Source organism: Rufibacter ruber (assembly GCF_014138425.1).
Lineage (GTDB): Bacteria > Bacteroidota > Bacteroidia > Cytophagales > Hymenobacteraceae > Nibribacter > Nibribacter ruber_C.
Window position 1 is genome coordinate 57,672 of the sequence record NZ_JACJIQ010000014.1, and the last position, 108,357, is coordinate 166,028.

Consider the following 108,357-nt stretch of genomic DNA (forward strand, 5'->3'; position numbering starts at 1 on the left):
TAGCCCGTATGCCCACCTTTTTCTTTCTGATGTTCAGGTTGGAGTTGAGGTTGTTGGTGCGGTTGCCCAAGGTGCCGGTGACAGAACCCGTCATGCCTTCTACTGAACTTTTCTTGGTGATGATGTTGACCACCCCGGCCGTGCCCTCTGCGTCATATTTGGCAGAAGGGCTGGAGATCACCTCTACTGATTTGATCATGTCGGCCGGAATCTGCGCCAGCGCCTCTGCCAGGTTGTCACCCAGCATGGAAGAAGGTTTGCCATTGATCAGGATCTTGATTTTGGGGCTGCCGCGCATCTCCACGTTGCCGTCTATGTCTACGGCAAGGGAGGGGACTTTCTTCAGCACATCGGCGGCGGTGCCGCCAATGTTGGTGATGTCATTCTCTGCGTTGTAGACCAACCCGTCATCTGTTTCCTGGATCAGGTCTTTCTCAGCGGTCACCACCACTTCCTCCAGGGCTTTGCTGTCGGTTTCCAGTAAGATGCTGCCAACGTTCTGGCTGGAGGCCCCGGCAGAGACGGTGATGGGGTGCAGCCTGGTTTTATAGCCTACAAACGAGACGGCCAGCACATAGTCTCCCGGGGCCACTCTGGGCATAGTGAACGCGCCTTTGTCATCACAGGTGGCCCCGTTGAGCGGTTTGCCGGCTTTGTCTTGCAGGGCTACGGTGGCAAAGTCAACCGGCTTCCGGGTCACCGCATCTGCCACCGTTCCGGTTAAAGTCACCCCTCCTGTTTGCCTGCTTTCTACCAGGGCAGCAGAACTGGCGCTAGCTGTTGCCGGGAGCAGCAGAACCAGAAAGAAGAGGGCCAGACAAGCCAGGTGCTGGAGGGGAATGCGCATCATGCTAAGAAATATACAAAGCCAGGTAGATCAATAACAGGTAAGGGGAGCCAAGCCGGGGCAGGTTTTAGTTGCACTCAGCTTGCCTGGGCTCTTAGACAAAGTAGAGAGTAATTGGTTTAATCCCAGACACTTCTTTTAAGTATATTTTTGAAGAAGCGTCTGGGATACTCTGGTGCGTGGCACCTGCCCGCCTGCTTTGTCAGCAGCAAGACCGGTTATGGGTAGAGGGCCTTTGGCCGAAGGCACCCCAACCTTTGACCGGCTCCTGAGTCTTTTTCAGGCAACACAGGCTGGAGTAAAGCAAAGGGTGCCTGTTCAGGAGAAGCTAGAAAGAAAGCATTTCTACTTTGCCATCCATGGTGGCGGCAATCAGTTTTTTCTTGGGCCGGGCATTCACCGTGTTTACCATGGAGTTGTCAATCTTGTGCGCCCAGTTAACCTGTTTGGTCTGTGGGTTGATGCTGTAGACCACCCCGCTCTTGGTTCCAAAGAAAACAGCCCCGTCTTTCTCAATCAGCATAGACGGCACGTGCTCATAGCCAAACCCGGCGTTCATTCTCCAGGCAAGTTTAGGGGCGGTTTTGCCGGTTTCAAAGGCCACCACCTCGTCTTGCATGGTTTTGCCATAGACCAGTTTCTTGTCTGCAGAGAGGCCCAGGGACTCCCGTACGGTGGCTTCTTTGCTGCGCCACAGGGCCTGGCCGGTGTTGCTGTCCAGGGCGGTGATGAACCGGTCTGGGGCAACAAGGTACACCACCCCGTCATGCGCCACCGGAATGGCCATGGCTGGGGAAAACATGCGGTTAGGGGAGCCGTTGTTCCACTTCCAGGCAAGGGAGCCGTCTTTCTGGTTCAGGGCGTAGAGGTGCCGGTCCCAGGCGCCAAAGATAATTTTTCCCTCATACAGCAGCGGGGTGCTGACCACGGCGCCTTCCAGGCCGGAGAAGGCCCAGAGCTGTTTGCCGGTTGCAGCCTCCAGGGCTCTGAACTTGCCGTCACTGGCCCCAATGTACACCACGTCTTTCTCAACCAGCGGCGAGCCCAGCACTGAGGCCTCGGTTTTGGTTTTCCAGGCTAGTTTCCCGGTCCTGGCTTCTAAGGCATAGATGTGCCCGTCACCGGAGCCGAAGATGACCAGCTTTTTATAAGCCGCGGGCGAGGAGAAAATTCCGCCACCGGTCTGGTACGTCCATTTTAGTTTTCCGTCTTTCTCTGAGAGCGCCTCTACTTTGCCCACGCTGTTGCCAAAGATGACCAGGCCGTTGGTAGACAAGGGCGTAGAAATCACGTTGGCGTCTGAGTGGTAGCTCCACACCTTCTTTACCGCCGGGTACGTGGTGTTGACGGCATACGAGGGGCGTTCAAACGGTTTGGTGGTGTCATAGGAGCGGGTGCCCAGGGCAATGCGGCGCCATACGGGTTTGGTGCCCACCCCCGGGGTGCGCTCAGAAAACAGTGCCGAGTCTTGCCGCACCTCTACCAGGTTGTACCCGCCCACAGGGTCTTTGGCCCGCAGGTTGGAGCGGCCAATAGTGCCGGGAATGCCTTCGGCGTCAAAGGGCTGGTTTACATGGTAGTGGCCGCAGAGCGTAAACTGGGTGTTCTGCTTCTTAAGGCGGTCTGTGGCTTCATACCAGTTGTCCAGCCCTTTGTCAAGCGGGTAATGGTTGATGAAGATGATGGGCTGGGTTTTCGGCGTAGCCGCCAGCACGCTGTCCAGCCACACGGTGGCATCACGCGGGATATGGCCGTCTGACATGCGCACATACGGCCCGGAGGCGCAGGCAATGAGCTTGTAGCCGTTGTGCTCAAAGGCAAACTTGTCATACCCAAACTCCCGTATGAAACTCACGCCCCCAGACTCTGACCAGCCGGTGTCATGGTTGCCGGGAATGATGTAATAGGGTTTGTTCAGCTGACTAATAATGCTTTTGGCCAGTTTGAGTTCTTTGTCTGTGCCCATCTCCGTGATGTCACCGGTGAGCAGTACAAAGTCTACGTCAGGCATCTGGTTGATATCAGCCACGGTGCGCTGCAGGTCTTCTTCGGCGCCGCCGCTGGGCGAACCAATATGGGTGTCAGTGACAAAGGCGAATTTGAATTTCTGTGCAAAACTGCTGCTGTGTTGGAGGCACAAGGCCAGGAGCACCATTTTAAATACGTGTTTCATAAACAGGGGAGAAATCTTTGGCGGGTTAAGTATAGAGGTTTTGGTTTTGGGGAGCAAGCCAGACGGGTCATGTTCTTAAATAATATTAAAAATATAAAGCCTGTTCCATTGGTTTCTGTTTTCGGGCTGTTTTTCAGAAAACAGGCCAAAAACAGAAACCGGCGGCGGCACACGAGAAGTATATTCCAGAAAGGGGGGCGGCGCAGGTACGGCTTCAGGGAATTTTTCTATTTTTAGGAACACAAACGAAACATATTCTGTGAAACAGTATTTGATAACCGGGTTAGACTATACCCATGAAGGGGCGTTAGACCACCGTATGGCCGTAAGGCCCGCGCATTTTGAAATGGCTAAAAAGCTGAAGGCCAGCGGCAACTTCCTGCTTGGGGGCGCCATTCTGAACGATAAGGAGCAGATGATTGGCTCTACCCTGGTGTTGCAGTTTGAGCAGGAAGAGGAGCTGCAGAAGTGGATGGACGAGGAGCCCTACATTCAGCAGAAAGTCTGGGAGAAGGTAGAGGTGAAGCCGTTCAAAGTGGCCCAGGTGTAAAGAAACTGGTCAGCGCTGCTGTCCCCCGCCCTTCTATGAAACATTTCTTATTATGCATGGGTGTCACGCTCTGCGTAACGGTTAGTGCCCTGGCCCAGCCGCCCACCGCCCCCAGACGCAATGTGCGGTTGAAACCCATTGGCAAAGACAGTGTGAATTTTGCCTATGACCAGGACTATTACCTGATTGAAGACAGTTGCGCCCAAATCATACGGCAGGCACATTATAACTTTAAGCAGCGCAAGTTCTTTGGGAAGTTCAGAGACGTGAGCGCCCAGGAGAGGGAGCTGGTGCTGGCAGAAGGAACCTTCACCCCAGAAGGCCTCAAGACGGGGCCCTTCCTGTACCGCAACCTCAACGGAAGCCTCAGGGCCAAAGGTGATTTCCAGGAAGACAGGTTCACCGGCCGCTGGGAGCTCTATGATGACAACGGCAAGCCGCAGCTTGTTTTTGAGGCCTTACCAGCCGGAGTCAAGATTCTGGAGGCCTGGGATGCAGAAGGCAAGCATACCGTGCAGAATGGGGCGGGCACCTACTCAGAGTCTAACGGCGCCATCAAATGGACAGGCAAGCTGCTGAACGGCACTCCTGAAGGCTACTGGAAAGGCAGCCGCCAGAATGACCGCTCAGATGCCATCCTGATCAGCGAAACCTTTAAAAAAGGGGCCTTTGTGAAGGGGAGCGGGCCCACCGGAGACTACAAAGACGCCTCCCGCCTTAAACTGGTGGGCGAAAACCTCTTTCCGTTCCTGAACGCCGAAAAGGTGCGCCTGTCCAGGGTGCCCTGCAACGGTACCGCCAGAAAAAGATACCAGAGTGCCCAGTACAAGTACGGGAACGCTTCCTTCTCTGAGGAGATCAAAAACAACGTGCGGGCGTTTCTGTCAACCGTAGACCTGAAAATCTACGAAAACGAGCTGGAGCTGGAAGGTGAGGTGAATGAAAACGGCCGGGTGGTCAGGCTCCGGAGCAACAACGCCTTTGACATGAAGATTGTCTCTGGCCTGAGCAAGGCGCTGGAGAGGCTGCCGTCTTTAGAGCCCCCACTGGCCGACGGGAAACCCGTGACCCAGAAGATTGTCTTCCATTTCACGTTCAGCCAGGGCGGGTACCGGTTCACCTACCGTTTCCTGCCCATGGCCCCGTCTAACTAGGTTTTGCGGTTGCCCTGCGTCTGTTTTGGGCCTGTTTTCCAGAAAACAGGCCCAAAACAGACGCTTTTATTCTTTAGGATGAACGTCGCCAAACTCATTGATGGCCACCGGGGCGCCCTCTGGGCTGATGAACTGCACCTGTTGCCTTGGGTAAACGGCTTTGATCACGCCCACGTACTCTGGTTTGTTAAGCTCCTGCACTATCCTGAAGGTGAGCTCACTCTTCCATTTCCTGCGTTCGCGGGCCCCCACCAGATAGCGCACGGTAATGTTGGTCCAGGAGTCTTCCAAGGAAACAAACACCTGGGGCTTGTCAGCAACGGGGTCTGCCAGTTCAGCGCGTTGGAGCAGCTTGGCGTATTGGCGGGCGGGCTCCATCATGAGGTTGCCCAACAGGTCCAGGGCCACCCGTTCTATCACCGCCATGGCCACGTCTAGTTTTGACTCATTGGCCACGGCTACGGCCAGTTCATCCCACACGTAGGGGAAATCACCGGTGAGGTTGATGACCGTGCCGGTGAGAATCTCATTGTTGGGGAACGTGACCATTCGGCCGGTAGGCTGCTCAGCCTGCACAATGCCGGGCTGGTAGGGTGCACCAATTTCCCAGACAGTGGTGGTGAGAAAGTCAATGCGGTACACATCGCCAAAAACTTCGCCTACCCGTATGCGGTCGCCCACGCGGTAATAGCCTTGAAAGGAGTTGAGCAACCAGCCCGTAAAACTTTCAATGGGGGTTTGCAGAGACCAGGACAAGGCCAGGCCCACCAGCCCCAGGGACCCCACCAGCGCCCTGATGTCACCGGCCACCACGCTTACGGCCAACCCAATGGCAAACAGCCAGATGGAGAGGGAAACTAGCGTGAGCACGCCCCCTGAGCTGTGCCAGTGGCCAATGGCCTTTTTCAGAAGTTGCTTTAACAGCCTGGAGAGCAGCCAGGCCAGCACCAGCGCCCCAAGTGCAATGAGGACCCTGGGAAGGTTGTAGTAGAAGCCGTTCCAGATTTTCTGCAGGGCGCCTATGGCTTCACCGGCGGCGGCCTTGCTGGAGACGCTCAGGGAGCCGTTTGCCAGGGAGTCCTGCGCCTGTTCCAGAGAGTCTGGCAGGAGAAGAGAGTCTGTAGGAGACAACCCGGAGGAGTCAGCGGCCCCCGATAGCGTGTCAACTTCCTGCAGCCCCAGACCCGCTTCACTGGGGGCCACCACCATGAGGAAGAAGCCCGTGATGGCCACCGCCAGAATAGAGGCCTGCCTGAAGTTTTTAAGTCGGTTTTCGGCCCCTTTTACGGCAGATCCCTTCCGCTTGACCAGGCGTTTTCTTTGCTGGCGGGCCGCCAGGCTTCGTCTGGAGGGGGTGGTGCGGCCTCTGGGGGCAGATGGGGTGGGGGAGTTGGTTTTCCTGTATCTACTGGTACTGATTTTCCGCATAAAGCTTCTTTAGGTGTGCCCCTGCTGTTGCAGCTGCAAAGGGAGTCCTTTTTTATACGGGAAAACAAAACTTAGGCTAAGAACACCCCATGGCGGGCCGTGCCAGACCAAGATATCTGGGCAGCTACTGGTGGAATGGTCTGGTAAAGGTATTTTTCTGTTTTAGGGCTGTTTTTTGAAAAACAGCCCTAAAACAGAAAAGCCAGGGCAAAGGGGCGGGCAACGCCACCTGCCAAATTTATCTGCCCAGGAACTGGTTCAAGAGCAGATAGACCAGGAACAGCGCCGCCAGCAGGATGTGGGGAAGGTAAGTGATGCTGCCTTGCCGCTGCAGACGCAGGGCGGCCTGTTCTTCATCCTTTTCTTTCTGCAGCATCTTGGTCACCCGGGCCTTTGCCTGCCGCAGGTACAGCCAGTTCCCCAGAAAGCCAATGGCCAGGCTCCAGAAAAGCGCAATGAAATTATTAATCAGCTGCAGGGTCTGCGCAGCAATCTGCTGAGTGAGCGCCAGGTAGTTCAACAGAAAAGACACCCCGGTCACCACCGCCACCACCGCCAGCGCCTGCACATACAGCTTGCGGTACAACATCCAGAACAGCCCAAAGAAGAAGGCCCCCAAGTTAAAGGTGAATCTGGTGCCGGCTTGCTGCTGGGCCAGTTTATAAAGATAGTAGTCAGCGTCTACGCCAAAATAGGCGCGGTAAAAATCTTGCAGGTCGTCATTGTCTGGGGCTGGTGAGTCAGCTTGCATGGCTGTAAATGAGGTTAGGAAGTACTATACGGTAAAGGTACAAGATTAGCGGAGTTTCTGCTGCAGGGACTTCTGCTGGGACCTGGAGCTGAGGCTGCTTCCAGAGGCCTCTCACCCCTGGCACAAGGCGCGCTTCTTGGCCCTTAGATCGGCTGCCGCTGCAGAAAGACCGGCTTTTCCTGTTTTTGGTCTGTTTTACAAAAAAACAGGTCAGAAACAGCGGCAAATGATAAGACCTGTGCGCCAGCGGCAAGCGACAGCCACAGAGGCGCCACATCCTTAATTTATTTAAAAACCTGCAAAATTTTTGTTTTCTTGCCGCCGCTTGCCCCACCCCTCAGGGGCTGTGTTTACTTTTTAGCTTCTTCCGCGAATGCGGGTAGTCACCGTTGCCGCTGAGGAGGCATTTAATCAGTAGCCCAAGGCTTTTACGGCGGCAATGCGGTATGTAAAAAGATGGAGTACAGCTTTTAACCCAATACTTAAGGAATAACCCCCTATCCCTCAAACCTTAACACACCAAACATGATTAAAAAGTTATTGGCGGTTTCTGGCCTCTGCCTCACTGTTCTCTTAAATTCCTGCACTACCTCAAAGCCGGTGGCGAAAGAGGAGCCGGTGCGGCAGCCTGGCCCCGCGGTGGTGGGGCCAAAGGCAGACAATGAGTTCAGGGCGGCCTGGGTAGCCACCGTGGCCAACATCAACTGGCCCAGTAAACCAGGTCTAACCACTGAGGAGCAGCAAAAGGAAGCCATTGCCCTGCTTGATTTCCTGAAGAACCATCACTACAATGCCGTGGTGTTCCAGGTTCGGCCGCAGGCCGATGCCCTGTATAAGAGTGATCTGGAACCGTGGTCTTACTACCTCACCGGGGTGCAGGGTAAAGCCCCGGAGCCGTATTATGACCCGCTGGAATTCTGGACCGAGGCCGCCCATGACCGTGGTTTGGAGCTGCATGTCTGGCTTAACCCGTACCGGGCGCACCACACCGCCGGCGGCCCGGTGAGTGAGCAGTCAATAGTGAAGAAGCGCCCGGAGCTGGTGGTAAAACTGAAGGAAGGCTACCACTGGATGGACCCGGCCCACCAGGGCACCCAAGACCATTCTTACGCCGTGGTCATGGACCTGGTGAAACGCTATGACATTGACGGCGTGCATTTTGATGACTATTTCTACCCGTACCCGTCTTACAACGGCGACCAGGATTTTCCTGATGAAGTCACCTGGGCGGCTTACCAGAAGTCGGGCGGAACGCTCTCCCGGGGAGACTGGCGGCGGCAGGCGGTGAACCAGTTCATTGAGCGGCTCTACCGGGGGATCAAAGCAGAGAAGCCGTATGTGAAGTTCGGGCTGAGCCCGTTTGGGATCTGGCGGCCCGGCTACCCCGCCTCTGTGCAAGGGTTTGACCAGTATGAGCAACTGTACGCAGACGCCAAGCTGTGGCTCAACAAAGGCTGGGTAGATTATTTCACCCCGCAGCTGTATTGGAAAATTAACCAGATCAACCAAAGCTACCCGGTGCTGCTGGGGTGGTGGGAGCAGGAGAACACCATGCGCCGCCACCTGTGGCCGGGCATAAGCGTGGGCAATGACAGCAGTGAGGTCAACGTGCGCGAAATTCTGAGCCAGATCATGATTTCCAGGGGCATGCTGCCTAACAGCAAAGGCGTGGTACACTGGAGCATTTCGCAGGTGACTAAGAATCCGCCCATGGCGAAGGCCCTTCTGAACGGCCCTTACAGAAATGACGCGCTGGTGCCGGCCAGCCCCTGGTTAGACAACAAGGCCCCCGAGGCCCCGGCGGTAAGCACTGAACTGGAAGGTGACTCTGTGCGCGTGGTCTGGATCCCGAAGAACGAAAAAGACGCTTTCAGATCTGTGGTCTACTACCAGTACGGCAACAACTGGAGCTACAAAATCCTGAACCGCCATGACCGCTCTTTCACGTTGAAAAAGACGGTGGCCGCCAACCCCGCTACCCTCCTGCCGCTCAACAAGGTAGCAGTGGCCACCGTGGACCGGGTGGGGAACGAAGGCGCACGCAAAGAGATAGAAGTGCCCAAAGAAGGTTTGTAAACTGCCCTGATTTACCAGCAAGGCCTGACGTATTTTTAGAATACGTCAGGCCTTGCTGTTTCAGAAGCTGGGCCGGCGGTTGTGTCTAACGCAGGGCAGGTTCTGTTTTTGGGCTGTTTTTCAGAAATCAGCCCAAAAACAGAACCTGTTTTTCCTGATCATGCAAGCTTCTCTTGTTGAGTCAGGGGTTTCAGGAAACGGGTTGTAACTGCAGCTCCTCAGCATGCGGCTGAAGCGTTTGAATGATGAATTCAATGTGTTCGGGCAGGTCAATGCCCAGGAGCTCGGCCCCTAGCCTCACTTCAGAGCGGTCAACTGAGGCGGCAAAACTGGCTTGTTTCAGCTTCTTCAGGACAGACTTTGCCTCCAGGCCTTGCAGCCGCTGCGGCCTTACCTGGGCACAGGCTACTACAAACCCCGTGATTTCATCACAGCCCAGAAGAGCTTTGTCTAGCAGCGTGTCATGGGAAACACCCCAGTGACTGTAATGGGCAGCGATGGCGTGCGCCATGGCGTCTTCGCCGCACTCCTGCAAAATGCCCACCACTACCTGCGGGTGGCGGTCTGGGAATGCTTCATAGTCGGCGTCATGCAGGAGGCCGGTGTTGCCCCAGAGTTCCTGGTCCTGGGCTAGCTTTTGGGCATACCCGCGCATGACCAGTTCAACTGTGCGGGCATGGCGGAGCAGGCTTTCGCCTTTGGTGTACTGGTGCAGTATCTGGACGGCTTCTTCTCTGGTCATGGCTATGGCAGGTTTAAGGCAGAAAGATAATTTCTGCTTTGGCAGAATGCAAAGGAGAGAAACCGCCCCTTCTGTTTTGGGCCTGTTTTCTGAAAAACAGGCCCAAAACAGAAGGGGCGGTGAAATGCCTGCTTTAAGTATTGGCCTTTTGTTTCATAAGCCAAAATACCAAGTTTGAGGTTCTGCCTGGGCGGTTTTGGAGCCCTAGAGGGCAGTTGCGAAGAAGATAAAAATTCTTGCCAAGGCCAATGCTGTGTGCAGCCCCAAAGGTTCAATTAATAATGTGCCCTACAGAGCGTTGAATTTGAACGCTGCCAACAGATTTATTTTGCAGGGGAATGCCTTCGGCGGTGCCGTCTTAGTGGTGGTGATGGTGGTGGTGATCATCTTCTGGGTTGTGTCTCAGGTTCTGGATGGTGCCAAACAGAAACAGGGTGCCCCAGCAGAGGTAGAGGTAATGAAAGGATTCTACCTCTTTGCCCCAGAGATGCAGAAAGAGCTGCGCCAAAGCAGACATGATTACGCCGGTGAGGGCAATGAACTGGAACGAGTTCATCTCTTTGGGGTTGAAAATTTTAGACCATTCCATAAGGTGCCAAATTAAACTGTCTGCCTCACAGCAAACGTGCTACATCTTTTGGTATACGTTGAAAGGGAAGCCAGGGGCAAAGGTTTCAACCAGGGGGTGGTGGGGCGCCAATACCAATTCAACTGCTAAGGTAGCTGTTTCTGTGAAACCTAAGGCGGCAGCCGGAGATTACCCGGAAGAATTATTGCCTGAGGTAAAGCATAAAAGGGTAGGGTTTTGTTCAGCCTGGAGACTCAAATCAACACCAGGTCAAGCGCTTGACTACTTGTGCCCGCCATTTTGTGATTGACTCCCTTTGCTGCCTGCCTGCGGCCATTCCCAGGTTCACGCGGTCTAACGGAAATCAGGTGTAGGCAGTAACCCTGGCGCGAGACTGACATCGCTTAACGTAAGATGCGGCGAGTCGCCAGATTAGCGGGGCCGTTAGGTTGACCCCCAACCGTACCTTAGAAGGGGTAGGCGTAACCTCTGCTACCACCTGTAGAACCAAAAAAACGAAGCCCCGTGGCCGGCAGTAAACCAGGCGCGGGGCAAAAGCTGTTTTGGGGCTGTTTTTGAGAAAACAGCCCCAAAACGCAAAGAAAACGCGGTCAGTTCAACCTGCCCATGGCAGACGCTAACGCCTGGCTGGGGCGGGTGAACTCTACGCGGTTCTCCCGGAAACGCTTGTACTGGATGTACTGCTGTGCGTTGAGCAGGCTGAACATGCGCTGGTTGTAGTGCTGCTCCACCTCGTCTACCCTGAGCTCCAGGTCCCGGGGGCGCAACTGGTGAGCCTGGGTAGACAGCGCCATCAATTTGGAGAGGCGTTCACGGTTGTATTTTTTTACCTGAATAAGGGTGCCCTCGGGTAAGTTCAAGGCAGCTCCCATCTCCTGGGTAAGCCGGTCTGCCATACGCTCTGAGGGAGTGGCTTTCTGCGCAAAGCCGGTAGAGCACCAAAGGGAGAAAAAAAGAAAGAAAGCGATGAAAGTAGATTTGCCCATGTTCTTCAAAGAAATAATCATCTGCACGTTTGAACAGTGTTTTCACCCATTTGAGAGTGGTCACAGCGGCATGTACGGCAAGGAAAGGGTTGGTGTTTTGGCTATTACACAAAATGGGAAAGAGAAAAACAGCCGTCCGGAGCAAGGGCCTGGGCGGCATTGCTCAGAAACTACTGAGAACAGCAAAGCCCAGTTCTCTGAGAGCTGGGCTTTGCTGTGGAAATATTTCTGGTTAACGTTATTTCTTGGGAGCGGCAGATGCTGACTGTACCAGGGAAAGGAAGTTGGCTTCTGGCTTGGTTTTGAACTCTGCGTAGGCGGTCACCTGGCGGGAATTCAACATTTTGAAAAGCTTCTCTTCAAAATCATCTTCAATTTCACGTAACCGCACCTCGCGCATCTCAGCATCATCTGAGTACATCTTTTCCGCCTCGGCGGCTTTCACCAGGCGCTCTGAGTTCAGGTTCTTTAATTTGATGTATTCGTTCTCGTTCAGTGACATAGACTCCACCATCAGGCGGGTAATATCACTGGAGGCTTTCTCTAGCGCTGGGTTAGAAGGGGTGTTTTGCGCAACGGCGCTTACAACCAGGGCAAACAGGAAATACAAAGTGAGAGTAAAGTTTTTCATAGTGGTAATGGTAGGGGTTGAACAATTTGGATGCTGTGTTTTTAATGTGAAAGTGTATTGGTCTTGGTAATGTTAAATTTTCTGATATGTGTGTTTTTACGGAGGTTGCTATTGGGTGTTTTGAATAAAGGCGCTAAATAGCCTATTGTGAGAAAGTTATAATCAACTTGTTTTTAAAGTGCAATTTTAGCATGTGAAAGAGTGTTGGAATTATGTAATATTTATGATGTTGAATGTTTAGTTTTATGTATAAAGGAATAGAAATAAAAAAGGCTGCCCAGGGGGCAGCCTCACAGGCAGGCAGAGCCTGCTTGAAATGAGTCTTTCAGGCTGTAAGGGGGGGCAGAACCCTGCCTTCGTATTTTGTTGCCTTTATGGCGTTGCTGAGAAGATTAAAAACCGCAATGGAAGAACCTCTCGCGGCCCCTAGCCGCTTGCAAGGCCAAAAGCTAAACCTGCTGTTGAATTGAATGTGCCTTAACTGACTATGCGGTGGAAGAGCCGTTCTGTCTCTGAGGGCAGGTCTTCAACATTCATGACCATGAACCCGTCCAGGCTGTTAGAGAAGGCGGGGTCAATGTTAAACCCTATGATTCTGGCGTTCTGGAGTAAGTACCGCTTCAGTAAGACTGGCAGCCCCTGCCGCCTGGGCTCTATCTCTTTGATCAGGTTGTCCAGATCAGAAAGGCCAGACAGGCGCTGCTGCAGAACCTGCTGGTGGGTGGCCTGTTTAACATTGGCTCTGAACGCCTTTCTGGGTTTCACATACTTGGCCAGCTCAGGGTCATAAAAGTGGTTTTTGATAAACTGCACCATGAGTGACTGCGAGAGCTGGCTAAAGCAGCTGCTGATACTCACCGGCCCAATCAAGTACTTGTAGTTGGGCTTCTCCTTTAAAAACAGGCTCAACCCTTTCCAGAGCAGGAGCAGCGGAAGGGCTTTGCGCTGGTATTCAGGCCTGATAAAGGACCTGCCCAGCTCCAGCGAATGCTTGAGCAACGGGACCAGCTCCTTTTTGATTTTGAAGAGGGAGTTCAGGTAAAAACCGCTTTTGCCGTGCCGCTTCCAGATTTCCTTTCCTTTGCCTACGCGGTAGGCACCCACCAGCTGGCGGGCGTGGCGGTCATACACAAACAGATGGTGGTAGTGGTGGTCATACTGGTCCAGGTCTATGGCTAGCCGGGTGCCTTCACCCACCTGCCGGAAGGTGATTTCCCGCAACCTGCCAATTTCCCGCAGGGTGTGGGGGATCTGCCCGGCTCTTGCCAGGTAGACATCAAAGTGCAGGTGCGAATATAGCTTTTTGGACGGAGGCAGGTTGGCCAGCTCCTCCTCCAGCAGCGCAGGGGCCGTCTCCGGGACAACGGGTGCCGCCTTGGTGCCTTTTTGCGCCAGGGTTTGCGACGGCAGGGAAAGGGCGTAGGTTTTCGCCCTGATGAAAGAGAGAAGCTCTGTTTTCTGGTATTGTTGCCAGTCACCTGCGGGTATAGGTTTCCCAATGCGCACCTGTACCTGGTGCCCTTGCTTGTTCAGTAACTCGGCTGGCAGCCGGGCGGTCTGTAACAGCGGGTGTACCATGCCCATGAGCAGAAAGGTGAGGCTGTTGTGGCCGCTAAAATGAACCGGCAGCACAGGTACGTCTGCTTTCCTGATCAGTTTTGCAACAGACGCCTGCCACGGCTTGTCTACCACCTGCTGGGTGCTCATCTGCCAGTTTGAAACTTCGCCCGCCGGAAAGACCCCCAGTGGGTGGCCCTCCTGGAGGTGAAGCAGTGCCTGCCGCATGCCGGAGATGTTTTTCCGGGCTTTGCCGTCAAAGGGATTGACCGGCAGAATCAGGGAAGAAAGGTTGGGGATGGAGGCGAGCACCTCGTTAGCCAAAACTTTGGTGTCTTCTCTTCTCTGGGAAAGCAGCTCTAGCAGCAAGAGGCCGTCCAGGGCCCCGTACGGGTGGTTGGCTACGGCAATGAATCCGCCGGTGGCGGGAATATTCCTGAGTTCCTCTGCCTCAAAGGTGTAGGTGATAGACAGCTGCTGCAGCAGGTTGCTGATAAACTCATTGCCCTCCAGGGTGGCGTTGCGGGAGTACAGTTGATTGATCTGGGTCAGTTTGAGAAGGCGCATCAACAGGCGGCCCCACTTGTGCTGCTGCAGCTGCTGTAACGGCTGAAGGGGGAGGAAGGCGGGTTGAGATAAGCTTTGCATGGTGCGGCTCCTGGTTTGCTGCAGTTGACGTATGGTTTCTCCAATGCAAAACTACATGTGCCAGATTACCTTACCGTTAATTCAACTTTATCAGTTTATCAACTCTTTACGCCTTGTGGTCACGGGTGTTAAGGGTTGCCGTGGAAGGTGGAATGGCTGGCAGAGGAGTGTAGTTTTCTGTTTTTGGCCTGTTTTCCTGAAAACAAGCCAAAACAGCAGGGGGTGCCAGCCCTGCCTCACCAGCAGTTGCGTGCGACAAGCAGGCGGGGAATAGGGGATGGCTGTTTTCTCTAAGAATTAGCGCTAGGCGTTAGGGGGAAAAGCAAACTCCTGTTTTCGGCCTCTTTTTAGAAAAGTAGGCCGAAAACAGGAGTTTGCATCTGAAAAGGTGAGGAAACTACCAGAGCCACTGCGGGCAAAGCAGGCGGCCTTTGTTCTGGAGTTTGAGACCTATGATCAACTCGTGGCTGCCGGCGCTGGCGCCGTTCAGTTCGCTGGTGGTTAAGTCATATGAGTAGCCTATGTCTAAGATATAGTTCACGTTGATACCCGCCAGGGCAGCCATGGCGTCTCCGTGCCGGTAAGAGAGACCCGCCCAGATGCGGTTGGCATAGGTGGCTTTCATGTTCAGGTCAACAGACACAGGGCTGGGGCTGGCCACCTTCACCATGACAGAGGGCTCCAAAGACAAGTCATAGCGCAACCGCAACCGGTACCCGGCCGTCCCGAAGAAGTGGGGCTGCAGCTCTTGCTGCAGGGTGTTCATGCCTTCGTTCTTAGAGATTTTGTCTGTGAGCAGCTGGGCGGCAGAAATACCCACATAAAAGATGTCTGAATAGATCCAGGTGCCCAGGCCAAGGTCAAATTTGGTCTTGGTAAGCTGCCCCGGCTGCAGGGCATTGTCGTTTTGGTTGGCCAGGTGAATGGCATTGCCATCCAGGCGGGCTTGCACCAGGCCACCGGCCATCCCCACTGACATGTTGATGCGTTTGGTGATGGGGTGGTGGTACGCATACGTCAGGTTGAGGCTGGTATTGCTCAAAGGCCCTGTTTTGTCAACCTGTGCCATGGCGCCAAAGCCGTGGTGGGGCCGTGACTTGTGGAATTTATTTGCGCGGTTGTTGTTGACAGGCATCTTTGGGACAAACCCTTTCCCTGCTTTGGGGAGGTTAGAGTTCCGGTCGCTCATGCCCAGAGACGTATGCCCGCTAATATAATAGGTGACAGGGGCCCCTTCAATCCCCACCCACTGCCTGCGGGTGCCCATACGCACGTCTGTGTAGCTTTCAATGCCGGAGAGGGCGGGGTTTAACAGGTAGTTGTTGAACAGGTATTGGCTGTACTGGGGCTTTTGCTGAGCGGCAGCTGGCATGGCCAGAACCAATAAAAACAATAGTTGTGCAAGCTTTTTCATCTATGCTTACTTGATAATGGTAACGTTCCCTGAAAGTGGTGGCTTTTTGTCATCTAGCCTGATGATATAGTAATAAGTGGCCGCAGGTAGGGGCTGGCCGTTGTACCGGCCGTCCCATGGGGTGGTGTATCCTTTTGATTCAAATACTTTGTTGCCCCAGCGGTTGAAAATCTCCACACGGCAATTAGGGTACGCTTTAAGGTCTGGGAGTTCCCACGTCTCATTCATGGAGTCTCCGTTGGGGGTAAACCCGTTGGTCAGGTTCACAGGGTGGATGACAGTCACTTTTACCTCGTCTGTAGACACACAGCCTTCTGCGGTGGTGACGGTAACGGTATACACCTGGCTTTCCAGTCCTTTGAATACTGGGTTGGCGATGTTGTCTTTGGTGAGGCCGGTGCTTGGGAACCATTTGTAAGACACCCCGCCAGACGCAGTTAACTCAATGTTGTTGCCGCTCTCCACGCTCACGTCTTCGCCGGCGTAAGCTGTAGGGGCAGGAACGGTCACTGTTACCGGCACCCGGTCACTGGCACAACCTGAGGAAACCGACTGAACATAGAAGGTGGTCGTATTTTGCAGCGGCAAAGTGGTATAGGTGACGCCATCAAAAAGTTTTTTTCCGCCCTGCTCGGCATCATACCACTCTACCACTGTGCCAGAGGTGCTGATGCTGGCTGACAGCGTGGTGGTGGTGCCTGCGCAAATGGTGGTGCCCTGGGCAACAGGAGGTGCTGGTCTGGGGTTCGCAGTGATCATTACCGCGGCGCTGATGATGTTATTGCAGCTGCCGGAAAGGACCCTTCTTCTAAACCAGGTGGTGCGTTGCAGCGTGCCGGGGCTGTAATGCTGTTCTGAGGAGGTTCCAGCCGCGGTGGTGAAGCCAGTGGATTCACTTGTGGTGCTGCTTTCCCAGACATAGGTAAACGTGCCGTTTCCTCCCGAAGGGGTAGAACCCGTCAGCCTGGCCGGTGAAGAACCCACGCAAATGGTTTGGTCAGTACTGATGGTATTGTTGGTCACCGCCGCAAACACGGTCACTTTCACCGTATTAGAAGTACTGGTAGAGGCACCTGAGCTTACCTTGCGGCGGAACCACGCAGTCTGTTGCAAAGCAGCCGGGGCGTAATTCTTGTCATCTGCAATGCCGGGGGCGGTAACAAAACCAGACGTAGGGCTGGTGGTGCTCATTTCCCAGGCGTAGCTGAAGTCTCCGTCACCACCTACCGGGTCAGAGCCGGTTAAGGTAGCCGGCGTTGAACCAGCACAGATATTCTGATCTGCGGTGATGGTGTTCTGGCTAACGGCAGTTCTGATGGTGATGGTGACTACCCCGCTGATGTGGCGGCAGCCGCCAGAGATCACAACCCTTCTGAACCAGGTAGTCTGGGTGAGAGGGCCAGGGGAGTACGTTCTGCTGTTTCCATTTTCCTCTATGGCCGTAAAGCCGGTAGAGGAGCCGGTGGTGCTGCTCTGCCACTCAAATGAGTAGGTGCCGTTTCCGCCGGAGGGAGTGGTGCCAGAAAGGGTATTGGGCTTGCTGTTGCCGTAGATCACCTGGTCTGCCGTGATAAAGTTGTTGTTGATGGCAGGGCTTACCGTGATTTTAACCGGCTCGCTTACGTGCGGAACACAGTTTTCTGACTTAACAATTCGGCGGTACCACATGCTCTGGAATAACGTGCCGGGGGTGTAATTGGGAGATGTGCTGGAGCCGCTGGCATTGGTAAAAGTCATGCCGTCTGCACTGCTCTCCCACTGGTAGGTGAACTTGCCATTGCTCCCGGTGGGCACGCTGCCCAGGATGGTGGCTGCGGCACTTCCGGCACACACTTGCTGGCCTTCTGCCAGTATATTATTCCCAATTGGGTCCAGTACGGCCACCGCTATTGAAATGCGGGGGCTGGCACAGTTGCCTCTCACCGCCTGTACATAAAACAGGCTGCTCTGGAATAGATTTGAGGTGGTGAAAGAGGCGGTGCCGCGGGCTACGGCAGTGCCGCCGGTAGGCTCAGTATACCACTCATATACCACATCTGTCAGTGGGCTTTTCACGGTCAAGGTAGCCCTTTCAGAATGGCATACCGTGACGGCGGCTACCTGTGGAGCTGCAGGGAGCTGGTTTACCGTTACTTTTACCACGTTGCTGTAGGCTCCGGCACATGCCCCGGCCGTTACTCTTCTCCGGAACCAGGTGGTCTGGGTTAATACTGCGGGGGCATAATCCTGGGCCGTAGCTTCTCCCGCTGCTGTGGTAAACCCAGAGGTGGCACTGTTGGTGCTGCTTTCCCAGACATAGGTGTAATTGCCGTCTCCTCCGGTGGGCAATTGGCCTTTCAACAAGGCTGGGGCTGTCTGGGCGCAGATGCTTTGGTCATCACTGATGGTATTTTGGGCAATAGCAGGTTGTACCTCTACTTTTACCGCTTCAGAATAATCAGAGCAGGGGTATGAGGTGACTTTTCTGCGGTACCAGGTTGTCTGCTGTAGCACGCCAGGGTTAAAGTTGATCTGGTTGCTGATAATGCCGGTGATTGGACCAAAACCTGAAGTGGCGCTGGTGGTGCTCATCTCCCAAGCGTATTGATAGCCATTGTTGCCACCGGTAGGGGTGCTGCCTACCAGCTGCGGAGAGGTGGTGCCGGCGCAAATAGTATGGCCAGAGGCAATAGTATTGTTTTCTATTACTGGGTTTACCGTAACAGTGACCGCTTTTCTGACGGAAGAAGGGCAGCCGCTTAGGGAAACGGTTTGAGCATAGTAAGTGGTGGTCTCTTCCAGCTTTGGTGTTGTCAGGGCATGGCCTTCATGGATCAGGTTGCCGCCTGTTGGGGCGTCATACCACTGTACCCGGTAATCACTGGAGGCAGGGGTGGCGGTTAGCACGGTGCTGCTGCCTTGGCAAATGGTCACATTGGTAGCCGTTGGGGCAACTGGTAAAGGCAGTACTGTCACCTTGATGGCTCCGCTGGTTAAGGTACACTGGCCAGAGAGGGTAACTCTTCTATACCAGACAGTAGCTGAAGTGTTGGAGATGACACCTGGTGCATAGGTATCGTCAGTGCCATTGTTCGTAATGGTAGTGAAACCGGCAGTAGCGCTGGTGGTGCTTTTCTCCCATCTGTAGGTGTAGGTTCCATCTCCGCCAGTGGCGGCCGGCACTTGAATTGCCGGAACCGGCGAGCCTGCGCACACTGTGATGTCTGCCGGCATGGTTACGGGAACAATAGCAGGGGTAACGACTACTTGTACCACGTTAGAATATTCAACACATGCTCCCATGGTCACCTTGCGTCTGAACCAGGTAGTGGTTCTGAGGGCGCCAGAGGAATAATTCTGCCCAGTGAATGTTCCCGGAGCGGTGGTAAACGTTTGCTCATCAGTACTTACTTCCCACACGTAAACAGGGGTGCCGTTGCCGCCGGTTGGTTTAGTGCCGGTAATGGTGGCAGGTGTGGCGTCCTGGCAGATGGCGGCCACCTGTGCGATGGTATTGTTGGCGATAGGAGGTTGAACCGTCACTTTTACCGCGGTGCGCGACACGGTACAACCACCGGTGGCGGTGCTTTGTACATAGTACGTAGTGGTAGCGGTGAGGGCAGGCGTTTCAAAGGAATCACCGGTAAATAAGGGCTCTCCGCCAATTGAGGAGGCATACCATTCATACGGTCCGCCGGGGGCAGTAGCCGTTAAGGTGGCGGTGGCGCCGCTGCAGATGGTAACGCCGGCTGCCGTAGGCGGTTGAGACAATGGGTTCACAGAAACCTGAACCGCAGCTGTGTATTGAGCACAACCATCTATGGTTACTCTCCGGCGGAACCAGGTAGTCTGGGTCAAGTTGCCCGGTTGGAAAGACTGCTGGTTGTTAGTACCTGTTGCCGCGGTAAAAGAGGCGGTGGCGCTGGTCGTGCTGCTTTCCCACAGATACTGAGGAGTTCCTCCGTTTCCGCCGCCAGGCAGTGATCCCTCAATCAAAGCCGGTTTGGTGCCAGAGCAGATTGTTTGGGCTGCTGTAAGAAGGGTATTGCCGGTTACGGCCGGTACTACGGTTACTTTGACCGGGGCAGACACACTAGTGCAGTTGCCTGAGGCAGAAGTAACGGTACGTCTGAACCAGGTACTCTGGGTAATTTTACCAGGGCTGTAGTTGGCAGAAGTTCTGGTATTAGCGGCAGAGGTAAACGTAACCCCATCTGTGCTGCTCTCCCATAAATACTTAAAGGAATTGTCACCTCCAGACAGCGTACCTCCGGTTAAGGTAGTGGCCGTGCCCCCAAGGCAGATGGTGTGCGCCTGGCCAATGGTATTGCCTGTAATAGCAGGGTAAACTGTAACTTTAATAGGGGTACGGTTGCTGGAGGCGCAGCTTTCTGGGGTGACAGTAGCGGCATAATACGTGACCGTGCCAGCAGTGAGAATAGGGGTAGTGAATTTCTCACCCGTTCCCAGGGCTTCTCCGCCAGTGGCGGCCGCAAACCAGGTTACCGTGCCGCCGGTGGCGGAGGCGGCTAACGTGGCAGAACTACCAGCGCAGGATATAATTTCAGCTACTGCCGTGGTAGGCGCGGCTGGCAAAGGCTGAACGGTTACGGTCACCGGCACCCGTTGTGGTGCCGTACAATTATTGGCAGACACCGCCTCTACATAATATGTGGTAGTTGCAGTAAGGGCAGGGGTGGTGAAGGAGGCATTTGAGCCAAGGACAGTGGTGGCTTCTTGAGATGCATACCAGTTGTACCGGGCGGCGTTGCCCTCTGCTGTAAGAGTGGCAGTTGTGCCGTAACAGATAAGGGCTGGGGCAACCTTTGGTAACACGGGTTGCTCCAGAATTGTCACGGTCTGAACCGCTGCCGTAGAAACCCCACATTCGTTCCAAATCTCTACTTTCACCTGAAACTGGCCCGGATCTGTAAAGTTGATGGTAGGATTGGCCTCGGTGGCCATGTTCGCATCAGCGAAAGAGGCGCCGGCTCCCTGCAGGGTCCACTGGTAGCGGGAAATGGTGCCGCCTTTGGTGTCATACACCGGGGCATGCGCAGAGTTGGCGGCGGTGAAGGCAATGGTCTGCGGGCCGCAATAAGTGGCAGTGGCAGGCAATGTAACCGTAGGCTTGTCTCTGATGATGATTTCCTCTGTGGCGGTAGTGGTGCCGCAGGCGTTTTTAGCCGAGAGCTTAACGCTGTATTTGCCGGGCTTGGTGAATAAAAAGACGGGGCTGGCGTCTTTGTCTGTACCGCTGGCGTACGTCACTCCTTCGGCGGGCAGTACTGACCAGGTATATTGCACACCTGTGCCTGAGGAAAGGTTGCTGACCGCCACTTTGTTAGGGGTACAGCCGTTCAGTTGCTCCGGTAACAGCTTGAAAGCCGCTACGCCCGGCTCCTGAACGGTGATGGTTTTAGAGGTCTCATCGCCTTGGCAGGTAGAGCTGCTGCCCACGGGGTCAACTTTTAATTTGATCACATAGACACCCGGTTGGGTGAAAATAATAGACGGTTTCTCTGAGGTTGAGCTGGTGGCGTTGGTGTAGGTCCAGCCAGTGGCAGGTTCAATAGACCAGTTGCGTCTGTAGGCGCCGCTGTTGCTGGGGTTGTTCCCGTTGAAACCTCCCGTAGACTCGTCCTGGAAATCTACCTTCTGGTTAACACAGACAGGGCTGCCTGGTTTAAAGGAAAAGCCGGCAATGGGTTTGGAGGAAACAATGATACCGCTTACTGAAGATGTGGTTTTGCGGTTTACACAGTCAATTGCCTCGCCGTAGATGGTAAAGCCGTTGGCTGTTTCCCTTGATGATTTGGTGAAGGTATGGGTGATGCTGGCCGGTATGGTGGCCTGGGTGAAGTACATAGGCTCACTGCCATCATCAAACCAGATTTTATAGGTGGTAGAGGGGGAGTTGCTGGTGATCCCCGTGATCCCGAAGGTGAAGGTGGCAGGGGCGCAGTCTGAGGTGTTACCTGGGCTTTGCAAACCAAAACCAGGGTTGCTGCCGTTAAACACAGTGTAGGTTTTACTTTCAGTGCAGCCGCTTTGGCTGGTGACAGTGACCTTCAGGTCAAACTTGCCCCGGGTTTTATACGTGTGGTTGGCAACGTCAAAAGAGGCCGGATACGTGTTTTTCTGCCCGTCACCCCACTCAATGGTATACTCTTTGTTGGTGGCAATGGTGGTAGACGTATTGTAGATCTCCAGCTTGTAATCATAGGAGCCCACAATAGAGCTACACTGAATAAAGTTCTCAGCATTGGCATCTGCTATGCTGGGGTCTGGCTGGTCTGGGCAGCTTTGGGCGTAAGAGGTTAAGCTCCAGAAGAGAAGGAGGCTTAAGAAGCACAGTATTTTTTTATAGGGCGACATGGTGCCGAGAAGGTAATGGTATGACACGTACTAAAAGTCAGAAAGCACTAAGTGAAAAGGCAGAACAACTGCTGGGTTCTACTTTATACCTGGTGGGAGCGGTGCTGCCCAGAAAGCATGTCTTCTGTACTATTAAAAGATATCTGCCGCAGGGCGTATTGCGCCATCACCTGGCAGGGCTGGGGGGAAGTTTGAGGGGAAGATGTTATAAATAATGAGTATAATGGTTTCATAGGTTTAAAGTTGAATTGCACAAATGTAACACTTGTGCGAGGTTGTTGGTTTATGTTAAATATCGTCTTCGTTAGAAAAGTGATGTTACTATGGCTGTTTTAATGGCGGTAACATGTTATCTTTCAATATTAGTTCAAACCTTCGGATAAAATTCCCGTATTTATCTCACTTAAACAATATAAACATTTTAATATTGTTTATAACATATATTGGTTGTATTCCTTTTGTTAAGAAAAGTGGTAATATTGTACAATTATGTATAGCTGCCTAAGCTTCTAAACATAATTTTGAAATGTCTCCGAGATTGGTTTACTTTAACTACAGGTTTGAAGCATTCATCTTGCTAAATGGGGGGTTCGGCTAGTGACTACTCCCGCTCGCCGAAATACTTTTTGCAAAGAGAATTAACCTAGTACCTTTGAGACATCAAAACAGCAAAACAGTTGCTGGTTAAGAAATTAAGGAGCAGCGAGGCACTCTTGCCTTGGCAGGGGCGTCAAAAGATCTGGTGCTTATTGGGGGATATGCTACAGACGCTGATGACATTTGTTTCGCCTGCTCCTACCCATCACAGACCTCTCAGTGAAAACTGAGAGGTCTTTTTTTTCGCAAGGTTTCCGGCCTTGATCCCAACGCGCCTTTTCCCGTAAGGAAGGGCATGCGTGTACCTCATCTCCCTTTGCACCGGGTAATCTCCCAAATGTTACACAAGGCCCGCCAGCTGAGGGCGGTGCGCTGGTTGCAGCGCAGGTTTCCTGCCTTGTTCCACTTCCTGCTGCAGCGGTTCAACCCAAAGAAACTTTACGGGCTGCCTTTGACACTGGTACTACTGGTGGGGGCGGTGCAGCTCAGCCTGCTCTCTGAACTGACAGAGCAGGTGATGGAGGCAGAGGAGATGGTGCAGGTAGACCGGCAGCTCACCTCAGCCCTGTACAACGGCAGAACCTCCCTGGGGGCCACTTTTTTTCTGGGGGCCACCCAGCTGGGGGGGCAGTTGGGGGCCATTGGGCTGGGGCTGCTGTTGTCGTTTTTCCTGGCGCGGCAGAAACGGTGGCGAAGCATACTGGTGTTCTGGCTGGTGCTGGGGGCGGTGGGGCTGTCAGTGCGCTACGGCAAAGAGTGGCTCCAGCGGCCCAGGCCCGAAAACGTAGCGTATGTGACCTACCAGCATTTCTCCTTCCCCAGCGGGCACTCCACTACGGCCACCGCCTTGTTTGGGATGGGGGCCTACCTGTTGGCGAGGCACGTGCGGCAGCGGCGCTATTGGCTGTACACAGGGGCTGCAATAGCGGTGGTGCTCGTTGGCTTTAGCCGCATGTACCTGGGCGCACATTACCTCTCAGATGTGCTGGCGGGGTTTCTGCTGGGGAGCCTTTGGGTGCTGGTGGGCATCAGTCTCCTGGAATGGCTCCAGTACCGGCGGCGGTCCGGCACGTCCCCTTCTGCCGCCCCGTAACTCTGCAACCGCATGTCTGTTTTAGGGCTGTTTTTCAGAAAACAGCCCTAAAACAGACATGCTGCATGGTTCTGTGCTGAGGCTTCCGGTTTTGCCCAAACGGCCTGGCCGATGCATGCCCGCCCGGCTATTGCTTAGGCAGTAGAGCAGTTTTTCAGTATATTTGGGCTGTTCCACTAACCAGCGCAAGCGTACATGAGGCAGAATCTAACTGAAAACGAGCGGGAAGTCATCAAACTCATCAACTTTTTCAAGAAACGGGGAGAACGTCTCGCTGAGGAAGGCTCCCTCACCCAGGAGCATGAAGATTTAAACGCCGCCTGTGAACGCCTCACTGAGAAGATTTACCGCCACGCAGACTTCCGGCAGCAGGTGCTGGAGAAACACCAGACCCTCAAAGGCATTATTGAAGACAACGCCCAGTGCCCTACCTGCGGCAAAGCCGATATGCTGAAGAAAGTAAGCGTGGTCAGCAATGAGCTGGGCTGGAAGATGAACCGCTACAAGTGCCGCCGTGACAACATAGAGTTCACCTGGAACCGGCCCAACAACCCCTGGGACATGATTCCTTTTCTGGAGGTCTGCCTGCAGGAGCTGGACGCCAACATTGCCAGCGCCGAAATGGACGGTGCCCTGAAAGACCGGGCGCAGGAAGCCCGTGACCACATGGCGGTGAGCCTGGAGCAGCTGCGGGCGGCAATTTTGTCTGCTGACACTGAAAAAGCGCAGATGGAGGAGCAGGACAAGGAAATGGCCCGCATGCTGCATGAGTTTAAAAAATACCTCATGATAGAGAAAATCAAGCTGGAGCCCTTCAGCGAAAACTAAAAACACGCTACTGTTCAAGGTGAATCCCGTTTTGGGGCTGTTTTCAGAAAAACAGCCCCAAAACGGGATTCGTCATACTATGGTAATAAACAATTCAGGCGGGCTGCGTACAAAGAAGTACGGCGGCAGTGGTTGCCGCTGTTGTAAAAGCAGAAGACCATGCCTATTGAGAAAGACAACATCACCAACGCCAAGGATAGCCAGCGGCTGCCAGAGGAGAACCCCACCCCCAACCAAGGGAACCAGTCAGAGGCAGAGGAAATTGCCAAGCCAGACCGCGGCGGCAGTGGCACCCAGGCCATAGAGGCAGATTACCTTGATGCCGTGCCAGAGGGCTCCCACGCAGAAGGCAACATTGCCGCTGACAACGAAGAAGACGCCTGGAAGCTGGACGGGAGTAATGCCAACAACCTCAGAACCAAATAAATAAATAGTCTGCTGTGTGCGGGTTTGCTGTTTTTGGGCTGTTTTTCTGAAAACAGCGTAAAAACCGAAACGGCCTGCGCGCCGTTTACAAAAGGAGTTTGAGTTTCACTTAATGCTTAACCTCATGAACAGAGACTATAATAACCAAGGCTTCGGCCGTGACCGTGATAACCGCCAGCGCGCAGATGAAGACCAATACCGCGGGGCCTACCGCTTAGACAGTGACCGTGGCCATGAATATGACCGCCTCAACCAGCGGAATAATTTCAATGACAACGACATCCGGAACGACTACCGGAGCCGTGACTACTACGGGTCAGACCAGGACCGCCGCTCCGGCTCAGACAACCGGGGCCATGACTATGGCCGCCGCCCCAACCGCGAAGGTGAGCGCTTTGATGACCCCAATGTTTTCCCGAGCGAAAGCAACAACGGCTTGCGCAACGCCGCCAGAAACTACGGCAACATGGGCAGCTTTGGCGGAGCCCAGGGCTGGGGCTCCTCTCAGAACGGCTCCCACAGCAATGACTCCGGGCAGAACAAATGGGCCAGCGGCCATGGCCGCCAGGAAGGCCAGCCTGTGAACCGGCAGGTGTACGGTGCCTACCGTGACCACAACAGCTTCGCCGAAGGCGAACGTGAGCAATACCAGGGCTCTGGCCGCTACGGCTCCCAAGGGGCAGACAACACCCGCGGGTGGAAACCGGCAGACCGCGCAGGCGCTAACGGAGCCGTGCACAGCCTGGGCACCAATGATATCTCCCGCCGCGGCGATGACAGCCAATATGAGATCTATGACACCGCGCAGTCACACTACAACCGCGGCCAATACGGCCAGATAGCGGGTGGTGGTGCGTACATGGGCAGTGGCTATGACAAGCGCACCCGTGCTGAATACAGAGACCAGTTAGACTATAATTCAAACCCGCGTGACCACTACAACCAGCAGGGTGAAGGCATGCGCAGCGAGAACTACGGAAACCAGGCAGGCTCCCTGAGCTGGGGCTATGACCGTGATTTCAGGTCAGAGGAAGGCCGTGAGCGCAGATATGACCCCATGAGCGGGCACGTGCGCGGGCAAGGAACCCAGCCGCCGTCGCGCGAAGATTTTAACTGGTAATTTATAATTGCCCACCCATAAAAGAGGCCACCTGCTACAGGTGGCCTCTTTTATTATCAGCCCTCTCCGGAAAGCGCGGCGCTGGTAGTATGAATATAAGGGTGGTGTTTTTGTAGCACGGCGCCCAAGGACAGGCAACGCTTCTGCCGGTCGCACTCCCCGTTTTTAAACCTACTCAATAGGCAGGCTCCAGGCTTTTTACCCCCGGCCTACATTATTCCTAGCATTTGCGACAATAGTGACAAGCGGTTCAGGGGAGTGGGGGTAATATTGTATCGGTAACCTTTCTGTTGACCAAACCTTAGCGTGACCTGATATGAAGAAAAGCCTGTTATTGCTGTTCGTGTTCTTGTGCGGTTTCTTTAGCCATGCCCAGGGGCAGAAGCTGAATCCCGGGGGCATGAAAACAGCCTGGGGCGAAAAAGTGACGCCCCAGAATGCCTGGCAGCAATACCCGCGCCCGCAGTTGGTGCGCAGCCAGTGGCTCAACCTGAACGGGCAATGGGACTACGCCATTCTGCCCAAAACATCGGCGCAGCCGAAGAAATATGACGGAAAGATTCTGGTGCCTTTCTGTGCCGAGTCCAGCCTGTCGGGCGTAGGCAAATTGGTCCTGCCCGACCAGAAGCTGTGGTACAACCGCACGTTTCAGGTGCCCGCCAACTGGAAAGGCAAAAACGTACTCCTGCATTTTGACGCCGTAGACTGGGAAACCACCGTGTGGCTCAACGGCAAGAAAGTAGGCGAGCACCGCGGCGGGTCAGACCCATTCACCTTTGACATCACCCCGCATTTAAAATCTGGCACGCAAGAGTTGGTAGTCTCAGTCTGGGACCCGACCGATGCTGATGACCAGGCGCGCGGCAAGCAGGTGCTGGAACCCAAAGGCATCTGGTACACGCCCGTGACCGGCATCTGGCAAACCGTCTGGCTGGAACCCGTTGCCAAAGCCCACATTTCGTCGCTGGTGCCCGAAGCCAATATTGACCAGGGCAAAGTAATCCTCAAAAACCAAATCAACGGTGCTACCGGCAAAGAGAAGCTGGTGGTGAAAGTTATGAAAGACGGGAAAGTGGTAGGGGAGAAAACCGCCATCGCCAACAGCCCACTGGAGATTGCGGTGCCCAACGCTGATTTATGGACGCCCTACAACCCGGCCCTGTATCAACTGGACGTGCAGTTGACCAGCGGCGGCAAAACGCTGGACAAAGTGAACTCCTACTTCGCCATGCGCAAGATTTCTAAAGGCAAAGACGCCCTGGGCTATGAGCGGTTGTACCTGAACAACCAGCCGCTGTTCCAGTACGGCACCTTAGACCAGGGCTGGTGGCCAGACGGTCTGCTCACGCCGCCGTCAGATGCGGCCATGCGCTATGACATGGACGTGCTCAAAGACATGGGTTTTAACATGCTGCGCAAGCACATCAAGGTAGAGCCGTCGCGGTATTACTACTATGCAGATTCTATTGGGCTTTTGGTGTGGCAAGACATGCCTTCGGGGTTCAAGACGGCAGAGAAAGAGGTGCAGCACGTGAAGGCCGAGGCCAAGGAAGATTGGGCGCGCCCGGCGGCTTCTGCGCAGCAGTATGAAAGAGAGTGGAAAAGCATCATGGACCACCTCAAGTTCTTTCCGAGCATAGTGGTGTGGGTGCCGTTCAATGAGGGCTGGGGCCAGTATGACACCAAACGCGTGGTAGAATGGACCATGCAGTATGACCCTACCCGCATTACCAACGGCGTGAGCGGCTGGACCGACCGCGGCGTAGGCCACATGAACGATGCGCACCATTACCCCGGCCCCGGCATGGAGCCCGCCGAGCAGAACCCTGGCCGCGTGATTGTGCTGGGCGAGTTCGGGGGATTGGGATTGCCGCTGGAAGGCCATATCTGGAACCCCAACATGCGTAACTGGGGCTACCGCACCTACAAAACCTATGACGAGCTGGTGAAGGAGTACACCAAACTCATGTACAACATGTACCCCATGGTGCACCGCGGGCTGGCCGCCGCCGTCTACACCCAAACCACTGATGTGGAAGGCGAAGTGAACGGCCTCATCACCTATGACCGCAAAAAAATAAAGTTGGACCCTGAGTTGCTGCGCATGTTGCACCAGCCCCTGTACAACGCGCCGGGCAAATCATCGGCTCTGGCCGCAGATTCTGAGATAACACCGCAGACGTTGCTGTTGGCCTCCAACCTGCCCGCCAGCCTGGGCAAAACCGACTTAAACAAAAATGAATTCGGCTCGGCCACCGGCCCCGTGCAGTTGAAAAAAGGCGATAACCGCTGGGCGGCCAAAACTTTCACTGTGCAACAGACGCCGCAAAATCTGCAACTGCGCCTGCTGGCGCACGGCGATATGAAAGTATACCTGAACGGGAAGCTAGTGGTCAATAAATTTGTGAACACCAAGCGCCACTATGACGAGATTAACCTGAGCGAGTACGGGCACTATCTGAAAAACGGCGAGAACCACCTGGTGGTAGAGCTGAAAAACACGGGCAGCCCATCGCCCTTTGACTTCGGGTTGTACACGTTTCAGTAGCTTGATTTTTCTGGAAGCGCTAAGGGAAGAGAGCCGTTTTTAGCCTATTTTTAGGAAATCAGCCTCAAAACGGAAAACCAACATGAGAACAATGCCGCAGCTTTTATTCGTTCTGATTTTCAGTATTTTCTGCACAAGTTGCCAATCGGCAGAGCCGAAAGCAGATAAAGCAGCGGCAGAAAATATTCAACCGGAGCAGAAAGTAAAGCCTAATGCCGCTGTCTCCGCCGAACCTGCCAAAGCTGTTGAACACGAAGTGGCGGCTAGAAAATATGATTACCTGGAGTGGGACAGCATTTTGATAAACAACAGAGTTCCTTTGAGTACCAACCGGCGAGTTGTAGAGAAACACTTAGGGAAACCTGATAGTGTGGTGACACCAGATTATGCACATGTCTGTGGCAACTGCCATTTCTGTGTTGGCATGGACCCTCCGCCTTACAAGTTAGTATATATTAAAGGATTGAGATTAGAACAGCTACAAGATAGTATAGCTTTTTGGGGAGCAGATTTTAGGAAGAACAAAAAGTTATTCCTCACAGATGGGAAAACTAGGTTTGACCGCACTACAACTCTTGAGAAAGTTAAAAAGCTTTTTAATTATGAAACATTGAAAAGAAATGAAGACACTGGTGGCTTCTGGATACGTTTACAGCCTTCAAAAATAATTAGTGATGCAAGTTTCATTTTAGAGTTTGATGAAAGTGGATATCTAACAGAGTTTAATTTTTATTTCCCTTGTTAACATAGAAATGCTTCCGTTTTCGGCCTGTTTTGGCCAAAACAGGCCGAAAACGGAAATCTCAACAACATAACATGCTTGAATAACAACAGCAACTTCGCATCTTTATGAAGCATAAAATAGTACTCCTGTTCTGCCTTTTTACTGCGGGTCTCTTTGCCGCCTGCAGCCAGAAAGGACAGACCAGCCAACAAGCCAAAGCTCCCGCCAAACAACCCAACATTGTCATTTTCATTGGCGATGACCTGGGCGTGACTGACATTGGCCCTTACGGAAACAAAGTGGTACGGACGCCTCACCTGGACGGGCTGGCCAAAGAATCTCTGCTGTTCACCCGCACGTACGCCGGTTCGCCCACGTGCGGGCCGTCGCGAAGTTCTTTGCTCACGGGGTTGTATCCGTTCCGGCACGGGGCGCACGGGAACCACAGCGGCGTGAAGGAAAATACCAAGTCGTTAATTCATTATTTGCAGCCGCTGGGCTACCGCGTGGTGCTGGCGGGAAAACTGCATTTTGGGCCGGAGGAGGTGTTCCCGTTTGAGCGCATCTCCAAAACCAACGTGGCCGAACCGGGGCACGAGAAGAACCCCGGCCTGAACTGGGATTTGAACCTGGGCCCCGTTGACCAATGGCTCTCGCAGCAGAAGGAAAATGACAAGCCGTTCGTACTCATTGTGGCCGACCACAGTCCGCACGTGATTTGGCCGGAGAAATCCAGTTATAATCCACAGCAGGTAGATATCCCTTCGTTCCATATTGACACCGAAGACACCCGTAAATCGCGCGCCCGCTACTATGAAGACATCACCAAAATGGACGGCAACGTGGGCAAATTGCTCTCCAGCCTGAACCAGCACAATTTGTCTGACAATACCCTATTTGTTTTCACCGCCGACCAGGGGCCGCAATGGCCGTTCGCCAAGTGGAGCTTGTATGACTACGGCATTAGGACGCCTATGCTCATCAAATGGCCAGGTCAGGTGAAACCGGGCAAGACCGAGGCGCTGGTGTCACAGGTAGATTTGCTGCCCACGTTCGTGGAAATAGCCGGCGGCCAGGCACCTGCCAACGTTGACGGGAAGAGTTTCTTGTCGCTTTTACAAGGCAAGAAAAACACACACCATGACGCGGTGTTCGCCTCGCATACCGGCGACCGGCTCATGAACCGCTCTCCCAGCCGCATGTTGACAAACAGCCGCTACAAGTACATCTTAAACATTGCCCCCGAAGAAGAATACCACACCCACATGGACAAAGCCAAAGACCATGACGGCGGCCGTGAGTACTGGGATTCCTGGGTAACCAAAGCCAAGACCGATGCCCATGCCGCCGCCGTGTTGCAGCGCTACCACCGTCACCCCAAAGAGGAACTCTATGACCTGCAAGCTGACCCTACGGAGATGAAGAACCTGGCCGCAGACCCTAAATTTGCCCAAATGCTGGCGGGTTTCAGAACCCAAATGGCAGCTTGGCGCAAAGGTCAAGGCGATTTTGAAACCGGTCCGGAAGTCATCAAAGACACGCCCCAGCCCAAAGGACAGAAGCCAGTAGCGCCTTATGTATTCTTGGATTAATGCGTGAAGGAGTGATGGTGTGATTGAATGAGGGGATTTGATGATGAATGAGTGAAATAAGAAATGGTTGAAGAAGACTGAATTTAGAAGGTAGTTGCAGAACTAGCCACATTTTAAACCAGATACGGCTTCTCTTACTGTCATCCTGAAAGGAACTTGTGGGCGAACTAGAAAAGCTTTGTTTGGAGACATTATTACGCAAAGAGTAGTAGGTTCCGCTGTTCGGGAAGAGAAATCTGGAAGAGCAAATGAGAAGAGACGTTACAATTGTCGCGAAAAGAGACAACAACTGAAAGGCGGAATTACCCATACACCAACACCTGTTTTCGGCCTGTTTTGGCCAAAACAGGCCGAAAACAGAAAACAGGACAGACAAGAAAATGAGCATGATACGTGAGAGAGTGAGAAGGAAACCAGCCGCAGTTTTGCTAGCCTTGCTGGTACTGGTGAATGCCGGTTGCCAGACTACCAAAACCGAACAAGCCAACACCGTCAAACCATCGGCGCAGCCGAATATTGTCATCATCATGGCAGATGATTTGGCCAGCAGTGAGTTGAGCTGTTACGGCGGTAAAAACCTGACCACGCACCACATAGACGCGTTGGCCAAAGAAGGCATGCAGTTCAACAACATGTACGCCTCTGAAGCCATGTGCGTGCCCATCAGGGCGAGTCTGTTCACGGGGCTGTACCCGGCCAAACACGGCTCGTACCAGAACCACAAAGGCGTGCATGAAAACCTGAAAAGCGTGGGGCATTATTTAGGCAATGCCGACTACCGTGTGGGTCTCACGGGCAAAGACCACAGCACCAAACCGGCCACCGTGTTTCCGTTTGAAATCATTGACGGCTTTGAGAAAAACTGCGTGGCCAAAACCGCCGATTATACCGTGGACGGCATCCGGAACTTCGTGACCGGGAGCAAGAAGCCGTTCTGTCTGTTCGTGATGAGCACCAATCCGCACGCGCCCTGGACCGTGGGTGACCCCAACGAGTTTGACCCCGAGAAACTGGTGCTTCCGGCGCATTGGGTGGATACCAAACAAACCCGCCAACATTTCGCCCGCTACCTAGCCGAGGTACGGCAACTGGACAAGGAAGTGGGCGACGTGATGAAAATGCTGAAGGAAACCGGGCAGGATAAAAACACCATGGTTATCTTTCTGGGCGAACAGGGGCCGCAGTTCCCCGGCGGTAAATGGAATCTCTGGGACCACGGCGTGAAAAGTGCCATGATTGTGCGGCACCCCGGCCACGTGAAACCCAACACCAAAACCAACGCGGTGACGCAGTATGAAGACATTACGCCTACGCTGGTCGCCTTGGCCGGCGGAAAAGAAGTGCCTGGCCTGGACGGAAGCAGTTTCTTGCCCGTTTTGGGAGGAAAAGCCCAGAAGCACCGCCAATATGCCTACGGGATTCATAACAACATTCCGGAAGGGCCGGCTTACCCCATCAGGGCCATTACTGACGGGCGTTACAAACTCATTCTCAACCTCACGCCCGAGGCCAACTACCACATCAAATACATGATGAACCCCGGTGCCGCCAACCCCACCTGGCGCACGTGGCAAGAAGTCGCCAAGCAAAACCCCGCCGCCAAGGTGCTCACTGACCGCATTGTGCACCGCCCGGCGGTAGAATTCTATGACACCCAGCAAGACCCGGCAGAACTGAAAAACCTGGCCAAAGACCCGGCGCACGCTGAAAAGGTGAACACCATGACCGCCGCCCTCCGGCAGTGGATGCAACAGCAAGGTGACACCGGTGCTGACTTTGATAAAGAATTCGCCCGGCACGACTAATCTTCTTTTTTCCGTTTTCGGGCTGTTTTTCTGAAAACAGGCCGAAAACGGAATGACTAAACTAACGCCTTTCACCCAATGAAATTATCCAGTACCCGCGTCTTTTCCCTTGCCAAAATCTCGCTCTGTTTGACCTTGTTTTCTGGCGCAGTGGCTGGTTGCAAACCCTCTGAAAATGCAACAGCATCGGCGGTGGCACCTTCTACTTCTGCCTCGGCGGAAGCCGCAACGGGCAAAGACATTCCGCTGGCCGACCCTACCATTTTCTTCCATGACGGCACGTATTACCTGTACGGCACGGGCAACCCCAACGGGTTCAAGGTCTACACCTCCAAAGACCTGAAAACCTGGCAGGGGCCGGTGGGCAACCGCGACGGGTTCGCGTTCAAGAAAGGCGACGGCTTCGGGAATTCTAAGTTCTGGGCGCCGCAGGTGTTCAGGTACGACAATCAGTTTTACATGGCCTATGTAGCCGATGAAGGCATTGCCCTGGCCACCAGTGACAGTCCGCTGGGGCCGTTTACCAACCCCGAGAAAAAAGCCATTGAAGCCCCGGTGCGGCAGATTGACCCGTTCCTGTTTGTAGACGATGACGGCAAGAAATACCTCTACCACGTGCGCGTGGCAGATGGTGGCAACCGTATGTATGTAGCCGAGATGAACGATGACCTCAAGACCATGAAAATGGAAACCCTGAAGCTCTGCATTGAGGCCACCCAACCCTGGGAAAACACCCATCAAGACGCCTGGTCTGTGACCGAAGGCCCTACCATTCTCAAGTACAAAGGCACGTATTACTTTATCTACAGCGCCAACCACTTCAAATGGCCTACGTACGCCGTGGGCTATGCCACCAGCAAAAGTCCGTATGGGCCTTGGGAGAAATTTGAGGGCAACCCCATCATCAGCAAGGCCAACATTGGGCACAACGGCACCGGCCACGGTGATGTGGTGAAAGACAAGAAAGGCGACATGTATTACGTCATGCACACGCACCCCTCAGAAACGGCCATCAACCCGCGCAAAACTGGCGTGGTGAAAATGAAATTCACCAAGAACCCCAACGGCGGGCCTGACTTACTTACCGTTGATACCAAGACGTTCCACTTCCTGAAAGTGCAGGAGTAGCCAGTTCCTGTTTTCGGGCTGTTTTCCGGAAAACAGCCCGAAAACGCCTTTCCTTTCATCCGTCACGGGCGGAAAAAATATAAAGCTGAGTGCGCATTAAACTTTTACCCTCGGGCGGTATCTAACCCACCGCAAATTTAACCACCGCCGTGAAAAACTTTCTTCCCCTTTTTCTTTCGCTTTTCTCTATCCTCCCGGTACTGGCCCAAAACGGTTCCATTTCTGGCAAGGCGGTGAGCAAACTGGACAACCAGCCCATCGGGTTTGCCACGGTCACGCTGCAGAATGCCCAAGACGGCAAAGTAGTAACCGGGGCCATGACCGATGAACAGGGCAATTTCCAATTAAGCAAACTGAAAGAAGGCACGTACCATGTGCAGGTGCAATTTCTGGGATTTGAAGCCAACAAAAGCGAAAACCTAAACTTGGCGCGCAACCAAAACCTGAATTTAGGCACCATCACTCTCGCGCCCAGTGCGAAGTTGCTCCAAGAAGTAACCGTGACCGGTGAGCGCGCCACCGTGTACCACCAAATTGACAAGCAGGTCTTCAACGCCGCCCAGTTCCAGAACGCCACCGGCGGCACCGGGGTAGACGTACTCAAAAACGTGCCCTCCGTGTCGGTGAACGCGCAGGGCGAAATCAGCATGCGAGGTTCTACGGGTTTCACGGTGTTTCTGAACGGCAAACCGGTGCAGGCAGACGCGGCCTCGGTGCTGAGCCAGATTCCGGCCAATGCCATTGAAAACGTAGAGGTCATTACCGCGCCCTCGGCGAAATATGACCCTGACGGTAAGGCCGGCATCATCAACATTACCACCAAACAAGGTGCTACAGACGGCTACTCTGTCACGGCCAGCGTGCAGGGCGGCTTGCCCAGCATTGAAGATTATAACAACGCTGAAACCGCCAAACGGTACGGCGCAGACGCTACGGTCAGTTTCAAGAAAAACAAATGGGACGTGTCTTTGGGGGCCAGTTACCTGCGCAATGACAACACCGGCTGGCGCTCCGGTGACGTGAGCACCACCATTGGCAACCGCACCACCCGTTTCCCGTCTGAGGGCGAGCGCAGTTTTGATAAGTTCAACCGCACGGTGCGCGCCACCGTGGGCTTTACCCCAGACGCCAAAAACGCGTTCCAGGCCGGCTTCTACTACGGCAACCGCACTGAGTACCGCCTCGCCGACATCAACTACAACAACACTACGCGCAATGTGTCTACCGGCGAGGTCATCGGGCGGAGCCAGTATTTCAACCACAACCTGGTGAAAAAGCAGGGCAAGTTCTTCATCGCCAACCTGGACTATACGCACAAATTCACGCCCAATACCTCGCTTTCTTTGTCTGGGTTGGTAGAGAAAGACAAACTCTCTGGCTACACCAAAAACCTGAATGTACGCAGCCAGGAGGTGTTTGACACGCTGCAGTATACAGAAAACACCAACGAGCGCCCGCTGGACGGTCTGCGCCTGCGCGCCGATTTCGCCACCAAAGTAGGGGCGGGCAAACTGGAGAGCGGCTATCAGTTCAGGCACCATAATGACGATGGGGAGTTTGTGTACAAGCAGAAGAACGCCGGGGAAACGGTGTTTACGTTCTTCCCGGAGTTCAGCGGCAATGTGAACCTGACCAATGTGATTCACTCGGTGTACAGCCAATATTCCGGCAAGGCCGGAAAGCTGGACTACGTGGGCGGGTTGCGCTATGAGCACGCCGAGCGTGATTTCAAGATTCGCGGCGAAAACCACGAACTGAACCTAAGCAACTTCTTCCCGTCACTGAACGTGCAGTACACTTTCAATGACAGCTGGAAATTGAAAGCCGGGTACAGCCGCCGCGTGCAGCGCAGTAGCAGTTTTGAGCTGAACCCACTGCCGGAGCGTGAGCACTCTGAGACCCTGGAGCAAGGCGACCCCGAGTTGCTGCCGGAGTTTGTGAACCTTTCGGAAGTAGGCGTAATCAAGAATTTCAAGATTGGTTCTTTGTTTGCCACCGCGTACCACCAAGACATCAAGAACGTGATTAACCGCGTGAACAATGTGTACGCAGATACTATTCTGGGACGCATTTATACCAATGCCGGTCGGGCCAGACGGTTAGGGGTAGAAGTGGGCGTTGACCTGAAACCGGTGCACTGGTGGAAACTGTACGTGGGCGGTAACGTGTATGATTACCAAATCAAAGGCGCGCTGTTTGACAATACTGTGGCCGTGAACAACTCCAGCCTAGTCTACACCCTCAATGCCAACACCAGCTTTCAACTGTCTAAAACCACCAGCCTGCAGTGGACATTGAACTACATCTCTGACCGGGCTACGGCGCAGGGCGAAGATTCCCGTTATTACACGCCCAGCCTGGCCTTGCGCAAAACGTTCTTAGACGGCAAGTTGGCGGCTACCGTGCAATGGCAGAACATGGATTTAGGTTTGCTGAACACCGCAGAACAGCGCATCTCCACCTGGGGGCGTGATTTCTACACCACCACCAATTACATTTATGAGGTAGACATGATTCTGGTGAACCTCAGTTTCAACCTTAACAAACTAGGCAAGAAAGCCAAGTTCACTGAAAGTGAGTTCGGGGAGAAGGAATTCTAGGCATTTCCAATAGAAAAAAGTAAATTTAGAATATGCAGTTGAGTAAAGTAGCGGCCTTTGGCCTGAGCGCGGTTCTACTAGTTGGGTTCACGCAGTGCCAGGAGGCGAAGAAAGAAGAGAATACCCAAGCCGCCGCTCCGGCAATAGCGGCAGACCCCGAAGAAGCCGTACAGACTGACACGGTAGAGGCGAAGATGGTCTATATTCCGGGCGGCAAGTTCAAGATGGGGTCAGATGACCCGGCGTTCGCCGATGCCCAGCCCGTGCATGAGGTGGAACTGGACGGTTTCTGGATGGACGAGCACGAAGTCACCAACGCCGAATTTGCGGCCTTTGTGAAAGCTACCGGCTACAAAACCATTGCTGAGCGCCAGCCCAACCCTGCAGATTTCCCCGGCGTGCCCGCCGAATATGTAGTGGCCGGTTCCGGCGTGTTTACGCCACCCGCCTCGGCAGTCGCCTTAGACAATCCTATGCAGTGGTGGAAGTACGTGGCCGGGGCCAGCTGGAAGAATCCGAAAGGGCCTAACAGCACCATCAACGGGCAGCCCAACAAACCCGCCGTGCACATTAGTTATGAAGACGCCGCCGCCTACGCCAAATGGGCCGGTAAACGCCTGCCCACCGAGGCCGAGTGGGAGTACGCCGCCCGCGCCGGAAAGGAAGGCACCACCTATTACTGGGGCAATGAGTTGAAACCAGACGGCAATTGGGTGGCCAACATCTACCAGGGAAACTTCCCGAACCAGAACGCCAAGGAAGACGGTTTTGCTTCGGCTGCGCCGGTGAAATCTTTCCCGCCCAACGCGTTTGGCTTGTATGACATGGACGGCAACGTCTGGGAATGGACCAGCGATTTTTACACGCCCAACTACTACGCCCAGAGCCCCAAGAAGAACCCCAAAGGCCCAGAAGCCAGCTATGACCCCGAGGAACCAGGAATTGTGAAGCGCGTGCAGCGCGGCGGCTCGTTCCTGTGCAGCGACCAATACTGCATTCGCTACAAAGCGGGCAGCCGCGGCAAAGGCGAAGTCACCAGCGCCTCAGACAATCTGGGTTTCCGGTGCGTGAAAGACGGTCCGGGACCCGGGGAACAGGCAAACACTCAAACCGGTAAAAGCGGAAATGGCAACGGGGCCTTGACTTCGGGCAAGAAGGCTGCGTTCTGTGTAAACCCTAAAATGACCAAAGCCCAAATGATGGCCAGCGCTGTAGGGCAGAAGTAAGCGTATTTCTTTAGATAAATTTTCAAACCCGTTTTTGGCCTGTTTTTCAGAAATCAGCCCGAAAACGGGTTTTCATTTGTTCGTTTTACCCATAAACGCTAGGCACTGCCTTGCCTCTTGCGCTGGCTATTAGATATACCGGGGCAAAGAAATTGAAGTGTTTGAACCCACTCCAACCCCACCAAGGAGGGGGATATCAGCAATGCGTGGGTGACAAGGCAGTGCCTGGTCTCTATGAATCATGTCCCGTTTTCTGCCGCAAGTTTAGCGCTAGCGTAACTTGTGGCTTCTATTCCGCAAGTTTCCAACTTGCCTTCCAAGCCATAGGCTATTCTCAATAGCCGTCTGTTTCTGGCCTGTTTTCGCCAAAACAGCTCAAAAACGTAACCCCAAATTCCTTCCGAAAAAGCTTGAAAGTTCCCCTAATACGCTTAGAAAAAGGCTACTGATTACGTGGCCTACAATATTGCCAGCATTAACGACAAATGTGCTACAGCCAGAAAAAGCCAACTAGTATCATTGTTTACCAAAAATCTCTGTCATAGCGGGTTTACAAAGGTAGGCTGAGAGAGGGGTGGCATAATGTAATGTGATAGGCCGTGGCGTGTTGATCACCGGCGCTGGCAGTTATATAATATTGTATGAAGAGATTCAATAGCTTGTTTTTCCTGGTGCTGGCGCTTCTGCTGGAGGCAAACGCTCAAACCTGGCAACCAGTAGGCGATAAAATCAAAACCCGCTGGGCCAAAAACGTAAGCCCCACCAACGCCTGGCAAGAATATCCGCGCCCCCAGCTGGTGCGCCAGGACTGGAAGAACCTGAACGGCCTCTGGGAATACGCCATCGTGCAAAAAGGTTCGGCGCAGCCGAAGCAATTCCAGGGGCAGATTTTAGTGCCCTACGCGGTGGAGTCCAGCCTGTCGGGCGTAGGCAAGCCGCTGCAGCCCGAGCAGGAACTGTGGTACAGAACCAGCTTCGCGCTACCCAAGACCTGGAACGACAAAAACGCCATTCTGCACTTTGGCGCTGTTGACTGGCAAGCCACCGTGTACTTGAACGGCAAGAAAGTGGGCGAGCACAAAGGCGGTTCTGACCCGTTCTGGTTTGATGTGACCAAATACCTGCGCAAAGGCAACCAGGAGCTGGTGGTGCAAGTCTGGGACCCGACCGATTCTGACATTCAGCCGCGGGGCAAGCAAATTCTCAAGCCGCATGGGTTCTGGTACACTGCCGTATCGGGCATCTGGCAAACCGTTTGGCTGGAGCCGGTGAACCCGGCGGCAATCCGGACCTTGGTGCCCGAACCCAACATCGACCAAAAGCAAATCACCTTCAAATCCAGCCTGTACAAACCCAAGGGAAAGGAGCAGATGCGGTTGAAAATCAGCCACAAAGGCAAAGTGGTTGCTGAGCAGGAAATTCCTTATAAACCTGAGTTTTCGATTAACATTCAAGACCCGCAGCTGTGGTCACCAGAGTACCCAAATTTGTACCAGTTTCAGATGGAGATTGTGCGGGGCGGCCAGGTGCTGGACAAGGTAGACTCATATTTCGCCATGCGGAAAATTGCGTTGGGCAAAGACCAGAACGGCTACACTAAACTTTTCCTGAACAACCAACCGTACTTCCATTGGGGTGTGCTGGACCAGGGCTGGTGGCCAGACGGGTTGCTCACGCCGCCCACTGACGCGGCCCTGAAATATGACATGGAAGTGGTGAAGGCCATGGGCTACAACACCATTAGAAAGCACATCAAAGTGGAGCCCGCGCGGTTTTACTTTCACGCCGATACCATGGGGTTGCTGGTGTGGCAAGACATGCCGTCGGGTTTCCTGCGGTTGAACCACCCCGAGCAGCACGTGAAACATGACGCCGAGAAAGACTGGGTGCGCCCCGCAGCATCTGCGGTGCAGTTTGAGCAGGAGTGGAAGTCTATCATGGACAACCTCAAATTTTTCCCGTCAATTGTGGTGTGGGTGCCCTTCAATGAGGGCTGGGGACAGTATGACACCGAGCGCGTAGTGAACTGGACCATGAAATATGACCCCACCCGCCTGGTAGACGGCGTGAGCGGCTGGACCGACCGCAACGTAGGACACATGTATGACGCGCACCAATATCCGGGTCCGTCCATAGAACCCGCCACGCAGAACCAGGGACGTGCCATTGTGCTGGGTGAGTTCGGCGGGTTGGGCTATCCGGTGCAAGACCACTTGTGGGACACGGGCAAACGCAACTGGGGCTACCGTACGTATCTTACCAACAATGAGCTGATTGACGAGTACACCAGGCTGTTGCACAACACCTATCCGTTGGTGGCGAGAGGGTTGGCGGCGGCCATTTATACCCAGACCTCAGACGTGGAGGGCGAAGTGAACGGCCTGTTGACCTATGACCGCGAAATCATTAAAATACCCGTGGCCACCGCCCGCATTCTGCACGAACCGCTATTCTACAAAAACGTGAAAAAGCGCGAGTACCTGGTGCGCGATTCTGAAGTGGAACCCGGTCACATCATGGCCTCTTACACCCACCCCGGCGCCGAGTGGAATCTGCACAATCCGTTTGCCGTAGCTTTCAAAAAGGTAAACGGTCCGGTGAAAGTAGACAAAGGCCAGAACCTGTGGGCGGTGAACAGCTTCATGAATAACGCCACACCAGATAATATGGCCTTGAAACTCTTCGCCCGGGGCGATGTGAAAGTGTACCTGAACGGCCACCTTATTGTGAACCGTTACACGCTCACCAAACGCCATTATGACGAAATCAACATCAGCGAGTTTACCAAATACCTGAAGCCCGGCAAGAACGTGATTGGCTTTGAACTGACCAATACGGTAGAAGATTCTGAGTTTGATTTCGGGCTGTACCAATACTAAATTCCCAGAGCTGTTTTTGGCCTGTTTTCCTGAAAACAAGCCAAAAACGCAAGCATTTGAGTGGAAAGCAGTAAGGGGAAGATCCTTTGGAGAAGGGGGGGCAGATTCATTCGCCTAGACATGGTTTATGTTTTCGGCCCGTTTTGGCCAAAACAGGCCGAAAACAGAAAAGGGAGCCGAGCCATCTGCTTCAGTTAGAAAAGTTAGCTAATTGCTTTTATGGACCTTATGACCAACCTAAAGAACCAGACTCTATGGGCTTTTGCCAGTTTGGCGATGGTGGCGCTGGCTTCAGCGTGCTCTACTTCTTCCAATTCCTCAACCGGCAGTAAAGGTGGGCAGAACCGCCAACCCAACGTGATTTTCATTCTGGCCGATGACTTGGGTTATTCTGAGTTGGGTGCCTACGGAAATACATTTAATGAGACGCCTAACCTGGACAAACTGGCCGCCGAAGGGGTGAGGTTTACCAATGCGTACGCCTCGGCGCCCGTGTGCAGCCCGTACCGAGCGGCCTTGATGGTGGGGCAATACCCGGCCCGCGTGGGCATCACCGATTATCTTCGGCCAGACGCGGCCGGGCATCTGGACACGGCGTATGTCACGCTGGCCGAGATGTTCCAGAAAAACGGCTACCGCACCGGTATTGTGGGCAAATGGCATTTGTCGGGCTACAAGAACCACAAGGCGCCAGAGGAGACGTTGCCCGACCAGCACGGTTTTCAGGAAGTGATTGTGAGCGAAAACCGGGGTATTGCCAACGGCACCTATTTCTGGCCGTACCACTTCAACCGCGAAATTGAGAAGAAACTACCCGGCGAAAAAGAATACCTCACTGACCGGCAGAACGTAGAGGCGGTAGAATTCATTGAGCGCAACAAAGACAAACCGTTCTTTCTGTATTTGAGCCATTACGCGGTACACACCCAACTGCACGGCAAGCCGGAACTGGTAGATAAATTCCGCCGGAAGCCCGGGGCCGGCACCAGCGCCCCGTTCAAAGACAACCCAGAGAACGACCCCTACAAGAAATATCCGGCAGATTACTGGGCCTCCAAAAACAATCCGCATTTGGCGGCGCAGCTGTGGTCTGTTGACGAAGGCGTGGGCATGATCATGGAGAAACTTAAGAGCCTGGGCCTGGACCAGAACACCATTGTCGTTTTCACCTCAGACAACGGCGGCGAGTCTAACGTGACCTCTAACGCGCCGCTGCGCATGGGCAAGAGCACCCTGTATGAAGGCGGCGTGCGCGAACCTTTGATTGTCTGGAACCCCAGCCGCTTCGCCAAAGGCGCGGTGGTGGAGCAGCCCATGGTGAACTTTGATTTTTACCCCACTTTTGAGGAAGCCGTGGGTGCCAAACACCAAGGCCAGAAGCTGGACGGAATTTCTCTTTTGCCCGTGTTGAAATCGCCAAACGCCAAGTTGCCGGCGCGAAGCTTTTATTGGCACTATCCGTTGGCCGAACCCCACTTTCTGGGTGGCCGCTCGGCGGGGAGCATCAGAAAAGGCGACTGGAAACTGATTGAATTCTTTGACAAGCAGGAAGTGCAGCTCTACAACCTGAAGGAAGATGTACGTGAGCAGAATAACCTGGCCGCCCGGCACCCAGACAAAGTGAACGAACTGAAACAGGAACTCGCCCACTGGCGGAAATCTGTAGGCGCCAAGATGAATTAATATAAAGTTTTCAGATTCTGTTTTGGGGCTGTTTTTTAGAAAACAGGTCAAAAACAGAAGAGGGGCATTTACCGGTGTTCTGAAAGGCTTGGCCATTCTTGTTACAGGTATGGACAGTGATTACTATGAACCTGCTCCCAATGCTATAGGCAAAAGCCATTATGCTCACTTCTTTGTAGAATAGTAAAATTCCTTGGCATGTAAAGGAATGGTTTCGCCTGTGTTATGATTAGGTAAAGAATACCTCTGTTTCCCCTTTCTTAAAGTAGCTGAAAAGATTAGTGTTTGTCTCGGGAGAAAATAGAAAGTTGATAAAGAATATCTGCTATTAAGTTTCCTGCTTGTGAAAATGGTATTGTGCTGGCGCATTACTGTAAGCTGAGCAAAAAAGTTGTCCCAGCTAGGTGCTGGAGCAGGAATAGGAGGTTTTTGTGACAAAAAGCTCCTCTATTTGAGACAAAACAGGGGTTAGAAACCTATAGTTTTGAATTCTCTCTTACTTCACATGACCTATTTCATACCCTAATAAAAGTACTATGAATGAATGTTTACCTAAAAGAAAACTTGTCCTTCTTGTGCTTGTGTTTAGTTGGCTGTGCCTCCTCAGCCCGCAACTCATTTGTGCGCAGAGCGCTGGTAAGGTCATAAGCGGGCGTGTGACCGATGAGAAGAAGGAGCCGCTGCCCGGAGTTAGTATTAGTATCAAAGGCACTACCTTGGGCACCCTCACAGACATTGATGGTAAATTCACCTTGTCTGTGCCGGAAAACGGCGGCACGTTGGTGTTTTCTTATTTAGGTTTTGAGCCGAGAGAAATACCAGTGGGTGATCAAACCACACTTTTGGTAAATCTTCAGCCGCAGGCGAGCGAACTGACTGAGGTGGTGGTAGTGGGCTATGGAGAGCAGAAGAAAGCCAGTGTGGTGGGTTCTATTAGCCAGACCAGAGGGGAAGATTTGCTTAAAACAGGTTCGGTGACCACTATTTCTGAGGCGTTGCAGGGGCAAATGCCAGGGGTAATGGTCATGAATAGCAATGGGAAGCCTGGCTCAGATGCGGCTGAAATTCTGATTAGAGGGAAATCTTCCTGGGTAAGTAGCCGTCCTTTAACCTTGGTTGATGGGGTTGAGCGGGACATTAATGACGTAGATGTGAATGAGATAGAAAATGTTTCTGTCTTAAAAGACGCCTCTGCCACTGCGGTCTATGGAGTGCGTGGTGCCAACGGGGTGATTTTGGTGACAACCAAACGTGGCAAGACCGGAAAACCAAAGATTAGCTTTTCCACCAATTTTGGCATAAAGGAGCCAACTGCCAAAGTCAAGTATGCTGACTACCTCACCACCATGGAGATGTACAACGAGGCGGTGATAAATGACAAGAGCTGGGAACTGGTGATCCCTGAGTCTGAAAGAGAGGCTTGGCGGCAGAATATAAGCAACGCCGGGCCCTATAACCAATATTTCCCCCAAATCAATTGGTGGGATGAATTAGTGAAAGATTACGGGTACCAGCAGCAATACAATTTGAACGTTAGTGGGGGAACCGAATTTGTCAGGTATTTCACCTCATTGGGATACCTGAATGACGGTGACATTTACCGAACCCAAAAAAGAGAAGATTATGACCCTTCTTTCAGGTATGAACGCTACAACTGGCGGTCTAACCTTGATTTTACTTTAACAAAGAGTACGCAATTCTCAGTGGGATTGTCAGGTAAGTTCGGCTACAGGAACCAGCCGGGATACCGCATTGATGGCGGGGGGGAGAATGGGTTTGGGCAGGAGGAGTTTATGGAGAAAATCTATTCCTCGCCTAATAATCTTTTCCCCTTGAAATATGCAGATGGAGAATGGGGTGACTCTAAAGCTGGTGGCCACAACATGCTGGTGCAGTTGAATGAGGGAGGCCAGCGCATGTACAAATACTATGAAGGGTTCTATGACGCCAGCCTGAGCCAGGACTTAGATGTGATAACCAAAGGCCTTTCTGTCAAGGGCAAGATTGCCTATACTTCTGCTTCTAACTACCAGTCAGATATCCTGAGGGGCTTCGGGAAAGATTTTGATATTATCAGGTACTACCGCCAATATGATTACTCAAAACCGGTTGAAGGCGCTAATGGCAATGTTTCATACCCGGTGGTTGCCCAAAACAGATGGCCAGATGATCTTACCCAAACAGATGTACTTATTGCTTCATATGACAACATTTACGGGTATAGGCAGAAACTATACTATGAGTTCTCTTTCAACTACGCAAGGAAGTTTGGACAGCATGATGTGACCGGATTGATTCTGATGAACCGCCAGTTTGATATCTCTAATGGCATAAGTTCAGCAGTTCAATTTCCAAAATACAGAGAAGACTGGGTGGGGCGGGTGACCTACGGGTTTAAGAACCGGTATTTACTGGAGGCAAACGGTGCCTACACTGGCTCAGAGCAGTTTGCCAAAGGTAAGCGTTTTGGCTTTTTCCCTTCTCTATCAGTTGGCTGGGTTTTGTCTGAGGAAAAGATTATTCATGAATTTGCCAGTGACGTGCTCAATTTCCTAAAGGTACGCTACTCCTTTGGCCAGGTAGGGAGTGATATATTAACCGGGGATAGGTTCACGTACATTCAAATCTATGATACCAGAGGGAATCTTCCGCTTGGTTACCAGAACAGAACCGTTTACGGACCTATTTACACAGAAGGTAGGGCTGCCAACCCAAATGCTACCTGGGAAACAGGTACCAAGCAGAATCTGGGGATAGATATGGATCTATGGAACAGACTGAATGCGACAGTAGACATTTATAGTGAAAAAAGAACAGATATGCTGATGATTCGCAATACCGTTCCTTCCTGGTTTGGTGTTGCGGCTCCCAGCGCTAACATAGGGGAAACCAAGAGCCGCGGCTATGAACTTGCAATAGGGTGGAAGGATAAAATTGGGAGTGAATTCAGTTACCGGATAGGGGTTAACTTTTCCCATAACGAGAACAGAATTGTTTTCCGGGACGGGGCCAGAGACACACCAGAATATCAAAAGCAGGAAGGAAAACCAATTGGAGGCGATTTTCGGGTGCAGACGGCAGGATATTATACGTCACTAGATGATATCTATAATTATGGCGCTGTAAGTTTGGGTACTGTGCAGGGGAACCTTGTGCCCGGCGACTTTATGTATATAGATTTCAATGCAGATGGCCGCATTGACAACCTGGATAGAGTAGCCATGGAGAAAACCAACTATCCCTGGACTACCTACGGCATGAACCTGGGGTTCTCCTTCAAGAATTTTGATGTGAATGTTCTTTTCTATGGTGTGACTGATGTGGGAAAACAGATCCCCGGTCAATTACTGTGGGATTTCAATGGCAACTTTGTTTCAGGCCAGCCTAATATTGCTAATAGATGGACAGCTGCCAATGCTGTCAATGCACAAAAACCAGCGTTACATTTCAGTAATAAGAACCACAGCCAGACCAGTAGTTCTTACTCCTATGTCAGTGGAGATTACCTCCGGCTCAAAAATGCTGAAATCGCCTATCGTATTCCAACATCTTATCTGAAAAGAATAGGCATCAGTGGTTTACAAGTGTATGCCAACGGTACTAATCTGTTAACATTTACTGATTTAGATGAGCGCATAGATCCTGAAACCAGCAGTGCAGGGGTTTACCCTTTGGTTAGAAGATTCAATCTGGGTTTCAGGGTTTCATTTTAAGGAGAGCTGACTATGAAAAATATAAAATTCATCTACGCTATTGTGCTGCTTTTTTGCTTGGGTTGTGAAGACTATTTGGATAAATCTCCTGATTTGGGAATTTCTGAAGGAGATATCTTCTCTGACTATAATTCCATTAGAGGATATTTAGATAATTGTTATGTTGCTTTAAACAATATTCATGATTGGGACCACCAACCTAATCTGGAACGTCAGTCAATCAATGCCATGTCTGATGAGATGGGGGCCATTTTCAACTATGCCGCTATCAAGAACCAGATCAATACGGGTAACTGGCTCAACGGTGGCTTTGGGGAAATGAGTTGGACGGCTGGTACGGCTGGCACTTATAATGCTTCTGTCATTAACAATTCTTTTTACTGCATACGGGTGGCCAACAAAGTATTGGCGGGGGTAGAGCAGCTTCCTGGCTTATCTACTGAGCAGAAGAATGAGTTATTAGGGCAGGCGTATTTCATGAGGGCCTGGTATTATTTTGAACTGATCAAACGGGTGGGGGGCATGCCTAAGTTTGATAAAGCCTATTTGGTAGATGATGACATGGACTTTCCCCGGCTATCGTACCATGAGTCTAGTGAATGGCTAATTGCAGATCTTACCAAAGCCGCAGAATTACTGCCCCACACGTGGCCAGAAAGTGAGACAGGGCGTGCCACCAAAGCCTCTGCATTGGCTTTAAAGGCAATGGCAGCACTTTATGACGCCAGTCCGCTCATGCAAAACGGACTTTCCACCGTCCAAAAACTAGACTATAATCTTGAGCGGTGTAAAGTGGCGGCTAGATATGCCAATGACGTGTTAAAGTACCTGCCTGCTTCAGGAGCTAGGTACAGATTGATGAACGGAAGCGAATATGCAGAGATTTTTAGGTACACTTCTGTTTTTGTAAGTGATGAGTCCCTGTGGTATAACAACAACACCGGGCCTATGGGAAACCGGGCTCGTGGCCTGCGGGTGCTTTATTTGCCCCAGCGGTTTGCCGGAGGTACGGGTAATGATGCTGCGGCCTATAGCAACCCCACCCAGAATATAGTAGAAAAGTTTGAGGTTCTCAAAAATGGGGAGGCATATCCTATCTCAGACCCACGCTCTGACTATGATCCTCAGAAACCGTTTGAAAACCGTGACCCACGTCTCAAAAACAATATAGTTGTGCCCGGTGAGCCTTGGGGATTGAACGCCAATGGTGCTCAAATCTACCAGGAGCTTTATCCTGGCGGTACTGACTATAACAATGCTACCACCAATGGGAATACAGCTGGCCGGGAAGTGTCTGGCTACATGGCTAAAAAGTTTATCTGGCCAGAAGCTAACAACTTTCAGCAGGAGTGGAGCAAATACAATCTCAATACAGTCTACATACGGGTGTCTCAAGTGTATTTGGATTTCGCTGAGGCCATGAACGAGGCATATGGCCCTAACGCAGACCCAGAGGGATATGGTTTAACCGCGGTGGGTGCCATTAATATGATCAGAAACCGGGTAGGAATGCCCAATGTCTTGCAAGAATTCACAGCAAGCAAAGAAATCTTCAGGGAGCGCATCAGAAATGAGCGTGCTGTAGAACTAATGTTCGAAAACCACCGCTGGCATGATATCAGACGCTGGATGATTGCAGATGAACTGTTTGCTGACCCAACTCCAATCAAAGGGTTAGTGGCAACGCCACCTGCCAATCACAGAAATGTTGCCAACAAGAGCAACTTAAAGTTTTCCTATTCGGTGAAGCCACTGGCTTCAGAGCAGCGGGTATTTAAAATGCGACACTATTGGTATCCTATAGACTTAAAGCATGTGCAAATGCTACGGAACCTAACGCAAAACCCCGGCTGGTAACATCATCTGAAAACGTAGAGAAATGACGAGAGACACAATTTCGAAAGTAAAATTTTACGCGTTGCTGCTGATGTTTCTGCCTGTAGTTGCCTTTGGTCAACGAAAGCAGCCTAAGGCCAAAGCCATACGTCAGACAATCATCAGCTCAAGGGTGACAGATGAAAACGGCGCACCTCTCAGGAACGCCATGGTGAGCACACAGGAGGGCACTGTCACTACCTACAGCGGTGAAGATGGTAGCTTTGTTTTGAAAGCTTTACCCGGTAGCGTGGTCATGATCCAGGCAAATGGGTATGAAGACAAAGTTATTGAAGTGGCAGAAGGAGGGGTGTTAGACTCCTATGCACTTGAGAAAATGCCTCTTTTTTCTTCTTCCCGAGATGTCTTATATCTACCCCTAGGCATAACCACGAGCAAACGCAGTACAGTGAGTTCTATCAGCAGTATAGACGGTGCAGATTTAGAAACTTATCCAGATCTGTTACTGACCAATACCTTACAAGGGAGAGCGGCGGGGTTAACCGTACGCCATAATACTGGTGAGTTAGGGAACAACGCACCTGCTCTCATCATCAGAGGGCTCTCCAGGGGAGGTTCAGACGGTGCCATCACCATAGTAGACGGTGTGGAACGTCCTATGGAGGAGCTGGTGCCTGCTGAAATTGACCGTGTAGAAATTCTAAAAGATGCCACCGCGAAAGTACTCTATGGTTCAAGGGCGGCTAACGGAGTTATTCTGGTGACTACCAAGCGCGGCAAAGCTAATACACGAGTGACCAAAGTAAGCGCTGAATACGGTACGATGATGGCTACCCGAATGCCCAAGTTCTTAGGTGCCTATGACTATGCCACTTTGTACAATGAAGCGCGGGAGAACGATGGCTTAGCCCCTTTTTATTCAGAGACCGAGTTGAATGGCTACCGCAACAGTGCCGGTGCCAATGACCAACGTTACCCCAATGCAGATTTCTATGGATATTTCCTCAAAGATGCCATGCCCTACAGACGGGCGTCGCTTCAGTTTCTGGGAGGAGATAACCGTACACAATATGCATTGGTGGTAGGGTATACAGGGGCAAGTGGTCTGGAAAAAATTAACACCCCTACCAATGACCGTTTCAACCTGAGGGGCAACTTAGACTTGGAGGTAACCCCTTCACTGAGAGCCTTTGCCGGTCTTGCAGGCATTATTGGAATGACAAAGTCTGCAGATATCACTTCTGGTGCAGTCTTTTCCAGGTTGTCTTCCCATAAACCTAACGGGTATCCTTTCATCATTGACAATGAAGAGCTGAGAAATCTTAATGCAGGGGTAGGAGTTACGTCTATTCCGGCGTTAGGTGGGAGCCTGCAGCACCCAGACAACCTCTATGGCAGGTTAATGTACGGCGGTTCTCAGCATGGGCAGAACCTGGCAGGCCAGGGAACATTTGGGTTAGATTTGAAACTCGGCAACATCATACCAGGCCTGGCGGCCAAAAGTTACCTCACCTTTGACAACTACCAGTCATTCTCCAGAGGTCAGTCAGAAACCCCGGTTTCCTATGGGCAACGCTGGTTTCTGAATGATGCTGGGGAGGAACAGGTAACCTATTACAAACTGCAGAAACGTGTTATCCAGTCTGACCAGGTAAGGAAAGGGCACAGTATTTCCAGAACTTTGGGTTGGGTGGGAGATGTAAAGTATCATAACCAGGTGGGGGTGCATGAGTTGACTGGAGATGTTACCTATTTCTATTACCGCAATGAGTCTAGTGGGCAGTTGCAAGACGTGGAAAACTCCAATCTGGCACTAAGGTTAGCCTATGGGTTACAGAACAAGTACTATTTGGAAGGGACTGCCGCCTATATGGGCAGCAACCGGTTAGCTTCTAAAAACCGTCATTTCTTATCCTGGGCTGCCGGGGCTGCCTGGGTACTCTCAGAAGAAGCCTTCTTACAAGGTAGTTCAGCCGTGAATTTTCTAAAGTTGAAAGCCAACATTGGTATTTTAGGATATGACCGCGCCACTGATTATTACCTGTTTCAAAATAGGTGGTACACCAACGGCACTATGCCATTTAATGAACGGAATCAAACAACTTTTCCCAGGACCAGCATTGAACTCATAGGTAACCCAGATCTGGACTGGGAGAAATCCCGGGAGTTTTCTGTAGGGGTAGAAGGGTTGGCGTTCCAGAACAGGCTGCAATTTGAATTTAATTTCTTTGATGAGTTGCGGTATGACATCATCATGCGGCAAGGGGCACAGTACACAGGGATACACGGGGGGCTGGTGCCTTTCACCAATTATGGTGAAACCTCAAACAGGGGCCTGGAAGGCTCTATTAGCTGGCAACAGTCTGTGGGCGAGGTACATGTAAAAATGGGTGGGAACTTCATATACTCCAAGAATAAAGTACTTAAAACAGATGAAGTGGCTTACCCCGAGGAATACATGCGACAGACCGGACGTGGTTCAGACGCCCTCTTCGGGTATGTGGCCAACGGGTTGTTCCGGGACCAGGCGCAGGTAGAAAGCCATGCCTTTCAAACATTTGGGGCCTATGGTATTGGTGATATCAAGTATGCAGACCTGAATAGTGATGGGCTAGTTGATAGCCGTGACCGCAAGCAAATTGGAAATTCGTTCCCCAAAACTACTCTGGGCATGGAGGTGACCCTCCAATACAAAGGTTTTGGGCTATATCTACTGGGCACCTCAGAGTTGGGGGTAGACAAGATGTTGAATAACAGTTATTACTGGAATTTTGGCGAAGGAAAGTATTCAACTACCGCCTTTGATAGATGGCACCCACAGAATAACCCAGGCGGAACCGCTCCCCGGCTTACTACAACAAACGGGGCCAATAATCATATAGGTTCCAGCTTCTGGTTAGATGATGCCTCTTTCTGGCGCCTCAAAAATGTAGAGCTTAGTTATACCCTTAACACGGCCACTTCTTTTGCCAAGGGGTATCGGTTTTTTGTGAGAGGCACCAACTTGCTGGTTCTGTCTAGCATCAGGGATCTAGACCCTGAAGTGCTGAACGGAGGTGTAGCCAACTATCCGGTGATGCGGGGCCTCACTGGAGGTGTTTCCCTTTCCTTTTAATTAAAGTACTTGAGGATGAAAAAATATACATTTTACTCCCTGCTTTTTCTGTGCATGAGTATTGCCGCCTGTGAAGATATTCTGGAGCCCAAAGTAGACAATACCTATGGTGATGAAGATACCTGGAGGTTGCCAGAAAAAGCGGAAGGTGTTTTATTAAACGCCTACGCTAACATAGACCGGCAGTTTGATAGCTATGGCAATAACTTTCTGGATGTAGCCACAGATAATGCCGTGACTAATAATTATGGCTCTGCTTTTTATACAATTGGGGGAGGTGCCATTTCCTCGCCTTCCAATCCGCTGGCTATATGGGGAGATGCCTACACCCAGTTCAGGAACATCCACATGTTTATGGAAAAGGGTCTAGGGGAAAATATCATCTATAACTTAACCAGTGCCACCACCAACCAGCAACATAAAAACAGACTGAAGGGAGAGGCGTTTTTCTTGAGAGCCTGGTGGGGCTTCAAACTGTTGCAGCACTACGGCGGAAAAACAAACAATGGGCAGGCATTAGGATACCCCATCATCACCAGAATTCTCACAGATCAGGAAGCTACCAACCCTGGTCTGTTTAAAAGAAACACCTATCAGGAATGTTTAGATCAGATTAGCCGAGACTGTGACAGTGCAGCATATTACTTACCCACTACCTATGCGGGAGAGGACCAGATTGTAGGGTCTGCACAGATAGGGAGGGCTACAAAACTGGCGGCCTTGGCTCTTAAGTCCAGAGCATACACCTATGGGGCAAGCCCCGCGTACCAACCCAATGACGTTACCCAGATTACAGGAATGGGGAGTTTCACAGTGGTGAATAATGCCACCTATCTGGCAAATTGGGAAAAAGCGGCAAAGGTTAGCTATGAGGCCATAACACAGCTAGGGAACTTTTCAAACCTGATTGCAAAGAATTATAATGCAGCAGCAACTCCCAGTGAGTTTTTATTTAGGTTTTATCATAACAACAGGGCTCTTGAAACCCGGAATTATCCGCCCAGCTATCTTGGAAGCGGTTTTACCGGGCCCTCACAAAATTTGGTAGACGCCTTCCCCATGAAAAATGGCCGCCCTATTGGAACCCCATTGTCTATGTATGATCCTAACTCCCCATATGCTGGCCGAGACCCAAGGTTAGATTCAACCATTTTACGCCATGGCGGTTCATTGGGTGGAGTTCCCTTAGACATGGTTTTAGGTGGTAAAGATGCTCAGGGTGCATTTCCCCAAGCCACTCGTACCGGCTATTATCTCAGAAAATGGCTTTCTGATATCCCTAATATGTTAGATCCAGAAAGCCCTCAAAATGATCATCATTATCATGTCCTTCTTAGAAAGACTGAAGTATATTTAAATTTTGCAGAGGCCGCTAATGAGGCCTGGGGGCCAACCGGTACTATTCCTGATGGCAACATATCCGCTTTAAGTGTGCTGAAGTCCATAAGAACAGCTGCCGGGCTAAATTCAGATGATTATTTAGGTGAAGTGGCCGGTCAGGGAAAAAGTGCGTTCAGGGCCTTGATTCAAAATGAGCGCAGAATTGTATTGGCCTTTGAAAACCATTGGTTCTTTGATATGCGGCGTTGGCTTTTACCGCTGAACAATCCGGTGATGGGCGTGAAAATTACCCGTGATACCAATGGGGCTTTACAGTATAACAAGTATGAGGTGGAAAAGAGAGGGTTTAATGATGTCAGATATTACTACCTCCCTTTACCTTATGATGAGGTAGTGAAAAACCAACTGGTAAATAACCTGGGTTGGTAGAAAGCCCTTAAGAAACAGAGACATGAAGAAGCTAAAACTATCCTTGCTATTAAGTATGCTGGCCTTAGCCCTTGCGGCCTGTGATGACTATGAAGAGTATATAAAAGATAATGAGTTCACGGCAGTTTACTTTGGCACCCAGAAACCCTTGAGAACCATTGTCGCCTATGATGAAATGAAGTTCAAGGTAGGCGTGACCCTGGCCGGAAGAAGGGACAACAAGCAAGACGAATGGGCTACATTTGAGGTTGACCCATCGCTTTTAACCAACACCAGTTTTAAACTTCTGCCTAAAGAATATTATACCCTGAGTGATGAGAACAGAATGGTGATACCCGCCGGAAAATTTATAGGCGATGTGACCGTGACCCTGAACAAAGCCGCCTTTACATCTGATCCCTTGGCGCATACAAACACCTATGCTTTGCCCCTGCGGTTAAAAGAGACTTCAGTAGACTCTATTCTGCTGGGAAAACTTGATCTGGACGGGGGCGTGCTTACGCCAGCCAAAGACTACACCGTGCTGGTGGTGAAGTACATCAGTCCGCTGCACGGGGTGTATTACCACAAGGGAACCCAAAGAAAGCTAGACAATGCCGGTAACGTAACTGAGGAAACTGTTTATAGCACCACTGATTTGAGCAAAAACCAGACATGGAACCTAACAACCCTAGCCTTAAATGAGGTGGAAACCTCTGGGGCTGGCACGTTTGTGACAACAACTGTTAACAATGTGAAGAACAGCTTTGGCCTTAAACTCATCAGAAACGCAGATAACACCGTCACCATTGAGAAAGCCGCCGGGAGCAAGGTGACCATCTTGCAAAGCAGCGGCACTTATGATGCCACCAAACGGGAGTTTAACCTGGAATACAGATTTACCGCCAACGGCAGTACCTACAGCGTCACAGACCAACTTATTCTCCGTCAGGCCCCAGAGCTGGACCTGCGGTTTGAAGAATGGCAATAGCTGAAAACTAAGTGTATAAAGAGGATTTGCGTTTTCGGGCTGTTTTTCTGAAAACAGCCCGAAAACGCAAAAAGAAGCCGTAACCCCAGTACCAACTGGAAGCGGCCAATGAAGGATTCCATGAAAAAAATTGTAGTACTAGTTCTGGGCCTGTGGGTGGGCAGCAATTCGTTTGCCCAGCAGAAACCCAACATCATCTACATTCTCACAGATGACATGGGGTACGGTGATTTAAGCTGTTACGGGCAGAAGAATTTCCAAACCCCCACGCTAGACAAACTGGCGGCACAGGGCATCAAATTCACGCAGCATTACGCGGGCAGCCCCGTGTGCGCCCCGTCCAGGGCATCTCTGTTGACCGGGCGAGATGCCGGGCATTCGCGCGTGCGCGGAAATTATGAGAAAGGGCCGCACGGGTTCGGGGCAGGGTATCCGCTGAAAGCGGAAGACGTAACCATGGCTGAAGTGGTGAAAATGGCCGGTTACCGTACCGCGCTGATTGGCAAGTGGGGATTGGGCATGACCGGGACATCGGGCGCGCCCGAAAAACAAGGGTTTGACGAGATGTACGGCTTCCTGAACCAGGCCCACGCGCATTACCAGTTCCCAGATTATCTGTACCGGAACGGCAAAAAAGAAACGCTGAAGGAAAACCTGAACGGCAAGCGCGGCAAATATTCCAATGACATTTTTACGGCAGAGGCTGTCCAGTACATTGCCAAGCAGAAGAAAGATCAGCCATTTTTCCTGTATCTCTCATTTGTGACTCCGCATGCGGAATTGATTGTGCCTGAAGACAGCATTTTCAACCACTTTAAAGGCAAGTTTCAAGAGAAACCGTTTGTGAAGAGCAAGCAGGGCAGCAACGGCGATGAGGATTTCGGGGCGTATGCCAGTCAGGATTATCCGGCGGCGGCCTATGCGTCTATGGTGGTGCGCATTGACCGTGATGTGGCCAAAATTATGGCGCAGCTGCAGAAAATGGGGCTTGATAAAAACACGGTCATCATGTTCAGCAGTGACAACGGGTCGCACAAAGAAGGGGGCGCCGACCCGGTTTTTCACCAAAGCAACGGGCATCTGCGCGGCGCTAAGCGCGATGTATACGAAGGCGGCATACGGGTTCCGTTCATTGTGCACTGGCCCGCCCAAATCAAACAGCCAGCGGTATCCAACCATGTGTCGGCGTTCTGGGACATCATGCCCACCTTTGCAGACTTAGCTGGGGTAAACTTACCCAAAGCCGGAATCAAGACAGACGGTATTTCCTTGTACCCCACGTTCACGGGGAATTCGGCGCAGCAGAAGGCGCATGCTTATCTGTACTGGGAGTTCCATGAGGCTAAAACCAGCAGCCAGGCCGTGCGCCTAGGCAACTGGAAAGCGGTACGCCAAAGCCCCACGGGCCCGCTGGAACTGTATGACCTGAGCCAAGACGAAAGCGAGACCAAAAACATAGCCCCGGAAAACCCGGCGGTGGTGAAGAAAATGGAAAGCATTTTGGCCAAGGCCCGGGAACCTCACGAGCTGTGGCCCTTGAAAACCGGAGCTGCGGCAGCTGTGCCGAATCCGCAGTAAATCTGTTTTCCGTGGTGGTGAAAATTCATTTATACCTGGCGCATTAAATGTCCTGAGATAAGAGAGTGTTTGTTGTAGTTCAGGTCGGGAATGGAAGCGTTTCCGGCCTGTTTTTCGGAAAACAGCTCAAAAACAGAAATCCCTTAAATTTAGGGAGCGCATTAAACTAATTAGGTTGTCCGCCATCAAAGGGCTTACCTGCCAACGGGCGTAAAGCGCTCGCCTTTGCTTGTACATTACTAGACGTCTTTTTCAACCTTTATGAAGAAATTCTTTTCCCTGTTTGCGCTGGTTCTCTTCGCATTCCATGGCTTCGCCCAAGACCGGCCCAATATTCTGTGGCTGGTCACCGAAGACATGAGTCCTTACTTGAGCAGCTACGGGAACAAACTGGTCAAAACCCCTAACTTAGACAAACTGGCGGCGCAAGGCATCAGGTATACGCAGGCCCGGTCAAATGGGCCGCAGTGTTCACCGGCACGCTCCACCTTGATTTCCGGGAAATACGCCGTGAGCCTGGGCACAGACATTCACCGCGAAGGCCGTCCGGTTCCGGCTGCGTTTTATTTCCCCAAGTACCTGCGCGAGGCCGGATACTACACCTCTAACAACGCCAAGAAAGATTACAACGACAAAAAAACGCCCGAAGACGTGTGGCACGAGTCCAGCAACAAAGCCAGCTACACCAAGCGGCCAGACAAAAGTCAGCCGTTTTTCTCGGTGTTCAACTGCGGCATCACCCACATGGTGCGCGTAGCCACCCGCAACGTACAAGGTCGCGACCAGCGCACCGTGCCCATGGACAAAGTTCCGGTACCGGGCTACGTGCCTGATTTACCCGAGGTACGCAATGACATCGCCTGGAACATGGACGCCGTCATGCTCATGGACAAATGGATGGGCGAAAAATTGGCTGAACTGGAGAAAAGCGGCGAGGCCGAAAACACCATCATCTTTTTCTACGCTGACCACGGCGGCACCGTACCTCGCGGCAAGGCCTACGTGTATGAAAGCGGCACCCGCGTGCCGTTGATTGTGTACTTCCCCAAAAAATGGCAGCACCTGGCCAACACTGCGGTGCCATCGGTGAGCAACCGGCAGGTGTCGTTTGTAGACTTCTCGGCCACAGTCTTGAATCTGGCAGGGGTGAAGGCTCCGGACTTTCTGGTGGGCAAACCGTTCTTAGGCCCAGACGCGAACAAACCCGAGAATACCAGAAAATACACCTTCGCCTTCCGGGCGAACCAAGGCGATAGTTTCGCGCCGTCGCGCGGCATCACCAACGGCCAGTACAAACTCATCTGGAACTACCAGAGCGCGTACCCCAACGGCACCCGGCAAGATTACCAGTGGCAAATGCCCGCGCAGCAAGCCTGGGACGTGGCCAACATGAAAACCAAACTGAGCCCGCTGCATAAAGCATTCTGGGTACCGGTTGAGACCTTTGAGCTGTATGACCTGCAGAAAGACTCCCTGGAAACCAAGAACCTGGCCCAGGACAAAGCCTACAGCAAAATTTTCAATGAACTCAAAGCCGAATTACAGCGTGAGGTGCGCCAGCAGAAAGACTTAGGCTTTATGCCGAGGGAATACCGCAAAACTTTGCAGGAACAGGGGCCGCTGTTTAACGTGGTAAGAAAAAACAACATTGACGTAGACAAGCAAATCGGCGCCGCCGAAACAGCTTCTTTAAGGAACCCTGCCAACCTGAAAACCCTCACCGATTACCTAGCTGACAAAGACCCGGTAGTGCAATACTGGGGCGCCAGCGGCATCTGTGGTCTAGCCAAAACCGGACAGCTGAAATCCTGGCCCGCCAAAGCCACCGCCGTGATGGGGCAAGCTGAGGTAATCCCGGAAGTGAAAAGTCTCCTGGCTGAAGCCATGGTCTATGCCGGAAACAAAAAGCAAGGGCTTGATTTTCTGCTCCAGCAAGTGAAAGACAATTTCGGACCGGCGGCGGCGTGCCTGCAAAACGTAGGTGCCGAAGCCAAGCCCATTGCCCCTGAACTTCAGGCGCTGCTGGAAGGAAAGAGCGGCAACAAGCATAAGTTCTACCTGCGTTCTATCTTAATCAACTGCGGCGTGCTGCCTTATTCCGCGCTGTACCAGGCCGGGGAAAAGACCAGTGATTAAAGGCAGATTTTTTCCGTTTTTGGCCTGCTTTCTGAAAAGTAGGCCAAAAACGGAAAAGTCTAGTAGACGGTAACTGCCTGCTTTGAAGGAGAATAGATGCTTAGGGAAAGTTTACGCATATAGTCCCCCTTTGAAGGGGGTAGGGGGATGACCAAGGCAGTAGAAGAACCGTCTGCTTTAGCTAAATGAAATGAAAAACTGATTCTCGTGAATGCGTAAATCTGCACGAGTACATCAGCACGAGTAATCATCCCCCTACCCCCTTCAAAGGGGGACGGAATGCGTTTGCTGTTCGGGATTTGTAATCCCAAGCTTGAGTCCTCAGCGGATTTTTAATCTGCGGGTTTGCAGCTTAGAAGCAGATACGGGGATTACAAATCCCCACCTTAGTTGCTTCCGGATTGTAAAACCCGAAGAGCAGGGGAGAGCGGCAGGAGCAACTTTTTTTGAGAATTAGAAATGCATCAGTTTTCAAAAGAAGACAGAATCGCTTTAGAGAATTTGCGTTTTCGGGCTATTTTTTAGAAAACAGGCCGAAAATAGAAAAGCAGAGGCTAGCTCCATGAAATACTGCTAATAGGAAAAGCAGCTCTACAATCAGTCAGCGCCATTACCACAAGTGTAAATACAATTCAGAATGAAACACTTCTATTCAGTCTCAGCCCTTCACGCTCTTCGGCTTGTAGCCGGTGTCCTGTTTTTATTCGGGACAACATCGGCCGCACAGGCCCAGCAGAAACCCAACATCATCCTCATCTACACAGATGATTTGGGCTACGGTGATATCAGCTGCAATGGGGCTACCCAGGTGAAAACCCCCAACATTGACAAGCTGGCCGCGCAGGGGCTGCGGTTTACCCAGGCGTACGCCACCTCGGCCACGTGCACGCCTTCTCGGTTCTCCATGCTCACAGGCAAGTATGCCTGGCGAAAGCAAGACACAGGCATTGCCCCCGGTGATGCCGCGCTCATCATCCCCCAAGATATGCGAACCCTGCCAGATATGCTGCAATCAGCGGGCTATAAAACCGGGGTGGTGGGCAAATGGCACCTCGGCCTGGGGCCGAAGGGTGGGCCGGACTGGAACACTGACGTAAAGCCGGGTCCGCTGGAAATTGGGTTCAACTACTCGTTCCTGATGCCTGCCACCGCCGACCGTGTGCCCTGCGTGTACCTGGAAAACTACCGCATTGTGGACCTGGACCCCGCCGATCCTATTCAGGTAAGCTACAAAGACAAGATTGGCAACGACCCCACCGGCAAAGAAAACCCCGAGCTGCTGAAAATGAAGTATTCGCACGGGCATGACAACACCATTGTGAACGGCGTGAGCCGCATTGGCTACATGACCGGCGGTAACAAAGCCCGCTGGATTGACGAGGACATGGCCGACGTGTTCACCAACCGCGCCGTGAAATTCATTGACCAAAACCAGAAGCAGCCGTTCTTCCTGTACTTCGCTACGCATGACATTCACGTGCCGCGGCTGCCGCACTCAAGGTTTGCGGGCAAGAGCGGCATGGGCCCGCGCGGCGACGCCATTCTGCAGCTGGACTGGACCGTGGGCGAAATCATGAACGCGCTGGACCGGCTCAATCTGGCCAAAAACACTATTCTGATTTTCACCAGTGACAACGGGCCCGTGGTAGATGATGGGTACGTAGACCAGGCGGTAGAGAAACTGGGCAAACATACGCCTTCCGGACCGATGCGGGGCGGCAAATACAGCGCGTTTGAAGCAGGCACCCGCGTGCCGTTCCTGGTGCGGTGGCCGAGTAAAATCAGCCCTGGCGTCTCCAATTCTCTGTTCAGCCAAGTGGATTTGTACGCCTCGTTTGCCAGCCTGACGGGCCAGAAATTAGCCACCCAAGATGCCCCAGACAGCCACAACCAATTGCAGACGCTGTTGGGCAAGGCAAAAATCGGGCGCGAGTACGTGGTGCAGCAGTCTTTGAACAACACCCTGTCTATTGTGCGCGGTGATTGGAAGTACATTGAACCCAGCAGCGGCCCAACCATGAACAAGAACACCAACACTGAACTGGGCAATAACCCACAGCCGCAACTCTACCACCTCAAAAAAGACGTGGCTGAAAAGCAGAACGTGGCCCAAGCCAATCCTGCCACTTTAAAGGAACTGCAGACCCTGTTGGCATCAGTGAAAGCGAAAGAAAAGACCAGACCATAACTTTTTAAGCGCAAGCGGCAAGGTAAACTGCGTGAACTAGCGGGGGAAAATTCCGCTGGAAAAGAAAAAAGTCGCTTTGACGTTTGCTTGCGTTTTCGGGCTGTTTTCTGAAAAAGAGGTCAAAAACGCATTAGGTGGAGAAGAGTAGAAGGGAGGGCTAAATGGATAACATTCGTTCTACAAAAACATAAAAGTAATGTCGCGTAAATTGACTAGGCGGGAGTGGGGCCTATTGACTTTGGCCGGAATGGCAGGGGCTATATTGCCGTTCGGGTGTGCTTCTTCTTCATCGGCCAAGGCCGAAGGAAAAAAACGGGGCGTGGTGCTTGGCGTGCAGACCTACAGTTTCAGAGACCGGGATTTGGACGCCGCCATTGCCGCCATGCACCAACTGGGCATCACCAGCTGCGAACTGTGGGTGGGCCACGTGGAGCCACGCCAGCACCAGTGGCGCCGCAACCTTACCCCGGAGCAGGCCAAAGAAAACCAGGAGAACCTCAAGAAGTGGCGCGCCAACGTGAGCATGGACGAAATCAAGGGCATCAAAGAGAAATTCGCCCAAGCGGGCATTGCCATTCAGGCATACAACCCCTCTATCAAAGACAGAACGCCTGACAGCGAAATTGACCTGGCTTTCCGGATTGCCCAGGCGCTGGGGGCCGAGGTGCTCACGGTGTCGGCTACGGTGAAGGTGATGCCCCGCATTGACGCGTTCGCCCGGAAATACAAGATGAAGGTGGGCATGCACAACCATGACAACCTCAAAGACCCCAATGAGTTTGCCACACCGGAATCGTTTGCGCTGGGCATGGCCGGGAATTCTGAATACATTGGCATTAACCTGGATTTGGGGCATTTCACGGCGGCCAACTTTGACCCGGTAGCCTACCTGAAAGAGCACCACGCCAAAATCTACTGCCTACACCTGAAAGACCGCAAGAAAAACCACGGACCCAGAACGCGGTTTGGGGAAGGAGACACACCCCTGGCAGAGGTCTTGAAGCTCATCAGGGACAACAACTGGAATATTCCGGCCAACATAGAATTTGAGTATGAAGGTGACCCTGTAGAGGAAGTAGGGCGAAGCCTGGCGTATTGCAAGCAAGTGTTGCAACAATCTTAAGCAACTAAGAGGCTTTTCCGTTTTCGGCCTGTTTTCAGAAAAACAGGCCCAAAACGGAAAGCCATTCTCAATAACCAATAGATTCTTTTTCTGGCCTAAACAGGTTCACAAATGGATATAGCTGTACTAAATTTTCTTTAAGTGAACACAATGGAGGGGCTCTGTTTTTGACCTGTTTTCTGAAAAACAGGTCAAAAACAGAGGATTCGTGCTCTAGCATGTAAGACGTGAATGTTACCGTTTGGTAACCATTTCTTACCAATTTTTGATTTTCCCCATATAAAACGTAACTTTCCTTAACATAATGGCCTCAGTTCCCGCCTGAATTTCCCATTGTTAAGCTTATGAAGTTTCTGTTCCTGAAAGTGCTGTTTTTCTTGTGGGGTTGTGTAGCGGTGGCGCAGGGAGTAAGCAGTCATTTGTATACTGAACTGTCTGAGGAAAAGTGGCTGCCCAAATATTCAATTCTGAGCATCTTCCAGGACAGCAAAGGGTATTTCTGGGTGGGCACCAACTCGGGCCTGTTCAAGTATGACGGTCACAAAACTACTGAGTACGCGCTTACTCATAACGGCAAGAACACCCTGCTCAACAACACCATCAGAGACATTGCCGAAGACAAAAAAGGCAATATTTGGATTGCCACTGGCAGCGGCCTAGGCGTAATTCAAACCCACCCGTACCAAGTTAAGTTGGCGTTAAGCGAAGGAATCCAGAACCTGGCCGTGGCACCAGACGGGGCCGTTTGGGTCACCACGCTAGACGCCGAGCACCTGCTGTACAAAATCTCCCCGGTAGACGCCGCCCAGGAAACCCAGCAGCCTTTTTTCCGGAAAACCGACCCGGTGGTGCAGAAAATGGGTCGCGGCATTACCTGTTTTTACCAAACCGCCCAAGGCAATTTATGGCTAGGGACGGAGAATGGGGTATTTTATTTAGACGCCCAGCGGAAGAAGGTGTTTGAGACCAGCCTCACGGCCCCCGTTCTCAAAATCTACGCAGACCAAAAAGGCGTGTTGTGGGTAGGCACCCGTACCGAAGGGCTCTTGGCCGTTTCGCCGCAGGTGCAGAAAGACGCAGTGCAGCTTACCACCCTGAAAATCTACAAATTAGGCGAGCCGCAGGAAGCAAGTTTCGGGAAAGTCAACAGCATTACGTCGCTCCAGAACAACCAGCTTATAGCGGGCACCTTCAACCACCTTTATCTGGGGGAACCCATTTCTTCCTGGAACCAACGGTTTAAAGAGCCTCAGAAAACCGCTTCGTTTTTTCAGGACAACAACGTGCTGTGCACCTTGGGAGACCGGGAACAGAACATTTGGGTGGGCACCTTGTATGGCTTGTACAAACTCAAAAAGCAGGAATACGCTTTTACCAGAATCAAGCTGGCCACCCCCAACTATATTCCGGTCAACAACCATGTGGTAAAGCTCAGCGCAGACCGGCAGGGCACGCTTTGGGCCATCAGCAACAATGACGGTTTGTTTCAGTTTGAGCCGAAGTCCAATACCGTTAGCCGGGTAGAAATGCCGGTGAAGGGGCGGGTGAAGAACATAGAACAGGGTAAAAGCGGACACTACCTCCTCAACATTGAGGACAGGCTTTACCAGTACAAAGGCGCTTCGCTCGCTGATTTCAAGCAAGAGCACCTGGAATTGCTGCCATATACCAGTGCAGATATTCAGACCATGTTAGAGGTATCGCCGGGCAACTGGTGGCTGGGGACCTGGAACAACGGCCTTCTGCAGGTCGCCCTAGACGGCAAGGCACCAGACCCATTCTTCCAGCAGGTAGCTAAGATGGCCAACAAAGTAACCCATATCTTCAATCTGGTAAAAGACCTTCAGGGCAACATCTGGATTGGGTACCGGGGCAACGGCCTCATCAAAGCAAACCCACACACAAAGAAAATTCAGGAATACCACGCCGGCAAGAACGGCTTGCAGAGTGACCGGATTGTAAGCATTTACCCAGATAAAAACGGCAACGTTTGGGTGGCTACGCGGGGGCATGGAGTGCAGGTGTATGATGCGCAGAAAGACCGGTTTACGTCCTTCACCACGGCGCACGGTTTGCCGTCAAATTCAGTGTGCGCCTTCGGCGAAGACGCAAAAGGAACGCTCTGGGTCTCCACCCAAAACGGATTAGCCAAATATTTGCCGGGCCAGCCGGTGCCTTTCCAGCATTATGGCGTACAAGATGGCATTGTGCACCCAGAGTTCTCTTTCAACGCCGTGGCGAGCGGGAAAAACAACACCCTGTACTTCGCCAATTTAGATGGTATTTACCAGCTTAACCTCAGCGCGGGCAACAAGCATTCCACCAAAGCTCCCCAGCTGGCATTTTCTGAATTCCAGATACTGAGTGAAGAAAAAGAGGCAGCCCAGGCACAGCAGGAATATCTGAACGCTATTCGCACTAAAGGGAGTTTCAGTTTGCCTTATGACCACAATAGTTTTTTGGTCTCTTTCGCCACCCTTGATTTTACCTCGCCTGAAAAAGTAAAGTACGCCTACCGCCTGAAAGGTTGGGAGCAGGAGTGGCAGTACACAGACGCCAATGGGCGGGAGATTCAATACCTGGACCTTCCGGCGGGTAAGTACACGTTTGAGGTGAAAAGCTCTAACGCCGAAGGCATCTGGTTTGACAACCCCATCTCTTTTGAAGTAGAGGTGCAACCGCCGTTTTGGTTCAGCCCGTGGGCGTATGCCGTGTATGCCGTGGTGCTGTTGCTGGTAGTGGCGGTGGTACTGTATTTTCTGAGGAGGTGGTACAAACTGAACAACCAACTCAAAGAAGAAGCCGAAGTGCTGCAACTGCAAACCCAGCAAATGGTGTACTTCTCTGACTTGTCGCATGAAATCAAGAACCGCCTCACCTTGATTCTGGGTCCGTTAGAAACCGCTTTGACCGGCAAAAAAGTAAACAAAGCCATTCTGCATAATCTGTATGAGCAAGCCCTTCGCCTGAAACGCATCAATGAGCAAATTATCAATATCCGGAAGAGTGAGGCCGGGGAGTTCATTTTGAGCGTGGAGGAGGGAGACATTACCCAATACGTGGCCGATGTCTGTGAACGGGTGAAACCGCTGGCTCTGGTGCGCGACATTGACATTGCCTTTGAGTCAGGCATAGACAACGGAGAGGTTTTCTTTGACAAGGAACTGTTAGAGATTATCCTTCTAAATCTGCTTTCCAACGCCATCAAATATTCAGAGCCGGGGGCCAACGTCACTATCACGCTGAAATCTGTTACCATAGAAGGCCCAGAGGCCGAAGACCGGGAACCTGGCACGTACGTGTGCTGCGAAGTGAAGGACACGGGCATGGGTATTCCGGAGGAAGAACTGCAAAACGTCACCTCGCTTTTCTACCGCGCCAAAAACGTACAGGAGAACAAAGAGAAAGAGGGCGTAGGGCTGGGACTGAACCTGGTGCAGCGGTTAGTCAAGCGCCACCACGGTTGGCTCTCCATTCAAAGCCGACAGCATGAATATACCACCGTCACGTTTTATTTCCCCGCCGAGAAAGACCATTATTCTCTCACTGAACTCAGGCCAACGCTGGCCAATACGCCAATTGTAGAGGAACTGCCTCAGCAACAGCCTGCTAAGAAAGAACAGAAACCCAAAGGTAACCTGGCCATAGAAGACAAGCCTAAAGTGGTAGTGGTAGATGATGAGCCTGAAATAAGGCAGTTGATAAGAGAAACGTTGGCAGAAGAATTTGATGTGCTGGAGGCGGGGAACGGCGAAGAAGCCTATCAATTGCTGCTGGCCGAAGCTGTGTCTTTGGTGGTCAGTGATATCTCTATGCCGCTGCTAGATGGTATTTCCCTGCTCAAGAGAATCAAGCAGTCGCCTGACCTGAATGACATTCCGGTGATTATTTTGACGGGCAAAAGCTCAGCCAGCGAGAAATACCTCTGCCTCAAAAACAACGCCGATGATTTCATTGAAAAGCCGTTCAGCCCAGAGTTGCTACGGTGGCGAATTGTGGGCTTGCTTAAAAACCGGGAAATTCTCAAAGACAAGTTCATCAGGAAAGTGGCCATTACCCAGCAGGAGGAAACGCGGGTGGAGTCTCCAGATGAGAAGTTCATTCATGAGGTGGTAGAACTGATTGATACCCACATGGCCAACCATGACCTTAACGTTGAGTTCCTGGCCGAGAGCATGTGCATGAGCCGAGCCACCCTCTACCGCAAAATGGAGGACCTGCTCAGCGAGTCGCCCTCAGATTTTATCAAGAAGGCCCGCCTTAGAAAAGCTGCCGCCTTGCTGAAAGAAGGCAAGTTTTATGTGTCACAGGTAGCGTACATGGTAGGCTCCAAAAACCCCAAGCAGTTTACCAAAAGCTTCCTGAAGGAATACGGCGTAACCCCCACCGACTATATGAAACAGGAGGGAGCCCCGTCAGAAAAGGCCCTGGTGTAAGCGTTTTCACGGTTGTGAGACAAAAACCAACCCTATATGAGAGGAACAAACCCTGTTTGGTGCTTAGGTTTGGGTTTAGAATGTATTCTCTCACCTATGAAGTTTTTGCAGCTCATCTTTTCCTGTTTTGTGCTTTTCTGTTTCTGGGGAACTTCGCCCGCCAGGGCGGCACAACCCGGGGCAACCGGTACCCAGAAAACCATTGATTTTGATTTTGACTGGCGGTTCCATTTAGGGGAGGTGCCCGCGGCCAAAGAGAAAACCTTTGATGACCGCCAATGGCGGAAAGTAGATGTACCCCATGATTTCAGCATTGAGCAGGACTTTGACTTGAACCACCCTTCGGGGTGGAGCGGGGCGTATTTACCCGGCGGCATTGGCTGGTACCGCAAAACCTTTGATTGGAAACCGGCCAAAGACCAGAAAGTGTTCGTTCAGTTTGACGGGGTGTACATGAACTCAGACGTGTGGGTGAACGGACATCATTTGGGCAAGCGTCCGTACGGGTACATCAGCTTTCAGTATGACCTCTCGCCGTACCTGATAAATGGGCAGAACGTGATTGCCGTGCGGGCTGACAACAGCAAACTGCCCAGCAGCCGCTGGTACACGGGCTCGGGTATCTACCGCCACGTGCGGTTGGCCGTGACCCAAAATGTCTTTATCCCTACCTGGGGCACGTTCATTTCCACCCCGCAAGTGACCAAAGACCAAGCCCTGGTGCAGCTGCAGATTGACCTGGAGAATGCCAGCGGCCAGCCTACAAAACTCACGTTGCTCACAGATATTCTAGAGCCAAGCGGTAAGAAGGTAACCCAGGTTTCACAGCAACTTACCCTAAATCCCGGGCAACGGACGGTCACGCAAAAAGCCACCATCAGCAAACCTAAATTCTGGAGCCCAGAGAAGCCGCAACGCTACAAGGCAGTGCACCGGCTGCAGAACGGCAAGCAAACCCTGCAGGAATATACCACCTATTTCGGGGTGAGAACCGTGGAAGTGAATGCCAAAGACGGTTTTGTGCTGAACGGCCAGAAAATGAAACTGAACGGCGTGTGCAACCACCATGACGGCGGTCCCGTGGGCAGTGCCGTGCCTGAAGATGTGCTGTACCGCCGCCTCAAGTTGCTTAAGGAAATGGGCTGCAACGCCATCAGAACCTCGCACAATCCGGCCGCGCCGGAATTCTATACCATGGCCGACACTATGGGCTTTCTGGTGCTGGACGAAGCTTTTGACGGGTGGGACAAACCCAAAGCGAAGTATGACTACGGCCATTATTTTAAAGACTGGTGGCAGAAAGACCTGGCTGATTTTATTAAACGCGACCGCAACCACCCCAGCGTGGTCATGTGGAGCATTGGCAATGAGGTGCCTGAGTTTGAGCCCGAGCGTCAGCGGGAATTGGTAGAGGCTTTGAAGAAACTGGACACCACCCGCCCCGTGACCCAGGCCCGCGGTTCCAGCTCGCCGTATATTGACATTCCCGGTTTCAACGGCGAAGGCGAAATGCCCGAAACCTTGGAGAAATTCCACCAGAAGCACCCTGACAAACCATTGCTGGGCACAGAAATCACCCATTCGTTGCAAACGCGCGGGGTGTATGCTTCCAAAACCTCTTATAGAACCCGTGATTTTCCCGCGCCGTGGGAAGACGGCGTAAAATGGGAGAACTTCAAAAGCAAAGTGTTCATGATTCCTGATTTAACTCAGGAAGAAGTCTTCCAGAACAATTCAAAGTTCTACCAGTCCAGTTATGACAACGCCATTGTGCGCATTGGCGTGCGTGACCAGCACAAACGCACCGAAAGCCTGGATTACCTGATTGGTACATTCCGGTGGACGGGGTTTGACTACCTGGGTGAAGCCACCATTCAGCCCGCCCGTACCGCCAACTTCGGGATTCTGGATTTGGCCGGGTTCCCCAAAGACCATTACTACCTCTACCAAAGTCTTTGGTCCAAGAAACCCATGGTGCACCTGTTGCCGCACTGGACGCACCCCGGCAAAGAAGGCGTGGCTATTCCTGTGGTGGCGTATACCAACGCTGAAACCGTGGAGCTTTTCCTGAACGGCAAGTCTCTGGGGGAGCAGAAAATGCCGGAAGACCTGCAGATTGTCTGGCAAGTGCCGTACCAAGCCGGCACCTTGAAAGCCATCGCCCGCAAGGGCGGTAAAGTGGTGGCAGAAACGTCAGTCTCCACTGCTGGCGCCGCTTCTAACATTAGGGTAACCCCAGATAAAAAACAGGCACGCGCCAATAAGCGGGACGTCATTCACATGGAAGTAGACATTACTGATACCCAAGGAAACCTGGCGCCTGAAGCCGATAACCTGGTCAAGTTTACCCTCACCGGCCCTGGCAAAATCATTGGCGTAGAGAACGGCGATATCATTGACTTCGCGTCTATGAAAATTCCGCAGCGCAAGGCGTTCAAAGGCAAATGTCTGGTGATGGTCCAAACGACTGATAAACCCGGAGAGATTGTTTTGAAAGCCAATGCCGACGGCCTGAAGAGCGGAGAGGTGAAGGTGCAGGTGAAGTAAAAAATTTCCAGATAAATCAAGTTTTGCGTTTTCGGCCTGTTTTTCGGAAAACAGGCCGAAAACGCAAAACTTCTTTCCCTAAGCAAAGAACTTATATGCGCGTAAAGCAATCGTTTCTCACTCTCATAGGAGTTTTGGTGTTCCTGTTCCAGACAAACCCGGTTTCTGCCCAGAAAGCGCCAAACGCATCTGGCCTGCAGGTGCAGGAGTTGGTCTACAAAACCATTGACACGGTTCAACTGAAACTGAGAATTTATTCGCCCGAGGGCGCTGGGAAAAGCAAACCCTTGTCGACCATTGTTTTCTTCTTTGGTGGTGGCTGGAGCAGCGGCTCCATGGACCAGTTTGAGGAACAGGCCAAGCATTTCGCGGGGCGGGGCATGGTGGCCGTGCTGGCCGATTACCGGGTGGCCAAGCGGCACAACACCAGCCCGTTTGAGGCCGTGCATGATGCGAAGTCTGCCCTGCGGTACGTACGCGCCAACAGCCAAAGATTAAACATAGACCCGAATCGGATTGCCGCCAGCGGAGGTTCGGCGGGCGGACATTTGGCGGCGGCGGCTGATTTAACGCAACTGGACGAACCTAATGAAAACAAAGCTGTTAGCTCCAGGCCCAATGTGTTGGTGCTGTTCAACCCCGTGTTTGACAACGGTCCGGACGGGTATGGCTATGAGCGAGTGAAGGAAAGATACCAGGAGATTTCACCTATGCACAACATCAGGAAAGGCGCGGCCCCTACGTTGGTCCTGTTGGGTACCAAAGACCACTTAATTCCGGTGAAAACCGCGCAGTTGTACAAACAGAAATTGGAGGCGGTGGGCACCCGCTGTGACCTGATTCTGTATGAAAACCAGCCGCACGGGTTTTTTAATTACAAGAAGAAAGACAAAGAATATTACCAGAAAACCCTGCAGGCCGCAGATGATTTCCTGACGTCTTTAGGCTACCTGAAGCCCCAGAAAGTAAAATAACCTGCCCAGTTGATGTTTTCCTGTTTTCGGCCTGTTTTCCGGAAAACAGGCCGAAAACAGGAAATTCTTAGTACCCGTTACACAGTTCCCGATTTCTAGAATGAGAAAAATTGTATTGATATTCGTTGGTTTAGTGGCTGCTCTGCAAGCGAAAACCCAGCAAAAAGCAGGTCAGGAAAACACAAATGCCCAGGTGGTGGTGCAAACCCAGAAACCCCTTCACCCCATTCACCCAGATTTCTGGGGCACCAACTTTCTGTATTGGGTAGATGATGATGCGGCCCTGGCCGATGGCAAGATTGTGGCCCGCCTGAAAGACGTGAACATGAAAGTGCTGCGCTACCCCGGAGGCACCGTGGCCGATAACTTCCACTGGCAGACTGCCACCCTGGACAACACCAACATGTTCCCCTATGAGAGTGGCCCCGCTGAAACCGATTTTGACGAATTCATGGCGCAATGCAAGAAAGTAGGTGCCACTCCGTCTCTGGTGCTCAACACCGAAAGCTGGGCCGTGAAGAAAGACATACCAGGCGGAGCCCATGAGGCGGCCAACTGGCTCCGGTACTGCAAGAAGAAAGGCTATCAGGTGAAATACTGGGAAATTGGCAACGAGACGTACTGGCATCCGGTGATGTCGGCTGATGAATATGCCCATCTGGTGAACGTGTACGCTGATTCCATGCGCCGGGTAGACCCCAACGTGGTGCTGGGCGTGAACGGCCACTGGGACGTAAATTTTGTGGGGACCAAAGAGCGCATCAAAGAAAGCCAGCTGCCCCGGGTGCTGCAAATGCGCGAAAACATCACCAGCCGCGAAAGCTACAATGCCTACAAGAAATTCCATGAGGAAAATACCATCAAACCCATCACCACCGGCGAGCAGAAGTGGTGGGAAACGGTGGCCGGCATCTGCGGCAAGAACGTGGATATGATTATTGTGCACTGGTACTTCGGGGCGAACCAACTGCCCATGGTCACCAAAAAACTGCTGGAGGTGCGGGAGCTGTTCGCCCAAAAGTACCCCGGTAAAAAGTACCTGCTCAACCTATCTGAGTACAACGTGCTGGAGCGCAACGCCACTTCTCATTTGGAACTTACCGAGATGGTAGGGGCCATGCTGGAGGCGAAAACCGATTTGGCCATGCTCTGGCCCATGCGCATGGCCTATAAGAAACCCACCTTGGTAGATGTAAAAACGGCCCAACCCAGCATGGTGTACCAGATTCACCGCAAATTGTCCCAAAGCCTGAAAGGCGCGGTGGTGCCAACTGAAGTGAAAGGTGATTTCGCGGCGTTTGCTTCTACTGCGGCCAACGGCAAAGCAACAGTGGTTTTGAGTGGCAGTAAAATTGACAAAGTTACTCCTGTGACTGTGCTATTAGCGAGAGCAAAAAGCAATGCTACCTCTTGTTCTGTCTGGCGCATCAGCGGCAGCGAGTTTGACTATCAAGTTAAAGAAGAAAAAGTAGCCGTGAAGAACGGGAAAGCTATTATAAACCTGTCGCCGTTGGAAGTAGTGGTGGCAGAACTGAAGTAATGTTCAGCTTCCGTTTCCTGGCTCTTTTCTGAATAATAGGTGAGAAACAGAAAAGGTTGGAGAAATGCAGTAAAAAACTCCTCTCGTTTTAGCTTCAGCCTAAATACTTAAACTGTATAAGCTTCACTGAAGATGTCTTATTAAACTTCCTGTTTCTGGCCCATTTCTGAAAAGTAGGTCGGAAACAGGAATTATCTTTTTTTTGTAAAAGCGAATAGGTATTAATAGGCTTATTGTCAAGCAATTTGCAGCAAACAGCATTGCGGATTATGAAGGAAAAAGCTACCTTGATTTACTATCTCTATATTCTATAGTTATCTGGTAAATTAAATCTCAATGAAACGAAGCCTGTTTATTTTATTCTTTTTTTACATCTGTTTTTCGGCCTATAGCCAATCTGACACAGTTTATTTAGATGGTGCCTTTTTCAAAGCGCCAAAGGGAGATGCGTTTTTCTACAGAGTCATTCATGTTTCAGAAACGCCTGATGAACGAAGAACAGAAACTACCTATTATGTGACGGGGGAGAAGTATTCTGAAAATATTACGGCGAAAAATAAGGAAGGCAGGTACCGTAAGGTAGCCCCATACAAGGAGTGGTTCAAGAATGGGCAACTGAAAGAAGAAAGGGTAGTGAAAGGCAAAGAAACCAGCGTAACCAAGTGGCATGACAATGGGCAGGTGTACTACAGGTTTTCAGAAGTGAATGGTATGAAGGAAGGGGAGGCAGTAGGGTATTATCCTAATGGAAACCTTAGACGCCGAGAGAAATTCATTAATGGCAAACTAGATAAAGGACAATGTTTTAAAGAAGATGGAACAGAGGTAAGCTATTTTCCTCATTTCACGCCTGTTGAATTTCCTGGTGGGCCACAGAAGATGCGGGAGTTTTGGGGCAGGAACTTTAGAGTGCCAGCTGCCGCCACAAGAACTGGTTCCTCTGGAACTTCCGTTGTGCAATTTCAGGTAGATAGAACTGGGAAAATAGGAAAGATAGAAATTGTGAAATCATTCCTGCCAGAAGTGGATAGGGAAGCAATTAGAGTTATAAAATTGTTTCCTCCTTTTGGGCCTGCCACTGAGGAAGGGGAACCAATTAACCAGACGTTTACTGTTCCTGCTACAGTAAAGGTAGGAACACCACCGGTGACAATACCTGGTACAACCAGAAAGCCGCATTCTACTTCCTCAACCTTTTACCCGGAAGATTAGCAGTTTTTTGAAGGATAAATGCCGCAGCGTATTGCTCCTATTGCCACTTCTCCCAAGAGCTATGTTGCACTTAGATTTTGTGCGTCACTTCCCCGTTCTTTACAACTTATCCCACTTTTTTTTCGCCATGTGGCGAAAAGTGTACTCAATTGATTGAAAGCGAATCCACTATTTACTCCGGCTCAAGAGGAAGTAGAGGCTATTCCAGCAATAGTAAGGCTTGTAATTGATGTCTCTGATGTAGAGAAAACACAAGTTCTGTTTGGAGCGCTGGTGTACAGAATAAGAGTGTTGTATCCGGTTTCTGTTTCCGGCCTGTTTTCTGGAAAACAGGCCGGAAACAGAAACCGGTAATAGTGGTGTTAGGAAATAGGATGGTCCACCTGCTCTGCCACGTGCTTCTCCAGAAACTCGCTTGGCGTGACTTTGAACTGCTGAACAAAGCATTTGGAGAAATAAGAGTGCGAATTAAAGCCCACCATATAGCCCACTTCAGAGATGTTATACTGGTTTTGCAGCAGCAGTTTGGCAGCTTCTTTCAACCGTACAATCCTGATGAACTCGTTGGGTACCTGACCGGTCAGCGACTTGAGCTTTTTATGGAGGGAGGAACGGCTCATGGCCATTTCGCGGCTCAGCTCCTCTACAGACAGCTTAGGGTCTGTAATACGTTCTTCAATGACCTCCACAATCTTCTGCAGAAACACATTGTCACGGGAATTGGTAGTGAGGGTGGCGGGTTCCACAAACGGCAGCTGGGAGAACTTCTGCCTCAGTTTGGCCTGGGCCTCTAGTTGGTTTTTGATGACAGCCAAAATGTGGCGCCACTTGAACGGTTTGGTTATGTAGAAATCGGCACCGCTCTCTATTCCTTCAATCTCAGCGTCTGGGTTGGCCTGGGCGGTGAGCAGTACAAATGGTAAATGGCTATATTCCAGGTCATTCTTCACCGTTTGGCACAAGGTGATGCCATCCATCTCAGGCATCATCAAGTCAGAAACAATGAGGTCTACTTCCTCATCTTTCAGGATTTCCAGCGCCTGGACTCCATTTTGGGCGGTGAGGCAGCGGTAGTTTGCAAGGAGAAGGCTCTTAGAGAGGAAATCCCGTAACGAGGCATCATCTTCTACCAATAGAATGGTTGAAAGGCCTTTTGTCTCTTGAGCAGATACAACCTCTTCTGCGTTAGGTGCTTCATCTTCTAAAACGGTAGCGGTTGGAGAACTTTCTGCCTGTACATATTCCTGGAGGGGCAGCAGTACCGTAAAGGTGGTTTGCACCCCTTCCTCGCTTTTTACCTGCAAATCACCGCCATGTTTAACCGCCAGCGACTTGGCCAAGGCCAGACCTATACCTGTACCACCCAGATTGCTGTACTGGTGCTGGCCAGAAGTAATCTTAAAGAACTTTTTAAAGATACTGCTCAGCTGCTCTTTGGGAATACCAATACCGTCATCCTGTACACTAATGGAGAAGAACCGTTGCCCGGCCTCGTTATGAGTGGGTTCATTGATATGGAGCTGTACGTGGGTTCTGGTAAACTTAAAGGCATTGCTCAATAAGTTACTTAGAATTTTGGTTAGTGCCTCTGGGTCAGCTTCTACCTGTAATCGCTTAATGTTGGTGTTCAGGGTGAATTGCAGGTTGCGCTTCTGCGCGATTGGGGTGAATTGGGCGTACAGGGAGCGCACCATGGAGATCAGTTCCATCTTCTCCAGATTGATGGTGTAAATCCGGCTTTCAATCCGTCTGAAGTCAAGCAGCTGGTTGACCAGGGTGAGCAGTCGGTCAGAGTTTTCATCCATAATCTTGAGTTGGTCCTGCACCTCAGCCCCGCCTTTGCCCGAGTGGATAAGGCTCTCCAGAGGAGCGGTAATCAAAGAAAGCGGGGTCCTGATTTCATGTGCCATGGTGGTGAAGAAATCAATCTTCTGCCGGTAAAAGGCTTTCTGCTCTTTGTTCTTGAGCTTTTCCAATCGTGCTTTGGCCCGTTTTTTGGCCCGCTTGATGGCGGCATTCCGGGCTGCCCAGAATAAACCTATGGCAACGCATACATATAAGATATAGGCTGCCGTGGTTTTATAGAAAGGCGGAAGAATGGTAAGTTGAATAGAGGTGGCTTGGTTGTTCCAGGAACCGTCATTGTTGGTGGCTTTTACCAGAAACCTGTACCTTCCTGCCGGTAAGTTGGTGTAGGTGGCTTTCCGCTGGTCTTCTACATAGTTCCAGTCTTTGTCAAAGCCTTCCATTTTAAAGGCATAGTGTATCTTTTGCGGTGCCACAAAGCTTAAAGCCGCATATTCTAAACTGATAACAGACTGGTCATGGGTGAGCGTGAGCTCTTTGGTATGATGGATCAGATTCTTGAGTGGGCTGCCTTCGTTTTTAAGGGTCACATCTTTGTTGAACAGCTGTAGGTTTGTAAATACCACGTTGTTCCTGGTGGTCACGCTTTTGACACTATCTGGGTGAAAAACATTGAACCCGTTGATTCCGCCCAGGTAAAACTTTCCATCAGAGGCTTTTAAATACGCTTTGTAGTTGAACTGTCGGCTTTGCAGCTTGTCAAATTTACCGTACCTAATGCTCTGCTGGTTTTTAGGGTCGAAATTGAAAATGCCATTGTTGGTAGATAACCATAAGTGGCCTTTGTTGTCTTCAAGTACCCCGTAGATGACAGAACTGTTCACCCCGTTGTCTTCATCAAACACCTGAAAAGTCTTGGTTTTACGGTCAAAGAAATTTAAGCCGCCTCCCTCAGTACCAAGCCATAAATTGCCTTTCTTATCACCGTAGATGGAGATGACTCTGTTGGAGCTGATTGCCCCCGGTTTCTCTGATTTGCCATAGTGTACCCATTGCCTGGTGCTTTGGTTTAGCCCCACCACTCCATAGTTATAGGTGGCGAACCAGATCATGCCCCGGTGATCATCATAGATGTCATAGATACAGGCCTTGGCGAGGGTAGTATAGGTAATGCGGTCAAAATTGTCTTTCTCCGGGTTGTATATACTTACCCCCGCTACCGTACCCACCCAGATTTTGCCCTGGCTGTCTTCGTTAATGGTGTAAACGGTATTGTTGTTAATGGTGTGAGGATCTGCCGGATTGTGCCTGTATTTCTTAATCTTGCCAGTTTTAGGAGTATACACGTTTAAGCCACCAGAGAAGGTGCCAATCCAGAGGTTGCCTTGTCTGTCTTTGTAGAGGGTGTGAATGTTATGGTAGGTAAGATTCTCCTGTTTGGGTGAGAACGGATATTGTAAGAACGTTTTAGAGTTTGTGTCAAAAAGATTAAGCCCGCCGTCTTCAGTGCCAATCCATATTTTTCCGGGGCTGTCTTCCAGGAAAGCACTCACTGCGTTGCCTGAAAGCATGTTTTTCTCGCCAGTGGGGTAATACAGCTCAAAGTTGTTGTCTTTGCTGTGGAAGTAATTGACTCCCCCAAAATAGGTGCCCAGCCAAATTCCTCCCTCCCTATCCTCAAGAATTGAATACACCGCATTGTCACTAATGCTGAAGGGGTCATTGTTCTTGTTAGAGAAGTGTTTAAAGGTGAGGGTTTTGGTATCTAAAATATTAAGACCTTTCTCAGTGCCAATGTACAGCCGGTCTGGCTGGGGCTGGTAAATAGCGCGTACAATGTTATCATTGATAGAATTAGGGCCTGCTTTTTGAAAACGGGAAAAGATGCCTGTCTCCGGATCTAGTCTGTTTAAGCCGCCCGTAAGGGTCCCTAGCCAGAGCATTCCGTCTACATCTTGATAGAGTTCTATGATGTTATTGTTTGATAAGGAGGTAGGGGCCGTAGAGGCATAGTAATGGGAGAAGGTGCCATTGGTGGGGGTATAACGGTCTAAGCCGCTGAAAGTGCCAATCCAGATGCTCCCATCCTTGCCGGCCTTTATTTTACGTACCTGGTTGTCTGAGATAGTATTGGGGTTGCCTTTCTGGTGAACCAGATTCACCAGCGTACCCTCACCTGTATTATACTGAAAGACGCCTTTGTTTGCAGTCGCAATCCAGATGTTACCCCTCTGGTCACGTTCTAAGTCATAGACCATGACCGGTCCTAATTTGGCAAAGGGCTGAAATGTTTCTTTCTCCAGGTCTAATAGGAAGACACCCTGCTCTGTGGCAACCCAGCAAGTATTGGCGTCAAAGTTGAGAATGTCCCTGATGAAGTTGTTTCCCAAGGAAGCCGTGTTTTTCTTATCAAACTTGAAAGACTTGAACTGGTGCCCGTCAAAGCGGTTTAACCCATCTTTGGTGCCAAACCACATGTAGCCTTGCGCATCTTGGGAGATGGCCCAGACGGTGTTGGAGCTTAACCCATCTGATACAGAGTAGTTCCTGAAATGGATTCTCTCCTGGGCGTGGGTAGAAAGCAAAAAAGGAACAGGTAAAAATAAGCAAAGGGTGAAAAGGAGCTTTTTAATGCACAACATAAGCAGGTATTCTCAGGTACGCAGACGCTTTCAAAACATGGGCAAACTCCCGTCATGTTAGGGGAGAGGCGGTAATAGAGTTCTAAGGGTGCGGTATAGACAACGGTTTAGCTCCTTAGTTTAATTTTAACAAAAACTTTGTGTTAAAATTTTGTAAAATTAAAGATTAGCCACCCTTAAATTACTTCTTTTTAAAGAATTGGCAAAATAAGGTGTGCTTAGGCAATCTAAATTTTTGTGGAAGTAAGGGGGGAGGGATAGCACCATGTTTGAAAACGCGTTTTTGAAAAAAGTGCTGCAGTAATGATCGCCTGTTGTTTATGGCAAGCTCAGAATCCAAGCCTGTGAATTGCTGAGACAGGGAGCTAGACGTCTCAGACCACATAATTACCATTTTTTGCTACAATAGTGTTAGTCAGCCAATGGGAGGTGGAGTAATATTGCTTCTTGTTCTTATAAGTTTAATTGTCTCCCCTGTCAATGGCTAAAAACCATAGAATTTCATGAAACAGCCGCTTTTATATTTCATAGCCGCCTGCCTGCTACAAGCAAGTGCATGCCAAAGTAAAATTGCCACGGCAGGTTCCAGCAACAATGCCGGAAATGCAGAAACAGTAGTCCAGACGGACCAACCCAATATTATATTCATCATGGCAGATGACTTGGGCTGGGGTGAGCTGGGCGCGTATGGCAACACCTTCAATGAAACCCCCCATCTAGATAAGCTGGCTAGTCAAGGAATCACGTTTACTAACGCCTACGCCGCCGCGCCGGTGTGTTCCCCCACCCGTGCCAGTCTAATTACCGGTCAGTTTCCGGCGCGGGTGAGAATTACAGATTTTATGGGTACCCAGACAGACCGGGCGCTGGATCCGGCTAAATATGTGACCATCAATGAAGCAATGGCACAGGCAGGGTATCACACGGGGCTGGTAGGCAAGTGGCATCTGGATACTAATTACAAAGAGTCTATTGGCGGCCCCAAAAAGCACGGCTTTCATGAAGTCATTGGTACTGAGACCAAATACATTGCAGACGGGGACTACTTCTTCCCTTATGACAAAATCAGCACCTTTACCACCGGAAAAGAAAATGAGTACCTCACAGACAGACAAAGTGAGGAGGCTGTAAAATTCATTCAGCGTAACAAGGAAAAGCCTTTCTTCCTGTACCTTTCATACTATAGCGTGCACACCGCACTAGAGGCAAAGCAGGAACTGGTAGATAAATACAAGCGCAAGTTTGACGCCAAGTACGGTGCCGGGCAAGCAGATAAATTGTTTGAAAGTGCTAAAGAAGGGGCAGATGGCAAACATTTAGCCAAGCACCTGGACAACCCGTACCTGGCCGCCATGTTGGAGAGCATAGACCAAGGGGTAGGGGCCATCATGCAGGAACTGGAGAGAACCGGTCTGGCAAACAACACGCTGTTGGTATTTTATTCAGATAACGGCGGAGCCGGGAGCGTGGCCAATAACGGTGGTTTGCGCATGAATAAAACCTGGCTCTATGAAGGGGGGATCAGAGAGCCTCTCATTATGCGCCTGCCCGGTAAAATCAAAGCCGGCACCAGAACAGACGTGCCCGTGACCACTATGGACTTTTACCCCACGTTTGTAGAATTTGGCAAAGGGAAGAATCCCGTCGGCTACAAGCTGGACGGGGTGAGCTTAGCGTCGTTCCTTACCAAAGGACAAACCCCCAACCGGGAGACGCTGTACTGGCATTATCCCTCAGAAACGGGTAAATGGAAACCTAGAATGGCCAGTGCCGTCCGGAAGGGGGATTACAAACTCATCCAGTTTTACGCTAAACCGCGGGTAGAGCTCTACAATCTCAAAGCAGACCCGGGGGAGAAGAAAGACCTGGCCGAAAAAATGCCAGACAAAGTGAGGGAGCTGCAACAATTGCTTACTAACTGGAAAACAGAAGTGAACGCTGAAGAACCTGTTATCTAGAGTACTACCTTTATGTTTGTGTATAGTAGGCTTCTGAGACGGTGATGAGAAAGGATCATAAGTCTATTCAGATAAAAAGAAAAAGGGAACATCTATAGGTGTCTGTATAACCGCTGTCATGCCATTAAAGCTTTCTCAAGTTTATTATCTGTTGTTTCTTCTGGGTGGGGCGCTGTTTGGGTGTACCCCCCGTTCGGTAACATCGGTCAGCACTACCCAAACCACTGAGGGATATTTTACCAATCCTATAGCCAAGGGGGCTGATCCCTGGATTATCAAAAAAGACGGCTTTTATTATTCCTGCGGGGCCGGGAAAGGCGGGATTTACGTGGCGAAATCAGATAAACTTACGCAGGTAGGCGAACGGAAAACCGTCTGGAAAGCCCCCGAAGAAGGATGGAATGCTTACAGTGTCTGGGCCCCGGAATTACACTTTCTGAACGGTAAATGGTACATCTACTATGCTGCGGCCAAGGCGCCCGGCAAGCCGTTCATTCACCAGCGTTCTGGTGTGCTGGAGTCTGTAGGGCAGGACCCGTTTGGGCCCTACAGAGACAAAGGCATGTTGTACACCGGTGACAGCCTACAGTACACCGGCTCTGAGCCGGTATGGGCCATTGATGTGACTATTCTGCCGTTGAACGGCAGTTTATATGCCGTCTGGTCTGGCTGGCAGAAGAATGCGAAAACAGATGCCACCAGGCAGCACCTGTACATGGCCCGCATGAATAACCCCTGGACCATTGGCAGTAACCGGGTCAAAATTTCCTCACCGGAAGAAAGTTGGGAAACGGGAGGGCCGCTAGATTTGCAGGAGGGGCCACAGATCCTGAAGAAAAATAAGAAGGTGTTTATAATCTATTCCACCCGGGAGTCTTGGCTCAAAGAGTACAGGCTGGGCCAGCTTTCTTTGGCAGACTCTACGCTGAACCCCCTGGAACCTAAGAATTGGGTCAAAACCGGGCCGGTCTTTCAGGGTACTGATCAGGTGTTTGGCGTAGGGCACCCCAGTTTCACCACCTCGGCAGATGGCACGGAAGACTGGATTATCTACCACGCAAAGATCTCTACCCAGCCCGGGTGGGCCAGAGATATCAGGCTGCAGAAATTTACCTGGGATAAGAAGGGGAACCCCGTCTTTGGAACACCTATTCCAGCGGGTACCCCTGTAAAGCTACCCGCTGGTGAGGGAAGAAAGGTGCATAGCTGTCAGGACTAAACGCGGCCAGCCTTCTGTTTTGGACCTGTTTTCTGAAAAACAGGTCCAAAACAGAAAGTTCTTCACACAGAGGTGGGAGCAAATAGAAAGCATCAGGATTGAACACAATATTGATATTGTCTTCTTACGGTTTCTTATATAGTTGTGATAATGAAGTTCTCCACTCAATTTAGACACCTTAACGTGGCTCCCGCCTTTCAGTGGGTAGCACTTGTGAGTAGCATTTTTGTGGTAACTTTTTCTGCGCAGGCAGAAGTTACCTTACCCAGCCTTGTTGGGAACGGAATGGTGCTGCAGCGGGACCAGCCCATAACTGTATGGGGTTGGGCAGAGGCAAAAGAGAAGGTAGCCCTCACCTTTAACGGCAAAACCTTTGCTACCCAAGCCGGGGCTGACCAGAAGTGGCAGGTGAAACTGCCGTCAACCCCGGCCGGCGGACCTTACACAATGGTGGTGAAAGGCCGCAACACCATCACCCTTCAGGATATACTGGTGGGCGATGTCTGGGTGTGTAGCGGGCAGTCTAACATGCAGTTTCAGATGAAAACCGTACAAGACCGGTACCGCCAGGAGATTGCAAGTTCGGCCAATCCTCAGATTAGGCATTTTCTGGTGAAACATGCTTTGGCGTATTCCCCTGCCCGTGATGTAGAGTCAGCCGGCTGGCAGGAGGCGAATCCGGAGACGGTGCTGGGTTTTACCGCTGTTGGGTATTTCTTTGCCAGAGAGCTGTTTGAAAAGTATAAAGTTCCCATTGGGCTGCTGCACACCTCTAACGGAGGAACGCCAGCAGAAGCCTGGATGAGTGCAGACGCGCTGCAAGAATTTCCGGAGTACCAGGCTCTTATTCCCAAAAGCGCCCCAGCCGGGCCATTAAAGGAAAATGGGGAGAAGAAAAAGCCGTCAGTCCTGTACAATGGCATGGTGGCGCCGCTCCTCCCTTACACAATCAAAGGGGTGATCTGGTACCAGGGGGAGGCCAACGCAAACGCGGGGAAAGGCAAAGAATATGCCCAACTGTTTCCGGCGCTAATCAAAGACTGGCGCTCGCACTGGGGGCAGAAAGATTTTCCGTTTCTGTTTGTGCAGCTCGCCAACTATGCCTTACCCAAAGCAAAACCAGGGGATGACTCCTGGGCGCTCCTGCGGGAGGCCCAGTCCCAAACTCTTTCCCTGCCCAACACAGGCATGGCGGTAACCCATGATATTGGGGAAGCCAATGACATACACCCCAGAAACAAAAAAGAGGTGGGGCACCGGTTGGCCCTGTTGGCGCAAACCCTGGTGTATGGTAATACTGAGGTTGTTGCTTCTGGGCCTACTTTGAAAGCGGTTAAGCAGGATGGCAAGAAGATGGTGCTTTCTTTTGAGCATACAGGGAGTGGGCTGGTGGCCAAAGGCGGCGGAGAACTGAATCAGTTTATGGTGGCTGGGGCCAGCGGTACGTTTGTGGCGGCCACTGCCCACATCAAAGGAGACCAGGTAGAAGTTTGGAGTGACCGTGTTCCCCAGCCGGTAGCCGTCAGGTATGCCTGGGCCAACAACCCGGAAGGCGCCAACCTCTACAACAGAGAAGGACTGCCCGCTTCCTCATTCCGGACAGATAGATAGCTGGAGTTCTGCCTAAGCTTTAACAGTTTAAGCTCCTGTTTTCGGCCTGTTTTTTGAAAAACAGGCCGAAAACAGGAACGGGGCTGTTGCTCCCCAAAGAAGGAGGAAGAGCAGAGGGGGCCTTTCAGCAGGTAGTAACTACATTCGTTTTAGCAATAGCTACAGAATTGCTACAAACCAATCAGCACAAAAGTAGATATTGCTCTCTGAAAGAAACCTGCACCTTTAAAGCCTCCTATGGTAGACCTTAGGGGCCCGGCAGAACATTTTTTGATCATAAATCTAAACCCAGATATGAAAGTACGAAAGACTCTCCCTTCTTTGCTGCTCGTTGCTTGTTTTGGTGTGGGCGTGGCCAACACCCTTTTAGGATGTTCCACTAATTCCAACACCAAGGCAGAGGGAACTGCCACGGCAGAATCAGAAAGCGCAACGGGTGCGGTGCCTAAGCCAGCTTCCTTTGGTAAACTGCAAGACGGTACCGAAATCTTTCTCTACACCCTCTCCAATAAAAACAAAGCCCAGGCTTCTTTCACCAACTTTGGGGGACGGCTGGTGAGCCTCCTGGTGCCTGATAAAAACGGCAAGCTGACAGATGTGGTGGTGGGTATGCCAAGCGTGAAGGAATACGAAGTCACTACAGAGCCTTATTTTGGGGCCACCATTGGCCGCTACGGTAACCGCATTGCCAACGGAAAATTCACCCTGGACGGGAAAGAATACGCCCTCTCTGTAAACAATGGCCCCAACACCCTGCACGGTGGTAAAAAGGGATTCCAGAATGTAGTGTGGGAGGCCCGGCAGCCCAATGCCCAGACGGTTGAGCTCACTTACTTGTCAAAAGACGGGGAGGAGGGGTTTCCGGGTAACCTCAAAACCAAGGTCACCTACACCCTTACAGATAATAATGAACTGAAAATGGACTACGAAGCTACCACTGACAAGGCAACCGTGGTCAATCTTACCAACCACGCCTTCTTTAACCTGAACGGCGAGGGGAGCGGTGATATTCTGGGGCACCAGCTGCAGATTCATGCAGATTCTTACATACCGGTGAACAACAACCTGATCCCCTTCGGGAAGATAGAACCCGTGGCGGGAACACCATTTGATTTCTCTAAGCCAACCCCAATTGGGGAGCGAATCAACGTGCCCAACCAGCAGCTCAAGAATGGAAAGGGCTATGACCATAACTATGTGTTGGGGGCTAACCCTGGTAAAAAAATGAACAAGGCTGCCACGGTGGTGGGCGATAAAAGCGGCATTGTCATGGAAGTCCTGACCCAGGAACCGGGTTTGCAATTTTATTCAGGGAACTTCATGAAAGGCAAGAACACCTTCAAAGGCGGCGCTAAAGATGACTTTAGAACGGCCTTCTGTCTGGAGACCCAGCATTTCCCAGACTCGCCCAACCAGCCAGCCTATCCCTCAACCGTGCTGAGACCAGGGGAGGTGTACAAGACCGGCAGTGTGTACAAATTCAGTGTGCAGAAATAAAGATTATACCTGCAAGCCCCGTAAGATTTGAATTGATGTCTGTTTTTGGCCTGTTTTTGAAAAAACAGGCCAAAAACAGACATGCTATCTGCAGAAACAGTCAATCCTCTTAAGGGTGCCTGCCTAAACCCCCATGTTTATAAGGGGCCGAGCTGTTGAAAGAAGCTCCTGCCATACGCAAATGATATGAAGAAACTACTCCCCCTTTTCGGCCTGGCGTGCTTATTGTTAACGGGCTGTGCCGAAAAAAATATCCAAACCGCAACCTCAACGGCCAGCCAGCCCCAGCCAGTTAACGCCACCACCAGATCTGTGGCATATACCAACCCGGTGCTGCCCGGTGACTACGCAGACCCGTCGGTGGTGCGCGTGGGTGATGACTACTGGGCTACGGCCACATCTTCTGAGTGGGCACCGCTCTTCCCGCTGTTGCACTCCAAGAACCTGGTAGACTGGGAAACGGTAGGGCACGTATTCCCTGAAAAATCCCCGGCCTGGGCCGAAGCCCATTTCTGGGCCCCTGAAATCTCGTATGAGAACGGCAAGTACTACATCTACTACACGGCCAAGAAAAAGGGCGGCAACCTGTGCGTGGGCGTGGCCAGCGCCACCAACCCCAAAGGCCCCTACACCGACCATGGGCCGCTGGTGTGCCAGGAAGTAGGCTCCATTGACGGTTTCCCCATTCGGGACGAAAAAGGCGATCTGTACCTTATCTGGAAGGAAGACGGCAACAGCAGAAGATTGCCCACGCCGCTCTGGGGCCAGCGCATGAACGAAGAGCGCACCGGCCTCACCGGCGAGAAGTTTGAGCTGTTCCGCAATGACCCCGGCACGTGGGAAGGCGGCCTGGTGGAAGGTCCGGCCCTTGTCAGGAAAAACGGCTACTACTACATGTTCTACGCCGGCGACAAATGCTGCGGCCGGGAGTGTACGTACGGCGTGGGTGTGGCCCGGGCCAAGAACCTGCGCGGCCCATGGGAGAAATACGCCAAAAACCCCATTATGCAGCAGAACGACGCCTGGAAATGCGCCGGGCACGGCACCGTGGTCTCAGACCAGAGCGGCCGTGATTTCTTCCTGTACCATGCCTATACCACCGGCACGTTTGTGTACCCAGGCCGCCAAGGTCTGCTGGATGAAATCTCTTGGAACCAGGATGGCTGGCCGTATTTCAAAGGCAGCGTGCCCAGCGTCTCCAGCGTAGTGCCGTACAGCAAAAATGCCCCGGAGGTATTAGACGTGAATGACGAATTCAAAGGGTCTACGTTGGCCCCAAGCTGGCAATGGTCAGTGACACAGGCCCCGCCGTTCCAGGTGCGTAGCGCCAACAACGGGCAATTGGTGTTGAAAGCCCATCCTGAGGCCGTTGGCAGCATGCTGGGCCAGCGCACCAAAACCGGGAACTACACGGCCACTGCCGCGCTTGACGTAGCCAGTCTGCCCAAAGGTACCATGGCCGGGCTTTCCGCCTTTGGCGACCCCAATAACTCAGTGGGCATTGGCGTGCAGGACGGCAATGTGGTGGTATGGCAGGTGAAACGCAAACAAGCCACTGACGTAGCCCGCGTGCCCGCACCGCAAGCCAAAACCTTGCAGTTCAAGGTAGAGGTGCAAGATGGGAACAAACTGAGCTTCAGCTTTAGCCCAGATGGCCAGAAATGGACCACCCCAGGCAACGCCCAACCCATAGACGGTTCGTTCCTGCCGCCGTGGGACCGGGGCGTGCGCGTTGGGTTGAGCGCCAAAGGCCCCGCCGGAGCCACCGCCGCCTTTGATTGGTTTAAACTGACCCACAGCAGCAAGTAACCTTGGTTTCCGTTTCCGGGCTGTTTTTCAGAAAACAGCCCGGAAACGGAAGATGAAGAGACTGGCCGCTGGCGCGGGAGAAATGCGCTGTAGTTAAATTTTAAGGTTTTCCGCCGCGGCGGAAGAACACTCAACCGTTTTTTACATGTTCAAAAGAAACAAATACTTAGTGGTGGCCTTCGGGTTGTTGCTGGCAAGCCCGGCGTGCCAGGGCCAGACATCGGCGCCCGCGGCCAAAGCCAAAACTTCTACCCCGGCCCAAGGAGCCACCAGCCAAGGCGGCCAATATAAAAATCCGCTGAACGTCAAGTTTGGCGACCCGTACGTGCTGTATGACAAAGCCAGCAAACTGTACTATATGTACGGCACCGGCGGTGGCGCTAAAAAGGGCTTCGCTACGTATTCCTCGCCAGACCTGGTGAACTGGAAAAACGAGGGGCAGGTGTTTTACGGCAACACGCCCGGTTCCTGGGACGTGAAGAACTTCTGGGCCCCAGAGGTTTACGAAGTGAAAGGCAAGTACTACATGTTCTACAGCGCCGACTGGCGGCACAACCCCACCAATGAACTGGAGAACTTCCGGATTGGCGTGGCCGTGTCCGACAAACCCACCGGGCCATTCAAGAACATCTCAGACAAGCCGCTCTTTGACCCCGGTTACCCCATCATTGACGCCAACGTGTACTTTGAGCCCAACGGCAAAATGTACCTCTACTACTCACGCTGCTGCTACAAACACCCGGTAGAGAGCGAAGTGGCCACCTGGGCGAAGAAAACCGGCCTATACCAAGAGATTGAGGAAAGCTGGATTTACGGCGTAGAGCTGAAACCTGACTTCAGCGGTGTGATTGGCGAACCGGTGCTGTTGCTGCGCCCGCCCGTGAAAATGAATGATGCCCAGAGCGAGTGGGAAAGCCGCTCGGTGACCTCCAAAGAAGTGAACCGCCGCTGGACCGAGGGCTCTTACACCTTCAAACACGGGGACCAGTATTACATGATGTACTCGGCCAACCACTTCGGGGGCGAGAACTACGCGGTAGGCTACGCTACGGCTAAAAGTCCGCTGGGGCCGTTCAAGAAAGCGGCCAACAACCCCATCCTGGAGAAAAACACGGGCAAAGGCGGTGACGTGACGGGCACCGGCCACAACAGCATTGCGTTTGCCCCAGACGGGAAAATGTTCTGCGTGTACCACGGCCGCACCAAAGCCACCGGTGACGAGCGCGTGGTGTTCATTGACCCCATGCAAATCACCAAAGACGGCAAACTGGTAGTGGAAGGCCCCAGCACCACACCTAAGCCGTTGCCTTTGAGCAAAAAGTAGAGACGTTGAAACCGTCTCAGTAGAAGGCGAACAGTTACAGGTAATACGCAGGGGAAGAGCTTCCACTATGAAGGAGCCTGTCTCTTCTGAAAATTATAGGAGTGTTTGTAGACTGAAAGGCACCCATTTAGATGGGTGCTTTTCTTTATGGTGCAAATTGTCTCAAAGTTGTGCCCTTTCTGTATCTGGCTGCTGGCTTTTAAAGACCAGGTGACAAAATTTACAAGGAGGAGGTTAATTTGAAGCTATCATTGCTGTTGGATAGTAAGAACGGGAATAGGCGTAGAGCAACGAACTCTGGAGAAGTAACCACAAAACAGAGGAGGAGACAGCTTTCGCTGTTTTTGACCTGTTTTTCAGAAAACAGGTCAAAAACGCTTTTCCCCTTACCTCATTGTACAACCTCTCCTCAACGTAATGTCAACGACAAAAATGGTAAGATTGCTTGTAGTGTTTGTCTTAGTGTGTGCCTTGGCTTCCAAGCGGGTAGCAGCCCAGAAGTTCACGTTCAAAGAATGGGAGAACCCCGAACTGGTGGAGCTTAACAAAGAGAAACCGGTGGCCACGTTCCTGCCGTTCGCCAATGAGAAAGACGCCATTACTGACAAGGCCGAGAAATCACCGTACTACAAAAGCCTGAACGGCACCTGGAAATTCAACTACGTGGCCCGCCCTGCCGACCGGCCCAAGGATTTCTTCCAACCCAACTTCAACGCCTCCAAGTGGAACGACATCAAAGTGCCGTCTAACTGGGAACTGGAAGGCTTTGGGATTCCTATTTACGCCAACGTGATTTACCCGTTCCCGGCCAACCCGCCGTTCATTCCGCATGACAACAACCCGGTGGGCTCTTACCGCACCACCTTCACCGTGCCGGCCGACTGGAAAGAGAAAGACATTTACCTGAACTTCGGGTCTATTACGGGCATGGCCTATGTGTGGCTCAACGGGCAAGAAGTAGGTTTTTCCAAAGTATCTAAGTCTCCGGCTACGTTCCATATCAACCAATACCTAAAAGCGGGTGAGAACGTGCTGGCGGTGCAGGTGCTGCGCTGGCATGACGGCAGTTACCTGGAAGACCAGGATTTCTGGCGCCTCACCGGCATTGAGCGCGATGTGTATCTAGTGGCCCGCCACCCCGCCCGCATCGTGGATTTTGAGGTGAACGCCAATCTTACGCCAGATTACAAAGCCGGTACGCTCAAGCCTTGGTTTCTGGTGCACACGCCATCGGCCAAAGGCCAGTACACCGTGAATTTGAAAGTGCTGGACGCCGCCGGGAAAACCGTGAAGCAACTGCAAAAAACCTTTACACCCACCGGCACTGAGACCAAAGTAGAGTTCCCGCAGGAAGTGTTGAAAGGCGTGAAACAATGGTCTTCTGAATTCCCCAACCTGTATTCGTTTACGGCCAGCCTGCAAGGCACGCCAGAAGTAATTGGCACCCAGATTGGCTTTAGGCGCTCTGAAATTAAAGATGGGCAGTTGCTGGTGAACGGCGTGGCCATTTACGTGAAAGGCGTGAATCGCCATGAACATGACGAGTTTTTGGGCCACGTTCCCACCGAGGAAATGATGCTCAAAGACATCAGGCTCATGAAGCTGTTCAACATCAACACCGTGCGCAATTCGCATTACCCCAATGATGAGCGCTGGTACAAACTCTGCAACCAGTACGGCCTTTATTTGGTGGACGAGGCCAACATTGAAACCCACGGCATGGGCGCTCACTACCAACGCAATTATGACACCATTCCGCACCCGGCGTACCGCAAAGACTGGGTGAACGCCCACAATGACCGCATCAACCGCATGCTGGAGCGCGACAAGAACCACCCGGCCATTATTCTCTGGAGCATGGGCAATGAGTGCGGCAACGGCCAGGTGTTCAAAGACGCCCACAAGTATATTAATAAGCGCGACCCCAGCCGCCCCGTCATGTTTGAGCAAGCCTGGAAACATGAGAACACCGATGTGGTCGCGCCTATGTACCCTTCCATTGAAATCATGAAGGAGTACGCCAGCAAACCGCAGACCCGTCCGTTCATTATGTGTGAGTACTCGCACGCCATGGGCAACAGCAGCGGTAACTTCAAGGAGTACTGGGACATTATCTATTCATCAAAGCACATGCAGGGCGGCTGTATCTGGGACTGGGTAGATCAGGGCTTCCGGCAGAAAGATCCCTATGGCCGTGAGTATTGGGCCTACGGCGGAGATTTGGGCAGCCACAACGAGCGCAGCGATGAGAACTTCTGCGCCAACGGCCTGGTAGACGCCAGCCGCAATCCGCACCCCGGTCTGTACGAGGTAAAGAAATATTACTCTTACATCTTGTTCCCGGCATTTGACCAGAAAACCAAGAAGCTGACGGTCAAAAACCTGCACGACTTCACCAACCTGAACGAGTATGACCTGAAGTGGGAACTGCTGGAAAACGGCAAAGCGGTGAAAACTGGTACCGTGACGATGAACCTGGCCGCCCGCCAGGACGGAACCGCCACCCTGGCTTTGCCGAACAATTTGGACAATTCAAAAGAGTACTTGCTCAACGTGTTTGCCGTCACCAGAAACGAGCGGCCCATGGTACCCGCCGGGCACGAGGTGGCGCGCCATCAATTCAGCCTGTCAGATGAGAAAAGCTATTTCGAACAGGTAGCCAAAGCGGCAGCTAAAGGAAAAGTAACCCAGGAGAAAAAAGGGAACATGCTTACCGTCTCTGCCGGTGATTTTGCCGTGGTGTTCAATACCAAAAAAGGGGAGGTAGTGAGCTACACCAAGAAAGGCGAAGCCGTTCTGGAGAAGATGCCGGAGCCGTACTTCTGGCGCGCGCCCACCGACAATGACTGGGGCAACCACATGCAGGAGTGGGGCGGTATTTGGCGCTCGGCCCATAAAAACCTGCCCTTGAAAAGGTTTGATGTTGACGAGAAAAACGACCAAATCATTGTCAGACTCACGCACCAGCTCAACTTCTCTAACGCCGAGTATTCAGTATTCTACACACTTCGGCCAGACGGTTCGCTCAAAGTAGAATCTGCCGTGCAGCTGGGTGACAACAAGTTCCCCGAAATGCCCCGGTTTGGAATGCGTTTTGACGTGAACAAGCAATACCAGAACTTTGAATATTACGGCCGCGGCCCCTGGGAAAACTATGAAGACCGTAAACATGCGGCACACATTGGCGTGTACCAGGACAAAGTGCAGAACCAGTACGTGAAATACATTCGGCCGCAGGCCAACGGCAACCGCACCGACGGCCGCTGGCTCAAACTCACCAATGGCAACGGCAAAGGCGTGCTGGTGGAAGGCCTGCAACCGTTGAGCTTTTCGGCCATGCCGTACTATGACGAAGACTTTGACCCGGGCAACACCAAGAAAAACCAGCACATCAATGACGTGGTAGAGCGGCCGCTGGTGAACGTTCATGTTGATTTCAAACAGCGTGGCGTGGGTGGAGACAACAGCTGGGGCCGTCCGCCGCATGACCCGTACCGGTTGCTGGGCAAGAGCTACGCGTACGGCTACATTATCAGGCCGCTGTAAGAATGAATAAAATACCCTGTTATTAACTAGATGTTTAGGTTGGCTGGGCCTATTAAACCTTTGCGCTATTTAGGCATCTTAGGGAAAGCCGATTTTCTGTTTTCGGGCTGTTTTCTGAAAAACAGCCCGAAAACAGAAAACGAAATACGGCAGCTGACGATAGACGCAAATCTGTACATCACCTTTATCAAATATGTCCTCTTGAACGGAGCTTGTGGGCGAGCTGGAAAAGCGGAACGAGCTTCTGAAAAAAATCTCTTATGAAATATAAAAACTACACGCTGGCGTTGTTGGCCTGCCTCATGCTTAGTCTTGGGGTACAGGCGCAGAACAAGGCCACGAAACCCAACATCGTGCTCATTTTCATTGATGACATGGGCTGGAAAGACGCCGGGTTCACGGGCAGCGATTTCTACCAGACGCCGCACCTGAACGCACTGGCCAAGCAGGGCATGGTGTTCACCAACGCCTACGCCGCCGCCGGAAACTGCGCCCCCAGCCGTGCCTGTTTGATTTCGGGCAATTACACACCGCGCCACGGCATTTATGCGGTCTATAACTCTAAGCGCGGGCCGGTAGAGAAAATGCGGCTGGAGCCCATTCCCAACACCAATGCGCTGGCGCCCAACATGTACACCCTCGCCGAGGGCCTCCGCGACGCGGGCTACAAAACGGCCATGTTTGGCAAGTGGCATCTGGGCGGAAAAGAAGGCACGCTGCCTAAAGACCAGGGCTTTGACGTAGACGGTTCGTTTGAGCCGCCCAGCCAGGAAGAATTTGAGCAAAACAATGACCCCAAAGGCATCTACAAAATTACCAACGGGGCCATCCAATTTATGGAGGAAAACAAGAACCGTCCGTTCTTTATCTATGTCTCGCACCACGCCACGCACATGGCCATTCAGGCCCGCGACGAGATGTACGCCAAGATGAAAGGCAAAAAAGGCACTTACCAAAGCCACGAGAAATATGGGGCCATGAACGCGCAGATGGACGATGGCGTAGGCTTGCTGCTTAAGAAAATGAAAGACCTGGGCCTGGAGGAAAACACATTGGTCATCTTCACCTCAGACAACGGCGCCTTGCCGCAATCACCGGCAGACCCGCTGCGCGGTTTCAAAGGCATGTACTATGAAGGGGGCATCCGTGTGCCGTTTATTGCCCGCTGGCCCGGCGTCATCAAAGCGGGTACTCAGAATGAGACGCCCATTATCAATGTAGACCTGTTCCCCACGTTCCTGGACGCGGCCGGTTTCACCAAGCCCAAAGCCAAAACCCTGGACGGCGAGAGCCTGGTCAAACTCTTCAAAGGCGGAAACGCGTTGCAGCGGTCCTCTATCTTCTGGCACTTCCCCGGGTACCTGGACAAACCAGACCCCGGCTCCCGCGACAATGACTTCCGGGCCCGCCCGGTAACCACCATCCGGAAAGGCGACTGGAAACTGCATCTGTTCCATGAGGAATGGGTTTTAGACGGTGGCCAAAGCAAAATAGCCAGTAACAACAGCGTAGAGCTCTACAACCTCAGGCAAGACATTGGCGAGAAGAACAACCTGGCCAGCAAGCAGCCTGCCAAACGAGATGAACTGGTGGCCGACTTGCTTAAATGGGTAAAGGCCACCGACGCGAAAATCCCGCAGGAAAAGAACCCGCTCTTTGGCCAAGCTCCCGCCCCCGGCGGAAAAAAGAAGAAGCAAAAAGAAGACGAGGATTGATTCCTGTTTTCGGCCTGTTTTGGCCAAAACAGGCCGAAAACGGAAACTTAGTGAAGGAATTAAAATCTAAGAGTTGTAGCGTAGTTGTGCTTGCTACCCCAGATGTAATTGGCCGTGTTCGGTAATCAGGATTTCTAATCCGGAAGAGCCAAGACGTAACGTAGCTGTTCGGGATTTCTTCGTAGCTGCGTAGCTGTTCAGGATTTCCGTAGCTGTTCGGGATTTGTAATCCCGAACCATTCTGTCGGGGATTTCTAATCCCCGTGGCGCACCAGTTGGTAAATAGCAGGCGCGGGGATTGGAAATCCCCGGCAGTGTACTTCCGGATTAGAAATCCGGAAGAGCGGATCCTGAAGAGCAAGAGAACAGGAAGAATGCTGCGCTAGCTACACCAGCTGTTCGGGATTTGTAATCCCGAACTAAGTAACTGGGGATTTGTAATCCCCGCATTTAACAAGGCGGGAGGACGGAAAACGGGGATTGGAAATCCACGAAGTAGAAACTTCCGGATTAGAAATCCGGAAGAGCCAAGATAAATCCGGAAGAGCCAAGATGAGAAAGCCGAAACTGGAATTTCCGTTTTGGGGCTGATTTTCTGAAAACAGGCTAAAAACGGCCGCTCTTAGCACATTAGAAAACAACTACACCTTCCGCCCGCGGGCGGAAGAATAACAAATAAAACCCCGCGTACCGTACATGAGAATTTTGAAACGAAGCGTAGCCCTTCTACTAGTAGGGGCACTTTTTTCCGCGCAGGCGGTAGGGCTGGCCAGGAAACCATCGGCGGTGCCGAAAAAGCAGCCCAACATCATCTTCATCTTAACAGATGATTTAGGGTATGGTGACTTGGGCGTGCTGTTCCAGAAACAGCGCCAGAAGAAGAACGACCGCAGCGAACCTTGGGCCTTTACGCCCAACCTGGATAGAATGGCCAACCAGGGCGCTATTCTCAACAGCCACTATGCCGCCGCGCCGGTGTGCGCGCCGTCCCGGGCGTCTTTTCTGCTGGGGCAGAGCCAGGGCCACGCCAACGTGCGCGACAACCAGTTTGACAAAGCCCTGGACAACAACCACACCATTGCCAGCCTGCTCAAGCAAGTGGGCTACGCAACGGCCACCTTCGGGAAATGGGGCTTGCAGGGGCAGCGCGAGAAATGGACCGCCCACCCGCTGGACCGTGGTTTTGACTACTACTACGGCTACATGCGTCACGGCGACGGCCACGAGCATTACCCGGTAGAGGGCGTGTACCGCGGCCCCAAAGAAGTCTATGAAAACCGCCAGGAAGTTTCTGCCGGCTTAAACAAATGCTACACCGCCGACCTCTGGACCGCCAAAACCAAGCAGTGGATTATTGACCACACCAAGAGCAAAGGCAAAGAGAATCCGTTCTTTATTTACCTGGCCTATGACACGCCCCATGCTGTCTTGGAACTTCCCACACAGGAATATCCTGCCGGAGGTGGATTAAAAGGCGGTCTGCAATGGACGGGTAAGCCGGGGCAGATGATCAACACCGCCTCGGGCACCGTAGACTCCTGGATTCATCCAGACTACGCCAAGGCTACCTATGACCATGACAAAAATGCGGCAACCCCAGAGGTGTCCTGGCCCAACGTGTACCAGCGGTACGCCACCTCGGTGCGCCGCATAGATGACGCCGTGGGCGATTTGTTGCAACTGCTCAAAGACCTGAAGCTAGATGAGAACACACTGGTGGTCTTCACCTCAGACAACGGCCCCAGCCTGGAGTCTTATCTGGAAAAGGTAAAGAATGACCCTGATTTTTTCAACAGTTTCGGGCCGTTTGACGGGGTGAAACGTGATGTGTTGGAAGGCGGCGTGCGCATGCCGGCGCTGGCCTGGTGGCCAGGTAAAATCCCTGCGAACCACGTGATGAAAACACCCAACGCCAGCCATGACTGGTTCACCACGTTTGCCGCCGCCGCCGGGGTACCCGCCCCCGCCAAAGCCGATGGCGTATCCTTGTTGCCCGGCCTGACCAAAAGCGGCACCCAGCCCAAGAGCCTGGTGTACGTGGAGTACTTCAACAATGGCAAGTCGCCAGATTTTGCGGAGTTTCACCCAAGCCACCGCAGTAAGAAGCGCAACCAGATGCAGCTCATCAGGCTAGATGATTTGGTGGGTGTACGCTATGATATTCAGGGGCACGCAGATGACTTTGAAATCTACAACGTGGAGAAAGACCCGCAGCAGACCAAGAACCTGGCCCAGGAGCCGGGTATGGCCCAACTGCAGCAACAGATGAAAGCCAAAGTGTTGCAATCCCGCATGCCAGACGCGCAAGCCGCTAGACCGTATGACAATGAACTGGTGCCCGCGGTAGCCGTGGCCAACACCAAACCGGGTCTTGTCTGGAAAGCCTTTAACGGCAACTTTGGGTGGGTGCCGCAGGTGGTGAACCTCACGCCTTCGGCCGAAGGCCAGGCCGGCAAGCCAGATGCGGCGGTGACCAAAGACAAGAACAAAGGCGCGCTCTATTTTGAAGGGTATCTGAAAGTGCCCGCAGACGGCACTTATACGTTCACTCTCACCACCCACAAGGGAGCGGTGCTGCGCCTGCACGAGGCGCTGGTCATTGACGCCGATTATGGGTATGCCGCCAATTCAGAAAAACAGGGCAAAATCAACTTGAAAGCGGGGCTGCATCCTATTAAGCTGTACAGTCTGAAAGGTGCCACCGCCCAACCCCAGCTTGTCCTGCAGTGGGAGGGACCGGGAGTTGCCAAGGCGCAGATTCCGGCTTCGGCCTTTGTTAGAGACAGCCAATAAATAGCATATCGGCGTAGCCGAAAAAATGCTTCTGTTTTCGGTCTGATTTCTGAAAAACAGGCCGAAAACAGAAGCACTTCCTTTTATATTAGAACGGGGACATGGCTTTTTTCTTTAGCACTCCTCTTCATGCCCCCCAGTAAAGATAACCCGGAAATGTCCGCAAAGTGGCGGTGCCCATCTTTTACATCTAGGTGCCTGTACAGACGGAAGCTCTTTTTGCAAGCTATTTCAACATTACACGTTGTACGGCATTACGCGTAGTGCGGCTGCTTTCCTGTTTTGGGGCTGTTTTCTGAAAAATAGCGCCAAAACAGGAAAGATTTTTTCTGGTAACAGGAGCCTCACGGTACGTGGCATAGTATGTCTTTTAGCTATAGCTTTTTATACCAGGGAAGATGTGCTTTCCAAACCAGAAAGCAGACGGCTAAAAAAAAGTGGTACCACCTTTTGGCAGTACCACCTATTCAACGGTTTAAAGGGGCATCAGCAGATTAGAAACCCGTATTGGTGACACTGCCGTAGCCAGTCTGGTTGCTGGCCGGAGTGGTTGTGGTTGTAGCGGCCGGGGTAGTAGGGGTAGTAGGGGCTGCAGGGGTGGTACGGCTACCGGTTACATACCTTTTTCTCCCGGGCTGCTTGCCGTTCTTTTTGTTGTTGTTGAGCAAAGCCAACACCGCTGCGCCCGCCGCCAGGGCCAATACACTTGTTTTTACCGGGTTAGTAACCGCGCGGGTGTACAGGCTGGTTTTCATGACATAGCCTTTGTGGTTGCCGCGTACATTGCCTGCCGTAGAAGGCTGGTGCAGAGAGCCCTCTCTGTTCACGGGCTGGCCATCTTCTACCTGCTCCTGTGACATTACCTTTGAGCTTACCCAGTCCATCATGCCCGGGAAACGCTTGTTGAGGGCGCTCATGACTTTTCCGCCGCCGCCCACCATGATGTCACGGTACGGAGTGGTAGCCGCCGTAAGGATAGCATGGGCTACTTCCTCTGGCGTATAGACTGGCGCGGGCAAGGTGAGCGCTTTGCCCGTATAGTTCTTGGCGTGCTCAGGGAACGGCGTATCAATCCCGGCTGGCTTGATCAGGGTTACGGAGACCGGGGCTTTGTCTTCCATCAGTTCAATGCGCAGGGCATCTGTGAAGCCCTTCACGGCGTGTTTGCTGGCGGCATACATGCCCTGTAACGGCAAAGAAATATCTGAAACCTCGCTGCCCAGGTTGATAATGGCACCGCCTTTGTTTCTCAAATGCCTGGCGGCGGCTAGGGAACCGTAAACCACACCCCAGTAGTTGGTGTCAAACAGACGGCGGCTGTCTTCATCAGAGACCTCGTCTAAACGGCCGTAGATAGAGCCGCCGGCATCGTTTACCCAGGTGTCAAAGCCCCCAAACTCCTGCATGGCCACGTCTACAATCCATTGAACCTCCTCTTTGTGCCCTACATCGGCCACGCAGTGGAAAGCCTGCCCGCCCTCGTTCCTGATTTCCTGCTCTATTTCTATCAAGGCTTCCCGGTTACGCGCGGCCAAGACTACTTTGGCTCCTTTCCGGGCGGCCGCTTTGGCAGTGGCCAGGCCTATTCCGCTGGATGCGCCCGTGATCACTATTACCTGCTCTTTAAGGGGTTTTAATTTAACTGTCATGCTCTTCAAATTAATTTAATACTTGTTTTCAAGATGTTAGCAGCTTTTTCTTACGGGGTGTATCTGCAGAAGATTCAGTATTACTACCTGTTGGGGCCAGAACCTGAAGAATAAGAGAGACGGCGAAGGAAGGGCGAAGCAGGTAGGGCCTGCGGTAATACGTTTCAAGCAGAAGCTAAAAACAAGGAAACCTCTGATGGAGATGCACCAGGGGGCTACATTCCTGTTTTCGGCCTGTTTTCTGAAAAACAGGCCGAAAACAGGAGTGGGGGTTTTGCCAATCCCTCTTGAAGGGCACCGGTGCCGGATGGGGTAAAAGGGGCTTGTGATCCCTTAAAGGTTCCTTATTATAGACCCGGCCGGAAGATGGGAGAAGAACGTAGAGGTGTGAAGGGGACACTCATTCCTTAGAGAGCTCATACGCTTCTAAACACTTTGCAAGGGATTGGCCGTTTTGATGAATACAGTCGCAGAAATTGAAGCAGGCGGCCGGGTTGTCAGTCTCGGGGCACTGTGTTTGGCATTGTTTTAGGCTGTTGTAAGGCATTAGTTCATACCCGTAGAAGAACCACACCATCACCAATGCCACGGCAACCCCAACTCCCGCAAAGAACATGGCTGGGAATTTTGTGTTCAACTCTTTCCACCGGGGCAGGGCTGCGGGTGCGGTTTCATGCTTGATAGGGAGGATCAGTTTCCAGGTGGGGTAATACCAGCAAAGCAGATACAAGTTGGCCAGCACCATTAAGAGTGAGGTGACAAAAGACCCCTCAAACCGCACCGATATTGATAGGATACAGATGTTAAAGATGATGGGAAAGTAGAGGAGGGCACCCAGGAGGGCGGTTCTGGGGATCAATAACAGAAGGGCCGCCGCCACCTGCAACACCCCTATCATGGTGTAGTAGTACCCGGTATGGTAGAGGGCTTCTAAGTAATTCCCCATGGGGTGGTTCACCGATAACACCGTAAACCGCTCCCCCAGAATTTTTGTCATGCCTGAAGGCAGAAACCCTGCGGCCAGTGCCACCCTGTTGAAGATGGCAAACAGATAAAGCCACCGGTTACCCCTTGCTTGTGCATAAAGCCGATCTAATTTGGTTGAGATACGCATCTGTCCTGTAGTGAAGCGTGGGCGACTCGGTTTTCTTTGCTTATGTCTAGTTCTACCATTTGTCTAGCATGTCACCTACATCACTCACCCCAAGGGTGAACAGGAGGATCACCAGCCCGAACAGGATTTTCAGCAATAACGGAACAGTGAAGTCAAACCATTTCCTGAGCAGGAAGCTGGCTGGAGGCAGGTAGATACAAGCAAGAAGAAAGTAGGCAATGCCCGGAACGGGGTGCACCAGCAGCAGGTTCAATACGCCTATTGCCACCAGTAAGACGCCAAACGCCCAGTTGAAGATACTTTCCAGATTTACGTTTTTTCCCATTGGTTATTCCTTCTCTGTGATAAGCGCATGTTAGTATTTGTCATTTGTATTGAAAATTCCCTTTGCAAGAACCTGGCGTTGGCCTTTTTCTCCCGCCATAGTGCCGGTGAGGCTGCCCATGTTGAGCTTCACCGGCCCCTTGGGTGGTAAATTTTAGCCTGTGGGCCGAATGTTACACTAGCCCAAGGGTACACTGCCACCGCCCTTACCTAAACCCGAAGAGTAGCGGGAATAAAAACGTTACAATGATGGTCCAAACCACATAGAGGGGCAGGAAAACAGCAATGGGTTTGCCTACCTGGGTGAGGTCAGACTTCTTTAAAAGGACCCGGTAAAGTTGGGAGGTCACCCAGAGAAGGTTGAGCAGCATGAGCAGGTTTCCTCCCAGCACGGCGGCGCGGTTAGGGGTAATTCCCCACTCAGTTATCCTGAACAAGATGGCAGACAGGGCCAGTCCGTTTACAAGCACCGTAACCGCAGACAAAAAGAACAGAACCCAGACTTCTGCCCGGCCTTTACCCGACGTTGAAGTTTCTGCCACTGAAAAGAAGATGATGGCCATCACGCCAACCAGCAACGCATTAAAAATAAGCAGGAACTCCCGGTCATTGTAGGGGTCTTTGCCAGAATACACCATTGCCGCCAGATAAATCACCAGCATGATGAGTACCAGGGGGCTGAAAATCCGGGCAATGACGGGTGAAACTTTCCCAACCAACTGCGGATTGGTTTGGGTAAGGTAGGTGCCTAAGATGGGGGCTGCCGGTAGCCCAAAGACTACCACATTCTGGAAATAGAACTCTTCAATTTGAAACCCAATGAGGGAGAAGAGCCCAATGGTAACGCCCGTCATGATGCCACCCGCTAGTACTATTAACGTGGTCATGACCAGCAGGTCACCATTGTACCGGAGATACCCCAGTCTTCTGTCCAGCGAGTTTTGCGGCCTCCCTACAAAAGAAACGCCTAGGATAGACCACAGAAACAAGAGCAAATGAACGCAAGACAGAAGGAGGGTATCGCTCTTCTGAGTGGCAGGCAGCCAATTGATGAATAGAAGTCCTGCTAACGTGGCACCCACCAACAAGGCGCCGGTACCGGCAGAAAGCTTATTCTTCCAGGCAAAATAGGCCGTTAAGGCCGGGAAAATGATGAACCCTATATTCCTGGGGTAGAAATACGCTTCATGAATGGAAAACAGTGCCGGAATTTTGGCAATAAACCCTGCCACCAACGCAGCAACTATGACAAATACCAGCTCCCGGCTGGTGCCCCAGGTAAGCTCCTCCGTTTGGTAGTGTAGGCGTTCATTCCAGAAGTCAGCCAGGGCGGTGCCTTTTACCTCTGGGTAGAGGGCGCTGAACTCCCGCCTGAAGGAGGCCTTATTCTCCCGGTACAGTTTTTCCAGCTGCTTGGGGTCGTTGAGGCTGATGCGGATTTGCTCTTTCATGGGTGTATGGACTTTATTTTATGGAACAGGAAGGAGAAATTAATCCCACATGGTGCCGTCTAAGCCCAGGACAATACCAAAGAACAACCCGATGAGGTAAATAGCCACTCCCAGTACAAGGGCTAAGGTTTTGTTCAAAGTGCCACGGGAACTAAGGTGGAGAAGGAAAGAATAGCAAGCTCCGCCCACTGCACCGGCTAAAGGGGTAAGGGTCAAAGGCCTGATCTGCCAGAACTGGCCCCATTCTGGATGTGGGGCATCAACTCCGAAAACAAAAAAGGAAATGGCCAGAAAGGCTATCACGGTACCCACCAATACAGGGGTTACAGAGACCATGGGTTGGTTGGAGGGGGCTGGCAAATGTTGCTGCTGATTCATAATGCGTGGATTTTAAGGTGAAAAATTAAATTTGGTTTGTAGTTAAAGTACTTTGTTGTTCAAAGTTAAAAGGCAAAAAATATACCTGTAATGTCACTAAGATTTGTAAAGTTTTTCAGCGATTCTCATTAGGATGGTTGTCAAACGTCGGGGGGTGAGGTAATTCATTAAAGTACTTTGCGTTTCAAAGGTAAATGATTTTACGAAACTTCAATAAATCAGTTGATAATTTTTTTCATGGGCCTTTCAAGGCAGAGAAGAGATAGGGGCTGGTAATCTGTAGTTATTGGTTTTGATCAGCGCATGATGAGATGTTGAGTTTACTGGCAAAGTGTGCCAGAGAGAGGTTCTGCGGAAGCAGCTTTTGAGCCACATAGCAGCGTGACGGGGCATAGAAGGTGTGAGCGCAGGCAGTTGTGTGGCGCTTTGCGGCTTAGAGCATGTTTAAATTTGTCTTTTCCGCTGCAAATGGGTATCAAAAGAACCTGACATCGCATTTTTCTCCCACCATAGCGCTGTTATGCGGCTCAAAAAACGCTTCGTCAGAACCTTTGGCTCCCAATTTTCGCTCGCAAAACCAAAATTTAAACAAGCTCTTAAAAGAAAGCTTTATACAAAGATGTGGTTTAGAGTTTTCTTTTAACCTTCTGGCGCAAGCATTCGCTAATGGCTTATCAACTAGTAAATTTCTGTTTCTGGGCTGTTTTTGTGAAAACAGGACCAAAACGAGGGCACAAGCAGGCGCTTTCACAGGCACCTTTATATGCAGCTAACGGGAAGCTCAAAACTGCTTTCTTCTCTGAACTAAGTTGGCAGAAAGCCACACCTTGTGGTTGATGGTAAACAACTTTATCTGGCAGCCTTTGGCCGACAGTTCATATAACTGGGAGACCCTCAGTTTTATGAACGCATCTTTATGCGAAGACCTGGTTCTTCTGGAATACTATCGCTTTAAAGCCTTTCTTACCGCTTTATACTGTGCGTCAATCACCGCCTGGTTGTGCCCATGTGCTGCGCCAGGCACAAGTACAAACTCTTTCTCAGGGGCTTTCACTTTGTCAAAATATGCTTTGGTGACTTCTTTCGCAGTTAAAATGTCTTCCTCTCCCTGAATAAAGTATACCGGGATTTTATATTGGAAACCATTTGTCATGAAATCTATCCCAACCTCCATAGATTTGATTCCCATAGCTTTATGGCCGGCGTAATGGAGAAAAGAATAGTCATCTCCGTTATACCGGTCATTGGCGTCTTTCTCATTGTCATATTCGCTCCGCACCTTCCACCATGAAACGGGGGCAGGAGTTGAATTCTCCCGCTCATACTTTTTGATGATGCGCATGAGCTGGCCTGATTTTCTGGCATCATCATAGGGTGGGGGGCCTAAGGCAACCAGCTTGCTTATAGATTCCTGGTCCTTGGCGGCCTGAGCCAATCTTGAAACAGTCTCAAATGCCCGCCGAAATCCTGCTTCTCCGTTGACCACTTGTGAATGGCCTATATAGGCCGTGAAAAGATCAGGACGCTTTAAAGCCATGCTGGCTCCCAATACAGATCCCCAGGAGGTTCCTATAATGGTTATTTTCCGCTTCCCAAGGTGTTTGACCAGGTACTCAGAAAGCTCAATTCCGTCTGCTGTCATGCGCTCTACCGTCAATGGGTTTTCTATCCAGTAGTCTTCGGTGACCTTTGCAGGCGCATTACGCCCGAAGGTCCTTCCTGCCCCCCGCTGGTCCCAGTACACCAGAACAAAATCTTTTTTCCAGTAGCCGTAGATGGCGTCATCATACTGACTCATGCTGCTGCCGGGGCCTCCATGCAGAAACAGGATTACAGGATTGGTTTTATCTTCCCCGCTAATGGTCACCCACTGCTCTATCCCGCCAATGGGGATAAACTTTTGCTCATGAATAGATTTTGTTTGTGCGGCTAACCTGCCAGAAAAGAATACGAGGAACAGGACCAGGATCAACGTGGGCTTCATATAGCGTTAAAATATTGGGGAGGGTGTGTTTGCTTTTGAAATGGTTCAAATATCTGGGTATACTGGCACAGGGAAAACGAAAGCCAAAAAGTTGAACAAAGCTGGCATTGCCCCAATGTTCATGCATGGTCCTCCTGGCAAAGATAGTTGAAATGGCGCTATTGTACTTTCTCATTTAGAACTGGGGTGGCGTCATGATACATCACTCTAGGCTGAAGTCTTTCCTGGATGTGATTAAATTGGGTCCTGCAGTAGTTTGTCCAGTTCCTACATAACGCGACCAGATGCTCTGGCAGGCCAAAAGTGGGGAGCATCTGAGACTGCTTGGCTCCTGTAGCCCTGTGAGGTGGTTGAAAAAGAACCTGAAATCTTTAAATTTCAGGCATGTAGTTAATTGAGTAGAATGGGCCCCTGCTAGGAATAAGAAAAGGTGCAAACATTTACAGCCCATGTTGTAAGGATTGCGGAAGGGGGGAGAAACTAGCGTTAAAGTTCCCTTACAGAAATCAGAGTGGCGGTAAGACAGTCAAGGTCGCATTTGCCGGGCACGGTTAGCGGTAAAGCAGTTTACAAGATGTTCCGCCTCTAGTCATCTGGTATCAATGGGTCCTGCTAAAAATGAGGTAGGTGTGAAGGTTATGGAATCCTAAAAAGATAATTGCTGCCAGAATGAAATACCAACGTTTAAACGGGAGTTTAAAATAGAAGGCATCACCTATCATTCCCATTCCTAGTAACCATAATAACGGTGTATAAGCAGGTGCCATAAATCCCCAGACAGTATTGCTCCATTGGCTATCTGGTACGTAGATCAAAAGTAGCCATGAGGCAAAGTACAGTAAGGCTCCGGTAGCATAAAGAAACAGACCTTTCTTCTGTAGACTTGTTACCACTTTTAAGGGCATACCTAAGGCGATCGTAACAATGATCACCCGGGAAATATTTTCTCCATATGTCAAAAAAGCTGGGATTTTATTCCAGAAGATTTCAGGCTGAAATGCCTTCGGGAATTTATGGGCCAGAGCTATATTCCAGATAAAAATTGGGATGAACAATAAAAAACAGTTCCATATATCTTTGAAAAGGATGTCTTTCTATCTTAGGCTTCTCCATTATTTAATTTACCTGTTGCTTTACTGCCGGCAACGCGGGCGTGTGCCAAGCTTTTGTCCCCTGCAGAATAGTGGTACCTGTTAGGCCCTGTGCTTGTTCAGCCGAATACTATTTTCTGTTCCGGTGCAAGTTCTCTTTTTTCAAGCCCTTGGAGGTGGTCTATTCGTTTTAAAATTGTCATTCTTATCTCCTTTGGGTTTATAGACGACTTGTCTTCTCTCAATTTCATCAGATTATCCATTGTTATCCTTTCTACAAGGTCACCTAGGGTATTCATTGGAAGGGTAACTCCCCATGTGTTGGCTATGAAAGTTAGGCTCAGCGTGAAGATGAAGGTGCATGCACCTATCAGTTCGTTGAAAAACAGCAAGACAAATGAAGCAATGAGAGCGGCCGCACCAGCCAACTGAAACCAACCGGGGGCCTGAAAGTAGTCAATCTGTATGCCTAGCTGGTTACCTATAATGCCCAGGTTCCTTTTTCTAATTCTTTTTGGGAATAAGTCTTTTAACGCAGCATTACGTTGTATGCGTTCTTTGTCAATGCCAAGTTCCTCTACCATGACCCGTCTTACTTTGTAGAACGCGATCTGGGTTGTGCAGTCATTTGCAAGAGGTTGGCCAGACTTTACAATAATAGTATCTATCAGCTCCTGAAAAGTCATGCCGCTGTAAAGCTCTAACTCCTCAAAGCCTATCCCAAAAGTTTGTACCAGATGACCTATGAATTCATCACTCTCATCAGCATGTAGATAGATGTCTTCTTTCGTGATTTACAGAGGGAACAGTAACGTACCAGCGTAGGGGTGGGTTTTCAAAACGATTTACTGTCTTCTCACGGCAAAGTACTTAGAAGCTGAAGGCTCAATTTTTGGCGTTCAGCCCACATTATGCTTGTACAATGTTACCGGTTGGTTGTTTTCTTCCTTACTTTTCCTGTTTTTATTACCAAGGGATTTCGCCAGTTTCAGGATTGGTTTCTTCGCTGAAGAACTTACCGGTTGGTCCTTGTTGGTCAATTAAGGCATAGTTTATAATTCGTTTTGCCGCAACTTCCACTTTTCCTCCATTCTGGAAAGTGAAATCAGTACTTGTATAAACTGTTCAAACGGCATTTACTCTAAAGGCAGTATCACGTAACTCATATGCTAAATGAATGGTTGTACATATTCAAAGCGGCTGTTGATGCGCCATATACTGCCTATTTTACAATGTCATAAGCTGGCCAACTGGGGTCGCTCTGCAACGAAAGAGAACTTACGCTGGTACTCACGTTTATAATTCTTGGTTCAGGAGATTTTTGCAATAAATCAATGTCTGTGTAACTTTTGCTACACCAACTACATTGGTGTTAAAGGCAGCCATAAATTAGTCTGAGCTTGATTCAAGTGCTGTGTACGGACTGCCTCCATTGATGCCGCATTATTGATGAGAACATCTAAGAAGCTGTTTTATACCGATTTCTTCCCAGACAGATTTAACAGAATGTTCATCGGTTACATCTAACGGCACCACTTCCACATTAGTCAGTCTTTCAGATTTTAATTTTACAACTGCTTCTATACCGTTTTTTAAGGTTCGGCTTCCCATGTATACCTAATATCCTTTTTGAAAATAATTGTTTTGCCGTTTCAAAACCTATGCCTTTGTTGGCTCCTGAAATTTATGTTTTTTACTTTTCTTCTGTTTTAAAATTAATAAGGCTAAGGTTGCCCAATTAAAAATAAAACGGTTTTCAAATGGTAAAAGCGATTAGCGAATGTTTTTTCTTATTCTGCTCAGAGATTGTTGAGTAACACCAAGGTAAGAAGCAATGTGTGTTAATGGGATGCGGTTGATAAGGGATGGGTAGTTTTCCAAAAAATCTAAATAACGTGTAGTAGCATCTTGTGAAATTACCGGACCCTTTCTGGATTTTTGGTGCATACATAGGTGTACCATCTTGTTTTTTATCTTGTCCCAATTAACAATGATATGGGAAAGTTCCTCCCAGTCTGGTTTAGGAAATACAATGAGTTTACAGTCAGTACAAGCCTGTAAATATTCTGAAGATACAGTATTTGCCTCAAAATTGACATAATCAACTACTAAACTGTTTTCACTTATAAAGCAACGTGTAATTTCCTCCCCCTGCTTTTTATAATAACAACCACGAATAACTCCTTCCACAACAAAACCCACTTGCCTTGGGACTTTTCCTGCTTCTGAAAAATACTCTCCCTTTTGGAGATCTAACTCCTTTGCTTTACTTATGACTAGGTTGACTTGCTGTTGATTTAGAGTTCCAAACTGTAAAATGTAATCTATTAGTTCTTTCATGCTGGCAAGTTAGCAGGAGCTAAACTTTGAATAGTGGTCATTTGGTAAAAGTGCCGGTCATGATGATGATCATGGTTGGGTTAAACGGTCGCCTACAGCCGGCGTTTCTGCAATGTTATAGCCTGTTTTTCTTTGAAAGTGCATGCAGGAGTTCCATTTTCTTTGGTTCTTCTAAAGTTCACTTTCTCATGGTGTTCAAGTTGACCACTTTTGCAAAATTATCACCACTCTCAAATATGTAGTTGTACTTATTCCCCTCAAACCATACCACGGCATAACATATTTCGCCTCCATGCTTTTGCTGAAAAAAGCGTTTAGACTTTATCTCTCCAAAAAGTGCTTTCAAATTGATTGTCTCTGCTCCGTCTAGTTTTACTGTTTCAATTTGATGGGATGCAAGGTCACTGTGAATATGCTGTAGCCCTGCCGTTGTCCCTGCGCGTTTGAAGTCTTTGTAAATAAAAATTGAATCTGCTTCAATTTGACAGAAAGCAGGAACTGTCAATAGTATCAGAAATGCTAGGAGCAGGATCTTTTTCATTGTTATAAATTGGCTATGAAGGTGTTGTGGAAACAGCGTGCACGGCCCACGGGCAAGATACTGTTTATACAATCTTAGCGGGAGCTTTTTCTTTTAAAACAGTCCCCTGGCTTTTAGTACTCCCTCTTTTTTTACTTGTAAGAGGTCCTTAATGTCTGTTCCTCTTCGCGCGATTGCTTTAGCATTTTTTAACTTAAAATGAGGTGCTTTATATGTCATGTTTAACTGTTCAAGATTAACAACTTCCTTCTTTCTGCCATTTACAAGTTCAATCGTTACAGGTTTTTTGAATTCTAGCTGTTTAAAGGCAATATTCTTTTTGTGTACTTCTGGTTCAAACCGGTACGGATCGCCAGGGCTTGCCCAACTACCATTTTTAGTTTTGTAGACATCAAAATACTGGTACTTTTCATGGTAAAGCTTCCCATTATGCTCTGAGACAAATAAAAGAACGTTCTTATAATTGGAAAATGGCGGCTGACCGTAATGGTCGTACACTTCAAATTCGATGGTGTCGGCTGTAAAGTCCCCATAAACATGCTTCAGAACTTTGTACTTTGCCTTATAGGCATTGTCCAGGGATATGGTTGTTCTGAATACACCTGGGCTTATTTCCTCTTTTTTATTGGCATCAAAAGAATCTAGACTGATTTTCTCTCCTATAAAAACATACAGTTTATTTCTTTCCTGTGCGTGGGTGGTAGACCATAAGAGAACCAAGAAGAAAATTAGAAATAGTTTTTTCATAAATGACGGATTAACGTCTAGTGCATGAGGCGTGCGAGGCCGTCGGCCGTAGCTGGCTTATGCACCTTGTTAGGCAATGTTTTTATTTCTTTAACGGTACTGCTTTTGCAAGCACTATTCTATCTTCTTCTCTTATGCCCTTTTTCTCTGCCACGGAAAAGGGAGTATAAACTGACACTATCAGAGAATCGCCTTCTGCATAGGCTGCTACAACATCTTTGTTGCTTAATAGCTTTGGTGAGGCGTTGTCGAAGCTTATGTAGTATAGGTCATTTCTCTCTTTGTTAAAGAGGATTTTAAAGTAGTAGATTTTGCTTACGTCTTTTTTTATTGTTCCCAAGATTTCAAAATCTAATCCCTTATCATCCTCCATTACATTTATCGTTACTGCTGAGACGGGTATGGTATCTTGATATTTAGGATAGCTTTTGCCTTTTTTGGGAAACCAGTAGCATCTTTCGCCCTTTGAAAGCTGCTGGAAATACTCCTCACATAACTTGATTGTGTTCTTCTCAAGGTTGTATTTGGCTAGGGTAGCATCCAACTCTGATTCGGTATCGTACTCTGAATACAGCAAGCTATTTGTGTTGATTAAAAACCATCTACCCGTATCATTATAGTTTACATCAGGAATTTTGCCATAAATATAATTTCTAGTTACTCCGAAGGCTAAGACCTGAATGTCGTTAAGCTTTTTTATGCCTTGAATTCCCCATTGTTCAGGATAGGTGCTCGTAGCCCTGAAAGGAGGAATTATAGGTACGTGTCGAATGTCCCAACCAGCTATTGACTCGTAGAAGCCATCATCTCCAGATTTGCCCTCCTTAGGATTGCTGCAACTGAAACTAATTGCAAGCATCAACCAAATGACTAGCTTCTTTTTCATTTAAAATATTGCCTAACGGTCTCGTACATGAGGCGTGCTAGGCCGTCGGCCGACGCATGACTTATGTACAATGTTGGGCAGTCGTTATTTTTTATTTTTCTATTACTACAAATTCTCTTTCTAGTATTACTCCGTGGGCAATCCAGCAATCAGATTTCTCCGTTCCTACTTCATGTCCGTTTATGCAAACCTTATTGTTTCCATTTAATCCATCTAAGCCGCAACAGCCCTGCAATCTAATTATGTCTGGATGGTTCTTTGCATTTTTCAAGTCGGCGCAGTTGATGATTATTTTACCCTCCGTTCCTGTATAATATTCACCATCACTTATGAATAATTTTCCAATTGGGACATAGCTTTGTTCGTCGGTTTCATTCAGAAGAGTCGTGTCATCAAGGGATTCTAACTCTTCTGTTAATTCGATACCGCACTTCCCGCATTTAACCTTCATTTATTATTTATTAATGCTGCCCAACGGACTCGTGTAAAAAACGTGCTAGGCCGTCGGCCGTAGCATGATTTTTATACATTGTTGGCACAAGTTTTTATTTTAAAATCTTCTGAATTGACTGCTCGTCCACTTTTAATGACTCTAAAATAAACCGAGCATATTTTTTGTCTTTCGCTTTAAGTTCTTCAAAATCCGTTAACAGTCCTGTTGCTGCCATTCTTTCATTGGCTGTCATTCCCTCTAATCCATGAATTTTCCTAACTCTTTCAGTTACCTTTTTCTGAAATGAAAGCCAGGATTGTCTAGCATTTATTCTTTCAATTATTTCCTCGTCTTTATCATTGTAGATGTCCCGTAAAGTGGATTGATTTAGGTCGGGAACCTCTTTGAATTGATTGATAGATAGGTTAAATAAAGCTTGCCCAAATCTCTGGTTCGGATTTTCTTCTAAGAAGGCTTTAATCAAGTCCAGTATGATTGTGTGTTCTTTCTTCATTTAAATTTGTGCCAACGGCTAGTATAAACGACGGCAGAGGCCGTCGGCCGATGCTGGCGTTTATGCATTGTTAGGCGTAGATATTTTTTTTAAAGACTGCTTATTTTTAAGTTCTCAAGCCTGTTTATTGTTTTTAGGTTTTTATCATAATTAAAAAGTCCTTTTCTACACAAAACATAAAGGCTATCCGACCAGAACTCCATTTTCAATAACTTTTCAGATTGGTCTCCATGAAAAGCAACCCTATGAATTCCATTTATTACTTTCCCTTTAGATGTAATCTCCAATCTTAAAGGTATTGAGTCTGCGTTATTCGGTGATTTTATAATTTCCCATTTCTCTGGTTGGCTATTGTTGTCGGGAGAAATGACCTCTTCGCATCCATTGGTTATTGTCGGAAATGTAGACGCCTCACCTTCTTTGAAGAAAATCACATTGCTGTTTAAGCACCCTTTGACGTCATTGCCATTGTAAGTTATAGTATCGATTGTCCACATGCCTTTGATTGTTTCCTCTACTTCGCTTTTACAGCTAGTAAACAGGAAAGCTATTACTATAAACGGTACAGCAATTCTTTTCATTCCTTATTATTTACGCCTAACGGACTCGTATAAACGACGTGTAAGGCCGTCGGCCGAAGCATGCCGTTTATACATTGTTAGGGGGTGTTGTTTTTTCAACTGTTTTCAAAACTTTCACACTTGCCTCTTGAACGTCCTTAATGTAGTCCATCATCTCTTTTCGGATTAACTCTTCCTTATTTGGACTGTCCTTATGAACTTGTATTAATAGTTCATGGTAATTTTTTATATTCGCTCTGTGCTGAGCCATTGAATCTTTTAATTGTTGCTCTTTAGTAGCATCTTCTTTCCTTTCTTTAATATTTTCAACTTTATCTTTTAAAATATTTATCTTACTAAGGATTCCATAAATAGTAGATATAAAAATCTTCCTTGAGCTTTCTGATGAATCTCTATAATGAGATTTTAGATTCTTGATTATCTTGCTAACTTCTTTATTATTAAAGTCAATACTGTATTTTGAATGAGCAAACTCATTCCTAATTTTTCTAATATAGTTTAAATCATTGTAAGTTTCTTTTGAAATTAGTCCAAGTAGAAATGCTATGTCAATCTTTGAAGACAAAGTTGCTAAACCTCCATTATTGTCAAATATTTTCTTTTGAATAGTGTTGTTTTGGACTAGATAGCTTTGTATTAATTCTTTAAGTTCTTCATCTAAATACGAAACGCCCAATAAAGCGCATCCTCTATCAGTTTCTTTGTCCAATTCCAATCTCAATTGAGATATTTCTTGTAGTTTCTCTAAAATTCGCATTTCATTTTTTTTTATTTTTTCAATACCCCCTAACGGCTAGTATAAACGGCGGCGAAGGCCGTCGGCCTAGCTGGCGTTTATACAATCCTATGTTTGTAAAAACTAATTAACTTGTATAAAAGAGAAGAAAGGAAGGAACAAGATTTATTATACAATAAGGCCCTTGTAAGCCTGTCTAACATGACAATCCCCTTCCTTTTCCTATTGTCACTTTGGAGAGTTCCATAAAGCCCGAGAGCTTGCATCAGGATAGATAAAGCCCCAATAGTCTTCTCCCTTTCTGTTTTTGTTAAACTTACTAAAAACCCTAAGCTATGCAAACAGTGGTCGGCATTGATGTGAGTAAAGAAACCTTGG

Annotated in this window: 70 protein-coding genes (1 of these 70 cut by a window edge); 40 read left to right on the forward strand and 30 right to left on the reverse strand. The window is 50.8% G+C overall.

The window, feature by feature from the left end:
* Nucleotides 1–850 carry the start of a TonB-dependent receptor gene (locus FHS90_RS15795; RefSeq protein WP_182513755.1) on the reverse strand. Its footprint begins 1,652 nt before the window's first position, so only the first 850 of its 2,502 coding nucleotides appear in the window; it begins with the start codon at nucleotides 848–850; the stop codon falls past the left edge of the window.
* Nucleotides 851–1,175: 325 nt separating this feature from the next.
* Nucleotides 1,176–3,020: a BamB-related PQQ repeat family beta-propellar protein gene (locus FHS90_RS15800; RefSeq protein ID WP_182513756.1), complete on the reverse strand. Its 1,845-nt coding sequence runs from the start codon at nucleotides 3,018–3,020 to the stop codon at nucleotides 1,176–1,178.
* Between the two features lie 259 nt (nucleotides 3,021–3,279).
* Here FHS90_RS15800 and FHS90_RS15805 point away from each other — a divergent pair, with 259 nt between their 5' ends.
* The gene (locus tag FHS90_RS15805) at nucleotides 3,280–3,570 is read left to right on the forward strand and encodes a YciI family protein (RefSeq protein WP_182513757.1); all 291 of its coding nucleotides are present in this window, start codon (nucleotides 3,280–3,282) and stop codon (nucleotides 3,568–3,570) included.
* Between the two features lie 35 nt (nucleotides 3,571–3,605).
* Complete coding sequence (locus tag FHS90_RS15810) at nucleotides 3,606–4,724, forward strand: toxin-antitoxin system YwqK family antitoxin (RefSeq protein ID WP_182513758.1); 1,119 nt, start codon at nucleotides 3,606–3,608, stop codon at nucleotides 4,722–4,724.
* A gap of 66 nt (nucleotides 4,725–4,790) precedes the next feature.
* On the opposite strand, the gene FHS90_RS15815 is transcribed toward FHS90_RS15810, so the two are convergent.
* On the reverse strand, nucleotides 4,791–6,152 hold the full coding sequence (locus tag FHS90_RS15815; RefSeq protein WP_182513759.1) for a mechanosensitive ion channel family protein: 1,362 nt from the start codon (nucleotides 6,150–6,152) through the stop codon (nucleotides 4,791–4,793).
* A gap of 238 nt (nucleotides 6,153–6,390) precedes the next feature.
* Nucleotides 6,391–6,903 (reverse strand): DUF2628 domain-containing protein, encoded by a 513-nt coding sequence (locus FHS90_RS15820; protein WP_182513760.1) that lies wholly within the window; start codon nucleotides 6,901–6,903, stop codon nucleotides 6,391–6,393.
* 525 nt (nucleotides 6,904–7,428) lie between these two features.
* Here FHS90_RS15820 and FHS90_RS15825 point away from each other — a divergent pair.
* Nucleotides 7,429–8,979 (forward strand): glycoside hydrolase family 10-like protein, encoded by a 1,551-nt coding sequence (locus tag FHS90_RS15825; RefSeq protein ID WP_066836616.1) that lies wholly within the window; start codon nucleotides 7,429–7,431, stop codon nucleotides 8,977–8,979.
* A 190-nt stretch (nucleotides 8,980–9,169) separates the two neighbouring features.
* On the opposite strand, the gene FHS90_RS15830 is transcribed toward FHS90_RS15825, so the two are convergent.
* The 8 genes from FHS90_RS15830 to FHS90_RS15865 all read right to left on the reverse strand — a co-directional run bounded on the left by FHS90_RS15830 (nucleotide 9,170) and on the right by FHS90_RS15865 (nucleotide 22,136).
* The gene (locus FHS90_RS15830; RefSeq protein ID WP_182513761.1) at nucleotides 9,170–9,721 is read right to left on the reverse strand and encodes an HD domain-containing protein; all 552 of its coding nucleotides are present in this window, start codon (nucleotides 9,719–9,721) and stop codon (nucleotides 9,170–9,172) included.
* Between the two features lie 358 nt (nucleotides 9,722–10,079).
* Complete coding sequence (locus FHS90_RS15835) at nucleotides 10,080–10,310, reverse strand: hypothetical protein (RefSeq protein ID WP_066836618.1); 231 nt, start codon at nucleotides 10,308–10,310, stop codon at nucleotides 10,080–10,082.
* 590 nt (nucleotides 10,311–10,900) lie between these two features.
* Nucleotides 10,901–11,317, reverse strand: coding sequence for a hypothetical protein (locus FHS90_RS15840; protein WP_182513762.1), 417 nt, complete (start codon nucleotides 11,315–11,317; stop codon nucleotides 10,901–10,903).
* A 217-nt stretch (nucleotides 11,318–11,534) separates the two neighbouring features.
* Nucleotides 11,535–11,927 (reverse strand): hypothetical protein, encoded by a 393-nt coding sequence (locus FHS90_RS15845; RefSeq protein WP_066836622.1) that lies wholly within the window; start codon nucleotides 11,925–11,927, stop codon nucleotides 11,535–11,537.
* A 477-nt stretch (nucleotides 11,928–12,404) separates the two neighbouring features.
* Nucleotides 12,405–14,132: a bifunctional lysophospholipid acyltransferase family protein/GNAT family N-acetyltransferase gene (locus FHS90_RS15850; protein WP_182513763.1), complete on the reverse strand. Its 1,728-nt coding sequence runs from the start codon at nucleotides 14,130–14,132 to the stop codon at nucleotides 12,405–12,407.
* A gap of 397 nt (nucleotides 14,133–14,529) precedes the next feature.
* A complete protein-coding gene (locus FHS90_RS15855) occupies nucleotides 14,530–15,546 on the reverse strand; it encodes a PorP/SprF family type IX secretion system membrane protein (protein WP_066836626.1) in 1,017 nt (338 codons plus the stop codon).
* A 6-nt stretch (nucleotides 15,547–15,552) separates the two neighbouring features.
* On the reverse strand, nucleotides 15,553–21,903 hold the full coding sequence (locus FHS90_RS15860; RefSeq protein WP_182513764.1) for a T9SS type B sorting domain-containing protein: 6,351 nt from the start codon (nucleotides 21,901–21,903) through the stop codon (nucleotides 15,553–15,555).
* An 83-nt stretch (nucleotides 21,904–21,986) separates the two neighbouring features.
* A complete protein-coding gene (locus FHS90_RS15865; protein WP_182513765.1) occupies nucleotides 21,987–22,136 on the reverse strand; it encodes a hypothetical protein in 150 nt (49 codons plus the stop codon).
* A gap of 701 nt (nucleotides 22,137–22,837) precedes the next feature.
* Between FHS90_RS15865 and FHS90_RS15870 the strand changes: the two genes are divergently transcribed.
* From FHS90_RS15870 to FHS90_RS16000, 27 genes are all read left to right on the forward strand, one after another.
* On the forward strand, nucleotides 22,838–23,593 hold the full coding sequence (locus FHS90_RS15870; RefSeq protein ID WP_066836630.1) for a phosphatase PAP2 family protein: 756 nt from the start codon (nucleotides 22,838–22,840) through the stop codon (nucleotides 23,591–23,593).
* 195 nt (nucleotides 23,594–23,788) lie between these two features.
* On the forward strand, nucleotides 23,789–24,421 hold the full coding sequence (locus FHS90_RS15875; RefSeq protein ID WP_066836632.1) for a hypothetical protein: 633 nt from the start codon (nucleotides 23,789–23,791) through the stop codon (nucleotides 24,419–24,421).
* A 159-nt stretch (nucleotides 24,422–24,580) separates the two neighbouring features.
* Complete coding sequence (locus FHS90_RS15880; RefSeq protein WP_066836633.1) at nucleotides 24,581–24,847, forward strand: hypothetical protein; 267 nt, start codon at nucleotides 24,581–24,583, stop codon at nucleotides 24,845–24,847.
* A 124-nt stretch (nucleotides 24,848–24,971) separates the two neighbouring features.
* The gene (locus FHS90_RS15885) at nucleotides 24,972–25,967 is read left to right on the forward strand and encodes a hypothetical protein (protein ID WP_182513766.1); all 996 of its coding nucleotides are present in this window, start codon (nucleotides 24,972–24,974) and stop codon (nucleotides 25,965–25,967) included.
* 316 nt (nucleotides 25,968–26,283) lie between these two features.
* Nucleotides 26,284–28,515: a glycoside hydrolase family 2 protein gene (locus FHS90_RS15890; RefSeq protein WP_182513767.1), complete on the forward strand. Its 2,232-nt coding sequence runs from the start codon at nucleotides 26,284–26,286 to the stop codon at nucleotides 28,513–28,515.
* An 82-nt stretch (nucleotides 28,516–28,597) separates the two neighbouring features.
* On the forward strand, nucleotides 28,598–29,260 hold the full coding sequence (locus FHS90_RS15895; RefSeq protein WP_182513768.1) for a hypothetical protein: 663 nt from the start codon (nucleotides 28,598–28,600) through the stop codon (nucleotides 29,258–29,260).
* A 104-nt stretch (nucleotides 29,261–29,364) separates the two neighbouring features.
* Complete coding sequence (locus FHS90_RS15900) at nucleotides 29,365–30,831, forward strand: sulfatase family protein (protein ID WP_182513769.1); 1,467 nt, start codon at nucleotides 29,365–29,367, stop codon at nucleotides 30,829–30,831.
* A 386-nt stretch (nucleotides 30,832–31,217) separates the two neighbouring features.
* Nucleotides 31,218–32,636 (forward strand): sulfatase family protein, encoded by a 1,419-nt coding sequence (locus FHS90_RS15905; protein ID WP_182513770.1) that lies wholly within the window; start codon nucleotides 31,218–31,220, stop codon nucleotides 32,634–32,636.
* 78 nt (nucleotides 32,637–32,714) lie between these two features.
* Nucleotides 32,715–33,764, forward strand: coding sequence for a glycoside hydrolase family 43 protein (locus tag FHS90_RS15910; RefSeq protein ID WP_182513771.1), 1,050 nt, complete (start codon nucleotides 32,715–32,717; stop codon nucleotides 33,762–33,764).
* Nucleotides 33,765–33,913: 149 nt separating this feature from the next.
* Nucleotides 33,914–36,364 (forward strand): TonB-dependent receptor domain-containing protein, encoded by a 2,451-nt coding sequence (locus FHS90_RS15915; protein WP_182513772.1) that lies wholly within the window; start codon nucleotides 33,914–33,916, stop codon nucleotides 36,362–36,364.
* Between the two features lie 32 nt (nucleotides 36,365–36,396).
* Nucleotides 36,397–37,590, forward strand: coding sequence for a formylglycine-generating enzyme family protein (locus FHS90_RS15920; protein WP_182513773.1), 1,194 nt, complete (start codon nucleotides 36,397–36,399; stop codon nucleotides 37,588–37,590).
* A 641-nt stretch (nucleotides 37,591–38,231) separates the two neighbouring features.
* Complete coding sequence (locus tag FHS90_RS15925; protein WP_182513774.1) at nucleotides 38,232–40,469, forward strand: glycoside hydrolase family 2 protein; 2,238 nt, start codon at nucleotides 38,232–38,234, stop codon at nucleotides 40,467–40,469.
* Nucleotides 40,470–40,697: 228 nt separating this feature from the next.
* A complete protein-coding gene (locus FHS90_RS15930) occupies nucleotides 40,698–42,152 on the forward strand; it encodes a sulfatase (protein ID WP_182513775.1) in 1,455 nt (484 codons plus the stop codon).
* Between the two features lie 536 nt (nucleotides 42,153–42,688).
* Entirely contained in the window at nucleotides 42,689–45,865 is a 3,177-nt protein-coding gene (locus tag FHS90_RS15935) for a SusC/RagA family TonB-linked outer membrane protein (protein WP_182513776.1), read from the forward strand.
* A 12-nt stretch (nucleotides 45,866–45,877) separates the two neighbouring features.
* Nucleotides 45,878–47,722 (forward strand): RagB/SusD family nutrient uptake outer membrane protein, encoded by a 1,845-nt coding sequence (locus FHS90_RS15940; protein ID WP_182513777.1) that lies wholly within the window; start codon nucleotides 45,878–45,880, stop codon nucleotides 47,720–47,722.
* Between the two features lie 22 nt (nucleotides 47,723–47,744).
* On the forward strand, nucleotides 47,745–50,816 hold the full coding sequence (locus tag FHS90_RS15945; RefSeq protein ID WP_182513778.1) for a SusC/RagA family TonB-linked outer membrane protein: 3,072 nt from the start codon (nucleotides 47,745–47,747) through the stop codon (nucleotides 50,814–50,816).
* Between the two features lie 15 nt (nucleotides 50,817–50,831).
* Entirely contained in the window at nucleotides 50,832–52,586 is a 1,755-nt protein-coding gene (locus FHS90_RS15950) for a RagB/SusD family nutrient uptake outer membrane protein (RefSeq protein ID WP_182513779.1), read from the forward strand.
* A 22-nt stretch (nucleotides 52,587–52,608) separates the two neighbouring features.
* Nucleotides 52,609–53,556 carry a DUF1735 domain-containing protein gene (locus FHS90_RS15955; protein ID WP_182513780.1) on the forward strand — a complete coding sequence of 316 codons (948 nt, stop codon included), beginning with the start codon at nucleotides 52,609–52,611 and terminating at the stop codon, nucleotides 53,554–53,556.
* 120 nt (nucleotides 53,557–53,676) lie between these two features.
* Complete coding sequence (locus FHS90_RS15960) at nucleotides 53,677–55,134, forward strand: arylsulfatase (protein ID WP_182513781.1); 1,458 nt, start codon at nucleotides 53,677–53,679, stop codon at nucleotides 55,132–55,134.
* A gap of 261 nt (nucleotides 55,135–55,395) precedes the next feature.
* The gene (locus tag FHS90_RS15965; RefSeq protein WP_182513782.1) at nucleotides 55,396–57,270 is read left to right on the forward strand and encodes a sulfatase family protein; all 1,875 of its coding nucleotides are present in this window, start codon (nucleotides 55,396–55,398) and stop codon (nucleotides 57,268–57,270) included.
* A gap of 637 nt (nucleotides 57,271–57,907) precedes the next feature.
* Nucleotides 57,908–59,458, forward strand: a complete 1,551-nt coding sequence (locus tag FHS90_RS15970; RefSeq protein ID WP_182513783.1) for a sulfatase family protein — start codon at nucleotides 57,908–57,910, stop codon at nucleotides 59,456–59,458.
* Nucleotides 59,459–59,654: 196 nt separating this feature from the next.
* Nucleotides 59,655–60,581, forward strand: coding sequence for a sugar phosphate isomerase/epimerase family protein (locus tag FHS90_RS15975; RefSeq protein ID WP_182513784.1), 927 nt, complete (start codon nucleotides 59,655–59,657; stop codon nucleotides 60,579–60,581).
* 344 nt (nucleotides 60,582–60,925) lie between these two features.
* The gene (locus FHS90_RS15980; protein WP_182513785.1) at nucleotides 60,926–65,017 is read left to right on the forward strand and encodes a hybrid sensor histidine kinase/response regulator transcription factor; all 4,092 of its coding nucleotides are present in this window, start codon (nucleotides 60,926–60,928) and stop codon (nucleotides 65,015–65,017) included.
* 96 nt (nucleotides 65,018–65,113) lie between these two features.
* Nucleotides 65,114–67,564 (forward strand): glycoside hydrolase family 2 TIM barrel-domain containing protein, encoded by a 2,451-nt coding sequence (locus FHS90_RS15985; RefSeq protein ID WP_220483087.1) that lies wholly within the window; start codon nucleotides 65,114–65,116, stop codon nucleotides 67,562–67,564.
* 95 nt (nucleotides 67,565–67,659) lie between these two features.
* Complete coding sequence (locus FHS90_RS15990; protein ID WP_182513787.1) at nucleotides 67,660–68,538, forward strand: alpha/beta hydrolase; 879 nt, start codon at nucleotides 67,660–67,662, stop codon at nucleotides 68,536–68,538.
* Nucleotides 68,539–68,638: 100 nt separating this feature from the next.
* Nucleotides 68,639–70,078 carry an alpha-L-arabinofuranosidase family protein gene (locus tag FHS90_RS15995; protein WP_182513788.1) on the forward strand — a complete coding sequence of 480 codons (1,440 nt, stop codon included), beginning with the start codon at nucleotides 68,639–68,641 and terminating at the stop codon, nucleotides 70,076–70,078.
* 336 nt (nucleotides 70,079–70,414) lie between these two features.
* Nucleotides 70,415–71,290 carry an energy transducer TonB gene (locus FHS90_RS16000; RefSeq protein WP_182513789.1) on the forward strand — a complete coding sequence of 292 codons (876 nt, stop codon included), beginning with the start codon at nucleotides 70,415–70,417 and terminating at the stop codon, nucleotides 71,288–71,290.
* A gap of 362 nt (nucleotides 71,291–71,652) precedes the next feature.
* On the opposite strand, the gene FHS90_RS16005 is transcribed toward FHS90_RS16000, so the two are convergent.
* A complete protein-coding gene (locus tag FHS90_RS16005; RefSeq protein WP_182513790.1) occupies nucleotides 71,653–75,681 on the reverse strand; it encodes a hybrid sensor histidine kinase/response regulator transcription factor in 4,029 nt (1,342 codons plus the stop codon).
* Nucleotides 75,682–76,241: 560 nt separating this feature from the next.
* Here FHS90_RS16005 and FHS90_RS16010 point away from each other — a divergent pair.
* From FHS90_RS16010 to FHS90_RS16050, 9 genes are all read left to right on the forward strand, one after another.
* Nucleotides 76,242–77,696, forward strand: coding sequence for a sulfatase (locus tag FHS90_RS16010; protein WP_182513791.1), 1,455 nt, complete (start codon nucleotides 76,242–76,244; stop codon nucleotides 77,694–77,696).
* A 118-nt stretch (nucleotides 77,697–77,814) separates the two neighbouring features.
* Entirely contained in the window at nucleotides 77,815–78,915 is a 1,101-nt protein-coding gene (locus FHS90_RS16015; protein WP_182513792.1) for a glycoside hydrolase family 43 protein, read from the forward strand.
* A gap of 213 nt (nucleotides 78,916–79,128) precedes the next feature.
* The gene (locus tag FHS90_RS16020; protein ID WP_343049743.1) at nucleotides 79,129–80,526 is read left to right on the forward strand and encodes a sialate O-acetylesterase; all 1,398 of its coding nucleotides are present in this window, start codon (nucleotides 79,129–79,131) and stop codon (nucleotides 80,524–80,526) included.
* 294 nt (nucleotides 80,527–80,820) lie between these two features.
* Nucleotides 80,821–82,023, forward strand: a complete 1,203-nt coding sequence (locus tag FHS90_RS16025; RefSeq protein WP_182513794.1) for an aldose epimerase family protein — start codon at nucleotides 80,821–80,823, stop codon at nucleotides 82,021–82,023.
* A 186-nt stretch (nucleotides 82,024–82,209) separates the two neighbouring features.
* The gene (locus FHS90_RS16030; protein WP_182513795.1) at nucleotides 82,210–83,832 is read left to right on the forward strand and encodes a family 43 glycosylhydrolase; all 1,623 of its coding nucleotides are present in this window, start codon (nucleotides 82,210–82,212) and stop codon (nucleotides 83,830–83,832) included.
* Nucleotides 83,833–83,977: 145 nt separating this feature from the next.
* Nucleotides 83,978–85,156 (forward strand): glycoside hydrolase family 43 protein, encoded by a 1,179-nt coding sequence (locus FHS90_RS16035; protein WP_182513796.1) that lies wholly within the window; start codon nucleotides 83,978–83,980, stop codon nucleotides 85,154–85,156.
* A gap of 432 nt (nucleotides 85,157–85,588) precedes the next feature.
* The gene (gene lacZ / locus FHS90_RS16040; RefSeq protein ID WP_182513797.1) at nucleotides 85,589–88,702 is read left to right on the forward strand and encodes a beta-galactosidase, LacZ type; all 3,114 of its coding nucleotides are present in this window, start codon (nucleotides 85,589–85,591) and stop codon (nucleotides 88,700–88,702) included.
* Between the two features lie 260 nt (nucleotides 88,703–88,962).
* On the forward strand, nucleotides 88,963–90,417 hold the full coding sequence (locus tag FHS90_RS16045; RefSeq protein WP_182513798.1) for a sulfatase: 1,455 nt from the start codon (nucleotides 88,963–88,965) through the stop codon (nucleotides 90,415–90,417).
* Nucleotides 90,418–91,113: 696 nt separating this feature from the next.
* Nucleotides 91,114–93,210, forward strand: coding sequence for a sulfatase-like hydrolase/transferase (locus tag FHS90_RS16050; protein WP_182513799.1), 2,097 nt, complete (start codon nucleotides 91,114–91,116; stop codon nucleotides 93,208–93,210).
* 494 nt (nucleotides 93,211–93,704) lie between these two features.
* Here FHS90_RS16050 and FHS90_RS16055 read toward each other — a convergent pair whose 3' ends face one another.
* The 5 genes from FHS90_RS16055 to FHS90_RS16075 form a co-directional block, all read right to left on the reverse strand.
* Nucleotides 93,705–94,859 carry an SDR family oxidoreductase gene (locus tag FHS90_RS16055; protein WP_182513800.1) on the reverse strand — a complete coding sequence of 385 codons (1,155 nt, stop codon included), beginning with the start codon at nucleotides 94,857–94,859 and terminating at the stop codon, nucleotides 93,705–93,707.
* Nucleotides 94,860–95,259: 400 nt separating this feature from the next.
* Nucleotides 95,260–95,856: a DoxX family protein gene (locus FHS90_RS16060; protein WP_343049744.1), complete on the reverse strand. Its 597-nt coding sequence runs from the start codon at nucleotides 95,854–95,856 to the stop codon at nucleotides 95,260–95,262.
* A 169-nt stretch (nucleotides 95,857–96,025) separates the two neighbouring features.
* Complete coding sequence (locus FHS90_RS16065; protein WP_182513802.1) at nucleotides 96,026–96,298, reverse strand: hypothetical protein; 273 nt, start codon at nucleotides 96,296–96,298, stop codon at nucleotides 96,026–96,028.
* A gap of 205 nt (nucleotides 96,299–96,503) precedes the next feature.
* Nucleotides 96,504–97,748, reverse strand: a complete 1,245-nt coding sequence (locus tag FHS90_RS16070) for a hypothetical protein (protein WP_182513803.1) — start codon at nucleotides 97,746–97,748, stop codon at nucleotides 96,504–96,506.
* 39 nt (nucleotides 97,749–97,787) lie between these two features.
* Entirely contained in the window at nucleotides 97,788–98,126 is a 339-nt protein-coding gene (locus tag FHS90_RS16075) for a potassium transporter KefB (RefSeq protein WP_182513804.1), read from the reverse strand.
* Nucleotides 98,127–98,566: 440 nt separating this feature from the next.
* Between FHS90_RS16075 and FHS90_RS16080 the strand changes: the two genes are divergently transcribed.
* A complete protein-coding gene (locus tag FHS90_RS16080; protein ID WP_182513805.1) occupies nucleotides 98,567–98,899 on the forward strand; it encodes a hypothetical protein in 333 nt (110 codons plus the stop codon).
* Between the two features lie 170 nt (nucleotides 98,900–99,069).
* Here the strand turns inward: FHS90_RS16080 and FHS90_RS16085 are convergent, their stop codons facing one another.
* The 12 genes from FHS90_RS16085 to FHS90_RS22300 form a co-directional block, all read right to left on the reverse strand.
* A complete protein-coding gene (locus tag FHS90_RS16085) occupies nucleotides 99,070–100,110 on the reverse strand; it encodes an alpha/beta hydrolase (RefSeq protein WP_182513806.1) in 1,041 nt (346 codons plus the stop codon).
* Between the two features lie 599 nt (nucleotides 100,111–100,709).
* Nucleotides 100,710–101,165, reverse strand: a complete 456-nt coding sequence (locus tag FHS90_RS16090; RefSeq protein WP_182513807.1) for a hypothetical protein — start codon at nucleotides 101,163–101,165, stop codon at nucleotides 100,710–100,712.
* Between the two features lie 155 nt (nucleotides 101,166–101,320).
* A complete protein-coding gene (locus FHS90_RS16095) occupies nucleotides 101,321–101,887 on the reverse strand; it encodes a hypothetical protein (RefSeq protein WP_182513808.1) in 567 nt (188 codons plus the stop codon).
* 1,087 nt (nucleotides 101,888–102,974) lie between these two features.
* On the reverse strand, nucleotides 102,975–103,541 hold the full coding sequence (locus FHS90_RS16100; RefSeq protein WP_182513809.1) for a Crp/Fnr family transcriptional regulator: 567 nt from the start codon (nucleotides 103,539–103,541) through the stop codon (nucleotides 102,975–102,977).
* 178 nt (nucleotides 103,542–103,719) lie between these two features.
* Nucleotides 103,720–104,082 carry a hypothetical protein gene (locus FHS90_RS16105; RefSeq protein ID WP_182513810.1) on the reverse strand — a complete coding sequence of 121 codons (363 nt, stop codon included), beginning with the start codon at nucleotides 104,080–104,082 and terminating at the stop codon, nucleotides 103,720–103,722.
* 93 nt (nucleotides 104,083–104,175) lie between these two features.
* Nucleotides 104,176–104,829 (reverse strand): hypothetical protein, encoded by a 654-nt coding sequence (locus FHS90_RS16110; RefSeq protein WP_182513811.1) that lies wholly within the window; start codon nucleotides 104,827–104,829, stop codon nucleotides 104,176–104,178.
* An 82-nt stretch (nucleotides 104,830–104,911) separates the two neighbouring features.
* Entirely contained in the window at nucleotides 104,912–105,715 is an 804-nt protein-coding gene (locus FHS90_RS16115) for a hypothetical protein (protein WP_182513812.1), read from the reverse strand.
* Nucleotides 105,716–105,806: 91 nt separating this feature from the next.
* The gene (locus tag FHS90_RS16120; RefSeq protein ID WP_220483088.1) at nucleotides 105,807–106,166 is read right to left on the reverse strand and encodes a hypothetical protein; all 360 of its coding nucleotides are present in this window, start codon (nucleotides 106,164–106,166) and stop codon (nucleotides 105,807–105,809) included.
* A gap of 94 nt (nucleotides 106,167–106,260) precedes the next feature.
* The gene (locus tag FHS90_RS16125) at nucleotides 106,261–106,662 is read right to left on the reverse strand and encodes a hypothetical protein (RefSeq protein WP_182513822.1); all 402 of its coding nucleotides are present in this window, start codon (nucleotides 106,660–106,662) and stop codon (nucleotides 106,261–106,263) included.
* An 89-nt stretch (nucleotides 106,663–106,751) separates the two neighbouring features.
* Entirely contained in the window at nucleotides 106,752–107,243 is a 492-nt protein-coding gene (locus FHS90_RS16130) for a hypothetical protein (RefSeq protein WP_182513813.1), read from the reverse strand.
* 67 nt (nucleotides 107,244–107,310) lie between these two features.
* A complete protein-coding gene (locus FHS90_RS16135; RefSeq protein WP_182513814.1) occupies nucleotides 107,311–108,000 on the reverse strand; it encodes an MltR family transcriptional regulator in 690 nt (229 codons plus the stop codon).
* A gap of 77 nt (nucleotides 108,001–108,077) precedes the next feature.
* The coding region (locus FHS90_RS22300) for a hypothetical protein (RefSeq protein WP_220483089.1) at nucleotides 108,078–108,357 on the reverse strand (280 nt) is incomplete at its 5' end.

Excerpts from the sequence above, each read along its gene's own strand:
- FHS90_RS15910 (WP_182513771.1), top strand. The coding sequence starts at position 32,715 with ATGAAATTATCCAGTACCCGCGTCTTTTCCCTTGCCAAAATCTCGCTC.
- FHS90_RS16050 (WP_182513799.1), top strand. The coding sequence starts at position 91,114 with ATGAGAATTTTGAAACGAAGCGTAGCCCTTCTACTAGTAGGGGCACTT.
- FHS90_RS16135 (WP_182513814.1), bottom strand. The coding sequence starts at position 108,000 with ATGCGAATTTTAGAGAAACTACAAGAAATATCTCAATTGAGATTGGAA.
- lacZ (WP_182513797.1), top strand. The coding sequence starts at position 85,589 with ATGGTAAGATTGCTTGTAGTGTTTGTCTTAGTGTGTGCCTTGGCTTCC.
- FHS90_RS15895 (WP_182513768.1), top strand. The coding sequence starts at position 28,598 with ATGAGAACAATGCCGCAGCTTTTATTCGTTCTGATTTTCAGTATTTTC.
- FHS90_RS15950 (WP_182513779.1), top strand. The coding sequence starts at position 50,832 with ATGAAAAAATATACATTTTACTCCCTGCTTTTTCTGTGCATGAGTATT.
- FHS90_RS16100 (WP_182513809.1), bottom strand. The coding sequence starts at position 103,541 with ATGAAAGAACTAATAGATTACATTTTACAGTTTGGAACTCTAAATCAA.
- FHS90_RS16045 (WP_182513798.1), top strand. The coding sequence starts at position 88,963 with ATGAAATATAAAAACTACACGCTGGCGTTGTTGGCCTGCCTCATGCTT.
- FHS90_RS16035 (WP_182513796.1), top strand. The coding sequence starts at position 83,978 with ATGTTCAAAAGAAACAAATACTTAGTGGTGGCCTTCGGGTTGTTGCTG.
- FHS90_RS15935 (WP_182513776.1), top strand. The coding sequence starts at position 42,689 with ATGAATGAATGTTTACCTAAAAGAAAACTTGTCCTTCTTGTGCTTGTG.
- FHS90_RS15820 (WP_182513760.1), bottom strand. The coding sequence starts at position 6,903 with ATGCAAGCTGACTCACCAGCCCCAGACAATGACGACCTGCAAGATTTT.
- FHS90_RS15900 (WP_182513769.1), top strand. The coding sequence starts at position 29,365 with ATGAAGCATAAAATAGTACTCCTGTTCTGCCTTTTTACTGCGGGTCTC.
- FHS90_RS16080 (WP_182513805.1), top strand. The coding sequence starts at position 98,567 with ATGTTTAAATTTGTCTTTTCCGCTGCAAATGGGTATCAAAAGAACCTG.
- FHS90_RS15835 (WP_066836618.1), bottom strand. The coding sequence starts at position 10,310 with ATGGAATGGTCTAAAATTTTCAACCCCAAAGAGATGAACTCGTTCCAG.
- FHS90_RS15840 (WP_182513762.1), bottom strand. The coding sequence starts at position 11,317 with ATGATTATTTCTTTGAAGAACATGGGCAAATCTACTTTCATCGCTTTC.
- FHS90_RS15990 (WP_182513787.1), top strand. The coding sequence starts at position 67,660 with ATGCGCGTAAAGCAATCGTTTCTCACTCTCATAGGAGTTTTGGTGTTC.
- FHS90_RS15830 (WP_182513761.1), bottom strand. The coding sequence starts at position 9,721 with ATGACCAGAGAAGAAGCCGTCCAGATACTGCACCAGTACACCAAAGGC.
- FHS90_RS16010 (WP_182513791.1), top strand. The coding sequence starts at position 76,242 with ATGAAACAGCCGCTTTTATATTTCATAGCCGCCTGCCTGCTACAAGCA.
- FHS90_RS16110 (WP_182513811.1), bottom strand. The coding sequence starts at position 104,829 with ATGAAAAAACTATTTCTAATTTTCTTCTTGGTTCTCTTATGGTCTACC.
- FHS90_RS16085 (WP_182513806.1), bottom strand. The coding sequence starts at position 100,110 with ATGAAGCCCACGTTGATCCTGGTCCTGTTCCTCGTATTCTTTTCTGGC.
- FHS90_RS16025 (WP_182513794.1), top strand. The coding sequence starts at position 80,821 with ATGAAAGTACGAAAGACTCTCCCTTCTTTGCTGCTCGTTGCTTGTTTT.
- FHS90_RS15885 (WP_182513766.1), top strand. The coding sequence starts at position 24,972 with ATGAACAGAGACTATAATAACCAAGGCTTCGGCCGTGACCGTGATAAC.
- FHS90_RS15825 (WP_066836616.1), top strand. The coding sequence starts at position 7,429 with ATGATTAAAAAGTTATTGGCGGTTTCTGGCCTCTGCCTCACTGTTCTC.
- FHS90_RS15905 (WP_182513770.1), top strand. The coding sequence starts at position 31,218 with ATGATACGTGAGAGAGTGAGAAGGAAACCAGCCGCAGTTTTGCTAGCC.
- FHS90_RS15880 (WP_066836633.1), top strand. The coding sequence starts at position 24,581 with ATGCCTATTGAGAAAGACAACATCACCAACGCCAAGGATAGCCAGCGG.
- FHS90_RS16015 (WP_182513792.1), top strand. The coding sequence starts at position 77,815 with ATGCCATTAAAGCTTTCTCAAGTTTATTATCTGTTGTTTCTTCTGGGT.
- FHS90_RS16030 (WP_182513795.1), top strand. The coding sequence starts at position 82,210 with ATGAAGAAACTACTCCCCCTTTTCGGCCTGGCGTGCTTATTGTTAACG.
- FHS90_RS16095 (WP_182513808.1), bottom strand. The coding sequence starts at position 101,887 with ATGACTTTTCAGGAGCTGATAGATACTATTATTGTAAAGTCTGGCCAA.
- FHS90_RS16105 (WP_182513810.1), bottom strand. The coding sequence starts at position 104,082 with ATGAAAAAGATCCTGCTCCTAGCATTTCTGATACTATTGACAGTTCCT.
- FHS90_RS15985 (WP_220483087.1), top strand. The coding sequence starts at position 65,114 with ATGAAGTTTTTGCAGCTCATCTTTTCCTGTTTTGTGCTTTTCTGTTTC.
- FHS90_RS16075 (WP_182513804.1), bottom strand. The coding sequence starts at position 98,126 with ATGAATCAGCAGCAACATTTGCCAGCCCCCTCCAACCAACCCATGGTC.
- FHS90_RS15855 (WP_066836626.1), bottom strand. The coding sequence starts at position 15,546 with ATGAAAAAGCTTGCACAACTATTGTTTTTATTGGTTCTGGCCATGCCA.
- FHS90_RS16070 (WP_182513803.1), bottom strand. The coding sequence starts at position 97,748 with ATGAAAGAGCAAATCCGCATCAGCCTCAACGACCCCAAGCAGCTGGAA.
- FHS90_RS16000 (WP_182513789.1), top strand. The coding sequence starts at position 70,415 with ATGAAACGAAGCCTGTTTATTTTATTCTTTTTTTACATCTGTTTTTCG.
- FHS90_RS16115 (WP_182513812.1), bottom strand. The coding sequence starts at position 105,715 with ATGAAAAAGAAGCTAGTCATTTGGTTGATGCTTGCAATTAGTTTCAGT.
- FHS90_RS16065 (WP_182513802.1), bottom strand. The coding sequence starts at position 96,298 with ATGGGAAAAAACGTAAATCTGGAAAGTATCTTCAACTGGGCGTTTGGC.
- FHS90_RS15965 (WP_182513782.1), top strand. The coding sequence starts at position 55,396 with ATGAAGAAATTCTTTTCCCTGTTTGCGCTGGTTCTCTTCGCATTCCAT.
- FHS90_RS15865 (WP_182513765.1), bottom strand. The coding sequence starts at position 22,136 with ATGAAACCATTATACTCATTATTTATAACATCTTCCCCTCAAACTTCC.
- FHS90_RS15940 (WP_182513777.1), top strand. The coding sequence starts at position 45,878 with ATGAAAAATATAAAATTCATCTACGCTATTGTGCTGCTTTTTTGCTTG.
- FHS90_RS15850 (WP_182513763.1), bottom strand. The coding sequence starts at position 14,132 with ATGCAAAGCTTATCTCAACCCGCCTTCCTCCCCCTTCAGCCGTTACAG.
- FHS90_RS15810 (WP_182513758.1), top strand. The coding sequence starts at position 3,606 with ATGAAACATTTCTTATTATGCATGGGTGTCACGCTCTGCGTAACGGTT.
- FHS90_RS15815 (WP_182513759.1), bottom strand. The coding sequence starts at position 6,152 with ATGCGGAAAATCAGTACCAGTAGATACAGGAAAACCAACTCCCCCACC.
- FHS90_RS15920 (WP_182513773.1), top strand. The coding sequence starts at position 36,397 with ATGCAGTTGAGTAAAGTAGCGGCCTTTGGCCTGAGCGCGGTTCTACTA.
- FHS90_RS16120 (WP_220483088.1), bottom strand. The coding sequence starts at position 106,166 with ATGAAGGTTAAATGCGGGAAGTGCGGTATCGAATTAACAGAAGAGTTA.
- FHS90_RS15995 (WP_182513788.1), top strand. The coding sequence starts at position 68,639 with ATGAGAAAAATTGTATTGATATTCGTTGGTTTAGTGGCTGCTCTGCAA.
- FHS90_RS15975 (WP_182513784.1), top strand. The coding sequence starts at position 59,655 with ATGTCGCGTAAATTGACTAGGCGGGAGTGGGGCCTATTGACTTTGGCC.
- FHS90_RS16125 (WP_182513822.1), bottom strand. The coding sequence starts at position 106,662 with ATGAAGAAAGAACACACAATCATACTGGACTTGATTAAAGCCTTCTTA.
- FHS90_RS15980 (WP_182513785.1), top strand. The coding sequence starts at position 60,926 with ATGAAGTTTCTGTTCCTGAAAGTGCTGTTTTTCTTGTGGGGTTGTGTA.
- FHS90_RS15890 (WP_182513767.1), top strand. The coding sequence starts at position 26,284 with ATGAAGAAAAGCCTGTTATTGCTGTTCGTGTTCTTGTGCGGTTTCTTT.
- FHS90_RS16060 (WP_343049744.1), bottom strand. The coding sequence starts at position 95,856 with ATGACAAAAATTCTGGGGGAGCGGTTTACGGTGTTATCGGTGAACCAC.
- FHS90_RS15945 (WP_182513778.1), top strand. The coding sequence starts at position 47,745 with ATGACGAGAGACACAATTTCGAAAGTAAAATTTTACGCGTTGCTGCTG.
- FHS90_RS15960 (WP_182513781.1), top strand. The coding sequence starts at position 53,677 with ATGAAAAAAATTGTAGTACTAGTTCTGGGCCTGTGGGTGGGCAGCAAT.
- FHS90_RS16130 (WP_182513813.1), bottom strand. The coding sequence starts at position 107,243 with ATGAAAAGAATTGCTGTACCGTTTATAGTAATAGCTTTCCTGTTTACT.
- FHS90_RS15955 (WP_182513780.1), top strand. The coding sequence starts at position 52,609 with ATGAAGAAGCTAAAACTATCCTTGCTATTAAGTATGCTGGCCTTAGCC.
- FHS90_RS15930 (WP_182513775.1), top strand. The coding sequence starts at position 40,698 with ATGACCAACCTAAAGAACCAGACTCTATGGGCTTTTGCCAGTTTGGCG.
- FHS90_RS15970 (WP_182513783.1), top strand. The coding sequence starts at position 57,908 with ATGAAACACTTCTATTCAGTCTCAGCCCTTCACGCTCTTCGGCTTGTA.
- FHS90_RS15800 (WP_182513756.1), bottom strand. The coding sequence starts at position 3,020 with ATGAAACACGTATTTAAAATGGTGCTCCTGGCCTTGTGCCTCCAACAC.
- FHS90_RS15860 (WP_182513764.1), bottom strand. The coding sequence starts at position 21,903 with ATGTCGCCCTATAAAAAAATACTGTGCTTCTTAAGCCTCCTTCTCTTC.
- FHS90_RS15875 (WP_066836632.1), top strand. The coding sequence starts at position 23,789 with ATGAGGCAGAATCTAACTGAAAACGAGCGGGAAGTCATCAAACTCATC.
- FHS90_RS15925 (WP_182513774.1), top strand. The coding sequence starts at position 38,232 with ATGAAGAGATTCAATAGCTTGTTTTTCCTGGTGCTGGCGCTTCTGCTG.
- FHS90_RS15870 (WP_066836630.1), top strand. The coding sequence starts at position 22,838 with ATGTTACACAAGGCCCGCCAGCTGAGGGCGGTGCGCTGGTTGCAGCGC.
- FHS90_RS15845 (WP_066836622.1), bottom strand. The coding sequence starts at position 11,927 with ATGAAAAACTTTACTCTCACTTTGTATTTCCTGTTTGCCCTGGTTGTA.
- FHS90_RS16055 (WP_182513800.1), bottom strand. The coding sequence starts at position 94,859 with ATGACAGTTAAATTAAAACCCCTTAAAGAGCAGGTAATAGTGATCACG.